Source organism: Pseudoalteromonas sp. CF6-2 (genome assembly GCF_021729425.1).
GTDB lineage: Bacteria > Pseudomonadota > Gammaproteobacteria > Enterobacterales > Alteromonadaceae > Pseudoalteromonas > Pseudoalteromonas arabiensis.
Genome location: NZ_CP091442.1, coordinates 3,171,107 through 3,260,000, shown reverse-complemented (window position 1 = coordinate 3,260,000; position 88,894 = coordinate 3,171,107). Strand labels below are relative to the sequence as shown.

Sequence of the window (88,894 nt, the reverse complement as noted above, 5' to 3'; positions counted from 1 at the left end):
TGCACGCAGGAGGTCAGCAGTTCGATCCTGCTTAGCTCCACCACTTTTACTCCTTAAAAATAAACATTCTTAATCAGGTAATAAACTGCTTGAGAATAGAGTGTGTTTAATTTTGAGAAGTTAATTCTCTTGCTCTTTAAAAATTTGGAAAGCTGATATTAAAATTCTTATAGATATTCGTATCTATAAAGAGTTTTCAAAAGTAAAAAAATGCCATTAATCATTTATGATTAATTGGTATCTACTTTAGTATTCTCATCATTATTTGATGAATTAACTTCTGGCGAAGTTAACAGCTGTCACTAACAAAGACCCGTTTGGGTTGTATGGTTAAGTGACTAAGCGTACACGGTGGATGCCTTGGCAGTTGGAGGCGATGAAGGACGTATTAACTTGCGATAAGCCTAGTCAAGCTAGTAAAAAGCGCTTGAGACTAGGATTTCCGAATGGGGAAACCCACCTGCTTGCAGGTATCTTGCACTGAATACATAGGTGTAAGAGGCGAACGCGGAGAACTGAAACATCTAAGTACCCGTAGGAACAGAAATCAACCGAGATTCCGGAAGTAGCGGCGAGCGAAACCGGACCAGCCCTTAAGCTTATTTTGTGTTAGTGAAACATTCTGGAAAGTTTGACGATACAGGGTGATAGTCCCGTACACGAAAATGCAATCTAAGTGAAATCGAGTAGGTCGGAGCACGTGAAACTTTGACTGAATATAGGTGGACCATCATCTAAGGCTAAATACTCCCAACTGACCGATAGTGAACCAGTACCGTGAGGGAAAGGCGAAAAGAACCCCTGTGAGGGGAGTGAAATAGAACCTGAAACCGTGTACGTACAAGCAGTAGGAGCATACTTGTTATGTGACTGCGTACCTTTTGTATAATGGGTCAGCGACTTATATTTTGTAGCGAGGTTAACCGATTAGGGTAGCCGTAGTGAAAGCGAGCGTTAACTGCGCGTTGAGTTGCAAGGTATAGACCCGAAACCCGGTGATCTAGCCATGGGCAGGTTGAAGGTTGAGTAACATCAACTGGAGGACCGAACCCACTAACGTTGAAAAGTTAGGGGATGACCTGTGGCTAGGAGTGAAAGGCTAATCAAACCGGGAGATAGCTGGTTCTCCCCGAAATCTATTTAGGTAGAGCCTCGGACGAATACTTACGGGGGTAGAGCACTGTTAAGGCTAGGGGGTCATCCCGACTTACCAACCCTTTGCAAACTCCGAATACCGTAAAGTACTATCCGGGAGACACACGGCGGGTGCTAACGTCCGTCGTGAAGAGGGAAACAACCCAGACCGCCAGCTAAGGTCCCAAAGTCATAGTTAAGTGGGAAACGATGTGGAAAGGCCCAGACAGCCAGGAGGTTGGCTTAGAAGCAGCCATCCTTTAAAGAAAGCGTAATAGCTCACTGGTCGAGTCGGTCTGCGCGGAAGATGTAACGGGGCTAAACTATGCACCGAAGCTGCGGATTCAAACTTTGTTTGAGTGGTAGGGGAGCGTTCTGTAAGCCGTTGAAGGTGTACCGGGAGGTATGCTGGAGGTATCAGAAGTGCGAATGCTGACATGAGTAACGATAATGCGGGTGAAAAACCCGCACGCCGGAAGACCAAGGGTTCCTATCCCATGTTAATCAGGGTAGGGTAAGTCGACCCCTAAGGCGAGGCCGAAAGGCGTAGTCGATGGGAAACGGGTTAATATTCCCGTACTTGGTATAATTGCGATGGGGGGACGGAGCAGGCTAAACAAGCATGGCGTTGGTTGTCCATGTGAAAGTGAGTAGGTTGAGAGTTTAGGAAAATCCGGACTCTTAAGACTGAGACACGAGACGAGCACCCAAGGGTGTGAAGTTGTTGATGCCATACTTCCAGGAAAAGCCTCTAAGCTTCAGATTATACCGAATCGTACCCCAAACCGACACAGGTGGTCAGGTAGAGAATACTAAGGCGCTTGAGAGAACTCGGGTGAAGGAACTAGGCAAAATCGTACCGTAACTTCGGGAGAAGGTACGCTCCTATCTGTGATGAGACTTGCTCTCTAAGCGGACGGGAGCCGCAGTGACCAGGTGGCTGGGACTGTTTATTAAAAACACAGCACTGTGCAAAATCGCAAGATGACGTATACGGTGTGACACCTGCCCGGTGCCGGAAGGTTAATTGATGGGGTTAGTTTTCGGACGAAGCTCTTGATCGAAGCCCCGGTAAACGGCGGCCGTAACTATAACGGTCCTAAGGTAGCGAAATTCCTTGTCGGGTAAGTTCCGACCTGCACGAATGGTGTAACCATGGCCACGCTGTCTCCACCCGAGACTCAGTGAAATTGAAATCGCAGTGAAGATGCTGTGTACCCGCGGCTAGACGGAAAGACCCCGTGAACCTTTACTACAGCTTGGCACTGAACATTGAACCTACATGTGTAGGATAGGTGGGAGGCTTTGAAGCAGAGACGCTAGTCTTTGTGGAGCCGTCCTTGAAATACCACCCTTGTAGTTTTGATGTTCTAACGTTGGTCCCTGATCGGGATTACGGACAGTGCCTGGTGGGTAGTTTGACTGGGGCGGTCTCCTCCCAAAGAGTAACGGAGGAGCACGAAGGTTGGCTAAGTACGGTCGGACATCGTACGGTTAGTGTAATGGTAGAAGCCAGCTTAACTGCGAGACAGACACGTCGAGCAGGTACGAAAGTAGGTCATAGTGATCCGGTGGTTCTGAATGGAAGGGCCATCGCTCAACGGATAAAAGGTACTCCGGGGATAACAGGCTGATACCGCCCAAGAGTTCATATCGACGGCGGTGTTTGGCACCTCGATGTCGGCTCATCACATCCTGGGGCTGAAGTCGGTCCCAAGGGTATGGCTGTTCGCCATTTAAAGTGGTACGCGAGCTGGGTTTAGAACGTCGTGAGACAGTTCGGTCCCTATCTGCCGTGGGCGTTTGAGAATTGAGAGGGGTTGCTCCTAGTACGAGAGGACCGGAGTGAACGAACCGCTGGTGTTCGGGTTGTCATGCCAATGGCACTGCCCGGTAGCTACGTTCGGAACTGATAAGCGCTGAAAGCATCTAAGCGCGAAGCAGGCCTCGAGATGAGTTCTCACTAGACTTTTAAAGTCTCTGAAGGGCCGTTGAAGACTACAACGTTGATAGGCAGGGTGTGGAAGTGGTGTGAGCCATTAAGCTAACCTGTACTAATTACCCGTGAGGCTTAACCATACAACGCCAAACGCGTTTTGTGACAGCGTAACAACGCAAAGCAGAAGTTAGTATACTAAAGTAGATTTACGATTATCAGATTTCCGAATTTTAGTTAATTGCTAAGGCGATTAACAAACAGAATACGCTTGGTGACAATAGCGTTTTGGACCCACCTGACCCCATGCCGAACTCAGTAGTGAAACGAAACAGCGCCGATGATAGTGTGGCATTTGCCATGTGAAAGTAGGACATCGCCAGGCTCCTAATTAGAGAAACCCGATTCGAAAGAGTCGGGTTTTTTGTTGCCTGTAGAAAAATAAAACACCCAACCAAGACCCTACTACTTCTATCCTTGTAGGCATAGTGTGGCATTTGCCATGTGAAAGTAGGACATCCTACTGCGTAGCGCACCATGGCTCCTAATTAGAGAAACCCGTTGCAGCAATGCAACGGGTTTTTTCGTATGTGGTCGCGCTTTTACATCGCGCGCTACCCGCGAATAGACACCCCATGACGTGGAATAAACCCGCCCCAACACGTGTGTAGTCGCGATTTTATATTGCGTGATAGAGACTCGCAGGTATAGATCTTATTGGGGACGGGATGAGCCTACTGGCTGTTCGGTAGTAGAATACAGAGGTTATCTGTAAAGTGGTTGGCTAATACTAAGGCCAAATCTTAGCTTTGCACCTGACACATAACAAAAAAAGCCCAGCAGAGATTCACTGCTGGGCTTTTTTTGTAGTAAGCAGTATGTTACTTAATCATGCTATAAATAAGCGCAAATACTGCTAGAGAGCCAACTGTTAGAACAAACAGGGTACTTAAGCGGTTTCTGTATTTGTGTAAAACTGGTACTTTATAAACAGCAATCATGGGCATGATGAATAGGATCATAGCAATGATTGGGCCTGATAGCTGATCCATCATGTTTAAAATACTTGGATTAATTACTGAACAGTACCAAATAGCAAAGAACATGATCACAGTGCCGGTTTTATCAACTAACTTTGGATTCAAATCTGTTTGCTTACTCACTAGGCCATTAAAGCTTTCACGAGCACCTAAGAAGTGTCCCAAGAATGATGATGTAATTGCGATAAAAGCAACCAGAGGCCCAAGTGTGGCAATAAAAGAGTTATCTGTGATATTGGCTAGAAATGACAAAATAGACACATTATCAGCCTTAGCTTGGATCATTTGCTCAGATGATAGAGACAACACACACGAAAATACAAACAGCAATACAAATACAATCAGTAACAAGCTGGTACGTTTAAGAATTGCTTCAGATTTCATTTTGGCATTATTGCCATAATGGGCTCGCTGTACATGGACAAAACTTGAGATTGCAGCTGCGTGGCTAAACGAAAAAACAATAATAGGAATAGATAACCAAAGCGTCTTCATAAAACCTGAGAACTCAGGAATAGTGATGTCAGGCATTTGCCAGCTGGGGATTAAATATAACGATAAGAAGAATAAGATACCAACCAGAGGATAAACTAAAATAGAAAAAGCGCGAAGCATAAGTGCTTCACCACCAAGCATTAAGCTAATCATACCACCAACTAAAACCCCTGATAATAAAACGCGTGGTGGCGACTCCATGCCTAATTGATTGACAATAAAGCTGTCGACGGTATTTGTTAAGCCAACACCATAGATAAGTAAAATAGGAAAGATCGAAAGAAAGTATAAAAGAGAAATTAAGCGACCGGCGTTAATACCAAAATGCTCTTCAACTACGTCTGTAAAGTCAGCATCGGACTGTTTAGATGATAATACAAAGCGGGCCAAGCCTCTGTGAGCTAAATAAGTCATTGGAAAGGCAAGGGATGCCATGATGATTAACGGCCAGAATCCGCCGATACCGATATTAATTGGTAAGAATAAAATACCAGCCCCGACCGCGGTACCAAATAAACTTAATACCCATTGGGTGTCATGAAGATTCCATTTCGAGTTACTACTTGTTGTCGATGCATCATACGGCATAGCATCTTGATGTGTGTTCATTAGCACTCCACTATTAGAATAATAATTGTCGCGCAGCATATAGAAAAGCGCCTAAGAATGCATGTTTTAGCGTTGTATTTAAATAACTATGCTGTAAGGGGAGACTTACACAAGGGAATATTGCTTATTTGGATAGCTGAGTTTAGCAGTGCTCCACCCAGCTTAGAGTGTTATTGTGCAGCCGTTAGTGCACGTGCTTTTATATCAGCAGCAAATGCTAACCCTTTCTTAAAACGAGCCTCAGCTGCACTGATTTCTGCTTCATCGCCATTTGCGGCAAGAATGCTTTGTGAGAGAGCCTTATAAAGCGAGGTAATTTGTGATTCGTACGCTGCTTCAATTGCCTTTTCAATCGTTGTCACTGCTATTCCTAAATAAATAATAATAGAGGTCAAAGTTTTAACATATTAAAGCAAGCTAGAATATAGCTTGCTTTAATAATGTGGACTAACCAACTGAAGAAAGCGCTCTGTGGGCTATTTTATTGACCATTTTTAATGTTTGTTCAAATACCCACTTTATGAACTCTGCTGATAACTCTTTTATCTTTGCTTTAGCATATCCTGCAAATGCAAGCATACATGCGAGTAATCCATTTATGGGGCCTGTTAAGTCTACAGTATGAAAATTATTGTTAGCTAGAATCATCGCGATTTTGTCGTATAAACTCAAACCGTTTGCAGTACCGGACTGCAGCGCATTCAGCGCCCCTAGCTTTGCTTGACGCAATACTGTCATTAAAGCTTCACTTAAACGATTCATCCAATAAATGGAAGGTTGTACTTGGTTTGCATGACTAATGTCTAGAGTTACACGCTTAAACGGATTAAATGTCACTCTTTTGTTGATGCTATCCCAAGATTGCTTTTGTGAATTTCGGGTGTAGTATTTCATCAAGTGATGCCACGGGGCTATAATTTGGTTGTTGTCCATCCTATATTCAGGGGCATTGTACGGAGCCTGCATAAATGGCCAAAAAGGCACCATCGGCACTACATCGCCACCATTTACACAGCGGAATATATTTTTTGGTTTCAGGGCGTTTGTGGTACTTAATGCGAAATTAGTTAAGCCTACTTTTGGCGCACCGAAAGTATATAATTTAACGTTTGCATTAAAACGTCGTTTAGCCCAATCCGCGACTAGAGATGCAACCGCACCTCCTAGACTGTGACCAACACAATGCACAGTAGCACTCGGCTTAAGTTCACTCAAAAAAGGTGCTAATTCTGATTTTAAGGTTTCAAATAAAGTATTAAAGCCAGCATGAACACTATGACCTCCATCGCAAACACTTAGGTTAGCTCTACAGTCAGTTGATGCGTCATATAACGAGGCTGTACCTCGAATAGCCAATACCAAATCATTTTTAAATGGATTCATGCGCCCTGTAGAAGAAGTTCCTTTGCCAACGAGTACAAACCCTGTTTGATGACCTGTAGCATGAGCCATTGCTCCGCCAGATACTCCTTTTATTGGGCCGTTTGACAGGTCAAAAGAAAAATGTTTTTCTAAAGAATTTGACGCAATTATTGAGTATCGACCTCTTCGATCTGCTTTCTTTATGTCATAAGAAATTTTAGCTAATTCAGCGCATAAAATGGGTGATAAAGTTGCCATTATAAGTCCTTTTAATTTTGTTTTTCCCAGCGAGCAATACTTTTGATAAAGTGTTCGTCTAATGGATCTTCAGGGTTAATTAGGTGATGTTTTACTTCTTTATCCGTCAAGTCAGCTTTTAAGTTTTTCAAAAAATTTTTAAACTCTTTTGGGTTTTTTAGTCCATGCTGAAAACCTAACCAGAGATTGTAAACCTCACCACCTTTTTCTAAATCTATGATAATTCTGACCACGGGCTCATGAAAAATACTGCCAGGTTTGCGAGATTTTAGAGATTTGGCAGGAAATGAGAAACAACCGTTTTCATCAGTATAAACACTATCTAGTTCTTCATCGTCGTAGGTTAAGCTTCGCTCAACAAGTTGATTGGCTAATGGGGTTCCATTATCAAAAATCTGACCTTTTACTTCGGGGCATAGTTCTACTGTATAGCGAATTAATCCGAGCATTTATCGTTCCTTGTTAATAATCCATGTTTCCATAATTATCCATATAGGGGATAAAACATCAATGTTTTGCTATCAGTATTCTTAATAGCTATAACAATTAAAACAGTGTGAATTGTGGGCTGATTCTAATTTCTGTTCATTAGGTATACAATATCAAAGCTTTATACGGCTTACTTATAATAAGGATATTAAATTGTCGCAGCCTCTTCCTATTCCAGCCCAGCGCTGGTTATCACTTTTATTGTGCGCAATGACCGCGGCCGCGATTACAGTATTTTTAAGTAACGTCAGTTTTGTACAACAAGCCTATATGAAGTGGGGCAGTATTTTATATACGAGCCCTGTACTGCATTATAGCTTTGCTTTTCTTGCAGGTATTGGCATCAAGTTGCTACTAGATAAGTTTTATATCTCCCACGCCAAACGTAGTATTGGGTTTAATTGGCGATATCCACCGGTGACGATAAGTGTATTGTTTAGCTTACTTTTCATTGTCAGTTATGTGTATTCAACGTATTCAGATGAAGCAGTAGAGCAACTAATTGCCCAAACCTTTGGTGCTCTTAAATTTATAGTACTGAGTTTTTTAGCTATTGCAGCGACTACTATCTATCAAACAAAACTCTACACAGAAAAGCCTGTATTTTCAGGGGTGCTGTGCGCGGTATCAGCATTTTATTTATTTTCAGCAATAAACCTAGTTGAGGTAGAACAAGTATTCTGGGTGTTTTTCTGTATAGCAATTGCTTATTTGGGTATGTCGGTATATTTGCTCTGGGAACAGATAAAAGTATCCAACACAGAGTTAATAGTCGAATCAAAACAAGAAGTAGAATTAAAGCTTGAGAGCTTAGAAGATTTTCGAAAATGGTTTAAAGATGATTCAACTATTAAATATACTGAGAAATTAGAGCCTGACTTGCAGGTTTATGCTAATCGTATTACTGAGAGGCTACTTTTAGGCGGTGACAAGGTAGGCTATGAAGCAAGGGGAGCCCAACATATTGCACTATGTGGACCTTTTGGATGTGGAAAAAGTAGCATTATAGATTGTATATCAAATGATTTGGCAAAAAGTTCAGTCCAAGGCAAGGTCTGGATTCATAGTGATATATCTACATGGGGTGCAGCAAGTGGTAGTGTTGCTCATGTGGTACTTAGCCATATTATTGATGACATCAGCCAGCATTTAGATATGTGTGCTTTTCGTTCTTTACCAAAGCATTATACCGAGGCTTTAAAATCTGGAGGCAGCTTTTTTCAATTTGCATCTACACTATTAGCAGGCCCAGTTGATATAGATGCGAACTTTAAAAGGCTTAATGATGTTCTAGAAGCAACCAATCATAAATTACTGATCACCTTGCAGGATGTAGATCGCGGTATGGTTGATGAAAGTGACAAGCGTTTAAACGATATAGCAGTATTGCTCGATAGGTTAAAAAGTAGCGATTTAAGCAACATAAACTTCATTATCGCGATGGGTAATGACAAGCTTGAATATGCAGAGGCTTTAAGTAAAGTTGCTGATCATATAGAGACAATAGCAACCCAAGACTATAAAAAGATACTATGTAAGTGGGCAAAATTATACACAAAAGAAGTATTTGATAATGGTATGGTGTTAACACATTCGCGAATAAGCACTGCTGATCAATACTTTAAACAAAACCCATTTGCCTATCATGAGACCTTTTATCGGCCAGCAATTATATCTAATAGTCTTATAGTTTCAATTCGTATGCTGAAACGGATAATACGTCGTGTGGATCAGTGCTGGACAAAAGAGAAGTTAATGGGTGAGGTTGATTTAGGATCTCTGTTATTACTAGCTACTTTAAGGGAGGCTGAACCAGCATTATTTAATGCTTTTGTAAATTCATATGGAGGCTTAGTTAATGGTAAGACATTACCAGTAGCCAAAATTGAAGATGGTGAGCAACAAACAGTTAATGATACTCTTTTCGGAATGATTGCTGATTTTATAAGTGCAGGTAAGGTACATTTATATAGTGCACTTTTTAAAGAGTTGTTGCAGCTTAAAGAAGATATTACTGATAAAAATGGAAACGGCTTTAAAAGTAACAACAAAAGCAGTGAGCAACACTTAGGTGTAAAACCAGACACTGTTAATTATTTAAAACGTATTTTACTGGAAACAGTTCCTGAAAATGAGCTCAGGGATCAAATTGTTATTGATTCTATAAAATCTTTACCAACGCAGGAATTAGCAAAAAATATCTGCAGTGATTATCGTTGGCAAGAGGCATTTGATCGTTTTGGTAGGATACTTTTTTCAGATGATAAAAACCAAGATAGAGTAGAACAAATTGTTTTTGATGTTTTAGAGCATATTGGAAAAGATCCAAAAGGCTTTTTGACAGAAGGTCTTTTTGAAGAATATACAAAGCAAACCATCGATGATAAAAATTTTGAAAGAGTTTTATACAAGTTAGTAAATTTAGAAAGTGGAGAAAAGTTGCTTGAGCGACAATTGGAAAGATTGCAAAGAAATTTTGAAGGGATAAGCGAAATAAGGCTTGGTAATGGATATTACAAGGATATTAAAGATGAAGCTGATAGAAGGGATGCTGCAACCTATAGTAATGAGCTTTTTCAAGGTCTTAATATAGTTAATTTTTTAAATGAAAATGCGCATAAGTTATCTGAACAATCTTTTTACGTGTGTCTAAGGTTTATAGCTTTTGCGCAGTTAGCTGAAGGTGAATTTGACTTTTTAAATAGGTTAATGAAAAACTTATTGGGAGTTGTTATCAATAATAAAAATACACGGACTGTTGAATTTTTAGTTAGAGCAGCTTCGTCACAACATTTAACGATTAAACATTTGCAAGAGCACTTTTCAGAGCTTTCACCTGAGCAGAAAAGAGATATTTTACAAACACTCGCAAAGCTTAATGATAATCAAGAAAGTAATTCAGATATTGATTTAGCAATAAAAAATCTAAGTTTCATTGAGGGGGTATAATCTTCTGTGCAGCGCGCATTGCTTTGGTGCTCTCTATGGTGAAATTGTTTTCAAGCTAGAATACAGAGCAGCTTTCGTGGTTGAAGCCATCTCCTAAGGGGATTTATACTTACGCTTTAATGTCTTGTAGCTCAGGCTTTAGCCTGAAAAATGTATCGGGATAAATCCCGACCTACAAAAGAACGGAAATACTAGATCTCTGTACAGAGCCGAGCTTAAAACTTACCGCTTAAAGCTCTACTGCTTCTGACTAAATTAGGCTGGTTTTCGCTTCGCTCCAGCCAGCCTACGATGATAAATTTAACGCCGCACTGCTCTTAAACTTACTACTTAAAACGTACGGCTTCTTATAGCTTCGTTTATTCTTCTAACGCTGATACAACAAAATATGGATTCAGATACTCTTCTTTACTGTTATACAGTAGTGGGCTGCCATCGAGTTTACTAACCGTTGCACCAGCTATTTCGGCAATTGCATGGCCTGCACCTGTATCCCATTCACAAGTTGGGCCAAGGCGTGGGTAAATATCTGCACTGCCTTCGGCTACTAAGCATAGTTTTAGTGAGCTGCCCTTTGAGACCATTTCTACGTCATCGAACTGTTTTACAAACTCAGCAAGATCTGGAGAAGGGTGTGAGCGACTGCCAACAACACGAATAAGTCCTTTGTTTGGTTTGCGGGTAACTTTTAGTTCGATTCGTTCATCGCCTTTATCTTTAAAGGCACCGATTGCTTCACTTGCAATATATGAGACGCCCAAAGCGGGTGCATCAACCACAGCTAATACAGGCTTTCCATTTTCGATCAGTGCAATATTGACGGTAAACTCGCCATTTTTCTTGATGAATTCTTTGGTGCCATCTATAGGATCAACTAACCAGTAGCGTTGCCATGTTTGGCGGACCTCCCAGCTTATATCAGCGCTTTCTTCACTTAGAATTGGCACATCTGGGGTAAGGTGTTTTAAGCCATTCACAATCACTTTATGAGCTGCTAGGTCAGCGTCGGTAACAGGGCTTTCATCAGCCTTGTACTCAACATTAAAGTCCTTTTCGTAAATCCCCATAATTGCACTACCCGCTTGGCGCGCGAGGAGTAAGATTTCTTCTAGCAGTTCCGTTTGATTCATGGCTTAACCTATAATTTGCTGTTGTTTTAAATACGCTACCAGTTCTTGCACCGATTGGTCTAGGGTGTTTGCGCTCGTATCGATTTTAATTTCTGGTGAAATAGGGGGTTGATAATCAGAATCGATACCAGTGAAGTGTTTTATCTCACCTGCACGGGCTTTTTTATAGAGACCCTTAGGATCGCGGCTTTCGCAAACGTCTAATGGAGTATCTAAAAATACTTCGATAAATTCACCCTCTTCAACTAAGTTTCTTACCATATCGCGTTCACTTCTAAAGGGTGAAATAAATGCGGTGAGTACCACAAGTCCTGCATCAACCATGAGTTTTGCGGTTTCACCCACTCGGCGAATATTTTCAATACGGTCTTCATCACTAAAGCCAAGATCTTTACATAAACCATGACGTACATTATCACCATCTAATAGGTATGTGTGCACACCTAATTGATTCAGGGCACTTTCTAGTGCATTGGCAACGGTGCTTTTGCCAGAGCCTGAAAAACCAGTAAACCATAAAATAGTTGGCTTATGTTTTTTTTGCTCACTACGCTGTGCTTTAGTGGTAGCGTAGTTATGCCATACGATATTCTCATCCATTGTTTTTACTCTCATTATTGAAATGGAAAAACCAGTGGTATTAATGTCAGCACCGTTATTGAATAAATAATTGATAACGGTAAGCCCATTGCAATGTAATCTTTTAAACGGTAGTTACCTGCACTGTATACCATTAGGTTAGTTTGGTAACCAAATGGCGAAATAAAACTAGCCGATGCACCAAAAGCGACAGCCATAATAAAAGGAAGTGGCGATACATCAAAACCTATGGCTAATGAGTAGGCAACTGGAAACGAAAGTGCCGCGGCTGCATTATTGGTAATGAGCTCGGTAAACATCACGGTCATTAAGAAAATGGCAATGAAAGCACCATAAGGTCCAAAATCGCCAAGCACGTATAACATACCTGATGATATTTCACCGGCAAGGCCTGTGCCTATCATTAATTTAGCTAGGCCGATAGCACTGCCTACCACAGCGAGTAGCTCAATCGGAAAGCGGCGCTTTACTTCACTAAGTTTAATTGTGCCAGTTAGCATTAGGCCGATCAGTAAAACAAGTAGACCTTTAATCAAGGGGACGATTCCAAGAATGCTCAGGCCTAAAACCCCCGCAAAACTGGCCAATACGATATTAGATTTCTTTGGCTTTAAGTGAGTTTGTAAATCAAGGCCTGAAATATAAACAAATTCTCTTTTAAGGTCAGGAAGTGAGTAAAACTCTTTACCTGGTGCAAGAATGAGTGAGTCACCAGCTTGTAGTTGTACTTTACCTAAACCACCTTGCAAACGGTCGTGGCCGCGGCGAATGGCAATAACCGCCGCATGGAATTGCTCACGAAAACGCACTTCCTTAACTGTTTTACCTATGTATTTAGAGGAGTGGCTGACAACGACTTCAACTAAGTGCTCAACATCTTTTTCGTGTTTGTCGTGAACGACTTTTAGGCCATCAAACTGAGTAAGCAGAGGTACCGATTTTATGTCACCGACAAACAAGAGCACGTCACCTTCTTTAATCACTTGCTTTGGTGTGACTGCACAGATACGTTTATCTTCACGGATGATCTCGGCTAAGAATAGGTCTTTAAGTTCACGAAGGCCGTTTTCTTCAACGCTTTTACCCGCGAGTTGTGAGCCAGTTTCAACTTTACCTTCTAGATAGAAAGGGACGACTTCTTGATCGTTTTTGCCATTATCAGGAAGGTATTTCAACATCACAATGATAGTGATTAAGCCAACACTTAAAGCACCCAAGCCCACTAATGTAAAATCAAAAAAGCCTAGGGGCGCCATGCCAGCTTCTACTGCAAAACCATTAACAATTAAGTTAGTTGATGTGCCAATTAGGGTAATCGTGCCCCCTAAAATTGCAGTGTACGACAAGGGCAACAACAATTTAGACGGGGAATGAGTTGGACTGTCTTTTATTGCACTAATCAGTGAGGCCACAACCGCCGTATTATTAGTAAATGATGATAAAAAAGCGGTAGATAAACCAAGTTTAGTCACTGAGCTGGTTAGACTTCCTTTAGAAAGTGACTGAGCAAGTTTTTGTACTAACGTGGTTTTTTCTACAGCAATAGACACTAATACAAGCAGTATTAAAGTAATTAAAGAGGGGTTTGCATAGTTCACCAGCATATCTTCAAGGCTTATAAGCCCTGCTAGATAGCTAATACCAATGGCGCCAACAAATAACCATGCTGGTTTTAGTCGTGTGCCAAATAGGCACCCGACTAATACCAGCATAATGCCTGTTAATACCAGCTGTTGATACATGCTATTACTTCCTATAACAGGCGAAAAGTGATCATTTAAGCTTAGTTATATCAAGCGCTTGCCAGTGAGGGAAGTGCTTGCGTACTAAAGCGTTAAATTCAACTTCAAAGTCGCTAAAGTTACTTTGCTGTTCTTCGATGTTAAGTAATTGCTCAATCATACCTGCTGCCACAGTTAGGTTTGATAGGCGATCGATTAGGATAAACGCACCTGTTTCATGATTGCTGTGGTACTCATCAGCCAAAATTGTTTCTGTCAGCTCTAAGGTTACAATAGCAATTTCGTTCAGCTGTAATGAGTCAGCTTGACCATGCTCTAAGGTATTTACATCAATGGTGTGATCGATTTTTCTTACCACTGCTGAGGTATTCTTGCTACCTAACTTAAAGTTGTAGCTTTTACCTAATACAAGCGGCGCTTCGTGCATCCATACTAATTTAGCTTGAATACGATTTGTAACAGCGGCTTTTGAAGCGGCTGGTACAATCACATCACCACGGCTGATATCTATTTCGTCGTTTAATGTTAAAGTGATTGCTTGACCTGCTTCAGCGGTATCTAAGTTGCCATCAAAAGTCACAATCTCTTTGATACTTGAGCTTTTACCCGATGGTAGCACTTTCACTGCATCACCAACACTGAACTTGCCAGAGGTTAAAGTACCTTGGAAGCCACGGAAGTCTAAGTTAGGGCGCACGACATATTGCACCGGAAGGCGTGCTTCAAAACCGTTATCAATTTCAGCAGCTGGTGAGTCTTCAAGTAACTCAAGCAGTGGTTTATCAGTGTAGTAAGGAGTGTGCTCTGAGCGTGTTACTACGTTGTCACCTTTAAGTGCAGACATAGGCACAAACTTGATATTCGTAACGTTTAGCTGCTCCGCAAATTTAAGATAATCCGCTTTGATTTTCTCATACACAGTTTCATCAAAGTCGACGATGTCCATCTTGTTGATAGCAACTACAAACTGCTTAATACCAAGCGAATCACAGATAAAACTATGGCGTTTTGTTTGTACTTGTACACCGTAACGCGCATCCACCAAGATAATAGCTACATCACTGGTTGATGCACCGGTTACCATGTTGCGTGTGTACTGCTCATGCCCTGGTGTGTCAGCAATGATGAATTTACGTTTTGCTGTTGAGAAGTAACGATAAGCAACGTCAATCGTAATACCTTGTTCGCGCTCAGCTTGTAAGCCATCAACAAGGAGTGCTAAATCAAGCTCTTCACCGGCATTACCGACTTTTTCATTGTCTTTATGCAGGGCTGCAAGTTGGTCTTCATAAATTTGGTGACTGTCATGTAAAAGGCGGCCAATCAGCGTTGATTTACCGTCATCAACGCTACCACATGTCAGCATGCGTAAAAGGCTTTTATCTTGTTGACGTGCAAGGTAAGCGTCGATGCCTAACTCTCTTACTTCGTTAATCGTGTCGTTTGTTTTAGACATTAGAAATAGCCCTCACGTTTTTTCTTTTCCATTGAACCAGCTGAGTCATGATCAATCACGCGGCCCTCACGCTCAGAAGAGGTTGAAAGTAGCATCTCTTCAATAATTTCCGTTAAGGTTCCTGCCGTTGATTCCACAGCCCCCGTTAACGGGTAACAACCAAGGGTACGGAAACGCACAGATTTCATTTCTGGTACTTCGCCTTCCTCAAGAGGCATGCGCTCATCATCAACCATGATTAGCGTGCCGTTACGCTCAACAACTGGGCGTTCTTTGGCAAGGTAAAGTGGAACCATTTCAATGTTTTCTTGATAGATATACTGCCAAATATCAAGCTCAGTCCAGTTCGATAACGGGAAAACACGAATACTTTCACCCGGGTTAACTTGGCTGTTATATGTATTCCAAAGCTCTGGACGTTGGTTTTTTGGATCCCATCTGTGGTATTTGTCACGGAATGAGTAAACACGCTCTTTAGCACGAGATTTCTCTTCGTCACGACGTGCCCCACCAAACGCAGCATCAAAGCCGTATTTGTCCAGTGCTTGCTTTAAACCTTGGGTTTTCATGATGTCAGTGTGCTTTGCTGAGCCGTGTACGAATGGGTTGATATCAATCTCTAACCCTTCAGGGTTTTTGTGGACGATTAAATCAAAGCCGTATTCTTTGGCTAGGCGGTCACGAAACTCGATCATTTCCTTAAACTTCCAGTTGGTATCAACATGTAATAATGGAAATGGGATCTTTGCTGGGTAAAACGCTTTGCGTGCTAAGTGTAATAACACCGATGAATCTTTACCTATCGAGTAAAGCATCACCGGATTTTCAAACTCAGCAGCCACTTCGCGCATGATCTTGATACTTTCAGCTTCTAATTGCTGAAGGTGTGTTAAAGCCATTGTTAGTCGTCCTACTAAAATGATTAAAAGTTAAATTACGCTACGCCTGTAATAGGCTGGGCAAAGCTGCTGGTTTGTTCGGTTTGTCCGAACCATGCAAGCTGGTGATGCAATGATGCAACTTCGCCTATAATTAGTAAAGCGGGTGAGATAATACTATGACGGGCGATTAAGTCCGCCAATTCACCCAGTTGCCCAGTAACGACACGCTGTTCTTTTCGCGTACCATTTTCGATAATGGCAACTGGTGTTTCTGCACCACGGCCATGTTTTAATAATTGTGCTTGAATATGGGGAGATTTAATGACACCCATATAAATAGCCAAAGTTTGATTTGGTTTTGCGAGTGATTGCCAATCAAGTTCTTGACCATCTTTTTTACAGTGTCCTGTCACAAATTGAATAGCTTGTGCATGGTCTCTGTGTGTTAGAGGGATCCCAGCATAAGCACTGCAACCGGCAGCAGCAGTGATACCCGGTACGATTTGGTAACGTACTTGATTTGCGGCCAGCACTTGTACTTCTTCACCACCACGACCATAAATAAACGGGTCGCCTCCTTTAATACGGCATACTTTTTTACCTTGTTTGGCAAAATCTACCAGCATTTGATTGGTATCTTCTTGTGCAACACTGTGATCGCCCAAGCGTTTGCCAACACAGACTAAATCAGCATCACGGCGCACTAGTTCCATAATTTCATCAGAGACTAAATAGTCATACACAACGACGTCGGCTTGTTGCATTAATTGCAGTGCTTTTAGTGTTAATAACTCAGGGTCGCCAGGGCCTGCACCGACAACATACACTTCGCCTTCAGGCTCTGGCTTTGCATCTAACAGTTGCTCTAACTGCACAGTTGCTGCCTCGGTATTACCCGCTTGCACTTTACTCACGACCGATGAGTCAAACACCCCTTCCCAAAATTGGCGACGGTCAGCAAAGTGCTTGAAACGCTGTTTTACTTTATCGCGAAAGCTACCAACTAACGTAGCAAGTGGGCCAATATGTTGTGGAATAAGGGTCTCGAGTTTTTCACGTAACCGACGTGCAAGTACGGGGGCAGTGCCAGCACTTGAAATAGCAATTGTGATTGGATCACGGTCAACAATCGAAGGAAAAATAAAGCTGCATTTAGGCTGGTCATCAACCACATTAACGAAAATATTACGCGCATTGGCACGTTCAAAAACGTCATTATTGACGCTGTCGATATCCGTCGCCGCAATAACTAGCATTTGTTGATCTAAATACTGTTCTTTAAATGTATCAACGATAAGCGTTACTTCACCTTGCGTTGCAAGCGCAGTAAGTTCATCACAAAACTCAGGGGCGACTAGCGTTACATTGGCACGTGCTTTTAAAAATGCACGGCACTTGCGTAACGCAACATCTCCACCGCCGACTACCAATACAGGTTTGTCGTCTAACTTGGTAAAGATAGGTAAATATTGCACGTTGTTCTCACCCCTAAAACACATCAAAGAAACTGCTTATTGCAGGCAAGCAGAATATAGTGCTCTAAATAAAGTAAAAAATAATTAAAACCAAGTTTATATAACTAAAAGTTATATTTGGTGGCTTTGTTTGGCTTAAGGCTTAGTTAACAAGGGATTGCGGCGAGTTACAAGGAAATTAAATGCCTTATGGTGATTAGTTATGATTTATAGCCAGATCATAAAAATTTGCTACTATAGGGTACTAATATGGCAACACAAAATAAGATCAATGACTAATATGCAAACAATCGCTGCCCAAGCGGTGGCACTAATGGATTTAACAACACTGAATGACACCGACACTACAGAGTCTATTAATAACTTAGTTGCGAGTATTGAGCCAAAGTTAGGCATTCCTGCTGCGGTTTGTGTGTATAGTCAGTTTGTTAGTGACGCTAAGCTTGCACTCGCTGAGCGTGAGTTACAACAAGTTAAAGTGGCTACTGTGACTAACTTCCCTGGTGGGGAGCAGCCATTAGAACAAGTCATTAGTGAAACCTTGTTTGCTATTGAACGCGGAGCCGATGAAGTAGACTTAGTGATTCCATACAAAGCACTGATTGCCGGTGATGAACGCAAAGTTTTAGAGTATGTTCAAGCGTCAAAAGATGCCTGCGGTACTCAAGTGCAACTCAAAGTGATCATTGAAAGCGGTGAATTGACCAATGAGTTGATTGCTACAGCAACTAAGCTGGCGATAGAAGGCGGTGCCGACTTTGTTAAAACCAGTACCGGTAAAGTCGCTGTGAATGCCACCCTTGCGGCGACTAAGGTTATTTTAGAGACCATTAAAGCAAGCGATAAAAAGGTGGGTTTTAAAGCGGCGGGTGGAGTCAGAACTGTTACTGACGCTGCTGAGTATTTGGCTTTAGCTGAGTCAATTATGGGTGAAGCGTATTTACAACCCGATCTTTTTCGATTTGGCGCTTCAGGCTTATTAAGTGATGTGTATATGATATTAAATGAATCGTGAAAGTGAGCAAGAAAAAATAGCGCTAGAGCACGGTGCGGCAAAGCTATTTTTACGCTGTTACGAAAAGCAATTTGGTGTAACTATGCGTAATATCTGGCATAACACACCGAGTAAGCCCGATGTAAGTTGCTATAAAGGTGATGAGCGACTCGATATCGAAATAGCGCATTTATATGCCAGTGAAACAGAAGCGATGGCGGTACTTGGCCGACCTTTATCGATTGGCATGCAACGAGACCTTGCGGAAATGGCGTTAGCACCAAGTAGTGAACGTTTGCACTGTGCGTTACATCGTTTGCTCGCGCAAAAAGCGAAAAAGCATTATGAGTCTACTCACCCTTGGTTATTGATACGAAATGCCAGTACGATTTGGCATCTAGAAGATTTTAAGTCAGTACTTACTAACTTAAAAGTGCCAGCAGAGCACCCATTTCAACAAATTTGGCTACTGTGTGATTTTTACCGTGGCGAATTGATACAAATTTTGTAGTGATAAACGAAAGCATGTACAGCCAGTGCTAGCACTGGCTGTTATTTTGCTTAGTTGAATTTAAAAATACTGCCAAGGCTTTCTAAACTTGATTTGTTTGTTTTGGCAATACACCCTGAATCATCAAGAGACTTTTTGGTCGTCTCATCCGCAAGACCAGTCACTTTGAGCTTATTTTCTTGCTGATACTCAGTGAGTGCAATCACGGTTGCTTCATCGTACTCTACGTCTTCTACTTCATATTCTTCGTAGTGAGGCTGTCTTTTCAAATAACCCAAACAAACCAAGTTCAGTCGTGACATCGCCAAGTCTGTTTTTTCGTAGTAAGGCATTCTATGATTAGGAACAGTAACTGATGCCACTGCTGCTTTAGTGGGGGCTGCAGCTGCAGTTACTTTTAGTGGTGCAGGCGCTGTGTGACCAGCCGCTATCGTGTTATCACTATTGTAACGATAATAGGTCGCTGGCACTTTTGATTCTAAGAACTCAACCGCTTTTATAATCACTTCACGTAATGCTTTTTCTTTTGGCGTGTTTGACCAACTACTCAGGTTGCCGCCGACTAGGGCGCCACCAAAGTTAGTTGCAGCAGAGGTAAAATTAAAATCTTTACTACCACCTTCTACGCTAGTGGCTGCTAGAATACGAGAGGTACGGGTGTCTATTAAGCGTAAATCAATAGCCATGTGTGAACTTGAAAAGCCCGCTGATACTGAGCTAAATACATCACCAATAAACCCACCACTGCCTACACGAGTACCAGAGTTGTCGTCATCGAACTCTGTGACCGCTGCTACAACCACAATTTCGGCACCCTCTATTTCGCCGTAGGCTGCACCTGATGCTGCACTTACTCGACCTGATACCGCTAAGTCTTGCTCTGATAAAACAGCATCAAGCGCTTGTCGCTCTAAAACGATAAATCGATTGGTACTAACTAGTGCAGTTGTTAGCTGATCTGCCATACCTTCACCAATTTCTTTACGCCACCAACGCGAGTCGTTGGACTTATCGGTAAAGCGTGCCACAGCGACTCTGGCTTTAGGGCCATTGTATTGTTGTTGTGCGACTTCGTTTATATTCGGGCTGTTGTTATTGCTTGTGGTTGTCGTCGTACTTTGGCATGCAGTTAGTGCAGCAGCAATTAAAGTGAGCGTAATCGCTTTGTGTGTTTTGGTGAGCATATGACTTTCCTTAACTTATATCTCATGCAGTAAATAACGCCACAATACGGGCTTTGTTTTTATGAATGTTTATTAGGATAAGTTATAAAAATCAGTACATTAAAAATAGCACTCAAGCGAAAAGTTTATTCACTCACACGAAATTAGCGCGTTTTTGATGGTTATCTCGATACTGTTTTGGTGAGAGGCCAAAATAACTTTTAAAGCTTCGAGCAAAATAACTTTGCGAGCTAAAGCCATTTTGTTCAGCTATCAGACCAATTGCTGATGTGCTATTGATTAGGTGTTCTTTTGCAAACTCTAAACGTGTATTGCGCAAATAGTCTGATGGAGTTTGTGAATATAATGCTTTCATTTTTAATTGAAGTGCACGGGGGCTTAAACATAATGCAGAGGCAAGTTGTTCGACGGAGAAACTTTCATCTTGATAATGAGTTTGCACTACCTGCTTAAGCTTTTCTGTAAAGGAGTAGTCTTTATTGTGAACCGTAATCTGTGCGGATGAGTCTGTGTGTAGCGGGGCAGCAAGCTGCGCCGTTAAATGCTGGTTTAAGATGTGTCTTAAATTAAGCAACCCCTTAACACGACTGATCAGTATTGCTGGTTCAAACGGTTTACTTAAAAAATCATCGGCTAATAAATCGAGGCCTTTTAAACGACTATTTTTGTCTGCCTTTGCAGAAAGCAATAGGACAGGAATGTGGCTGGTGGCGGGGTTGGCACGTAGTTTAGTCAATAGTTGATAGCCATCCATATTAGGCATCATGACATCACTAATGATTAGGTCTGGCAGGCTCGTTTGACATAGTTCAATAGCTTGTTGACCATCAATTGCGCAGATACAACGAAACTCCTCATTAAATAACGAAAGTAATAGCTCAGCCATGTCTTGGTTATCCTCAACAATGAGAATAGTTGGCTGTGAGGAGTGCAGTTCAATTGAGTTATTTATATGTTTACCAGAGGCGATTGCAAGAGGAAGTGACACATTAAAACAGCTTCCTTTGTTAACTTGACTTTGTAGGGTGATTATACCGCCATATTCTTCAACTAGCTGCTTTACCAAGGTTAGGCCGATTCCACTTCCTGACTCTTCTGATGTTGCCACGCGGGTAAAGCGTTTAAAAACTTGTTGCTGATGCTTGTCGGCAATTCCGATACCCGTATCAATAATGCTAAATATTGCCCGTTGCTGTTCCATCGAGAGGCTAATACTAACTTTACCACCTTGTGGGGTGTACTTTAGGGCATTACTAATTAGGTTACTAAAGATAGAGTGAGCATGCTCGGGAGCAAGGGCAATCATGCATTCTTCTGCCGTATTAGTGTGAAAATTAAATTGCAGTTGCTTTTGCTTAAAGAGCGGCGTGAAATCGTTTACCAGGTTGGTCAGAAAATCATTTAATGAATACGGTGATACCGTGTAAATAGCTGTACTTGGACGTTTACTTAGTTGTAAAAGTTGATTAATGAGCTCAAGCAAACGCTGGCAATTGCGCTTTATACTAGCAAGTTGCGTTTGTGTATGTTGGTCAGTATTACTCTGCTGTAACTGACTTATCGGAGCAAGTATTAAGCTCAGTGGTGTTTTTAGCTCATGGCTAATGTTATCTAGAAATTGATCTTTTAATTTGTTTAATTCAATTTCAGTTTGCTTTTCTTGCTCAGCGAGTTTGCGTTGGTACAGTGCATTTAAAAGTAGCCAAGTTAGCGTTAATGCCATGATTAGGTAGATGCCATAGGCTAATTTACTTTGCCACCAAGGAGGCACAACAGTTAACTTTAGCAAGGCGGCACTGTCACTCCACTGGCCGTATTGATCTTTTGCCTTGATTAATAATTGGTAGTTACCAGCTGGAAGTTGTGGGTAGTTGACTTGCCTAAGAGAGGCATCTGTATACAAAAACTGTTTATCAAAGCCTGCTAACTTGTAGCCATATTGATAATGTTTTGGCGTGGCTGCATTATTTAATGCACTAAATTTAAAGCCAATAACGCCAGCTGATTGCTCAAAAGAGAGTGAATGGGTGGAACTGGCAAGCGTATTTGTTTGCTTACCGAAGTGATTGCTCTCAATTGCGTGGTTGTTCAGTAATAGCTCAGTTAATACCGGAGTAGGGGGAGCGTGCGATAAGGTTAACTGCTCAGGATAAAAGTGGTTATAACCATTAATACCGCCAAAGAATAATTCGCCATCGTCTGCTTGAAAGCTTGCGCCCAGTATAAATGATTGGTGCTGAATACCGTCTTCTGGCAAAAATTGCTGCATTTGTTCTGTGACAGGATTATAGCGTGTTAGTCCGCCGTTGGTTGCTAGCCAAAGCATGTCTTGCTGATCAGTTAAAATATCAAAAATATTATCATTCGCTAAGCCGTGCTGCTCGGTAATTTGTTTAACGTTAAAATTATCTTTATTGACTTGGTTCAGTCCCTGCATTGTACCAACCCAAATGATGTTCTTTTTTAGCAGTAAAGAAGTCACCATGTTATGACTAAGCCCTGTATCGGCTGAGCTTTGTTGATCCAATAAACTAAATTGCTCACTTGCAATATCTAACTTATTGAGCCCTGCTCGGGTGCCAATCCAAAGAGCATGGTCATCACTATCATAGGCAAGTGTAAATACAGTGTTGTTCGCAAGGCTGTTGCTTGTGTCGTTATGCTTGAAGTGAGTTACTTTAGCTGATTCAGGCTCAAACCGAGTAAGTCCTTGGTTACTGCCAAGCCAAAGTGCACCCGTTTTGTCACTGGTTATCGCGTAAACACGATCACTCGCTAGCTGGTGGCTTTGCATGGTGAAAATTTCAAAGCTATCACTACCATCCTGATACTTAACTAAGCCGCCACCGTAAGTGCCTACCCATAACTGATGATTGTTATCTTCATGGAGGGCAAATATATTACTGTTTGGTAGTGCGTCTTTATAGTGATGATAGCCTTGGGTTGTTTTACGATTGAGTCCATCACGAGTGCCAATCCATACCTCTCCATTGGCTCTTTTTATGATTGAGCGAACAAAATTATGGCTCAAAGAATGTAGCTGAGAGGTTGTTGATTGATGAGAAAACTGCTGCTGTTTGGGGTCATACCGATGTACACCATAGCCATCAGTCCCTAGCCAAATAATACCTTGTGGGTCTTGATAAAGTGAAAGGAGATAATCACTGCTTAAACTATTTTGCTCTTGTTTATCATGGCGATATTGAATGTATTCTTTTTGCAAGTCTGCCTCAGCAGGCAAAAAGTATAAACCTTGCCCATAGCTTGTTAGCCAAAGATTGTTTTGAGCATCAATAAGGCTGTCAGTGATCCAGATACCTTTAAAGTGCTTAATTGGTTCACTCACTAACGTTGTTAGATTAAGCGTATAGAGTCCTTGCTTGCCGCCAACGAGTAACTTCTCGTGATTAAGTAAATTGAGATGCCATAACGGTGAGCTGATATTAGCGTATTGAGTAAATTGCTGCGTATTTGGATTAAATGAAAGTAACCCTTGGCTGGTAGCAAGCCAAAGCCGTTTATCAGTAACGATGATATCGCGAATGAGGGTGTTTTGTTGAGCATGTGCTTTAAATTGAAAATGTTTGAACTCGTTAGTGCTTAAATCAAAATAGCTTAATTTACCTTGCTCATGACCAAGCCAAAGATTACCCCTTGGTGTGAATGCCATCGACCAAATTTTATCGTCACTCAGCCCTGAATTCTTGCCTGAGGAGAATACTTCGAACTCGCCAGTATGCGTGTTAAGGCGATTGAGTCCCTTACTTGCAGTTGCAAACCAGAGTTGTTGATGCTGATCTTTTTGGCAGGAAGTGATCCAATTTCCCGAGATGCTTTTGCTATGCTTGTTGGCTTTAAAACGTTTAAATTCATAACCATCAAAACGATTTAACCCGCCTTGTGTGGCCAGCCATAAAAAGCCTTGTTGATCAGTTATACTGCAATTGATGGAGTTTTGACTTAAACCTTGCTGACTATTAAAAGTTGTCAGGTGTAATGGGCGAGCATTAGCAAGCTGACTAACAAGCAAAGTGATAGTAAACAATACAACGTAGCGGGCAAATTTTAACGGCAACACATGTATCCATGTCGTTTTCAGTTCCTTTATTGGGTTATAATAAACTGCTTTTTAATCAATGTTAATATTGATTTTTAAATAGACTGACGAGAATTTAACTTCTGGGTATCTTTTACACTTGTGTTAATGAATTGCGTAAGTATAATAGGCATCCACTTTGCAGGGGCGTAGTTCCAATTGGTAGAACAGCGGTCTCCAAAACCGACGGTTGGGAGTTCGAATCTCTCCGCCCCTGCCACTTTTACACTGTGTGTGAAGTCTAAAATTAAAAATCGGTTTAAATAGTCAGTTTTTAAGTTTAGATTTTAATGGATTAACCCTGCCAAAGAGCAGGGTTGTTGTGTCTGTAGTTAAGGTAATAATATTATGAGCACGAATGTAGAAACACCATCAAGTGCGATGGATTCAGTGAAGTGGATTGTAGCGATAGCGCTACTAGCAGGCGCAGTCGTTGGTAACCACATGTACGCAGACCAATCTGTATTATTACGTGCAATTGGCGTAGTAGTTGCTGTTGCAGCAGGTTTAGGTATTGCCTCACTTACTGAAAAAGGCCGTACTTTTATTGCGTTTGCAAAAGAGGCACGTATTGAAGTGCGTAAAGTTGTTTGGCCAACGCGCCAAGAAACAACCCATACGACCTTAATTGTTATGGTTGCAACTGTGATTATGGCACTTATCCTGTGGGGATTAGATGGCATTTTATTCCGCGCTGTAGGCTTTTTAACTGGATTGGAGATCTGATCCCATGTCGGATGAGAAGAACGAAAAGAAACTACGTTGGTACGTAGTACAAGCTTTCTCGGGTTATGAGAAGCGTGTTGCACAAACTATTCTTGAGCACATCAAGATCGAAGGTTTGGAAGATAGTTTTGGTGAGGTTTTAGTACCCACTGAAGAAGTTGTTGAGATGCGCGCTGGTCAAAAGCGTAAATCTGAGCGTAAATTCTTCCCAGGTTACGTATTAGTAGAAATGGACATGAACGATGCAAGCTGGCACTTAGTGAACAGCACTGCGCGTGTAATGGGCTTTATTGGTGGTACATCAGACCGTCCTGCACCAATCAGCAAAAAAGAAGCTGATCGCATCTTAAATCGTCTGCAAGAAAACGCTGAAGCACCAAAACCTGCAACATTATTTGAACCAGGCGAAGTTGTTCGCGTTATTGATGGTCCATTTGCTGATTTCAGCGGTGTCGTTGAAGAAGTGGATTACGAAAAGAGCCGCGTGAAAGTATCTGTACTTATCTTTGGTCGTTCGACACCGGTTGAGCTTGAATTTGGTCAAGTTGAACAAGACAAATAAGTAAAAAATTAAAGCTGTCAAAATCGCTTAATATTTTGGCAATAAGCTTGAAAAAGGCCGTTGATTAACTTATAATCAGCGGCCTTTTTGTGTTAGGGCAAGTTATCACTTGTTTTATCACGAAAAGTGAGAACCAATTTTTAAACTGGGAAGCCGTTAGAGTACGCGTCCTCGCGCGCACAAGGCTATGACCCACCAAATGAGGTATTTATTATGGCTAAAAAAGTTGAAGCTATTATCAAGCTACAAGTTGCCGCTGGTATGGCTAACCCTAGTCCTCCAGTAGGTCCAGCACTAGGTCAACACGGTGTAAACATCATGGAATTCTGTAAAGCGTTCAACGCACGTACAGAGTCTATCGAAAAAGGCGCTCCAGTTCCTGTAGTGATCTCTGTTTACGGTGACCGTTCTTTCACGTTCGACATGAAAACTCCACCGGCTGCTTACTTACTTAAGAAAGCTGCAGGTATCAAATCAGGTTCTGGCCGTCCTAACACTGAAAAAGTGGGTACAGTTACTCGTGCTCAACTTGAAGAAATCGTTGAGACAAAACGACCTGACCTTACAGCGGCTGATATGGACGCTGCAGTTCGCACTATCGCAGGTTCTGCGCGTGCGATGGGCTTGAACGTAGAGGACTAAGATAATGGCAAAATTAACTAAACGTATGCGTACAATCCGCGAAAAAGTGGATGCGACTAAAGATTACGAAATCAACGAAGCCGTTGCTCTTTTAAAAGAGTTAGCGACAGCTAAATTCGTAGAAAGTGTTGACGTTGCTGTTAACCTTGGTATCGATGCTCGTAAATCTGACCAAAACGTTCGTGGTGCAACTGTACTACCTAACGGTACTGGTCGTGAAGTTCGTGTTGCTGTATTCACACAAGGCGCTAATGCAGATGCTGCGAAAGAAGCTGGTGCTGAATTAGTGGGCATGGAAGATCTTGCTGAACAAGTTAAGAAAGGCGAGATGAACTTTGACGTTGTTGTTGCATCTCCAGACGCTATGCGTGTTGTTGGTCAACTAGGTCAAATCTTAGGCCCACGTGGTCTAATGCCAAACCCTAAAACTGGTACTGTAACACCTAACGTTGCAGAAGCAGTTAAAAACGCGAAAGCAGGTCAAGTTCGTTACCGTAACGACAAGAACGGTATCATCCATACTACTATCGGTAAGGTTGATTTCACTGCTGAGCAACTTCAACAAAACCTTGAAGCTCTTATTGTTGCGCTTAAGAAGGCTAAACCTTCTCAAGCAAAGGGTACTTACGTGAAAAAAGTAACTATCTCTACAACAATGGGCGCAGGTGTTGCTGTTGACCAAAACTCTTTAAGCACAGTTGTTGCTTAATTAAGAGTTTACATGGCGCGAAATTTAAACTATAATTTTGCGCCATTTTGTTGAGAAAGTTAATTTCGAAACAAGTAAAGAATTCGGGTTGAAGTCCATAATTTCGTACTGCCTTCGGGTAAAAACGATAAATTGGGCTTCCGTCCAAGACCGTAGGCGGCTTCGGCCTTAATGAATTTTACCTACGTAGACGGTGTGAATCCCCAGATAGATTTTTCCTAATCTTCTGGCTCTCGCCGTAAAAAGCATCTCCATCATTGATGGGGAAGAGTAGAACAGGGAAGCCTATGTAGGCGACCCATTAAACCAGGAGTAACACCCATGGCTTTAAATCTTCAAGGCAAAAAAGCAATTGTTGCTGAAGTCAACGAAGCAGCCACTGGTGCTCTTTCTGCAGTTGTTGCAGATTCTCGTGGTGTAACAGTTGGTGCTATCACTGCCCTTCGTAAAGAAGCTCGTGAAGCTGGTGTATGGATGAAAGTTGTTCGTAACACATTAGCTAAACGTGCTGTTGAAGGTACAGATTTTGAGTGCCTTTCTGACTCACTTGTTGGTCCAAGCTTAATCGCTTTCTCATCAGAGCACCCAGGTGCTGCTGCGCGTATCTTCTCAGATTTCGCGAAAAAGAATGAGAAATTCGAAGTTAAGACGGCTGCATTTGAAGGTAATGTAGTAGACGCAGCTATGCTAGCAACTCTACCTACTTACGACGAAGCTGTTGCACGCTTAATGAGCGCTATGAAAGAAGCGTCTGCTGGCAAATTGTGTAAAACAATTGAAGCAGTACGTGTACAGAAAGCTGAGCAAGCTGCTTAATTTTAAGCTGTTTTTTTGTTCACTTTCGGTGTAATATTTTTTTTGGGCTAGTATTAGTCCGTAATAATTAGGAAATTTGTAATGTCTGTAACTAAAGACCAAATCCTTGATGCTATTGCTGAAATGTCAGTAATGGACGTTGTTGCTCTAGTTGAAGCAATGGAAGAGAAATTCGGCGTAACTGCAGCTGCTGCTGTTGTTGCTGGTCCTGCTGCTGAAGCAGCTGAAGAAAAGACTGAGTTTGACGTAATCCTTACTGGCGCTGGCGCTAACAAGGTTGCTGCAATCAAAGCTGTACGTGGTGCAACTGGTCTTGGCCTTAAAGAAGCGAAAGCTCTTGTTGAATCAGCTCCTGCACCTCTTAAAGAAGGTGTATCTAAAGAAGAAGCTGAAGCGCTTGCAAAAGACCTTACTGAAGCTGGTGCTGAAGTTGAGGTTAAGTAATCTAGCTTACGCTAGGTTCGCTGCCTGAGTAATCAGGCAAGGGCTGGTGATTATTTAATCACCGGCCTTTTTGCGCTATGGAGCGATGCAATCCTGTAGCGCAAATAAAATCTAGTTTTCTCTTTATTTTCAAGTTGTTACCTTTTTTGGTATTGAAAGTGACAGAGCAAAATAGAACAACAATTTAATGTTGTATATCTTGGCATAGATGCCAGTTAAGTCTGTTCTTACAAGAACAGGTCGGGTCAAAGATCAGCAAGCTGAGGAACCCCATGGCTTACTCTTATTCTGAAAAGAAACGTATCCGTAAGGATTTTGGTAAACGTCCACAAGTTTTGGATATACCTTTCTTACTGTCGACGCAGTTAGAATCGTTTAAAAAATTCTTAGTCCCTGACGCTGATGGCGATCACGGTTTGGAAGCTGCTTTCCGTTCTGTGTTTCCGATCAAAAGCTACTCGGGAAATTCTGAGCTACAATACGTCAGTTATCGTATTGGTGAGCCAGTATTCGATGTAAAAGAATGTCAAATTCGCGGTGTGACTTATTCTGCTCCACTTCGCGTAAAATTGCGTCTTGTGGTGATGGACAAAGAAGCACCAGGCACAGTTAAAGACATAAAAGAGCAAGAAGTTTACATGGGCGAAATTCCGCTCATGACTGATACCGGTACCTTTGTAATCAATGGTACAGAGCGTGTTATCGTTTCTCAGCTACACCGTAGCCCTGGTGTATTCTTTGATAACGACCGCGGTAAAACTCACTCGTCAGGTAAAGTACTTTATAACGCGCGTGTAATTCCTTACCGTGGTTCATGGTTAGACTTCGAGTTTGATGCAAAAGATAACCTATATGTACGTATTGACCGTCGTCGTAAATTACCGGCGTCAATTATCTTACGTGCTCTAGAGTTCTCTACGGAAGAAATCCTAGATATCTTCTTCGATACCACTGCGTTTGAAGTAACTGACGGTAAAGTTCTTATGGAACTTGTACCTTCACGTTTACGCGGTGAAACTGCCGCTTTTGATATCAAAGGCGAAGACGGTGAAGTCCTTGTTGAAGCGGGTCGTCGTATTACTGCGCGTCACATCAAGAACATCGAGAAAAAAGGTATTAACCAATTAGAAGTACCGCATGAGTACATCATTGGTCGTGTTGTAGCTAAAAACTATGTTGACGAATCAACGGGTGAGATCATCGCTAACGCGAATGATGAGCTATCACTTGAGCTAATGGCTGAATTGGTTAAAGCAGGTCACACTAAGATTGATACATTATATATCAACGAAGTGGACAGCGGCGCCTACATGTCAGATACATTACGTATCGACACAACAAGCAACCGTTTAGAAGCATTAGTAGAAATTTATCGCATGATGCGCCCAGGTGAGCCACCGACGAAAGACGCGGCTGAAGCCTTGTTTGATAACTTGTTCTTCTCTGAAGAGCGTTATGATCTATCAACAGTAGGTCGTATGAAGTTCAATAGCCGTGTAGGTTATGACTCAGATACAGGCCCTGGCACATTATCGAAAGAAGACATCGTAGCTGTTATGAAAGTGCTTATCGCTATTCGTAACGGTGTTGGCGATGTTGATGATATCGACCACTTAGGCAACCGCCGTATCCGTAGTGTTGGCGAAATGGCTGAGAACCAATTCCGCGTTGGTCTAGTACGTGTTGAGCGTGCTGTACGTGAGCGTTTAAGCTTAGGTGACCTTGATGCGGTAATGCCACAAGATCTTATTAACGCTAAGCCTATTTCGGCAGCCGTTAAAGAGTTCTTTGGTTCATCTCAGTTGTCACAGTTCATGGACCAAAATAACCCGCTTTCAGAAGTAACGCACAAGCGTCGTATTTCTGCATTAGGTCCGGGTGGTTTAACACGTGAACGCGCCGGCTTCGAAGTACGAGACGTTCACGTAACTCACTATGGTCGTGTATGTCCAATCGAAACGCCTGAGGGTCCAAACATCGGTCTAATTAACTCATTGTCTACGTACGCACGTACTAACGACTATGGTTTCTTAGAAACACCTTACCGTAAAGTGGTAAACGGTGTCGTAACTGATGAAGTAGATTATTTATCAGCCATTGAAGAAGGTCAGTTTGTTATCGCTCAGGCGAACTCAAACTTGAACGACAACAATGAGTTTGTTGATGAACTCATTCCATGTCGCCACAAAGGTGAATCAACCTTTATGGGCAAAATGGACCAGCAATATATGGACGTATCACCACAGCAGGTGATCTCTGTAGCGGCCGCACTTATCCCGTTCTTAGAACACGATGATGCTAACCGTGCATTGATGGGTTCAAACATGCAACGTCAAGCTGTACCAACGCTTATTGCGGACAAACCGCTAGTAGGTACAGGTATTGAGCTTACACTAGCGAAAGATTCTGGTGTAACGATCGTTGCTAAGCGTGGTGGTGAAGTAATGTATGCGGATGCGAGCCGCATCGTTGTAAATGTACATGAAGATGAGCGTATCCCTGGTGAAGCGGGCATCGATATTTACAACCTTACTAAATACACACGCTCAAACCAAAATACATGTATTAACCAAAAACCAACGTGTATGGTTGGTGAGCCGGTAACACGTGGTGACGTATTAGCAGATGGTCCTTCGACTGACTTAGGTGATTTAGCACTAGGTCAAAACCTTCGCGTGGCATTCATGCCATGGAATGGTTATAACTTCGAGGATTCAATCCTATTATCAGAGCGTGTAGTTCAAGAAGATCGTCTAACGACTATCCACATTCAAGAACTACAATGTATCGCACGTGATACTAAATTAGGTCCTGAAGAGATCACAGCAGATATCCCTAACGTGGGTGAGTCTGCACTAGGCAAGCTTGATGAATCAGGCGTTGTTTATATCGGCGCTGAAGTGAAAGGCGGCGATATCCTAGTAGGTAAAGTGACTCCGAAAGGCGAAACGCAATTAACGCCAGAAGAAAAGCTACTACGTGCTATCTTCGGTGAGAAAGCGTCAGACGTTAAAGACAGCTCTTTACGTGTACCAAACTCTGTAACGGGTACTGTAATCGACGTACAAGTTTTCACCCGTGACGGTGTTGAAAAAGATAAGCGTGCGTTAGAAGTTGAAGACATGCAGCTTCGCGAAGCGAAGAAAGACTTCAATGAAGAGTTCCGTATCTTAGAAGCCGGTGTATTAGACCGTGCTCGTAAGTTACTTGTTGACGCTGGTCTGAACGCAGATTCAATTGCATCACTAAATGCTGAAAAGCTGCTTACTCAAAGCCTTGCTGAAGAAGACAAGCAAGCTGAGCTTGAGCAACTAGCCGCTCAGTACGATGAGCTTAAAGCTGAATACGATAAGAAGTTTGAAAACAAACGTCGTAAGATCACTCAAGGTGATGACTTAGCACCAGGCGTACTTAAGATTGTTAAAGTATACCTAGCTGTTAAACGTCGTATCCAACCGGGTGATAAGATGGCGGGTCGTCACGGTAACAAAGGTGTTATCTCGACTATCGTACCAGTAGAAGATATGCCATACGATGACAAAGGTCGTACGGTAGACATCGTTCTGAACCCGCTAGGTGTACCATCACGTATGAACATCGGTCAGATCCTAGAAACACACATGGGTCTTGCTGCACGTGGTGTGGGTGAGCGCTTAGAAGAAATGATGAAAGAGCAGCGTGAACTGCACGAAATCCGTAGCTTCGTTAAGAAAGTTTACGAATTAGGTGATTGTCGTCAGAAAGTCGATATCGACTCGTTCTCTGATGATGAAGTTCGTCGCTTAGCTGAAAACTTGAAAGGTGGTTTACCGATCGCAACTCCAGCCTTTGATGGTGCTCGTGAAAGCGAAATCAAAGACTTACTTGAGCTTGGTGGTTATCCAAGAAGCGGTCAAGTTACACTTTATGATGGCCGTACTGGCGATCAGTTCGAACGTCAAGTAACTGTTGGTTACATGTACATGTTGAAACTTAACCACTTGGTTGATGACAAGATGCACGCACGTTCAACTGGTTCTTACAGCCTTGTTACTCAGCAGCCGCTGGGTGGTAAAGCGCAGTTCGGTGGCCAGCGTTTCGGTGAGATGGAGGTGTGGGCACTAGAAGCTTACGGTGCTGCATATACTCTACAAGAAATGCTAACAGTGAAATCGGATGACGTGAACGGTCGTACTAAGATGTATAAGAACATCGTAGATGGTAACCATAAGATGGAACCAGGTATGCCAGAATCGTTCAACGTATTGTTGAAAGAAATCCGCTCACTGGGTATCAACATCGAGTTGGAAGAAAATTAAGCCATTTAGGTGCGGCGTAAGCCGCACCTGTTAGGCCGAATAGAATGTAGGGGCGATTGGTTCGCCCTCAAGATTAACCTCCGACAGGAGAGCTAAGGTGAAAGACTTACTTAAGTTTCTGAAGCAACAAAATAAGACCGAAGAATTCGATGCAATTCGCATTGGTCTTGCTTCGCCAGATATGGTTCGTTCATGGTCATACGGTGAAGTAAAGAAACCTGAGACAATCAACTACCGTACTTTCAAGCCTGAGCGCGACGGCTTATTCTGTGCCCGTATTTTCGGCCCAGTGAAAGATTATGAGTGTTTATGTGGTAAATATAAGCGCCTTAAGCACCGTGGTGTTATTTGTGAAAAGTGTGGCGTTGAAGTAACGCTAACTAAAGTGCGTCGTGACCGTATGGGTCACATTGAGCTTGCGAGCCCAGTTGCGCACATTTGGTTCTTAAAATCATTACCGTCACGTATCGGCTTAATGCTAGACATGACACTTCGTGACATCGAACGCGTACTTTACTTCGAATCATTCGTTGTAACTGAGCCTGGTATGACAACGCTTGAGCGTGGTCAGCTTTTAGGTGAAGAAGAGTACCTAGATGCACTAGAAGAGCACGGTGATGAGTTTGAAGCGAAGATGGGTGCTGAAGCAGTTTTAGACTTGCTTCGTGAACTTGATCTTGGCCAATTAATTGCTGAAATGCGTGAAGAGTTACCAACAATTAACTCTGAAACGAAGCGTAAGAAGATCACTAAACGTCTTAAATTAATGGAATCGTTCCACCAGTCAGGCAACAACCCTGAGTGGATGATCATGACTGTACTTCCAGTGCTGCCACCTGATCTACGTCCATTAGTACCACTAGACGGTGGTCGTTTTGCGACTTCTGATCTGAATGACCTATACCGTCGTGTTATTAACCGTAATAACCGTCTTAAGCGTCTATTAGATTTAGCAGCACCAGACATTATCGTACGCAACGAAAAACGTATGTTACAAGAAGCGGTAGATGCGCTACTTGATAACGGTCGTCGCGGCCGTGCGATCACAGGTTCTAACAAACGTCCTCTTAAATCGCTTGCTGATATGATCAAAGGTAAGCAAGGTCGTTTCCGTCAGAACTTACTTGGTAAACGTGTAGATTACTCAGGCCGTTCTGTAATCACAGTGGGTCCTACGCTTAAACTACACCAGTGTGGTCTTCCTAAGAAGATGGCACTTGAGCTATTCAAACCATTTATCTACGGCAAACTAGAGCGTCGCGGCATGGCTACGACTATCAAAGCTGCGAAGAAGATGGTTGAGCGTGAAGTGGCAGAGGTATGGGATGTATTAGACGAAGTAATTCGTGAACATCCAGTATTACTTAACCGTGCACCAACACTTCACCGTTTGGGTATCCAAGCGTTCGAACCTGTGCTTATCGAAGGTAAAGCGATCCATTTACATCCATTAGTTTGTGCGGCGTACAACGCTGACTTCGATGGTGACCAAATGGCGGTACACGTACCGTTAACGCTTGAAGCACAGTTAGAAGCACGTGCTCTAATGATGTCTACTAACAACATCCTATCTCCAGCGAATGGTGAGCCAATCATCGTTCCTTCACAGGACGTTGTATTAGGTCTTTATTACATGACTCGTGATCGCATTAATGCGAAAGGCGAAGGTACTGTATTTAAAGATCCTAAAGAAGCTGAAAAAGCATACCGCAGCGGTAACGCTGAGTTACATGCACGCGTAAAAGTACGTATCAGCGAGACAGTTAGTACTGAAGAGGGTGATGCAGTTGAGCAAGTATCTATTGTTGAAACAACAGTAGGTCGTGCGATTCTTTCACTCATCCTACCAAAAGGCATGCCGTTTGAGCTAATCAACCAAGCCCTAGGTAAGAAACAAATTTCTGGCTTATTAAACGAGTGTTACCGTCGTCTAGGTCTTAAAGATACAGTTATCTTTGCTGACCAAGTAATGTATACCGGTTTCCACTACGCGATGAAGTCAGGTGTTTCAATCGGTATCGATGACTTAGTTATCCCACCGGTTAAAGCAGAAATCATTGAATCAGCAGAAGCTGAAGTTACTGAAATCAACCAACAATTCCAATCAGGTCTTGTAACGGCTGGTGAAAAGTACAACAAAGTTATCGATATCTGGTCACGTGTAAATGAAAACTTATCACGTGAGATGATGGCGAACTTATCAAAAGATACTGTAATCAACGCGAAAGGCGAAGAAGAAGAGCAATCTTCATTTAACTCAGTGTTTATGATGGCCGATTCAGGTGCCCGTGGTAGCGCCGCTCAGATCCGTCAGCTAGCGGGTATGCGTGGTCTAATGGCACGTCCAGATGGTTCAATCATCGAGACACCAATCACGGCGAACTTCCGTGAAGGTCTAAACGTACTACAGTACTTCATCTCGACGCACGGTGCGCGTAAAGGTCTTGCCGATACAGCACTTAAAACAGCAAACTCGGGTTACTTAACGCGTCGTCTAGTAGACGTTGCACAAGACTTAGTAATCAATGAAGACGATTGTGGCACAGAAGATGGCTTAACAATGAAACCGCTTATCGAAGGTGGTGACGTTGTAGAAGCACTTCGCGAGCGTGTACTTGGTCGTGTTGTTGCTGAAGATGTTGTTATCCCTGGTACGAACGAAGTACTTGTTGAGCGTAACATTATGCTTGACGAAAAACTGTGTGATCTTTTAGAAGAGCACTCAGTGGATGAAGTACGCGTTCGTTCAGTTATCACCTGTGATAATGACTTTGGTGTATGTGCTAAGTGTTACGGTCGTGACCTTGCACGTGGCCATATCATCAACCCAGGTGAGTCAGTAGGTGTTATCGCGGCACAATCAATCGGTGAGCCGGGTACACAGCTTACGATGCGTACCTTCCACATCGGTGGTGCGGCGTCTCGAGCATCTGCTGAAAACAGTGTACAAGTTAAAACTAACGGTACATTGAAGTTACACAATGCGAAGTACGTATTAAACACAGACGGTAAGATTGTTATCACGTCTCGTTCAACAGAGATCACTATCATTGATAGCTTCGGTCGTGAGAAAGAGCGTTATAAAGTACCTTACGGTGCGGTGTTAACAGTACAAGATAATGCAGAAGTTCAAGGTAACGACATTGTTGCTACTTGGGACCCGCATAGTCACCCAATTGTTCTTGAGCACAAGTCAAAAATCTCATTCAGCGATATTGATGACTCAAATACCGAAGCACAAACAGACGAGTTAACTGGTTTAACACGTGTGGTTGTTAAAGACCTAGGTAAAGCGAATGCGAAAGAGCCGAAACTAATCATCGAAAGCGATGAGCGTGGTCTGCAAGAAACACGTCTACCTTCATTCACCACGATTGAAGTAACAGACGGCGCAACTGCAAACCCAGGTGACGTACTTGCACGTATTCCGCAAGAAGGTTCGAAGACTCGTGATATCACGGGTGGTCTACCTCGCGTAGCTGACTTATTCGAAGCACGTAAGCCGAAAGATCCTGCAATCCTTGCAGAAATCACAGGTACAATCAGCTTCGGTAAAGAAACGAAAGGTAAGAAGCGTCTTGTAATCACGCCAGCTGAGGGTGACGCATACGAAGAGATGATCCCTAAATGGCGTCAACTTAACGTGTTCGAAGGTGAGCAAGTGTCTAAAGGTGAGGTTATCGCCGATGGTCCTGAGTCACCACATGACATCTTACGCCTACGTGGTGTAACTCATGTAGCTAACTACATCGTTAACGAAGTGCAAGAGGTTTACCGCTTGCAAGGCGTTAAGATCAATGACAAGCACATTGAGACAATTATTCGTCAGATGCTACGTAAATGTATCATCCTTGACGGCGGTGACACTGAGTTCTTAGCCGGTGAACAAGTTGAAGTGGCACGCGTTAACATCGCGAACCGTGAACTTGAGAAACAAGGTAAGATCCCAGCGAAGTTTGAAATCCAGTTAATGGGTATCACTAAAGCGTCACTTGCAACAGAATCTTTCATTTCTGCAGCATCATTCCAGGAGACAACTCGTGTCCTAACTGAAGCAGCTGTAAATGGTAAGAGCGATGAACTTCGTGGTCTGAAAGAGAACGTAATCGTGGGTCGTCTGATCCCAGCTGGTACTGGCTTTGCGTATCACCAAGACCGTTTGAATCGTCGCAAGCAAGGTGAAATCATCGAAGAGCAAACAGTAAGCGCTGAAGAGGCAACTCAAGCACTTACTGACGCACTTAATGCTGATATCTCTGGAAACCAATAATCTCAGCTTAATCAATAGATTAAGTAATCGTAAGGCAGTTATCTGCTGCCTTACGATGAGTTAAGGTTGACAGGTTAAACTTTGCTCATTAAAATTCCGCCACCCATTTGCCTGCACGTTTTGTAACGAGCATGTAAACAGGGCGGATTTTTTTATTTTTTCAGTAGTAATTTTAATTTCAGGAGCTATTTAAATGGCAACTATTAACCAGCTAGTGCGTAAGCCACGTCGTAGCAAGGTTACTAAAAGTAACTCAGCTGCGCTTAAAGCGTGTCCGCAAAAGCGTGGTGTATGTACTCGTGTATATACAACTACACCTAAGAAACCAAACTCTGCATTACGTAAAGTAGCGCGTGTTCGTTTAACTAACGGTTTCGAAGTAACATCATACATTGGTGGTGAAGGCCACAACCTACAAGAGCACAGTGTAATCCTAATCCGTGGTGGTCGTGTTAAAGACTTACCAGGTGTGCGTTTCCACACTGTACGTGGTGCACTTGACTGTGCAGGCGTTAGCGACCGTCGTCAAGCTCGTTCTAAATACGGTGCTAAACGCCCTAAGGGCTAATGGTTCTCCGTTAGTAAGGCCAAGCACTAAATTTTTAATTAATTGTTTTGGGTATTGACTCTAAAAGAGCAAACCTGAAGATACCGGAGATACAAAATGCCTAGAAGACGCGTAATAGGTCAACGTAAAATTCTTCCAGATCCTAAGTTCGGATCGGAACTTCTTGCTAAATTCGTTAACGTAGTAATGTTAGACGGCAAGAAATCTACTGCTGAAAAAATCGTTTATGGTGCGTTAGACGTGGCTGCTGAGAAATCAGGCAAGTCGCACCTAGAAATCTTTGAAGCTGCACTTGAAAACGTTCGCCCACAGGTAGAGGTTAAATCTCGCCGTGTTGGTGGTTCAACGTACCAAGTACCAGTTGAAGTACGTCCAGTACGTCGCAACGCATTAGGTATGCGTTGGTTAGTAGACGCTGCACGTAAGCGTGGCGAAAAATCTATGGGCTTACGTTTAGCTCAAGAAATCGTTGACGCTGCTGACAACAAAGGCACTGCGGTTAAGAAACGTGAAGACGTTCACCGTATGGCTGAAGCGAATAAAGCATTCGCTCATTACCGTTGGTAATCTGCCCTTAACCTTTAAGAGGATCATATGGCACGTACAACTCCACTTGAGCGTTACCGTAATATTGGTATTTGTGCTCACGTAGATGCAGGCAAAACCACCACAACAGAACGAGTTCTGTTCTACACGGGTCTTTCTCATAAGATCGGTGAAGTACATGATGGCGCTGCAACTATGGATTGGATGGAGCAGGAACAAGAGCGTGGTATCACAATCACTTCTGCTGCAACAACGTGTTTCTGGAAAGGGATGGACGCTCAATTTGACGACCATCGTATCAATATTATTGATACGCCAGGACACGTAGATTTCACTATCGAAGTAGAGCGCTCTTTACGCGTACTAGATGGTGCGGTAGTTGTTCTTTGTGCTTCATCTGGTGTACAGCCGCAAACTGAGACAGTCTGGCGTCAAGCGAACAAATACGAAGTTCCGAGAATGATCTTCGTAAATAAAATGGATCGCACAGGCGCTGACTTCTTAACGGTTGTAGAGCAGGTGGAATCTCGTCTTGGAGCAACGCCTGTTCCAATTCAGCTTCCAATTGGGGCTGAAGACGACTTTAAAGGTGTTATAGACCTTATTAAGATGAAAGCCATTAACTGGAATGAAGAAGACCAGGGAATGACTTTCACTTATGAGGCTATTCCGGCAGACCTTCAGGAATTAGCTGAAGAATGGCGTTCTCACTTAGTTGAGAGTGCAGCTGAAGCATCTGAAGAACTGATGGAAAAATACTTAGAAGGTGAAGACCTGACTGAAGCTGAAATTAAAGCCGCTTTACGTCAGCGCACATTAGCAAACGAAATTGTTCCCATGACGTGTGGTAGTGCATTTAAAAATAAGGGTGTTCAAGCTGTGCTTGATGCTGTTATTGAATATATGCCTGCACCAACACAAGTGAAACAAATCCAAGGTATCGTTGAAGATGGTACTGAGGAAGAACGTCCTGCTGATGACAACGCACCGTTTGCCGCACTTGCTTTTAAGATTGCGACAGACCCGTTCGTTGGCACCTTGACCTTCTTCCGTGTTTACTCTGGTACAGTTAAACAGGGTGACGCGGTATATAACCCAGTTAAAAGTAAGCGTGAGCGACTTGGTCGTATCGTTCAGATGCATTCAAACTCACGTGAAGAGATCAAAGTAGTCTACGCAGGCGACATCGCGGCGGCTATTGGTCTTAAAGACGTAACAACAGGTGAAACACTGTGTGATCCGAACTCAATCATTACGCTTGAGCGTATGGAGTTCCCAGAGCCAGTTATCTCTGTTGCGGTTGAGCCTCGCACAATCGCTGACCAAGATAAGATGGGGATTGCGCTGGGTAAACTAGCTGCAGAAGATCCGTCTTTTCGCGTACAAACTGACGAAGAATCAGGCCAGACTATTATTTCTGGTATGGGTGAACTTCACCTTGATATCATTGTCGACCGTATGAAACGTGAATTCAGTGTTGAATGTAACGTTGGTAAGCCGCAGGTAGCATACCGTGAAGCTATCCGCTCAGCTGTTGAAGTTGAAGGAAAGTTCGTACGTCAATCAGGTGGTCGTGGTCAATATGGTCACGTCTGGCTTAAACTTGAACCGATGGATATTTCGGAAGATGAAGCGCCAACTTACGAGTTCGTTAACGAAATCGTTGGTGGTGCGGTTCCTAAGGAATACATCCCTGCGGTAGATAAAGGCATCCAAGAGCAAATGACTCAAGGTGTGCTGGCAGGCTACCCATTACTTGGCGTCAAGGCGACTCTATTTGATGGTTCATTCCATGATGTAGACTCGAATGAGATGGCATTTAAGATTGCAGGTTCAATGGCGATGAAGAAAGGTGCGCTTGAAGCAAATCCTGCTCTTCTGGAACCAGTAATGAAGGTTGAAGTTATCACTCCTGAAGAAAACATGGGTGATGTAGTTGGTGACTTAAATCGTCGCCGCGGCATGATCGAAGGCATGGAAGAAGCATTTGGTGGTCTTAAGCAAATTAATGCGCAAGTACCACTTTCTGAAATGTTTGGTTATGCAACTGATCTGCGATCTGCAACACAAGGCCGTGCATCGTACTCTATGGAGTTCTTAAAGTATGCAGAAGCCGCCAAGAATGTTGCAGATGCAATAATTGCAGCTCGCGCTGTTACATGATTTAGCTTGTCTGGCCCAATAGTGGGTCAGGCGTTAATTTCTTTATAGGAATTTTTTAAGATGGCAAAAGAAAAGTTTGAACGCGTAAAACCGCACGTAAACGTAGGTACAATCGGCCACGTTGACCACGGTAAAACTACCCTAACTGCAGCAATCACTAACGTACTTGCAAAAGTATACGGTGGTGTAGCGAAAGACTTCGCATCAATCGATAACGCTCCAGAAGAGCGTGAGCGTGGTATCACAATCTCAACTTCACACGTTGAGTACGATACACCAACTCGTCACTACGCACACGTAGACTGTCCAGGACACGCCGATTATGTTAAAAACATGATCACTGGTGCTGCTCAAATGGACGGCGCAATCCTAGTAGTTGCTGCGACTGACGGTCCTATGCCACAAACTCGTGAGCACATCCTACTTTCTCGTCAGGTTGGTGTACCTTACATCATCGTATTCATGAACAAATGTGACATGGTTGACGACGAAGAGCTACTTGAGCTAGTTGAGATGGAAGTTCGTGAACTTCTTTCTGAGTACGACTTCCCAGGTGATGACTTACCACTAATCCAAGGTTCTGCGCTTAAAGCGTTAGAAGGCGAAAAAGAGTGGGAAGACAAAATCGTTGAGCTTGCAGAAGCACTAGATTCTTACATCCCAGAGCCAGAGCGTGACATCGATAAGCCATTCATCATGCCTATCGAAGACGTATTCTCAATCCAAGGTCGTGGTACAGTTGTAACTGGCCGTGTTGAAGCTGGTATCATCAACGTGAATGACGAAGTTGAAATCGTAGGTATCAAAGAAACTACGAAGACAACGTGTACAGGTGTTGAGATGTTCCGTAAGCTTCTAGACGAAGGTCGTGCGGGTGAGAACATCGGTGCACTTCTACGTGGTACTAAGCGTGAAGACGTTGAACGTGGTCAAGTACTAGCTAAGCCTGGTTCAATCACTCCACACACGAAGTTCACTTCAGAAGTATACGTACTTTCTAAAGATGAAGGTGGTCGTCACACGCCATTCTTCAAAGGTTACCGTCCACAGTTCTACTTCCGTACAACTGACGTAACAGGTGACGTACAGTTACCAGACGGCGTTGAAATGGTAATGCCTGGTGACAACATCAAGATGACTGTAGAACTAATCGCTCCAATCGCGATGGACGAAGGTTTACGCTTCGCTATCCGTGAAGGTGGCCGTACAGTTGGTGCTGGTGTTGTAGCTACTATCGTTGAGTAATCAACTATAGTGATGCATTAAGCATTAAGAAAAACCCGAGCTTAGTCTCGGGTTTTTTTATGGCTGTGGAAAAGGTATTCGCTGATGAAAGGCTAATCTTCCGCCTTCACATTCTCAATGGACGAAGATTTACGCTTCGCTATCCGTGAAGTCAAAGAGCTCAGCGATGAGCCGTAGGCCGTACAATTTATGCTGTTGCAACTATCGTTTACTATCACATCTTTAATTTTTGTAGTGCTTAAGCCTATTTTAATGTTGAGCCTCTCATCGCATCTTCACTAGGGATCTCTTTGACTGCTTTAAGACTAGTGCTTAACTAAGCTTATATATGGTTTTACAACTTAAATAACTATGATGCTCAGGTAGCAAAATTGTGAATAGCTACGAGGGCAGCGAATAAAGTGATACCAATCTACTTAAATATATGAGCTTAGTCGATGAATTCTCAAACATGAGAATGACTTTCTTTCCGTGCTAAACGGGTGAAAAATATGTTACCTAGTGTGAATTAAGTTGACTTAATCTTTATACAGGTTGGTGTGTTTGGGCAAGGTATGCTTGTTCCTAAAAGAGGAGGTAAACAATCTTGATATCAATATGTTATTAATTTATCCAAACAAAAATGTCTTAACTTAAACAAATAACTTCAAAACTTTCTAAAATTAATGAAAACTGTATGCTCACTACTTTAAGTGAGTTTTTGATAGATACATTTTCATTACTATTTCTATTTACCTATAAATTAACTTTTATAACTATAAGTTGATTCAACTTACACGCCCCCTTGCTATGTATGAAAAGCTGTATCTTCAGTTGTACGTATATTTATATGATTTTTCTTCTCACATACTTATTTTGTCGATTTAAGTTGTTTTTGTGTCGGTTAATGTGAAGTTTGAGTTTTTCATAATAATTTTTCTTTAGTTTAGTATCGTCGGCAAATAACTGACTGACAAAATTTACGTTAATAACAGGAAATAAAAATGAAAAATGTAAAAACTTCTAAAAAGCTCTCATTCTATGTTTCTAATGATCGGTCTCGTGGAGTGAGTTCCTTTGGCTTAGCGATTAAAGCTGGACGCTGTTCATCAACATCAAGCACATGCTGTTGCTGTTGCGCATCAGCTAACCCCCAGTAGTACTCAAGGCGAAGTCTTCGCAATGAAGACTTCCTTTTCCAATAATAAAAAAGGCAAGGGTATGAGACAGGTAGAAAGCTTACTATACGTTCACTCAGCTGTTTCTTGGTTACAGTGCGATGATAAACGCCTCCAAATTCGTGTACCAGATGGGCAGAACCTAACCATTGATGAGTCATCTTACGAGGTCGAAAAAATTTTACAGCGTTTGAGTAAGCCTCATACGTACAATAACACTGTGCAATGGGCACTGAAAAATAATATTGACCCTGAAGTATTGGATATAGCGTTAAGCACGTTGAATGAATACTCGATTATTTTGGAGACTTCAAACAATAACGATACTTCATTACCAAGTATCTTCAAAAGCGTTCTGGATTTTAATATTAACTCAAGCAAAGCACTTCGTTCAGGTTTACCGTTTCCCTATTTCAATCATATTGAGGTTTCTGGAAAGGGGGATTTGAAACATCTAACTGAGGACGTTGCTCAGGACGTTAGGAAATTTTTAAATGCATACAACCAGCCTTCTGAATTACGCTCATTGCGAGTGGTGTGTTCAACACCTGGTGATCAACAATACCTTCGAGAACAAAACAGAAAGGCTGTAAAAGATGGGGTTCCCATGCTAACGGTGCAATGGAGCGATGAGATGCTATCAATTGGGCCACTATATATTCCTAATGAGTCTGCATGTTATGAATGTTTAACGGTTCGCCGTCGTGCCGCCACAAATTTCCTCATAGAGGTGGATGCATCATTAAACAGCCAGATACAACGAGCACATGAATTAAAACTGGATAAGGTAATATCCCAGCTTGCAGGTTTCGTAATTGGTAGATACCTCTATATTGTTACCACGGGTATGTTCCATCTAATTAAGCCCAATGAAGTTGAAACTTGGGATGTTGTTAAAGGCGAGAAGCATATCGGTGAGGTTTTGAAAGTACCTCGCTGTGATGTGTGCGGTCGGAAAAAAGCTTCTGATCCTATTCGCGCCATCCGTGACTTAAACAGCTAAGTGGATTGTCATCATGGAACAATTAACTGATATATTAGCGCGTCTAGTTGCGCCACATTTCGGGCTTCTGACATATGTGAGTGAAGTGCAAATTCAAGCAACCGAACCCAATATTTTTGTAGCGGTAGCCGAATATCAAGATTCTATAAAGGTGTCGGAATATACACGTCATTTAAACTTGAAAAGTATGGATGAACGGCAAGCCTCGGGAGCCGGTTTAGATCGCGAGTCTGCATTATGGTCGACGATTGGTGAAGCTATAGAGCGTTATGCAAGCAGTGTTGTCGATACGAGCAATCTGGTATATGCATCACTGCATGAACTAAGCGGTAATGTTCTTGATCCCCAAGACATGATTCTATTCGCGGATTGGCAATATGAGCAAGCCGACTTTCCTTTCGCACGGTTTGACGAAACGAAGCCGTTTGGTTGGGTGAAAGGATTCAATCTTACAAAGAATGTCGAATCTTATTTACCGGCACGTTTTGTCTACCTTAACTATGTCTCACGTTTTCAACACGAGAATATAGATAATGGATATAGCACAGGCTTGGCTGCTGGCCCATCAATAGAGTCTGCAATTTGTTCAGGTATTCGTGAGGTGCTGGAGCGTGACGCTTTCTCTTGTTATTTTCTAAATGGTATTTCGGCACCGAGGATTGCTAAGGAGCTGATTTGGGACAACTTACCTGAAAAGCTTCAAAAAGCGATGTCGGTATCGAATATTGACTACAGCATTAGCAATATTACTACTGAGTTCAACGTGCCAACTGTGATGTCTGTATTGAAGTCAGGAAAAAAATTGGGATTTTCTACAGGCACGTGCTGTCATACAAAAGCGGGTATCGCGCTTGAGAAAGCTGTTGTTGAGTCATTTCATACTTTTAACTGGGTGCTTGATATCAACCGTTGGCAAGAACCTATCACTAAACCAGAGGATATACGTTCTTTTGCTGATCACGTTGCATATTATTTAGATTCATCTCGTCATGAAGAGCTAGACTTTATGATGAATTTGAAACCACCTACGATATTTAGCGTTGCGCCAGAAGATTTTACCGCTTCAGCCTTTGGCGATAAAACAGAGTTAAATACGCTAGTTAATATGCTTGCCACACATGGCTATCAAGTATTCGTGACCGATTTGACCACTGATGATATTGATTCGTTGGGTTTCAAAGTTGTGAAGGTTGTGGTCCCAGGTCTTCAGCCACTTTATTGCGGCTATGGAAATCAACATCTAGATCCACGCAGATTGAACAAGTTCACAGAAAACATGGGTTACGAGGCGCCTATGAAGTTTAATCAAACCTTACATGCCTTCCCATAGGAGAACAACGATGAACACGGACTATCAACAATATATGACCAATATAGGCTTGAGTGCAGCGGATACTGATTTGCTTGAGCTGTTTCATGAATCATCAAAGGTAATGTACACCACTGCGCTTAAACGAGATATAAGAATAGGTGCTTACCTTTACGATCCACGCTGTGTGCTTGAAGCGAGCCGTAATAAAAAATTGTATCAGACATGTCCAGTCGTCACGCTACCTATACCTAAACGCCTAAATATGGCACTTGATGACGTGTTTGATAACAGAGCATCGTGCCGTGCTTTTTCCGGCAAAGATATAGGTGCTCAGTCACTTATAAATATTTTGAACTCACTACGTGTAACACGTCGTGGTTACTCGACAGAGTTTGAAGAAGTGCCAATGGCTATGCGTTCATATCCTTCTCCAGGTGGTTTGTATCCTGTAGAAGTTTATATTCTATCGATTAACAGTGAAGACGTACCGCAGGGTGTATATCACTTTGATTTTGATACGCAAGAATTAGCTTTGATTAATCCTTTACCAAAAAAGGAAAAACTACGTTATATGGTGGGTGATCACGACAGTATGTGTATTGATACGGCAAGTTTCGCTGTGGTTATTACAGCTGTACTGCCAAGAATTACGGTTAAGTACGAGTCACTTGGTTATCGTTTTTCAATGATTGAATCAGGTATCGTTGGGCAGCACTTATCACTGGCTGCTACTGCTGAAAATGTTGGCAACTTATACTGGGGTAGTTATTACGACAACGAAATTCATGACATTCTTGGCGTAGACGGTGTTGAAGAGATAGTGACTAATTTCATGTGGTTGGGAGATAAACAATGATCAATCCGACAACCACAGTAAACAACATACACAAAAATACCATCAATGACATCTTCACAACGTTTTGTAAAGCAGCTGCAGACCGACATTTAGTTATTTGTGATGAACTTGCACGTTTGCTCACGGCAGTAGCGGGGCCTGGCGAAATGGCTGCATTGTTAGTAAGCATCGCAAATGGTGAACGGTCTTTCGTAGAAAGAGGCGGATTGTTTTTCACAGGTCAAGTTGAGGATGTCAGTATTTCTATTGTAGAAATGATAGTCAGAATGAGGGAAAAAGTTGTGTCGCAATTTGGTTGTGCGTCACCCCTTATATTGATCAATATGCTAGATGATGCATCGCTTCCTCCTTATTTTCAGCAGCTTTCTTCAGGTGTCGGTGTACTTGCAGCGCATAAATATTGCTACTCTGAAAAAGTCGTTATTCATGAGCTCACACATGCTGCAGTATTAACAGGTCACCATGGTATTGATGAGGCTCTAGCATACTACATGGAGAGCACACAGGATAATACGGTATCGCTACCTACACCAAAGCTAGTGGATGTGGAATCATTGCTAGCATTACAGCACATCGAGTCTGTAGTGCAAGACAGAGCAGTTGCTGAGGCGATGTATAAAGATGGGGCTGCATTTATTCATTGGCTCGTGGCACATAGTAGTGTGGCAAGTGTCTATGAGTACTGTCGTCAATTTTCTTACTTAACTGCAGGGCAAAGTGTGAGAAATACAATTGAACAGTACTTTAATGTCAATTTAGATGCGTTGCGTAGCAAAGAAAAGGGATTACAAAACAATGGTTTTGAGCGTTCTATTAATGAGCTAAATGAAGCTTATTTTAGCGGCAATTTAGATAATATCTCGTCACCATTAGCTACGTTACAAACCCATGTAGACGTTTTGGAGCTTCGAGCGTTTGCCGCATTACTGCGTGGCTTATTTGCCAGCATTAATTATTTCAATGATCACACCGCTCAGCGCGAAGCTCAGTTTATTGCGTTGGCACAACGCTACTGTGAGCAGCATTCAGCGCCAAGTGCTACCGTGTACTCAGTGAATATTATGGTCGCATGTATCCAAATGCGCTCTGTGTCGTCTTACATCGAAATTCAGGAACTGGTTACGCATATTAATTACTGCTTTGATGAGGGGTTAACACAGTTTCCCCACAATGGTGAGCTTGCGCTGATGAAAGCGAAAAGTCTACATGATACACCTACTTCACAAGGCGGTGATCGTGAACTAGCTAAAACGTTTTTTATAAAAGCACAAGAAGACGCTGAATTTGGCCAGTATATACAGCGTTTCGTGAGAAAGTATATTTAGGAGTGTTTCTATGAAAGCTGTTGTTTCTATTGTTGAGTTGCAGGTTTTATATAGTCAAGGTACGTTGCTCGATATTCCTAAATTAGATATGTATAAGGGAAGTCAAATTGTCATAGTCGGGGGTAATGGTGCGGGTAAAACAACGTTTTTAGAGACGGTATTGGGGTTGCGTAAAACGCATCATGGAGAAGTGCTTATACAAATTGACAAGCAAGATCTCGGCGTACAGCTACAAAATGTAACATATAACCCAGAGATATTGGTGAGTGATGTAGTTGCGATGCATAAATGTGTATATCGCGTTGCAAATAGCGCGTTAAAAACAGCGTTTAATTTGAGTGAACTTGTAGATAAGCGCTATGGGAAGTTATCTCGTGGTCAGAAGCAACGTGTCGATTTATATGTTGCAATGGCACATCAGCCTTCTACGTTAGTTCTAGATGAGCCAGGCACTGGTTTAGACCGAAAGTACAGTGATTTGTTTATCAACCTTATTAACGAATATCGTCAAAGAGAAGGCAATACACTGTTGATGGCATCACACACTTCAACAGAACTAGAGCAGGCGTCACATATTCTGTGGATAGCAGATGGGAAGGTTGTCGACTTTACACCTGCTGCTCTAATGCTGAATAAGCACTTAGGAGAATTCAAGGCCAGCTTTACATTTCCTTGTTCAAAGGTGCAAAGCCTTATTATTGATGAACTGCAAAATTATAAAGGTATACAGCGCATAGATGCTTCATCGCAGGGAGAGTTGCTGATTTATGGCAAGGAAACTATTCGTGAATCACTACTTGCGCTCATTCAGCGTTACCATCTTGAGAATTTCTCATTTAGTAAGACCTGTTATGACGACTTTCTAAATCTTGTATCACAAAAACAACACACTCGAAAAGGAGAGTAGCCATGCCAATAATAACAACGTTAGCAATGATTGAGATCAAAGCTTTTCTCAGAAATTGGACTGCTATTTTTTGGACTTTTGCATATCCTGTTGCGTTACTTGTGATTTTGAGTTTGGTTTTTGGTGGCTCTAATACCGTTAAAGCAAAGATCGAAGTCATTGATGAGGCGAAAAATATATATTCAGAGCGCTATCTAAACACTATACATGACAAAATTGATATGGTGCCAAGAATGTCATTAGCCACGGTCTATGTCAAATTAGACAAACCCATAACACCTAGTGTAATCCGCCTACATTTGCCTAAAGGTTTCGGTGAGCAGTCAATGCCATCAGCAGTGAAAGTAATAGTCAAAGGTGCGCTTGATCCAGATATAGGTGGGTTGCTAGCAATAATCTCTGAAGCTACTGAAGTATATAACCGCGCAACAACAGGTTCACCGCAACAGTTTTATTTAGATTATTCGCAAAGTAACTTCGAGCAATCGAGTGGACAAGGATACAATGCATTCTTAGTAAGTGGACTTACGGCACTGACAGTGGTATCGACGGCTATGTTTGGCTTCACCTCTGTTTTGGTGGAGATGAGACAAAATGGTGCACTAAAGATGTTTCAGGTCTTTCCCATGAAAAAGCATCATTTTATAGCGGGGTTTGTGCTTTCTAGAACGTTAGTACTTTCCTTTTTTTGTGTCTTATTCTTTTATATCTCCAATTGGGTACTTGGCACAAATGTGAGTGTATCAGCTTTACATGTTGCTAGTTTCGCGTGGCTTTTATTCTTGGGTATAGTAGCGTTTCTTGGAGTGGGCTTGTTGTTAGTCAGTATGGTTAAGAAAGGGGCTACCGCCATCGCCATCATAAACATCATCAACTTACCAATCATTTTTCTCTCAGATCTTTTTATTCCTGTAGCGTCAATGCCAGAGGTTATTCGAAGTATCGCTGAATGGTCACCAGTATACCTGTTCGTTAACGCAATGCGAGGGGTGACACAAGCCGAATTTGTGCTTTCTGAACTTATGATTCCGTCAGTTACGCTTCTTTTGGTGGCTGCGCTGACACTTGGTGTTTCATCAAAATTATTCCAGTGGAGGACGTCATAATGGGGAAATTGAATACAGAACTTTCCTTGATAGGCTTAGTGTTAGTGGCGTTTAGTGGTTCTGCAGAGGCTGGTAATATTGAAGTGACTGTTAATAACCTTCAAGCTAATAAGGGAAAGCTATATGCAAGCTTATGCACTCGTGACAGGTTTTTTAAGGGCCGATGCCATTTTGAAATAGTTCGCCGTGTAACGGCTAATGTGCATGTGCTGACATTTAGCCAAGTGGACGAAGGTGAATATGCAGTGAGCTTGTTTTACGATGTTAATAATAACGAAAAGCTTGATACCAACATGTTCGGTATTCCTAAAGAGCCTACCGGTGTAAGTAACAATGTACCTGCAACTAATGGGCCTCCAAGTTTTGAGGCTACGAAGTTTTCTGTTACCGCTAACAGCGAAGTAAGACTCTATATCAGTGTGTTTTAAGGGAAGTCATGACTAATCAGCGCGAAGAAATAGCAACCTGTTCGCAGGTAACAAAATACTATAAAAAGGGCGAATTCACAGTAACTGCGCTGAAAAGAGCCTGTTTATCTCTTTTCAGCGGAGAGTTAGTTGCCGTTACAGGCCCATCTGGCAGTGGTAAAAGTACGTTACTCAATGTATTAGGATTGCTTGACGCACCGTCCGATGGAGAGCTTCACCTATTTGGTGAAGCGTGTCACAGTATGTCTCGCAACGAAAAGCAATCTATGCGTCGTCGTTATATGGGGTTTATTTTTCAAAACTTTAATCTTTTGCCGGTATTAAGTGCGGTAGAGAATGTTGAGTTGTCGCTCTATGGGCTATCGCTTAGCAAGACAAAAATGCGAGAGGCTGCAATAGCTATGCTGGCAAAAGTCGGGTTGGAACAACGTGCTTATCACTACCCAAGCGAGTTATCTGGTGGGCAACAACAGCGTGTAGGTATTGCCAGGGCCTTGGTGCATAACCCTAAATTGGTGATGGCTGATGAACCAACCGCAAATCTTGATTCGGAAACAGCCAGTCAAATTGTGCAACTTATGCGTAAATTGGCGCATGAGCAGGGCACAACGTTCTTGGTTTCGTCACATGATGCACGATTAATGAGCAAGGTTGATCGAACCCTCTCTCTTACCGATGGAGTGCTTATGTAATGATTTGGTTAACATTGGCATGGCGCAACTTTATCCGAAATACACGTAAATCTTATTTCACACTATTGATTATCATTATAGGTACAGTGGCTTGTTCTGTTGGTATTGCGTATATCAATGCCACTTATTTGCTTGTGAAAGAAGGAACTATTAGAGGTGGTGTAGGGCATCTTCAGATAGCGACGGCAGACTACTTTGATAGCTTTGAGGAGTCGACATTAGAAAATGGCATGAATGATGACCAAGTGAATCGAGTAATGGCTCAGCTTGATGGTAATAGTGCGGTAGATATTGTTACACCTCGTATCGCTTTTCATGGACTTATTAGCCACGGCGATAAAAGTTTAGTGTTTGTTGGGGATGCAGTGAATTCGAAAAAAGAGCGTCGCTTATCCCAATCTTTTATAAGTACTGTAGACGGACGAGGCCTCGAATATTTAGCTAATGATGATATTTATCATATTGTGATTGGTAGTGACTTGGCACGTTTGCTTGGCGTTGTGCCTGGTGATTCTGTTACTTTGATGGCCGTTACAGCCCTTGGCGGACTTAATGCTATAGACGTTACAATTCAGGGTATCAGTAAAACAGGAAGTCCTGAAGTTGATAAGATGCAGCTAAAAGCACCATTGCAAATGGCTCAAGAGCTACTGCTTACCGATAAAGTATCTCGCTTAGTTATACTACTGAATGACGAATCTCAACTTAAAAATCTTCAAGGTAGTCTATCTCAAACATCGCCTGAACTATCAACACGAGCATGGCAGCAACTAGCTCCTTTCTATGGTCAGATGGTGGCACTGTACACTCGTCAATTTCTTGTGTTTGGTGTAATTATGGGGTTAGTCGTTACGCTTACCATGGGCAACGCTATGTTGATGAACTTATTCGAGCGTAAGCGCGAACTTGCCACTATGGCCAGTATGGGACTTCCTCAATATGGCATTCGTGCAAGCTATTTACTGGAGGCCGGAATATTAGGCGTGTGTGCGGGTGTTCTTGGACTTTTAGTTAGTTACTTTTCGTCATTAGGTATAAATTCATTGTCTATTGACATGCCGCCCCCCCCAGGAAGAACCGAGGGATATCAATTGTTCGTACTGTTCGACCTGAATTCTAGTGTCTTATTACTTCTAGCTGTGGCAATACTTTGTGTCATTGCTGCTTGGTTTGCGACAAGCCATATTTCAAAAATTAGTCTTTTGGAGGCAATCAATGATTAAGTACATTTTTATTTCACTTAGTATCAGTTTAGTTTTTTCACCTTTAGCATTAGCCGAGCACAGCACTGATAGCCTTGAAAAGGCAAAAGCTATTTTAACCTTTATAGATAAAGGCAGAACGGCAGACTCTGCATTTGAAACCGTTATGGAAGTGTCAAATGAAAAGGAAAATAGTACCCTTAAATATCGCTTAGTGGACAATGGAGAGAATAAGTCGATTTTATACTTTCTTGATGAGCGTCAAAAAGGACAACGCATACTCACAACACAAGATGAAACATGGCTTTTTACAAATAAAACAAAGCGAGCAATAAAAATTCCATCTATTCAAAAGCTGTTTGGAGACGCAAGTATTGGTGATGTTGCCCGTCTGCGTTTCTCGAAAGATTACGAGACCAAAGAAATAATGTGTACGAATCGCATATGTCAGCTGGTGCTAAAAAGCTTAAATGCGCAATCTACTTATGCTGCTATTACACTTGATGTGGATGCCAAAAACTGGCTTCCTATTAGCGCCGAATTGTATGCAGCGTCAGGCAAGCAATTGAAAAGTATGCGCTTTACTTCGGTGCGAATTGAAGACAATACGCCAGTAATTGAAGAATGGCTACTATATAGTCCAAGTCAACCCGAGAATGTCACTAAAATAAATGCTTCATCATTTTCTTTAGTTTCAATTCCTTCAGTGACATTTACTAAGGCTTACTTGCTCATGTCTAACAGATAGGACGCGAAGTTATGATATTTAGGCGACTATTTTTGTTATATGTGGTTATGCCTCTTTCTGTACAAGTATCTGGCCAGACAAATGAGCTTCTTCATACAGTAACTTGGACTGAGCAGCAAGATACATTACTTGATCCTTCAGGTGCAATTTCGATTCGCTCTCCTGTTAATAAGACTGCGTTAGTGTCTTCGGACAGTATGGCGATAGCCGAAGAATATATATTTAATTACCGAGTGCGCTTTGAGTACGACCAAGCGCAAGAGGCAAACCGGTTTGATGCGCAAGTGCAAGAATTCTCTATAAGCACTTTTGCTTTTGAACAGTGGCTTTTTAATGCGGGCAAAACCCAAATTAGCTGGGATATGGGAAGCTCCTTTCAACCGCTAGGTTTTTTTCAACCTACGCAAAACTTATTTGACTTGAATGATCAGCAAAGCTTATTCGGCGGTTTACCACTTGTTGCAGCTACTTATTTGAACGACGGTTGGAGCACTAGTTTTGTATATAGCAATGACTACTGGTCAAGTGATGATGGCTTTAATAGCGGCGTTGAGCAATGGGCTTCGCGTATACAATGGATGAGTGATAGCTTCGACTGGTCATTAGTTATACAAAAACCATCAGGTCAAAATAGTGGTATAGGTACGAGTGTTATTACATCGTTTAACGAGCATACGGTATCATATTTTTCTGCATTTTATCGTCAGGGGACACGTCAGCCTCAGAATATGTTGTTACAAGCTAACATGCCGGTGTTTGCTGATTTCTACCCTTTTCAAACGAACCTAAAGCAAGCAAATGTTCCATTTTGGCGAGGCGTAGTCGGTACTTCTTTGAGCACATCTATAGGGGATTTTACTTTTGAATTTACTTTTGATGAACGTAACCTTGATGAGCAAAAATGGTCTCAATTAACTTCACTTATTGATTTGCATGGTAATACGGTGGTAAATGATACAGACCCTAGCTTACAACAGCTTGCAGCAATGAATTTGTTCTATGATAGTCAATCTTTGCGTTCTACAGGGGCTCAACAGCGCTATGCTTTTGTCAATTTTCAGCGACCCTTTTTAGATGGTAGTGTTTCATTATTCACTCGAATTTCTATGCAAGATAAAAGTGGATTTTATGGGTTTTCCTACACTAAAGAATTAAACCGAAAACTGAATCTATTCTCATCGATACAAATCTATATGGGTGAAGATAAGGATGAGTTTGGCCTGATACCTATTAACAGTTCTATACAACTTACGTTACGGTATTTTATGTGATAAGAGGATCTATCATGCAGACACATCGCGTCTTACAACATACGCTAGCCCCTGTTTATTATTTCGATGACAGTATATTTTCATCTGAGCGCACACGAATACTTGCAAATCAATGGTTTTTTGTTGGGCATAGAAGTGAATTTTCATCTGTGGGTGACTTTAAACGCGTAACCTTGTTAAAAACGGATGTGCTAATTGTTCTGCAAGAAACGGGGCGAATTGAAGCCGTATCGAATCGTTGCATACATCGAGGTGCAACGATTGTAAGTGAATCATCAGGTCGGGCAGAGTGCTTTACATGCCCTTATCACGGATGGTGTTTCACGCAAAATGGGACACTGAAGTCTACTCGCGGACAAGCCAAAAACTTGGAAGACAACTCTGCTTTACCTCGGTTTGAAGCAACAGAAACGGCGGGAGTGATTCTGCTTCGGTTGAAGAAAAAACAGAAATCAAATAATAAAGCGATTGATACACTCACTCCCTACTGGCAATTCTATGGTATGGAATCAGCCGAAAAGCTTCATTATAAGATCATCACTTGTAAAGCAAATTGGAAAATAGCGGTGGAGAATTTCTTAGAGTGCTTTCATTGTTCGTCTAACCATCCCCAATTGTCGGAAGCAGAAAAACACGTAGAGTTGCTAGAGTCGAACAATATTCAAAAGTTTATCTCTTTGCAACAGGCGTATTTTAAACGTGCTGAGTCGCTTGGACATCCCATTCCTCCTTCACAGTTCATTGATAGTAGCACTGAAGAATATGCTGTCATCAATGCAGTACCATTGTGCGGCGATGTTGAAACGGGTACGCAAGATGGCAAGCTTCAGGCTCCATTGATGGGAGAGCAGAAAACCTCAGACGGCGGTTTTCTATATGGCTCCTTAGGACCATTAGTTCATTTTAGTTTGTACTCTGACTACTGTGTTTTTTTCAGTTTTATACCCACTTCTGCGACAACTACTGATATAGAAGTAACATGGTGGGTGAAAGCGCTGAATAATAATCGAGAGTTAATCAACAAAAATGCGATTTGTTGGCTCTGGGAGCCAACGATTAAACAAGATGCCGCTTTGTGTGAGTTGGTACAACAACAGGTAGAGAGCTTTGAAGCGCGGCCCGGAGTTTATACACAGATGGAAGAAGATTCAGCAAGTTTCTGTCGCTGGTATCAACAGCAGATGCCTATTCTTAAAAATGAAACTGTCGTTTGAGGATACGAGCGCCATCGCGACTACTCGTAATTTCTGTTTTGTCGTTATCCGACATGATAACGAGTAGTTTTGCCCCAAACCAGCGTTGTACTTCTTTGATGTAGTTTACATTAATAATAAAACTACGGTGGAAGCGAACGAAATCTTTGGTAGGAAGTGATAATGCTAGCTTTTCCATGCTCATGGCAATAGGAAAAGCTTTACTTTGAGTGTGTGCCATAACCGAACCTTGTGATGAGTTTATGTAATAGATGTCATCGATGTTGACGAAAAACATGCGTTCGCCTTGTTTTGAGATAAGTTTCCTATGTTGCATTAAGTTATTACTGGTATCTGGGTGGTTAGCGTGTCTAGTAGTCAATGCTAACAATGCTTTGTCTAGACACTTTAATAGACGCTTAATACTTACTGGTTTCAATAAATAGTCGATAGCAGGAGTATCAAATGCGTCTGCTGCATACTCTTGGCTGGCGCTTACAAAAGTAAATAAACAGGTTTCAGGTATAAATGAAATGATGTCGAAACCATCAAGTTCGGGCATATTGATGTCGAGAAAAATAAGATCAGGCTTGAGTTGTTTGATCTCTCCTACACCTTTACTTGGTGACTGTGATGAGCCAATTAGCTCAACGGAATCAATATTTGAAAGTTGCATCGAAAGTTTATTAATGGCAGGGAGTTCATCATCAATGATGTACACGCGCAGCTTTTGATCATGCTCCATAACTACCTCTCTATTTGATAAGTTCTGATATACTTACGCAATAGCAAACGATATTGTGATGTTGGCACCACTACCTAAAACTTCAGAGTGATTAGCAAAATTTACTCGCCCTTCACGCAACAGTGCTATTTGTGCTTGGATGTTTGATAACCCTATACCGCCAACTCTCTCTTTTCGCTCGTTTTGAAACCCTTTGCCGTTGTCTGATACCATCAGATTTACTCGTCCATTGTCTATAAAACAAGTAATGTTAATATATAACTGTAACTTAGTAGCGTTATGCTTGATGGCATTTTCAACCAAGGGTTGTAGAATGAGAGGTGGAACACGAATATTTAAACATTCTTCGTCGACTAAAATAGTGTATTGAAGGCTATCGCCGAAACGCACACACTCAAGTTCAATAAACTTCTCTAGAATCCCAAGCTCTTCATAAAGCGGAACACGTGTTTTGCGGGACATGCTCAAGGTATAGCGGAGCAAGTCAGCCACATCGTGGAGCATTTGATCTGCTTTCTCTGGTTGAGTGTAAATGAGGCTGGAGATAGAGTTAATGCTGTTAAACAACATATGTGGATTGATTTGATAACGTTGAGCTTCAATTTTGGCGATAGTTTCTTGAAGCTTAAGTGCAACCAGATTTTTACTAAGTATGATAAATCTGTCGGTACCGTAAAAGAATGCGGTCCACCAAATACTCATGGCAAGTAGGCTATGAATGTCAGTATCTCGGGCGCCGAAATAATAGCGATCAAAGGCCGATTTCATGATTGAACCAAGAAAAAGTAAAACTAACAAAATAATGATTTCTATGGCAACGTAACTTTTGGTCTGTTTTCTTAGGTGCGTGATGCAATAAACGCTTGTCCAAAGAGGTATAAGGAAAACTAAGAATAACCAAGTAAGAGTGTTTATGATGAAATCATGAATAGTTATGCCTGATTTTATAAAAAATAGCGAAGAAAATAGCACAATGACAAATGACAGTGCAAAGGTATTGAGATAGTAGTTTTTAAAAATAGAAGTAAGTTGCAAACTCATATGAAACCCAGCTTCTTTGCGAAGTTTTTAATACATCAGTGATACTGATAAATAATGTACTTGAACGTTTTAGTACTTAAATGCATGCCAATTACTTATTCAGTATAAAACGATTTGTACCTGTATACTACCCATTATTATTGTTTATAAATCAAAACCGCGATTAGTTAACAAAAATAAGAGTTATCGTTATGGATAGAATGATGTGTGTCCTTTATGCTTGTGGGTATAGAGCAAGAAAACATAAGGATTACTGATATTGCTCACCAGAAGAGCACTATATTAACAAGACATTCTGTGCGGCAATGATTATTGGACCCAGTAACAGGTTCTGTGCAACCGCTTATTAGTTAATATGGCGTTCGAGGCATTCCTCTAATAAGCCGATAATAAAACGACTTATTGCCTGACGTATGTGCAAAGACAGTTTGATACCTTATCGTTGTTACCACTTTTTATTTTTTAAAACTGATCACTTTACCCCTAGGCTTCCTCTTTTGTTTCATCATTTCGTCATGAAAAGTCACTTTTTAAGTAACAAAACCTTTTTACCATAACCGCGCTGATTACTCTTGTGCAGTTTAGTTAGCACTCTAACTCTTTAAAAATAACGTACTAACGGAACGTAACGATGAAAATTAATAAAATTGCCACTGCAATTGGCTTAACGTTGGCATTCTCAGCCACCGCCAATGCGGGCGTGTTACCAGATAGTCAAAAACAAAATGATTGGTATAGTGCCGCAGAAGCTAAAGTAATAAAAAAAGAAGCGGCAGCTCAGGCTGAGCAAACGTTTAAAGCGAAGAATGTCATTCTATTTGTTGGCGACGGTATGGGTATCTCAACGCTTACTGCATCCCGCATCATGGCAGGGCAAATGGAAGGTAAGATGGGTGAAGAAGGCCTACTTAGCTTTGAGGAGTTTCCTTATTCTGCGCAAATTAAAACGTATAACGTTGATGCGCAAACCCCTGATTCAGCGGGGACGATGACGGCCATTATCTCAGGGGTTAAAACGGATGTTGGCGTAATTGGGGTTAATGAAAATATTGAACGTGGCAAGTGTGCGACAGTTGCTGGCAATGAGTTAATCACGGCGACTGAACTGGCTGAAATTAAGGGCCTAGCAACTGGGGTAATATCAACAGCACGTATCACACACGCAACACCAGCAGCGACCTATGCAAAATCGGCTGATCGTAATTGGGAAGATGTATCAGATATGCCAGCGGATGCAATAGAAGCTGGTTGTGAAGATATTGCCTCACAACTGGTTAATTTTGAGAAAAATCTAGAAGCGCGTTTCGTTGGTACGGATGTAGATGGTCTTGATGTGGTAATGGGCGGCGGTCGTCGCCACTTCTTACCAAAAGATGTGTTATTTAATTCGGCAGATGCTGTCAGCAGTGTTGAAGGTGACCGTACCGATGAGCGTGACTTAACTGCTGAATGGCAAGCAATGTACCCTGATGGCAAGTATGTGATGGACCAAGCTGGCTTCGATGCACTGGTTGGCGATGAGAAAAAAGTTTTTGCATTGTTTAACGAATCACATATGCAGTATGAAGCAGATCGTGATAATGACGTTGCAGGTGAGCCTTCACTTTCACAAATGACAACTAAAGCAATCGATATATTGAAGAATAATGAAAAAGGCTTCTTTTTAACTGTTGAATCAGGTCGTATTGATCATGCCCATCACGCAGGCAACGCTTATAACGCGTTAAACGATACTATTGAATTTGCTAAAGCGGTGCAATCAGCAGTCGATAACACGAACCCTGAAGAAACATTAATCCTTGTTACTGCTGATCACAGTCATGTATTTACGATTGCTGGCTATCCCAAGCGTGGTAATCCAATCCTAGGTCAAGTAGTTGCAGTGGGTAGCGAAGAGCCAAGTCTTGCTGCAGATGGTATGCCTTATACCACTGTTGGTTATGCAAATGGTTTAGGGTTTCGTGATTTAGGCGATGAAACTGATGCAGATGCATCATATAACGACGCTGCTTTTGCAGGCCGCGCTGATTTAGTGGGGGTTGATACGACTGCACCAGGTTATCACCAAGAAGCCATCGTGCCGTTAAGTTCAGAGACTCATGCTGGTGAAGATATTTCACTGCATGCGAAAGGTCCAGGTGCGCAACTTGCGCAAGGGGTTGTGGAGCAGAATGTAATTTTCCACATCATTAATCAAGCTCTCGAACTAATTGAAGAATAATGGCGACGACGATGAAAAAACTAAATTTAATTTCTCTTGCTGTAGTAGTGGCATTAACGGGTTGTTCTGATGATGATGACAACTCACCAAAAACGTTAACGGTTGAAAACACACTCGCTGTGGGGTCAGAGCAGTGTGTAAACGGTGGTACAGAAACGCTAACTGGCACCGATAGCAATGATAACGGTACATTAGACTCAGCAGAAGTTACCGATACAACTTTGTCATGTAATGCACCGGCAACCACCTTAACAGCAGCACAGCTAGCGCCGCTTACGGATAATGACTGGTTTAAAGAAGCGCAAGTCAAAGTGGCTACTAGCGAAGAAAACATTGCTGCAGTTGCGAAAGACTCAGGTAAAGCGAAAAACGTGATCCTGTTTGTAGGTGATGGCATGGGTATTTCGACCGTGACTGCTGCACGTATTATGGCAGGTCAGCTAGAAGGTAAGCTAGGTGAAGAGCACCAACTTAGCTTTGAAGCTTTACCGTTTTCTGGTTTTGCTAAAACCTATAACGTGGATGCGCAAACACCTGATTCAGCGGGCACGATGACGGCAATGGCATCAGGTGTAAAAACCGATGCAGGTGTTATCGGCGTTGATGAAGATATCGAACGTGGCAACTGTGCAACGGTTGCGGGCAATGAGCTGGTAACGGCAACGGAGCTGGCTGAGATTGCTGGTAAGTCGACAGGGATTGTATCGACTGCGCGTATTACACACGCAACGCCTGCTGCAACGTATGCAAAATCGGCAGATCGTAACTGGGAAGACGTATCAGATATGCCTGAAGCTGCAGTTACTGCTGGCTGTGAAGATATTGCATCGCAGTTAGTTAATTTTGAGGCAAACTTAGAAGCACGCTATGCCGGCTTAAATGTTGATGGTTTAGAAGTTGTGATGGGCGGCGGTCGTCGTCATTTCTTACCTAAAGACGCTGCATTTAACTCAGCAGATGCTGTGAGCTCTGTGGAAGGCGACCGTACCGATGGTCGCGACCTAACTGCAGAATGGAAAGCGAAATACCCAGCGGGTCAGTACGTGATGGACCAAGCAGGTTTTGATGCAATCAATGCAGATACAACAGAGCGCGTATTTGGTCTGTTTAATGAATCACATATGCAATACGAAGCAGACCGCGCGAACGATGTTGCTGGTGAGCCGTCACTTTCTGAAATGACCGCAAAAGCAATTGATGTACTCGATAACAACGACAATGGTTTCTTCTTAACTGTTGAAGCTGGTCGTATTGATCATGCTCACCATGCGGGCAATGCATACAATGCATTAAGCGACACAGTTGAGCTTTCAAAAGCTGTGCAAGTTGCCCTTGATAAAACCAGTATTGAAGACACGTTAATAATCGTAACAGCTGACCACAGCCACGTATTTACCATTGCAGGCTACCCAAAACGTGGTAACCCAATACTAGGTAAAGTGGTACCAGTGGGGAGTGATGAACCATCACTTGCCGCCGATAATATGCCGTACACAACGGTTGGTTATACCAATGGCGGTGGTTTCCGTGACCTAGGTGATGAAACCGATGCTGATGCAGGTTATAACTTTGCACCGGTGACAGGTCGCGTTGACCTTACCGATGTTGACACAACAACACCAGGCTTCCACCAAGAGGCTGTTGTACCATTGGGTTCTGAAACACATGCTGCAGAAGATGTGGGTGTGTATGCAGTAGGCCCTGGCGCGCATTTAGTAACGGGTACTAATGAGCAAAGCCTTATTTTCCATGTAATGGATTATGCCGCTGACCTTGTTAAACAAGCCGATGCTAAATTAGCACAGTAATGAGTTTTTGGGAGGCACTTAGAGCCTCCCTTACTCTGTAAGTTATTGATAGAAAACCGCAGATAAAAAGAGAATACCGTGAAAGCAGCTATCTTAATTGCCACATTAATGAGTCCACTCGCCGTTGCTGGCCAATGCAACATGAACACAGGTTTTACGCAAGCCAACTACAAAGTGACGACAGGTACTATTACTAATAAACAGCACACAGAAAGCATTTTTACTCTTTGGCGTACGCCGCATCAAGTGGCTAAACAAAACCCACAGTTTATTGAATTATGGCAAGAGTTACGGAATCAACAAATAAGACCAATTCGTTACTTTCAAGAGGCGCAGCGCGGTATTGAGTATCAACCCTCAGAAGTGCAAGGCAAGCAAGATTGGAGTAGTAAGTATCAGTTAGTCAGCGATAAGCTTTTAGCCTCAATGACGCACCAGAAAAGTACAGGTGAAGGCTGTGAGCTGGTGGAGTATTATACAAAGCAGCAAGGTGAGAGCAAGATAGAGCTAAGCTGGCTTGCGAATCAAAAATTACTAAAATCAATTCGCATTTCATCACCAAGCTATAGTCGTGAAATTGTTTTAACAGCCAGCAATCATAATCAACAAAAGGTGAAGGCACAGTTTGCAGAGTGGGATAACTATCAAACCACAGATTACGCAGACATTGGCGACAATGAAAACGACCCATTCCTCGCAAAAATGATTAACCAAGGCTTTGTTGAACATGGCGCCAGTGGTTTTTATGATGCTCAAGGTAACCAGTTACAAGGCTCACACAAACATCATCATTAATAAGAGTTATTGGCCATAATTGCTTATGAGCTTTAGCTCTTGGTTTTTTCTTATTAACCCCAAGGTTATAGGATACAAGATAATTTTAGGAGTGTGTGATGACAAAGCATGTTGTGGTAACAGGTGCAAATAAAGGTATTGGCCTTAATTTTTGCAAGCAATACGTGACGAAAGGGTATCGAGTAACCGCCGTTGTTCGTTCCCCTAGTGAAGAGCTTAAAGCATTAGATATCAAAATCATTAGTGATATTGATGTGGCCAACGCCGATGATGTTACCACGTTAGCAAATCACCTCCATGGTGACAAAATTGATATTTTGATTAATAACGCTGGTGTTTTTCATAACGAAACTTTAGACGATATGGACTTTAGTGCAATTGAAAAACAACTTCACGTGAATGCTATCGCCCCTGTTCGAGTCACTCACGCACTACTACAAAGTTTGGGCCTTAATGCGAAGGTTGCGATGATCACATCACGAATGGGGTCAATTGCCGACAATAGTTCTGGTGGTTATATTGGTTATCGCATGTCTAAGGCTGCACTGAATGCCGCAGGGGTAAGTTTGGCGCACGAGCTTAAAGATAAAAAAATTGCGGTTGGATTATTTCATCCTGGGTTTGTGCAAACGCAAATGGTTAATTTTGCAGGTGATATTAGCCCCGACACAGCAGTAGAGCGTTTAATAAAACGTATTGATGAACTAAACCTGAGTAATACCGGAGGCTTTTGGCATTCCAATGGTGAAACCTTACCTTGGTAAGGCAAGCTCACCTTGTTTAAAAAATAGGGTAGTTAGTGGTTAAATTGCTGCTAACTACTGATAACTTTCGCTAATTTTTGAACTTATTGTTTGCTATACTCGTATAATTGAAAGCCATATCGATGTAGAGAGCAGCACATGGAATTAGAGCAGAATAGCGATTTAACTCTTCCCCTTTTTTATTTTGACGAGAACCTTCACCGTCGTGACATTGAGTCCCCAGATTTACTTTTGCATGTCACGCTCAGTGAAGAGTTGCTGACTCAGCTTTGTCAAAACCCTGCGCAAGATAGCAGCGTAGCTATAACGCTGACAGATTACCGTGTTGATGTTCTTAGCGTTGATTACCAATCGCTTATTGATACAGAACACGATGCCCAATTAACCCTTGTTCGAGGCCCCTTACTAAGTGCAATGTTAAGCACCGAAGGGGAGCATAGCTTTGTATCGCCACAAGTCGATATGATGCCAACATTTGATTTGGGTGATGACATCGAAGATAGTGAGGAAGAAGGATGAAAAAGGCCTTAACCACGCTGTTTGGTTTAATATTATTAAGCGGTTGTGCTTATTTAGGTGCAGCGCATTACGATGAACTTTTTGGCAAAGAGCAGCCTCAAGAACGAGTAGTCGCTGCAGCCTCAGCTGAAGGTGTAGAGTTTTTAACGGATGTAAAACCTGTGCTTGATAGCCGATGTGTTGTGTGCCATGGCTGTTATGATGCACCGTGTCAGTTAAAACTGTCATCAGTAGAAGGAATTGATCGTGGCCTTAGTAAAGAGCGCGTTTATGATGGGACACGTTTACTTGCACAGGAGCCTAGCCGACTACTGTTTGACGCACTTGATACTGCTCAGTGGCGTGAAAAAGGTTTTACTCCGGTGCTCAATGAGCGCATTCAAACTGAAGAAGCCAACCTTGCAGGCAGTGTGCTTTATAATGCCCTAGTGCTTAAACAAAGCAGCCCATTACCTGCGCAAGCAATTTTAGGCGATGAATTTGATTTCAGCCTTGATCGCGAGCAAACCTGTACCACAATGGGTGAATTCGATTCATTTGCTAAAAATAACCCTCACAGTGGTATGCCTTATGGTTTACCGGGGATTTCAACTGAAGAGTTTCAGCATCTTGCTAAATGGTTAAGAAAGGGGGGCTATTTAGCTCACATCGAGCCACCAGAGCCCGATGTTCTTGAACAGGTTAAGCGTTGGGAAGCATTTTTTAATCAAGATGATCTAAAAGCTCAGCTAGCTGCGCGCTATATTTATGAACATTGGTATTTGGCTCATATTTACTTCCCTGAGCATGCTGATAAGCATAGTTATTTTAAACTCGTGCGTTCATCAACTCCGCCAGGGCAAGATATCAAAGTAATAAGTACTCGTCGCCCGTATGAAGATCCTAAAGTTGAACGAGTTTACTATCGCTTAATGCATGATCGCTCAACTATTTTAGCGAAAACGCACCTGCCTTTAGCACTTAATGATGAGAAGCTTGAACGCTTACATTCGCAATTCATTGAGGCTGACTATCAGGTAAATAAGCTACCGAGTTATAAACCTGAGGTTGCATCAAACCCATTTAAAGCATTTGCTGCAATCCCTGTTAACTCACGCTATCAATTTATGCTTGATGAAGCTGAGCTGATAATTATGGGCTTCATAAAAGGGCCTGTATGCCGTGGTCAAATAGCCTTAAATGTTATTAATGATCAATTTTGGGTGGCCTTTGCAAAGCCTGAAATGGCAGCTACACCTAAAGTGGGTGAGTTATTATTACAGCACGAAGATGCACTTGCGTTGCCAGCTGAAGAAGAGAGTAATGCTTTACCAATTTCCAGTTGGGTAAAATACTCTAAACGTCAAAACCAGTATTTGTCGGCAAAAGTCGCGTTGGCCAATAAAATGTTTGAAAATGGCCAACATTTAACAACAGACTTACTTTGGCAAGGTGACGGGCATAACCAAAATGCGGCGCTAACAGTTTTCCGTCATTTTGATAGCGCAACGGTTGTCAAAGGTTGGATAGGCCAGCAGCCAAAAACAGCGTGGGTGCTTGATTATGCGTTGTTTGAACGTATTCACTACTTGCTGGTGGCAGGCTTCGACGTGTATGGCAATATAGGCCATCAGTTACTTACCCGTTTATATATGGACTTTTTACGTTTAGAAGGTGAAGCTAATTATTTGGCACTGCTACCAGAGGCAAAACGTAAGGAAATTAAAGCGCAGTGGTATCGTAAATCGCCACCTAGCTTAACTAACTTCTTCGAAGATGAGTTATCGTTTAGTCAACCAACAGGCATTGATTATAAAACATCAGATCCGCAAGCTGAGTTGTTCACTATGTTAAAAGCAAAGTTGCAGTCTGTTTTGAGCCCTCGATTTGACTATACAAAGGTACCAGAGCCGTTAGCCAGTATTAATCATTTACCTGTTAAGGCAGTGAATCTATTGCCACAAATATCGTTTGTGTTAGTAAAAAATGGCAGCGATAAACACAAGGCATACACACTTATTCATCATAATGCTCACTATAATATTTCGAGCTTGTTGAATGAAGAAGGGCAACGTGCTTATGCAGAAGACACTGTCACTATTGTGCCTGGTTTTATTGGTGATTACCCTGAAGCTATTTGGTATCTACACAATGAACAGCAAGTCGCTGCGTTTGCATCTGGACTTGCAAAAGTAACGGATGAAGCTGCATATCGAGATTTAAAAAGTGAGTTTGCAATTCGCCGAACCCATCCGCAGTTTTGGCAGTACAGTGATATTTTGCACCAAACAGCGAAAGAATACCGTGGTGTTGAGTTTGGCCTATTCGATTACAACCGCTTAGAGAATAGGTAATAACGAGTAAGTAGTCTGATTTATAAAGCCTACAGCTATAGGCTTTATAAATCTTTTTATACTACACTGAATATAAAAAATACTTGAGTCGGATATGTTAGATCTGGTTGTAGATATCAGGAAACGATATCGCTGGGGATTGTTGGCAATCGCCATTTTAATTTCGGTATCTGTGTCTTTGATGCAGTATTTACTTTATATTCAAAAAGGTGATGCGCAAGTTATTAACATCGCTGGTAAACAGCGCATGTTGTCACAAAAAATAGCGCTTTATGGAAATGCGCTTATCTTCGAACCATCAGGGCAAACACAGCAGCATCGCATGCTATTGCAGCACGCTGTAGAGCAATTCGTGGCGGGTCATCAGTTTTTACTTCAAAAAGATAGCAGTGGACAGTTTCTTTATTTAAATGATGCGCTAAAGGCTCACTATTTCTCTTCTCCAACACAGCTAGACTTGCACGTTAAGCAATACATTAGTAAAGCGCAGCAGCTATTAAATAGTCGCTCTAATTATGGTACTCAAGGTCGCTCCCCATTTAGCAGTGAACATTTAGAAAAGCTTTTAATGGACTTAGATAAAGCTGTTTATCTCTTAGAGCAAAGCGCTGTTACCAAGGTAAAAGTCATTTCTATATTAGAGATTGTTTTTTGGGTTATTGCGATTGTATTGCTGATTGTGGAGCTTATATTTATCTTCAAACCAATGGAAAAGCTCATTGCAAAAACAATAAAACAATATCAGCAACAAAAAGAAGTGGTAGAGCGTGTTAGCCATAATAAAGAGCGTTTTATAGCTCGCGCCAGTCATGAATTTAGAACACCATTGCAAGGATTGACAGCGTCAATAGGGGCGCTGGATATTAATGATAATCAGCAATTCACAAAAAAGCAGGCTTTATACTGCGTAAATAGGTTAGTCTCAATGCTGGATGAGCTACTTGATTTGCAGAAGCTTACTACAGGGGAGTGGCAGCTGAATTTAGCACAAGGCAATTTATTAACTAGCCTTCAGCAGGCCGTTACTCCGTTTGAATATGCGTGTAATGATAAAAAAATTACTTTTACGATTAACTTTGCAGAATCAGTAAACAAAGAGGTTATTAGTGATCATGGGCGACTCCAACAAGTATTTGCAGAGCTTGTAAACAATGCTGTCAAGTTCACTCCAACACAAGGGCGTATAGCGGTTACAGCCAGTTGCCAAGGTGAGAAAGGTTTTGTATTTGAGGTGCAAGATAATGGTAAAGGGTTTGACCACTCATCCAGTGATTTTTTAAATGACGAGCAAGATGCAGAGCAGAATTTTCAAGGTTTAAAAACGGGACTGCTTAGGGTAAAACAAATTATTAAAGCGCTTGAAGGGGATATTCAGTTTTTTAATGTCCAGCCCCATGGCGTGAAAGTGGTAGTAAAGCTAGCCTTTAAGCAAGCACCCAAAGAGGCAACTAAGGCATTATTACCTAGTAGCTTGCATTGTTTAATTGTTGAAGATAACACTTTAAATGCGACAATATTAGGCCGCATTCTGAGCCAATTTAATTATACTTATGATATAGCGCCAAACGGTTTAATCGCGACAGATATGACCGAAACTAAGCCATATGATGTGATATTCATGGATCTCAACATGCCTGTGATGGATGGCTTTCAAGCAATCGACATAATTAGAAATGAGCAATGTCAACTGACGCCTATTTTGGCTGTAACAGCCAATACCTCCAGTGAAGATTTGCAACGCATCTATGCGTTAGGTGCAAACCTTCACTTATATAAACCAATAACAGCCGATACAGTAGAAAAAGCCTTGACGATTATGTTTGCTGAAAATAGACCAGAATAAGCGCCATTAAAGGTTTTAATTACTGACTTTTATATCGCCGACGCCCACCTCAACATCAATCTCAAATTGCCCATTACCACTATACTTTGAGTGTGAACTGACAATTTTTCTGCTTTGTTTTGCTTCATTTAGCATGCCACGAATTTTTGTATCACCCACACCTGTTTCCAGCTCAATACGTTTGTAGTCATCAAGTGCACTATCGATACGCACCGCTCCCACTCCAAGCTCAATATCCACAGAGTTACTTGTATCATTTATTTCAATGTCACCTACACCTAGCTCTACATCAATCGCCATAGTGCTGGGCATTTTTACTAACCAATTTTGTTGAATATCATCGTTATCAAGCTTTAAGCTCAGTGAGCCTGCGCTTTGTGAATGACTTAGTTTAATATCTGATAAGTCCATTTCAGAGCCAAACCAACCTGTATCGTTTTTTGGCTCAATACGCACTGTGACCACCACTTCGCTGCCTGCGTAGTTTTGTACTTCTAAGCTGCCAACTGGAAAATCGATTTCAAGCTGGCTTGCGCCATTAATTGCAAAGGTGTGATTGAGCTCTCGTGAATCTTTTGCTGTAGAGTCTGAGGTTGCCAATATCAGGCCTATTGCAGCCACACAAAGTAATTTTTTCATTGTTTTTTTTCCTGTAAATGACCTTTTATACCTTAGTCGCAGCTGTATTCAAAAAAGGTTTAAACGATTTTTAATTTTTTATCGAATGGGGTAACGTCAAGCTAACGGTAACTTAGAATGAGGATTCAACGTGCAACAAGTGCAGTTGGTTAATGTTAAAGCCAGCCTAAAGGGGCAGGGTAATGATATTTATTTTTTAGATGATCTCAATATTAATGTATCGGCATTGCAGCAATGGGTTTTACTTGGCGCCAATGGCGCGGGTAAATCAGCAGTGGCTGCAGCCATTGCCGGTTTTGCTAAAATAGAGCAAGGCCACTATGAGAATAGCTTTGAGCGCGTTGCATTGGTCTCACCAGACAGCCAAAAGCAGCTACTCGCGGCGGAGCTAACAAAAGATCAAGATGACATTGTTGAGGGTGTTACTGTCTCTAGCACCGTTTACGAGATTATGATTGCTGGCCGTGATGAGCAGCAGCTTGATAATGAGTTGCTACAACAATTAATTGCCATGTTTGATTTTAAAGATAAGCTTAGCAAGGCATTTCGCGATTTATCAACCGGAGAAACCCGTAAATTATTGTTAATTCAGGCTTTGGTAGGGCGACCAGATTTACTTGTGCTTGATGAGCCGTTTGATGGTTTAGATGTCACAGCGATGGCTGAGCTAAATCAATTATTAACAAGGTTAAGCGAAACAATAACTCTCATTTTTGTACTCAATAGATTAACTGAAATCCCTGATTTTGTTGATCACTACGGCTATGTTAAAGCGGGTGATATGGCTCAGCAATTAGCAAACCCCACAATTGAGCAGCGCGATGATTTATTAAAGCTATTGCATCTAACTCATACAGAGCTACGAATACCTGACGCAGATAGTGATCATCAAGCACCCACACTGACTGATTCGATGTTAGTAAAACTAAAAAATGCTTCAGTGAGCTATGCGGGTGAGACAGTTTTTGAAAACCTAAACTGGCAAATAAATCAAGGCGAACATTGGCAGTTAACCGGCAAAAATGGCTCAGGTAAAACCTGCTTGCTGAACCTTATCACTGGCGATAACCCGCAGTGTTATAACAACGATATTAAGGTGTTTGGTTTTCAGCGTGGCAGTGGTGAGAGTATTTGGCAAATTAAACAGCACATTGGTTATATCTCTAATGCGCTGCATATGGATTATCGAGTCAGTATCACTGCACTCAATACCCTTGTATCGGGTTTTTATGACAGTATTGGCCTTTATCAAAAAGCCACTGATAAACAACTAGAAATTGCCACCAAGTGGTTAGCTTTACTGGGTTTAAGTGACAAAAAAAATAGCTCTTTTAGTCAGCTATCCTTTGGTGATCAGCGATTATTATTGATTGCGAGGGCAATGATAAAACACCCTAATTTATTAATTTTAGATGAGCCTTGCCTTGGTCTTGATGAAGCAAATAGGCAGCGAGTGCTATTACTGATAGAAAAAATCTGCGCCGCAGGGACAAGTACTGTTGTGTACGTTAATCATCATGCAAGTGACAAAATCACAGGTATTGAACACTATTTAGAGATGGCTGATTTCACAAAAAAAGCGCCATAAAAGGCGCTTATAAAATTTGAATTTGATTATAGAACATTTAGATACGTGTAACCGTGAAGCCTTTATCAGTTAGCTGCTTTAGCAAACCATGTTGTTCAGGCAAGTGCAAAGCACCAACGGCAATAAATAATTTTTCTTTGCCGATACGTGATGAAAGTTGCTTTACCCAATTATTATTGCGATCGATTAGCATTACTTGCTCACTTAGTTCACCATATTGAGAATCATCAAAGCTTTCGTTATAAAACTTTGCTAGCGTTTTCATATCGCCAGATTTCCACGCATTGATAAGGCCAAAAAAGTAAGTGTCGACATCAGCTAGCTGCTCAAATGTTTCTTCAATCATCTTATCGTTCATAACTGCTAAATGAGTAAACATTTCCATTTGTAGCTCAAGAGTTTCTAATTCACCGATAGGTTTATTGTGTGCTTGCGCATAAGCAAGTACTTGTTTGTCTATACCATACTGGTCAGAGAATCCCACATTTTGAAACTCCATTTGCATCATGGTGACCATCACAGCCCACGGTGCTAAGTTTTTAAACATTGCGATATCGATAGACTTATCGGCAAAGTATTTTTGTAGCTTATTGAAGTTATCTACAGAAAGCTCTGATTGCAGTGTTTTTCCATCTTTAAGCATCATAAAAGGCAATGAGCGGCGCTGCATTTCGGTTGCTGAAATGGTGCTGATATCTACCTCAACAATCACTTCATCACTGCTCTCAATTGCAGATGTAACCTTATTTGGTAGACCTTGCATGCTTTTATCACCCACATGCACGGTGCCAAATAAATAGGACGAAATACCGTTTTTTTCTATTTTCCATAGTCCTGGTTCTGCCAATGCACATTGGCTAAAACCAAGTAATAGCACCATAAAAAACAGAGCATTAAAGCGCTGAATGAATCTCATAATTTTCCCTTTCAAATTGTGACTGTTTTCAATACTAAACTAATTTTCCACAAGCAGTTAAATTAAATCGAATGAAAGCAGAAAAAATACCAGACAAGAGCTAAAAATTAATCAGCTATAGAATAGCTAATAAACAGGTATGAAGTTTCCATATTTGTATAAAAGTGAAATATAAACCCTTTTTAAATCATATTTTGAATATTAATTCCTTTTTAAGTGTTTTTTATATGTTTTTTTGAATTAATTTTATTGTTGACTTGAAGGGCTTAGCGCGGTACTAATAGAAAAAGGCAGCGGGATGGCTAGATTTCCGCTACAAATGAACAAAATTTGGTTACAGATAAATGCTTACAAACAAACTTTCTCTAATTCTGATTAACGTCGTGGTGATTATTATTACCGCGGGGGCGAGTTAGTGCTTAGAGAAAAGTGAAGCATTTAAAAAGCCCCCCGCACTTAACAGTTCGGGGGGCTTTTTCGTTTTAAGGTTTGAGTTGCAGCAAATACACAATGTCACTGAGGAATGAGGATTTACGATGACAGGCGCAGAGTTAACAATCGATTTATTGGCCAAACATGGCGTTAAGGATGTTTTTGGTTACCCAGGTGGTGCCATCATGCCTATTTACGACGCTTTGTATGGTGCGCCAGTCAAACATTATTTGACGCGCCATGAGCAAGGGGCTGGCTTTGCAGCGGTGGGCTTTGCGCGAAGCACAGGTAAGTTAGGCGTGTGTTTTGCAACTTCCGGTCCAGGGGCGACCAACTTAATAACCGCGCTTGCCGATGCGATGATGGATTCGGTGCCATTACTTGCTATCACAGGTCAAGTACCAACCGCAGCGATAGGTTCCGACGCCTTTCAGGAAGTGGATGTGTTAGGCATGTCGTTATCATGCACTAAACATAGTTACATGGTTGAAAGAGCTGAAGACTTAGCCGAAATCCTACAAGAAGCCATCCATATAGCACAAAGCGGCCGCCCAGGCCCTGTGTTAGTTGATATCCCTAAAGACATCCAAATGGCGCAAGTACCATTCCACCCTTGGTTAGCCGCCGAAGATCACTTACCAACATTAGATTCAAACCAAGTTGCTATTGCCAATCAAATCTTAAGTGAAGCGCAGCGCCCTGTAGCGTATATCGGTGGTGGTGTACAAGCTGCCAATGCGCAAGATGAATTAATGCAGTTTTTAGAAAAAACACATATGCCTGCAGTATCAACGTTAAAAGCGTTGGGTAGTGTATTACCTGATTATGAATATGACTTAGGCATGCTAGGTATGCATGGCGGTAAAGCGGCTAACTTAGCGGTGCAAGAGTGTGATGTTTTGGTCTGTATTGGTGCCCGCTTTGACGACCGTGTCACTGGCAACTTAAGCAAGTTTGCGGCAAAAGCAAAGGTTATTCACCTTGATATTGATGCGGCAGAGGTTGGTAAGCGTAAGCCTGCAAAAGCGTCATTAGTGGCAGATTTAAAAACGTCTTTACCGCAACTTGATTGTTTTGTTACACCAGATGAGTGGCTAACGCATATCGAAAGCATGATGAAAGAGCATGCGTGGCGTTATGACTATCCAGGCGAAAAAGTGTTTGCCCCTTACTTATTAAACCAGCTAAGCCAAAAAATGCCATCAACGGGTGTTGTGTGTTGTGATGTGGGTCAGCACCAAATGTGGGTGGCACAGCACATGAAGTTTAGCCACCCAAGTAATCATTTAAGTAGTGGTGGAGCTGGTACCATGGGTTTTGGTTTACCAGCCGCTATTGGCGCGCAAGTTGCTCGCCCAAATGACTTTGTGATCACGGTCTCGGGTGATGGCTCAATCATGATGAACATTCAAGAACTGGCAACAATTCGCCGTAACAATCTGCCAGTTAAAATTCTAATCTTAGATAACCAGCGCTTAGGCATGGTACGTCAATGGCAGCAGCTATTTTTTGAAGGTCGTTATTCTGAAACAAACCTTTCAGATAATCCTGATTTTGTGCAGTTAGCAGCGGTGTTTGGCATTCCAGGTCAAACTATCACTAAAGCAGATGAAGTTGATGCTGCGGTTGATGCGTTAGTAAATAGTGAAGGCCCATACATTCTGCATGCCTGTATAGATGATAAAGAAAATGTATGGCCGCTTGTACCGCCCGGTGCTGCCAATGATGAAATGATGACGGAGACAGTAAAATGAAACACACCCTAACGATTGCACTAAAGAATCAAAGTGTTGCGGTAGAGCGCTTTTTACGCGTAGCGCGTCATCGCGGCTTTGACCTAACAACCATGAATTTAGAAATGGCTGACGAAGCGTTTCACGTCACTATGACGGTAGACAGCGATAAGCCAATTTATCTACTAACATCACAATTAAATAAATTGGTCGATGTTATACACGTTAATGTTGAAAACCAATTTCAACAACAAGCAATCTAGTAAAAAAATCAACAGGTAACTAGAGCAATCAGATTGATGTTTTAGTGAGAAATAAATTAGGAATGAGGAAGTCAGTGGCATGCCACTGCAACAACTGAGGTAATTATGGCTAAATTAAGAAGTGCAACAACAACAGAAGGTCGCAAACGTGCTGGGGCGCGTGCTTTATGGCGTGCAACAGGGATGACAGATAAAGACTTTGGTAAGCCAATTATCGCTGTTGTTAACTCGTACACTCAGTTTGTACCAGGGCACGTTCATCTTAACCAACTCAGTGAGCTAATGGCCGAAACCATCACCGAAGCGGGTGGTGTACCAAAAGAATTTAATACCATTGCAATCGATGATGGTATCGCAATGGGTCACGGCGGCATGCTGTATTCACTCCCATCGCGTGATTTAATTGCTGACTCAGTGGAATACATGGTTAATGCACACTGTGCCGATGCCATGATCTGTATTTCTAACTGCGACAAAATCACCCCAGGGATGATGCTGGCAGCACTGCGTTTAAATATCCCCGTTATTTTTGTATCAGGTGGTCCAATGGAGGCGGGTAAAACACGCCTTGCTGATATCGACATTAAACTTGATTTAGTGGATGCCATGGTAAAAGGCGCTGATACCTCAGTAAGCGATGAAGACTCAGACAAAGTTGAGCGCTCTGCCTGTCCTACTTGTGGTTCATGTTCGGGCATGTTCACTGCCAACTCAATGAACTGCTTATTAGAAGCGATTGGCTTGGCACTGCCGGGTAACGGTACCACACTTGCAACGCATAAAGACCGTAAACAACTTTACGTTGAAGCGGGTGCGCGCATTGTTGATTTATGCCGTGAGTATTATCAAAAAGATAATGCAGCAGTATTACCGCGTGCTATTGCTAATCGCACTGCCTTTATGAATGCCATGGTGGTTGATATTGCCATGGGTGGTTCATCAAATACGGTTTTACACTTATTAGCTGCAGCGCAAGAGGCAGGTGTTGATTTTGATATGTCGCACATCGATGCGCTTTCTCGCAAAACTCCTTTCCTTTGTAAAGTGGCACCCGCAACCAATAAATATCACATTGAAGATGTACACCGCGCTGGTGGCATGATGGCAATTATTCGTGAATTAGGTAAGGCAGGCCTTGTCGATTTATCTGTTGATCACGTGGCGGGTCATACTATGGCTGAAATGGTGACTAAATGGGATGCGACTGACCCTAATAATGAAGTGGCGCAAAAATTCTATAAAGCAGGCCCAGCGGGTATCCGTACAACAAAAGCAATGAGTCAAGAATGCCGCTGGCCAGAACTTGATAATGACCGTGAAAACGGCTGTATCCGCAGTGTTGAAAATGCCTTTCGTCAAGATGGCGGCTTAGCAGTACTATCAGGTAACTTAGCCCTTGATGGCTGTATTGTTAAAAGTGCCGGTGTCGTTGAAGAAATGCTGCACTTTGAAGGCCCCGCAGTTGTATACGAATCACAAGATGATTCAGTTGAAGGGATTCTTAACGGTGAAGTGAAAGCGGGTGATGTGGTTGTTATTCGCTACGAAGGACCCAAAGGCGGCCCAGGCATGCAAGAAATGCTGTATCCAACGAGTTACTTAAAATCAATGGGCTTAGGTGAAAAATGTGCGCTTATCACAGATGGTCGTTTCTCGGGTGGTACATCAGGTTTATCCATTGGTCACGTTTCACCAGAAGCAGCAAGCGGTGGGGCAATCGCCTATGTTGAAAATGGCGATAAAATAGTAATTGATATCGCAACCCGTGAAATCACCCTAGCCCTGTCTGATGAAGAGCTTGAAGCACGTAAACAAAAGCAATTAGCACGCGGTAAAGATGCTTATAAACCACTGGACCGTGATCGCTATGTTTCATCTGCACTTAAAGCTTATGCGTTACTTGCAACCAGTGCAGACAAAGGGGCTGTGCGCGATTTAGCAAAACTTGAGGAGCTTAGTTAATTATGGTTTCTCAAGAGCTCGATTATTTTCGCGCTATCATCCAAGCGAACATGGAGCCGCTTGCAAAAGTCACCGAGGTCAGCGAAATGGCTGATCTTAGTGCACGGCTAGGCAACCATGTGTGGTTAAAGCGTGAAGACCAACAACCGGTTTATTCATTTAAACTTCGTGGTGCCTTTCATAAACTGAGCAAGTTGCCAAAAGGCTCTGATGTGATCACCGCTTCAGCGGGTAACCATGCGCAAGGTGTCGCACTCAGTGCCTCATTTTTAGGGCATAAAGCAACGATTGTAATGCCAGTCACAACACCAGAAATTAAAGTGAATGCAGTGCGTGCGTTAGGTGGTGAAGTGGTATTACACGGCCATCATTTTGATGCAGCAAAAGCCCATGCTTTAGAGCTTACTGAGCAGCGTAATGGGGTGTTTGTGCCACCGTTTGATGATCCCGATGTGATTGTTGGCCAAGGTACGGTTGCCCGTGAATTAATGCAGCAACTGAATGACCTTGATGCCGTCTTTATTCCTGTTGGCGGTGGTGGCTTACTTGCAGGCATGGCTGTGTATATAAAGTCGTTACGTCCTGATATCAAAGTCATTGGTGTTGAAGCTGATGAGAGTGCTTGCCTAAAAGCCGCGCTTGAAGCAGGCAAGCCCGTTGAGCTTGATCGTGTTGGTAGCTTTGCAGATGGCGTAGCCGTAAAAGTTATCGGCACAGAAACGTTTCGTTTAGCACAAAAATTTTGCGATGAGGTTGTCACTGTAACGGGCGATGAAATCTGCGCCGCAATGCAAGATATCTTTGTTTCAACCCGCGCTATAGCGGAGCCTTCAGGGGCGCTATCAACAGCGGGTCTGAAAAAGTGGTGCCAACAAAATGGGGTGAAAGGCTTAAACGTGGCTGCGATTTTATCGGGTGCGAATTTAAACTTTGACCGCTTACGTTATGTTGCTGAGCGAACGGCGCTAGGTGAAAAGAACGAAGCACTCCTTGCTGTGACGATTAAAGAAGAGAAGGGCAGCTTTAAGCAGTTTTGTAACTCGTTAGGCGGCAGGGCCATCACCGAGTTTAATTATCGCTATGCAGGCCCTGGCGAAGCGCAAATTTTTGTCGGTATAGCACTAAGGCAAGGCCAACAAGAGCTTGATGAGCTAAAAGCGGCACTGACAGAAAATGATTATACATTTTGCGATCTATCAGATAACGAGCTGGCTAAATTGCATATTCGTTATATGGTGGGAGGTAAAGCGCCAGCCCAACTTCATGAGCGATTACTGCGCTTTGAGTTTCCTGAATACCCAGGTGCATTAGCACGATTTTTAGATACCCTTGGTAGCAATTGGAATATCACTTTATTCCATTACCGCAATCATGGTGGATCGATTGGTAATGTGCTGGCTGCCTTTGCGATTGAACCGAGTGATTATGAGGTATTCAATGAGCATTTGAACCGTTTGGGATACAACGTTCAAGATGAAACGAACAATCCATGTTTCACCCAGTTCTTAACTAGCCAAGGTCAAGAATTGAGTGAAGTCAAAGCAGCTAATCAGTAACTAAATATAATCAAGACTGCTAATGAGGAGTCTTGATTTTCCCTCTATTTTTCCTATAGTTAATGCACGGTTTCAAGCAAGGATGTTGCGTGCAAGGTATAAAAGGCCTACTAGGGTTAACCTGTTTAATGCTCTCTATGAGCGCACAATGCGCTGATAAAGTTAGCCTACAACTAAAATGGACTCACCAGTTTCAATTTGCAGGCTACTATATGGCTGCAAAAAAAGGCTTTTATAAGGAAGCGGGCCTTGATGTTTCCATAATACCTGCCGATCCGAATGCGCCAGATACCTTCCCAAAACTGTTAAGTGGCGAAGCCGATTTTGCCATCACTCACTCAGGCATATTACAAAAGCGCCAGCAAGGCGCGCCAGTTGTTGCCCTTGGAGCCATACTGCAGTTTTCGCCATATTGTTGGATGGTAAAAAATAACTCAGATATTTTTCAGCCCAGAGACTTTGCTGATAAGAAGCTTAGTAAAATCGGTTCAGTTGAAAATGCAGAGTTATTGGTAATGTTGCAACGCGCGGGGCTTGATCAACAAAGTTTAATAGCTGCAAGTCATGAAGGGGGCATTGAACAGTGGCTTGCCGGTGACTTAGATGCGGTGCAAGTTTATGTCACCAATGAGCCCTACACGATGACATTACAAGGAGTGGGTCATCGACTCATTTGTCCGCAAAAGTTTGGTTTGAATGTGTATGGTGATATTTTATATACCAGCGAAGCAATGGTTGAAAAAAATCCAGATATCGTTGAGCGCTTTTATCATGCAAGTATTAAAGGTTGGCGTTACGCGTTATTACATTTAGAAGAGAGTATTGCCGTTACTCAACATGATTATGCTACTCATAAAAGCTTACAAGAGCTTGCTTATGAAGCAAATGTATTAACGAGTTATATTAAGCCGCCAGGCGTAAATCTTGGCAGTATGTCGATGGCAAAGTGGCGTTTAATTGCTGAATTATATGGCCTAGATCAAACCGAGTTTGACCGCGCGTTTAAAAACTTTATGTATCAACATCAAGATGATGGCGGCTTTGAATTATCTTGGATGCTTATTCTAGCTATTGTACTGAGTATTTTATGCATCCCTCTTTATATCCGTTTAATCAGCAGTGGTAGGCGTTAAAGGGTGAAAAACTGTTATAATCACTTTTATTTTTTGTCGTTTAGAAGTTATGACGCTTGCTCAGCAATTTATTGCCTTAGATACGCTGCTTTTTAAAACTCGCCAATACTGGCAATGCACCGCCTTCGATTTTGATGATCTTCCTTGGCCTGAATTAGCCAACTTACTATGGACGCTGGATGACCAACAAGTTAGCGAGCTTGATGCCGATCAGCCAGCTTTATATCGTTATTTTGCTGAGGCAATTGAGGGCATCGACCAGTTGGCTCTGTTGTGTGAACTGCCAGCTATCAGTACTGCCCGTAATGAGTTTCCGTTTTGGATAAGTAATGGCATTAAAGGTCGTAAATTTGAGCAACTACAAGACTTTGTTGCAGCGATTAGTCAGCAGTCATTAAACCGGCCTGTTTTAGAGTGGTGTGCAGGTAAAGGGCATTTAGGTCGTATGCTGGCATTCAATGGTGCGCCAAGTGTACATAGCATTGAGCTGCAACAGCACTTATGTGAACAAGGCCAGCACAGTGCTACACAACAGCACTTGGCAATGCAGTTTTCACAAGCTGATGTATTAACCGACAACACCGATGATTTTTTTGAAAGCCAGCAGCATGCTGTGGCTCTCCATGCCTGTGGTCGTTTGCATCAAACATTTATGCAGCAAGCAAGCAAAGCGAAAACCCAGCAAATCAGCTTTTCACCATGCTGTTATCATTTATTCACAGATAACGCTTATCAAGCAATGAGCGAGCCAGCAAAACAAAGTCAGCTTGCGCTTACGCATCGTGATTTAAAACTGGCACTACAAGAAACGGTAACGGCACCGAGTCGCGTCGATAAGGTAAGAAAAACAGAGGTTGAATGGCGTCTTGGGTTTGATGCGTTACGTAAATCAATCACTGGTGAATTACACTATGTGAGTGTGCCGTCAGTGAACAAGGCAATCTTCTCTGATTCTTTTGAATCATTTTGTTTATGGGCGGCTGAGAAAAAATCATTACCCCTACCTAAAGGTATTGATTACAATGAATTTTTAGAGGTAGGCAAAAAGCGCAAAAGGGTCACCGAGCGAGTTGAACTCGTCCGACATGTGTTCAGAAGGGCAATTGAAGTTTGGCTCGTGCTCGATCGTGCTTTATATTTGCAACAACAAGGATATCAAGTAACGGTGAGCACGTTTTGCGAGAAACAGCTGACACCAAGAAATATCTTGATCCAAGCTAATTATTAAAAACCGTAAAGAGGCGCAATGAGAAAGTTAAAAAATTTATTCGAAAATAATAGACGTTGGGCAGCACGTACGAGTGAAAATGACCCTGAGTTTTTTAAAATTCTATCAATGCAGCAAAATCCAGAGTACTTATGGATCGGTTGTTCTGACTCGCGTGTACCTGCAAATGAAATCGTAGACTTGTTACCGGGTGAGTTATTTGTCCACCGTAACGTAGCAAATGTGGTTGTACATACCGATCATAACTGCCTTTCAGTGATGCAATACGCTGTTGAAGTGCTAAAAGTAAAGCACATCATGGTAGTAGGTCACTATGGCTGTGGTGGTGTACAAGCGGTATTAAACGAAGCACGTTTTGGCTTAATCGATAACTGGCTACGCCATGTGGGTGATGTAAAAGAAAAACATATCGAACAACTCAATGCATTACCTGAGCAAGAGCGTTTAAATAGCTTGATCGAACTAAACGTTATCGAACAAGTGCGTAACGTATGCCGTACTAATATTGTGCAAGATGCTTGGGCGAAAGGCCAAGAGTTAACAATTCATGGTTGGGTGTATGGTTTAGCAAATGGCCATTTGAACGACCTAGAGTCGGTCGTAACCTGTGCTGAAGAAGCCAGTGATACCTATGGCATTGCAGTAAAGCGCGTTTTTGAACGTGTTGCTGAAAAAAGCTAATAAGCAAAACTAGCTAGATAGAAAAAAGGAGAGCGAATTCGCTCTCCTTTTTTATTGTTCGTCTTGTTTACTAGCAAGTTGTTGCTCTAATAAAGCCACTTTTTCTTCAAGCTCAGTGAGTTTTTCACGAGTACGAATAAGTACTTGGCTTTGAATATCAAATTCATCACGGCTTACAAAGTCCATCTCAGCAAGTTTGTTTTGAATAGCTTGCTTGGTTTTACCTTCGACTGTTTCGGCAAGGTTTTTCACGCCTTGCGGCATGTTATCGGTGATTTGCTTAGCGATTTCTTCAAGTTTTGCTGGGTTGATCATCTTCGTCCTTTGAGTCACGTAAAAAAACAATCTTACCTTATTGGCTAGGCGTAGTGTAGTGATTACGGTAAAATTGCCCGTCCTGTCTTTGGATAATTTCTTTAGGGGCTTATGAAACTCAACCCAAAACAAGATGAAGCGGTAAAGTATATTAGTGGGCCGTGCTTAGTATTAGCCGGTGCGGGCTCAGGTAAAACGCGTGTTATTACTAATAAAATCGCTTACTTGGTGCAAAAGTGTGAGTATCAAGCACGCAATATTGCTGCGGTAACCTTTACCAATAAAGCGGCAAAAGAAATGCGTGAGCGTGTAACGCAAACACTTGGCAAGCAGGAGTCGAAAGGCTTATGGGTTTCAACGTTTCATACCCTTGGGCTTGAGATCATCAAAAAAGAGTTAACGACGTTAGGTTTTAAACCTGGGTTCTCATTATTTGATGATCAAGATACCAACCAGCTATTAGCTGAACTGACCGAAGAAGAGCTTAAAAAAGACAAAGATCTACTCAACCTTCTGAAGATGCAAATAGGTAGCTGGAAGAACGAATTGATTCTACCAGAGCGTGCTATTCGCGAAGCCCGTGAGCCACAAAAAGCGTTGTTTGCTCAGCTGTATGCGCGTTATCAAAATCAATTGCGTGCTTACAACGCCCTTGATTTTGATGATCTGATCATGATCCCCACCTTATTGTTAGGCCAAAATGCTACGGCACGTGAACGTTGGCAACAGCGTTTTCGTTACTTGCTGGTGGATGAGTATCAAGATACTAATACCAGTCAGTATCAACTGGTTAAGCTATTGGTGGGTGAACGCGCTCGTTTTACCGTGGTAGGCGATGACGACCAGTCTATTTACTCTTGGCGTGGTGCTAAGCCACAAAACCTTGTGCTATTGAGTAAAGACTTTCCGGGCTTGCGTTTAATTAAGCTTGAACAAAATTACCGAAGTGCTGGGCGAATTCTTAAAGCGGCGAATATTTTGATTGCCAATAATCCTCATGAGTTTGATAAAAAGCTATTCAGTGAGCTAGGTTATGGTGAGCCTATTAAAGTGATTGGCTGTCGTGATGAAGAGCATGAATCTGAACGAGTGGTCGCTGAGATCATTTCACATAAATTTATGAAGCGCACTAGCTATAAAGATTACGCGATTTTATACCGTGGTAACCATCAAGCGCGTGTGTTTGAAAAAGCACTCATGAGCAACCGCATTCCTTATAAGATCAGCGGCGGCATGTCGTTTTTCTCTCGTTCAGAAATCAAAGACATCATGGCGTATTTACGTTTGTTAGTGAACCAAGATGACGACAATGCCTTTTTACGTATTGTAAATACGCCTCGCCGTGAGATTGGTACGGTGACACTGGAAAAGTTAGGCACCCTAGCTAATGAAAAACACATTAGTTTATTTGCTGCCTGTTTTGAACCTGAGCTTGCGCACCGATTAAAAGGGCGTGGCTTTAATGCCTTAGCTGGCTTTGCTCGCTGGGTGGTTGAGCTTTCTGATAATGCGGTACGGGGCGATACCCTTGAAGCTGTAAAAGAGTTAGTTAGGCAAATTAATTACGAAGCATACCTATATGAGTCGTCACCGAGTGCAAAAGCCGCTGAAATGCGCATGAAAAACGTCTCTGAGCTTTATCGTTGGATCACCGATATGTTAACAGGGGACGCAGACAATCCACCACTGAACCTTGCCGAGGTGGTTAGTAAACTGACCTTACGCGATATGCTTGAGCGTAACGAAGAAGAAGATGAATCTGATGCGGTACAATTACTAACATTACATGCTTCAAAAGGTTTGGAGTATCCGTATGTGTTTATGGTAGGCATGGAAGAGGGCTTATTACCGCACCAAGTGAGTATTGATGAAGATAACGTTGAAGAAGAGCGTCGTCTTGCTTATGTAGGGATCACGCGTGCTCAGCAAGAGCTGGTCATGACCTATGCTAAGTTACGCCGTCAATTTGGTGAAACCTCAGACACAGAGCTGAGTCGCTTTGTGCAAGAATTACCACAAGATGATCTAGCCTTTGAAGCGAAGAAACCACCGTCTTCACAGGCTGAGCGTATGGAGAAAGGCCAAGCACGAGTCGCTAATCTAAGAGCCATGCTTAAGAAGTAATACTTTGTACTGTTTGTGAAAAAGGACTAAAAGGGGCTAGGGCGTGTTGTTTGCCTATAAACAAGGATAAACCGTGCTTATCTAACAAGGTGCGGTAGTTAAAAATCGATGGCCCCTTGGCGATTACCTGAATATTTTGGATATTCGTAATGGCCAACACGCCTTGCAATTGTAGGTGATAATTATCTTGTTGGAGCACACGTTTACTGAAAGTAGAACTAAGTAGTAAGTAATCAAAGTTAAACTCAGTCAGTAAATTAAGCTCACATCTGTCTTTTGCGAACTCGTTTAGTCCTACCGAAAACCCTTGTTCAATTAAGCTTTTTAAGTTTTCAATTTGTACCGCAGATGCATAACGGATTTCTTGCTCATTAAATAACAAACACATTCTCTGTGCATTGTGTGCATTTAATAATTGGCGTAACGATTGAAAATTAATACGTTCTAACACTAAGCCTGAACAGGGGAAGAGTACTTTTTGTAAGTTAGCATTATGGGCTAATTCGAAAGCTTGTTTTAATAAGCTAAGCTCCACTTCGAAATGTTGAACTTTATCGGTTGCAAACTTTTTCAATACCTCAAAACTGGTACTGCCAAGCACGGGGTGTTCACCAAATGCTTCCAATAATGACTCAGCTCTAGATTCCTCATTGAGTGTGATGATTTCTGCGCTTCTAAAATGCATTGGCAGATCATCAAGATGATGCATACTCTCGGTTTCATGTTGAGAAGTGGTTGTATTCAATAAAGGGTGGAAGCACTCAAAACGGTTACGCCCTGCATTTTTTGCATAATACATCGCAGCATCTGCATCACGAATAATTTCATCGGTATGTTTATAACTTGCTTTTGAGTAAGTAATGCCAATACTTGCGCCACTTTGAACGCACTGACCTTTCATGCAGAAAGGTTTTTTCATTATCTCAATAATACGTTTTGCAACATCTTCTGCTTGCTGTCTTTCGGTTAAATGATTTAACAGTACCACAAACTCATCACCGCCTAGGCGAGCTAATAAGTCGTGCTCTCTTATACAATGTGAGAAAGACTCGGCAACACCAATTAAAAATTGATCCCCTGCTTGGTGACCAAGTTGATCATTTATATCTTTAAATTTATCTAAATCAATAAATAAAACCGCAAATTGTTGCTCAGGATAACGTTGATAATGTTGTAATGTTTTTTCAAGTTGAGTTAAGAATAAGCTACGATTGGGCAAGCTGGTTAGTGAGTCATGATGTGCATCATGATATAGCTGTTGTTCTATTTTTTTACGCTCTTCAATTTGCATTTGTAAATGCATATTTGCTTGGCGGAGTTCTTTCGTTTTTTCTGTAACCCGTTGCTCAAGTTTTTGGTGGCTCAGCTTTAACTCTTGGCTTGCTAAATGAGCCTGAATTACGCTTGCTATTTGATGTGATACAAAAGTAATTAATTCGCAATCATCTTGGCTAAATTCATGTTTATTACAATAAGCTTGGCAAACAATAAGACCAATGACCCCTTGTGACGTTTTTAGTGGAGCGCCTAACCAACTGGTTGCTCTTCTTTGTGGTGGGACATCGATAGGGCGTTCAATGACGCCTAGTTTTATTAAATCTTTTGCTCTTTGCTCATCTATCACTTGGCACTTTTCTGTACTAAGTACTAATTCACTGTAGCCTTTGGCGAAAGGCCTAGGTTTTGCGTTGTCATTAAATTCATCGACGCAATAGGGGAAGCTTAACCAATTAGTTGTTTGATCATACAAGGCAATGTATAGGTTATCGGCATAGGTGATGGTTTTAATAATTTCATGCACATGGGCATAGACGTCTTCAACGTTTTTACTCAAAGTTGCCAGCTCTGAGATTTTGAATAAAATTTGTTGGCGATCGAGTGCTTTTTTACGTTGTAAAATTTCATCATTTAAAGCTTGGTTACTTTGCGTCAGTGCACGGGTGCGAATTTTTACTTCAGACTCAAGTAACTCGCGTTTTTTCACCCGTTCGATTGCTGTTGCAAGGTAAAGCGACATGACTTCTAGTAGTTCTATTTGCTGCTCTGTATAGTTTTGTGCCTTGTCATAACTTTGCGCGACCATGACACCAATGATGGCTTTCTCACGGTAAACGGGTACGCCTACCCAATGCTCTGCTGGCGTGCCGTATGCTTTAAACAACCCCTTCTCAACGGCTTCTTGTGTTTGCTGTTTAGAAAAATAGCTTGTTTTGCCGTGCTTAAATACGTACCCAGTTAAACCATCTTTGAAGAAATGTTCATATTTTAGAGGGACAGACAGGCCATCTTTTTCATCGGCAAAATAAGAAAGTTCAAGGTTATCTGTAACAGGGTTATTTAGTACGACATAAAAGCTTTTACTGGGTATAAAGTCTTGAAGAATATTATGAATAGCAGGGTAGAGCAGGGTTAATTCGGCAACAGTACTTGCTTGCTCTGAAAGTTGTAGTAGAGCATGCTGCAAGTGATGTGATTGCTTATATTTCTTTATAAGCGATTTTAAGCGAGCATTTTTATGGGCTAGCTTTTCAATGTGTGTTGCTGAATCTTCCAATGATTTAGAACCAGTTATTATTTTTGTTTATTTATTGTTCTCTATAGTTCCACTTTTTTCGTAGATCGTCAAGTAGATGATGGTCTCTATTAGTAGTGAAGATATGCGATTATAGGTACGAATTGCTTGGGTTTGAGAGGAGTTAAAGAGCAAAAAAAAGGGCTTAACAGAGTTAAGCCCTTCATCGTTATTTATTTAGCAATTATTTGCTAGTCATAAAGTCGATTGCTGCACTGATTTCTTCATCAGAACAGTCCATACACGTCCCTTTCGGCGGCATGGCATTGAAACCATTGATTGCGTGATCTAATAAGGTATCTTTACCTTTCGCAATTCGAGGAGCCCAGTCATCTGCTGATTTAGGTGCGCCAAGAGCACCTGTGCCGTGACATGCAAAACATGCGGCTTGATAAACTTGTTCACCAGAACGTGGACCTGTTGGCTCAGCAGCTGCAGCCGCTTTATCACCTTCTAGATATACAGAACCAATTGGCGCTAGACGCTTTTTAATGGCATCTTCAGTCAAAGAGTTGTCATATGCTTGCGCATATGCCGTTGTTGCTAGCAGTAATAATGCAGCTGATAGTTTTTTCATTTTGCCTTGCTCACTTCGATTTGAACGTGATCAATCACGATATATATGACGGAAATTAGAACGATTATAACGCTAAGCCACAATTTATAAAATGATCTGAAAGGCTTTTTCTTTATAAAAAGCGTCATTTTTTGCGTTAGCGCAATAAAAATTAGCTGCTTAAATAGCGCACTATGCCAATTCGAGTACTTTTTTAACGAGTTTTTGAATCCCTGCATCAGCATCTAATAAACTCTGCGCTAACATATAGGCGGGTGTGGTGACGACTTTATGTTGCTCATCAATAACAATATCGTCAACAGCACACGCTTGGTGATCGCCGCCTAGCTTTTCGATGGCAGAGGCTGTGTCTGTATCATTACCAATGGTTGTTTTAACACCTTGACCGTAAATAAGAGGTAGCATAGCGGGCGCAATACACATATAACCTGCGGCTTTATTAGCTTTAACAAAATCTGTACAGGCTTTTAGTACGTCATTTTGCACCTGAGCTGCAGGGCCTTTTACTGCAAAGTCAGATAGATTTTTAGCGGCACCAAAGCCACCTGGGACAATTAACGCATCAAATTCATTTACCTTTAACTCTGTAATTGCTTTTATATCACCACGAGCTATGCGAGCAGCTTCTACTAACACATTACGATTAGGCGCCATTTCTTCACCGGTTAAATGGTTGATTGTGTGTAGTTGGTCAATATCGGGTGCAAAGCATTGATAAGACGCACCTGCTTTTGCAATGTGCAACAGGGTAAGTACTGCTTCGTTAATCTCTGCGCCATCGTAAACACCGCAACCTGCTAAAATAACAGCCACTTTTTTCATTTGATATCTCTCCTTAATGCAACTGGGTTTAGTGTAGCAAGTATCTAAGTAAGACCACAAAATAAAATAATTTTGTCGTTAAAATGCTCGCAACACACGATGAATCGCTGTTTATGCCTTTTCATAAAATACTAACGTTAAAAAAAGTATAAAGGATCGCTATGATCTTTGATCCATTGTGCTAGAATACTCCTCCGGTTATGGAAAGGGACGTTATATTCGTTGTCGAATAGACACAGGACGTGAATAGATAAAACCGTTTTCCACATTGGGTAAAATAATAAAAAAAGAACCTCGTATTATCTTTTTTAAATAAAAACATAAACTTACATGAAATTCCTAAGTGTAAATCTTCTTCGGGAGGATTGCTTGTGGGTTTTATCTACAAAGTTATCCACAGCTTGCTATTATAGAAACCGTTATTGGTTAATAATTCACAGTCGTTTTCTTCATAGCCTTATGGCATGCTTACAGACAATTTAATGTTATTCAATTAGGATCCAATTTCACCATGGCTCAGATCCCTGAAAATCCACTTGTTCTTGTTGATGGTTCTTCTTATTTATTCCGTGCATATCATTCGCCACCACACCTTACTAACTCAAAAGGTGAAGCGACAGGCGCAATCTATGGCGTAGTTAATATGCTGAAAAGTTTGATCAAACAATATGATCCATCACACATGGTGGTAGTGTTCGATGCCAAAGGTAAAACCTTTAGAAATGACATGTACAGCGAATATAAAGCCAACCGCCCACCAATGCCGGATGACTTACGCACACAGATCGCACCACTGCATAACATTATTAAAGCAATGGGTTTTCCACTTATTAGTATTGAAGGTGTTGAAGCGGATGATGTGATTGGTACCTTTGCACGTATTGCCTCTGAACAACAACGTCATGTGTTGATCTCCACGGGCGATAAAGACATGGCGCAGCTTGTTAATGAACACGTAACGCTTATTAACACGATGACCGATAGCATTTCAGATCCAGAAACCGTGGTTGAGAAGTTTGGCGTGGGGCCTGAGCTGATCATTGATTACCTTGCCTTAATGGGCGACAAAGTCGATAACATTCCTGGTGTTGATGGTTGTGGTCCAAAAACGGCGGTGAAATGGCTACAAAAATATGGATCATTACAAGGGGTGATTGATCATGCTAGTGAAATCAAAGGCAAGATTGGTGAAAAGCTTGCTGCAGCACTTGATCATCTACCACTTAGCTATGAATTAGCGACGATTAAATGTGATGTTGAAGTTGAATCGGAGCTTGAAAATTTCAAACTACAAGAGCCTAATCGTGATGAACTGATTGCACTCTACGGCGAATGTGAATTCCGCCGTTGGTTGGCAGAATTACTGGATAACCCTAAAGACGCTGATACACACTTGGATGTGCCAACAGAAGCTAACGAACTACCAAAAGTCGCTGATGCACACTACGAAACTATTTTAACTGAAGAGCAACTTGATACTTTAGTAAAGCAATTAAATGACGCTGAACTTTTTGCTTTTGATACTGAAACAACCAGCCTTGATTATATGCAAGCGCAATTGGTTGGCATGAGCTTTGCGGTTAAAGCGGGTGAAGCAGCGTACATTCCAGTTGCTCACGATTACCCTGATGCGCCTGAGCAATTAAGCTTAGAAACCGTTATGGCAAAAATTGGCCCAATCCTCGCGGATGAAAACAAAGCCAAAGTCGGACAAAATCTTAAGTACGATAAAAGCGTATTAGCTAACGTCGGCTTTGAATTAAACGGTATTAAGTTCGACACTATGTTGGAGTCGTATGTTTTTAATAGTGTGGGTAGCCGTCATGATATGGACTCGTTGGCACTTAAATACCTAGGCCATAAAAATATCAGCTTTGAAGATATCGCAGGCAAAGGTAAAAAGCAGTTAACGTTTAATCAAATTGAGCTAGAAAAAGCGGCGCCGTATGCCGCAGAAGATGCTGATATAACACTTCGTCTTCACCAAGTGCTATGGCCAAAAATTGATGCTGACAGCCAATTAAAATCAGTCTTCGAAGACATTGAGTTACCACTCGTTTCTGTGCTGTCTGATATTGAACGTACCGGTGTAGCGATTGATAGTAATATGCTTGCTGCTCATAGCCAACGCTTAGGCGAACGCCTGTTAGAGCTTGAGCAAGAAGCTTATGATATGGCTGGTGAAAAGTTTAACTTAGGCTCGCCTAAGCAGCTGCAAGCAATTTTGTTTGAAAAGCTAGCACTTCCCGTTATTAAGAAAACACCAAAAGGCGCACCTTCAACAGCTGAAGAAGTATTGCAAGAGCTGGCTCATGACTATCCGTTACCTAAGGTGATTATCGAACACCGTGGTTTATCTAAACTAAAATCAACGTACACAGATAAACTACCGCTAATGGTTAATGAACGCACAAAGCGAGTACATACCTCTTACCATCAAGCAGTAACAGCAACAGGGCGCTTAAGCTCAACGGATCCTAACTTGCAGAATATTCCAATTCGTTCGGAAGAGGGACGTCGTATTCGTGAAGCCTTTGTTGCTGCAAAGGGGCATAAGATAGTGGCTGCGGATTACAGCCAAATTGAATTACGTATCATGGCGCATTTATCACAAGATAAAGGTCTACTTACCGCGTTTGCTAATGGTTTAGACGTACACAGTGCAACGGCCGCAGAAGTCTTTGGGGTAAATCTTGAAGACGTAACCAGCGATATGCGCCGTAAAGCAAAGGCTGTTAACTTTGGTTTAATTTACGGTATGTCGGCGTTTGGCTTATCACGTCAATTAGATGTACCACGTCATGAAGCACAGCATTATATTGATAAATACTTTGAGCGTTTCCCAGGTGTGCTTGAGTACATGGAAACAACCCGTGAAAAAGCAGCTGATAAAGGCTATGTAGAGACTATTTTTGGTCGCCGATTACATTTACCAGAAATCAACGCAAGAAACGGGGCTCGTCGTAAAGCGGCAGAACGCGCTGCTATCAATGCACCAATGCAAGGCACCGCTGCTGATATCATCAAAAAAGCGATGCTGAAAGTTCACCAGTGGGTAAACGCACAAGCTGAAGGTTCTGTTAAATTACTTATGCAAGTACACGATGAATTAGTGTTCGAAATTAAAGAAGAATCTGTGGACGATTATAAAGCAGAAATTTGTAAGCTAATGTCTGAAGCCGCCACGCTTGATGTACCACTGATTGTTGAAGCCGACAGTGGTGACAACTGGCAACAAGCTCACTAATCGCTGAATTAGGAGTCGCGAGTATAAAATACAAGTGGCTCTGCAGGATTAAAATGTAGTCGCGGGTTTATCCCGCGCTTTCACTTTTATAGATTTCGCGACATACAATCACTCCTCCCAGTTTGGCCGACTTACAGCCACAAGATCACTCACGTAAATGATTAAGTACTTCACGGCAAAACGACTCCTTATAAAGGAAAAGTTACTTACGCCACACGTTGAATAACCGATAATGTAAAACGGCTTTTATTGTAAAATTAAAGTTAACAAGAAAAGACCGTTTTATCGTTTCGTTATATGTTTATCAATTCGTGTTTTTTAGTAGCAGATTTAATTTATTTTTAACTGAGTATTTGCTAAAGTCCGCGCCGTCCTCATCCTGTAGGACATCCTGTTGATGATGCATCTGAAAAGATGCAACGTATTGATAGCTTCTCCCCAGTTTGCTATACCGACTCACTCCTTGTTGAGTGAGTCGCTTTTTCTTTATCTTATCATACAATTCAT

General features: G+C 42.0%; 65 protein-coding genes, 2 tRNA genes and 2 rRNA genes (1 of these 69 only partly in view). 48 read left to right on the top strand and 21 right to left on the bottom strand.

All coding sequences use genetic code 11. The annotated features are described in order from the left end of the window. The 3 genes from L3Q70_RS15080 to rrf all read left to right on the top strand — a co-directional run. Positions 1 to 43, top strand: a tRNA-Ala gene (locus L3Q70_RS15080); it begins 33 nt to the left of the window's first position. 285 nt (positions 44 to 328) lie between these two features. Further along, positions 329 to 3,213, top strand: a 23S ribosomal RNA gene (locus L3Q70_RS15075). A 127-nt stretch (positions 3,214 to 3,340) separates the two neighbouring features. After that, positions 3,341 to 3,455: ribosomal RNA gene (rrf, locus tag L3Q70_RS15070) — 5S ribosomal RNA — on the top strand. Positions 3,456 to 3,951: 496 nt separating this feature from the next. Here the strand turns inward: rrf and L3Q70_RS15065 are convergent. The 4 genes from L3Q70_RS15065 to L3Q70_RS15050 form a co-directional block, all read right to left on the bottom strand. Further along, positions 3,952 to 5,214, bottom strand: a complete 1,263-nt coding sequence (locus L3Q70_RS15065; RefSeq protein ID WP_237114539.1) for an aromatic amino acid transport family protein — start codon at positions 5,212 to 5,214, stop codon at positions 3,952 to 3,954. Positions 5,215 to 5,384: 170 nt separating this feature from the next. After that, entirely contained in the window at positions 5,385 to 5,576 is a 192-nt protein-coding gene (locus tag L3Q70_RS15060; protein WP_062568410.1) for a hypothetical protein, read from the bottom strand. A gap of 85 nt (positions 5,577 to 5,661) precedes the next feature. Continuing rightward, entirely contained in the window at positions 5,662 to 6,834 is a 1,173-nt protein-coding gene (locus tag L3Q70_RS15055) for a lipase family protein (RefSeq protein WP_237114538.1), read from the bottom strand. Positions 6,835 to 6,845: 11 nt separating this feature from the next. After that, positions 6,846 to 7,283: a DUF6795 domain-containing protein gene (locus L3Q70_RS15050; protein ID WP_193987912.1), complete on the bottom strand. Its 438-nt coding sequence runs from the start codon at positions 7,281 to 7,283 to the stop codon at positions 6,846 to 6,848. A gap of 193 nt (positions 7,284 to 7,476) precedes the next feature. On the opposite strand from L3Q70_RS15050, the gene L3Q70_RS15045 reads away from it, so the two are divergent. After that, the gene (locus L3Q70_RS15045; RefSeq protein WP_237114537.1) at positions 7,477 to 10,272 is read left to right on the top strand and encodes a KAP family NTPase; all 2,796 of its coding nucleotides are present in this window, start codon (positions 7,477 to 7,479) and stop codon (positions 10,270 to 10,272) included. A gap of 359 nt (positions 10,273 to 10,631) precedes the next feature. Here the strand turns inward: L3Q70_RS15045 and cysQ are convergent, their stop codons facing one another. Genes cysQ through cysG form a run of 6 tightly spaced genes read right to left on the bottom strand, consistent with a single transcriptional unit; the run spans position 10,632 to position 17,556 of the window. Beyond that, positions 10,632 to 11,402: a 3'(2'),5'-bisphosphate nucleotidase CysQ gene (gene cysQ / locus L3Q70_RS15040; RefSeq protein WP_237114536.1), complete on the bottom strand. Its 771-nt coding sequence runs from the start codon at positions 11,400 to 11,402 to the stop codon at positions 10,632 to 10,634. 3 nt (positions 11,403 to 11,405) lie between these two features. Continuing rightward, positions 11,406 to 12,002: an adenylyl-sulfate kinase gene (gene cysC / locus L3Q70_RS15035; RefSeq protein WP_130149221.1), complete on the bottom strand. Its 597-nt coding sequence runs from the start codon at positions 12,000 to 12,002 to the stop codon at positions 11,406 to 11,408. 14 nt (positions 12,003 to 12,016) lie between these two features. Further along, positions 12,017 to 13,744: an SLC13 family permease gene (locus L3Q70_RS15030; protein ID WP_237114535.1), complete on the bottom strand. Its 1,728-nt coding sequence runs from the start codon at positions 13,742 to 13,744 to the stop codon at positions 12,017 to 12,019. 31 nt (positions 13,745 to 13,775) lie between these two features. Beyond that, a complete protein-coding gene (gene cysN, locus L3Q70_RS15025) occupies positions 13,776 to 15,200 on the bottom strand; it encodes a sulfate adenylyltransferase subunit CysN (RefSeq protein ID WP_237114534.1) in 1,425 nt (474 codons plus the stop codon). Next, complete coding sequence (gene cysD / locus L3Q70_RS15020; protein WP_237114533.1) at positions 15,200 to 16,099, bottom strand: sulfate adenylyltransferase subunit CysD; 900 nt, start codon at positions 16,097 to 16,099, stop codon at positions 15,200 to 15,202. Before cysD ends, cysN begins: the two co-directional genes overlap by 1 nt. 35 nt (positions 16,100 to 16,134) lie before the next feature. Next, positions 16,135 to 17,556, bottom strand: a complete 1,422-nt coding sequence (gene cysG / locus L3Q70_RS15015; protein ID WP_062568400.1) for a siroheme synthase CysG — start codon at positions 17,554 to 17,556, stop codon at positions 16,135 to 16,137. Between the two features lie 271 nt (positions 17,557 to 17,827). Between cysG and deoC the strand changes: the two genes are divergently transcribed. After that, positions 17,828 to 18,571, top strand: coding sequence for a deoxyribose-phosphate aldolase (deoC, locus tag L3Q70_RS15010; protein ID WP_193987907.1), 744 nt, complete (start codon positions 17,828 to 17,830; stop codon positions 18,569 to 18,571). Further along, the gene (locus L3Q70_RS15005) at positions 18,561 to 19,061 is read left to right on the top strand and encodes a hypothetical protein (RefSeq protein ID WP_062568398.1); all 501 of its coding nucleotides are present in this window, start codon (positions 18,561 to 18,563) and stop codon (positions 19,059 to 19,061) included. The genes deoC and L3Q70_RS15005 overlap by 11 nt, the downstream gene beginning before the upstream one ends. A 50-nt stretch (positions 19,062 to 19,111) precedes the next feature. Here the strand turns inward: L3Q70_RS15005 and L3Q70_RS15000 are convergent, their stop codons facing one another. Together L3Q70_RS15000 and L3Q70_RS14995 are read right to left on the bottom strand one after the other, a co-directional pair. Next, on the bottom strand, positions 19,112 to 20,245 hold the full coding sequence (locus tag L3Q70_RS15000) for a CsgG/HfaB family protein (protein WP_237114532.1): 1,134 nt from the start codon (positions 20,243 to 20,245) through the stop codon (positions 19,112 to 19,114). A 133-nt stretch (positions 20,246 to 20,378) separates the two neighbouring features. Beyond that, positions 20,379 to 24,323, bottom strand: coding sequence for a two-component regulator propeller domain-containing protein (locus L3Q70_RS14995; RefSeq protein WP_237114531.1), 3,945 nt, complete (start codon positions 24,321 to 24,323; stop codon positions 20,379 to 20,381). 161 nt (positions 24,324 to 24,484) lie between these two features. Here L3Q70_RS14995 and L3Q70_RS14990 point away from each other — a divergent pair. The 13 genes from L3Q70_RS14990 to tuf all read left to right on the top strand — a co-directional run bounded on the left by L3Q70_RS14990 (position 24,485) and on the right by tuf (position 41,330). Continuing rightward, positions 24,485 to 24,561: transfer RNA gene (locus tag L3Q70_RS14990), tRNA-Trp, on the top strand. Positions 24,562 to 24,689: 128 nt separating this feature from the next. Then, positions 24,690 to 25,067 carry a preprotein translocase subunit SecE gene (secE, locus tag L3Q70_RS14985; RefSeq protein WP_062568395.1) on the top strand — a complete coding sequence of 126 codons (378 nt, stop codon included), beginning with the start codon at positions 24,690 to 24,692 and terminating at the stop codon, positions 25,065 to 25,067. A gap of 4 nt (positions 25,068 to 25,071) precedes the next feature. Continuing rightward, entirely contained in the window at positions 25,072 to 25,629 is a 558-nt protein-coding gene (gene nusG, locus L3Q70_RS14980) for a transcription termination/antitermination protein NusG (RefSeq protein ID WP_062568394.1), read from the top strand. 213 nt (positions 25,630 to 25,842) lie between these two features. Continuing rightward, entirely contained in the window at positions 25,843 to 26,271 is a 429-nt protein-coding gene (gene rplK, locus L3Q70_RS14975) for a 50S ribosomal protein L11 (RefSeq protein ID WP_054554827.1), read from the top strand. 4 nt (positions 26,272 to 26,275) lie between these two features. Further along, a complete protein-coding gene (gene rplA / locus L3Q70_RS14970; RefSeq protein ID WP_062568393.1) occupies positions 26,276 to 26,980 on the top strand; it encodes a 50S ribosomal protein L1 in 705 nt (234 codons plus the stop codon). Positions 26,981 to 27,301: 321 nt separating this feature from the next. Further along, positions 27,302 to 27,796 (top strand): 50S ribosomal protein L10, encoded by a 495-nt coding sequence (gene rplJ, locus L3Q70_RS14965; protein WP_062568392.1) that lies wholly within the window; start codon positions 27,302 to 27,304, stop codon positions 27,794 to 27,796. A gap of 81 nt (positions 27,797 to 27,877) precedes the next feature. Further along, positions 27,878 to 28,240: a 50S ribosomal protein L7/L12 gene (rplL, locus tag L3Q70_RS14960; RefSeq protein WP_062568391.1), complete on the top strand. Its 363-nt coding sequence runs from the start codon at positions 27,878 to 27,880 to the stop codon at positions 28,238 to 28,240. A gap of 272 nt (positions 28,241 to 28,512) precedes the next feature. Then, positions 28,513 to 32,538 (top strand): DNA-directed RNA polymerase subunit beta, encoded by a 4,026-nt coding sequence (gene rpoB, locus L3Q70_RS14955; RefSeq protein WP_062568390.1) that lies wholly within the window; start codon positions 28,513 to 28,515, stop codon positions 32,536 to 32,538. Positions 32,539 to 32,635: 97 nt separating this feature from the next. Continuing rightward, complete coding sequence (rpoC, locus tag L3Q70_RS14950; protein ID WP_062568389.1) at positions 32,636 to 36,808, top strand: DNA-directed RNA polymerase subunit beta'; 4,173 nt, start codon at positions 32,636 to 32,638, stop codon at positions 36,806 to 36,808. Between the two features lie 193 nt (positions 36,809 to 37,001). Continuing rightward, the gene (gene rpsL / locus L3Q70_RS14945) at positions 37,002 to 37,376 is read left to right on the top strand and encodes a 30S ribosomal protein S12 (protein WP_002958885.1); all 375 of its coding nucleotides are present in this window, start codon (positions 37,002 to 37,004) and stop codon (positions 37,374 to 37,376) included. 96 nt (positions 37,377 to 37,472) lie between these two features. Beyond that, the gene (gene rpsG / locus L3Q70_RS14940) at positions 37,473 to 37,943 is read left to right on the top strand and encodes a 30S ribosomal protein S7 (RefSeq protein WP_054554834.1); all 471 of its coding nucleotides are present in this window, start codon (positions 37,473 to 37,475) and stop codon (positions 37,941 to 37,943) included. A gap of 27 nt (positions 37,944 to 37,970) precedes the next feature. Then, complete coding sequence (gene fusA / locus L3Q70_RS14935) at positions 37,971 to 40,085, top strand: elongation factor G (protein WP_062568388.1); 2,115 nt, start codon at positions 37,971 to 37,973, stop codon at positions 40,083 to 40,085. A 60-nt stretch (positions 40,086 to 40,145) separates the two neighbouring features. Then, positions 40,146 to 41,330: an elongation factor Tu gene (gene tuf, locus L3Q70_RS14930; protein ID WP_062567544.1), complete on the top strand. Its 1,185-nt coding sequence runs from the start codon at positions 40,146 to 40,148 to the stop codon at positions 41,328 to 41,330. 1,018 nt (positions 41,331 to 42,348) lie between these two features. Here tuf and L3Q70_RS14925 read toward each other — a convergent pair. Next, positions 42,349 to 42,492: a hypothetical protein gene (locus tag L3Q70_RS14925; RefSeq protein WP_193987902.1), complete on the bottom strand. Its 144-nt coding sequence runs from the start codon at positions 42,490 to 42,492 to the stop codon at positions 42,349 to 42,351. Between the two features lie 38 nt (positions 42,493 to 42,530). Between L3Q70_RS14925 and L3Q70_RS14920 the strand changes: the two genes are divergently transcribed. Genes L3Q70_RS14920 through L3Q70_RS14865 form a run of 12 tightly spaced genes read left to right on the top strand, consistent with a single transcriptional unit; the run spans position 42,531 to position 54,551 of the window. Beyond that, entirely contained in the window at positions 42,531 to 43,490 is a 960-nt protein-coding gene (locus L3Q70_RS14920) for a TOMM precursor leader peptide-binding protein (protein WP_237114530.1), read from the top strand. Positions 43,491 to 43,503: 13 nt separating this feature from the next. Further along, entirely contained in the window at positions 43,504 to 44,820 is a 1,317-nt protein-coding gene (locus L3Q70_RS14915) for a YcaO-like family protein (protein ID WP_237114529.1), read from the top strand. Between the two features lie 10 nt (positions 44,821 to 44,830). Next, positions 44,831 to 45,658: a SagB/ThcOx family dehydrogenase gene (locus tag L3Q70_RS14910; protein WP_237114528.1), complete on the top strand. Its 828-nt coding sequence runs from the start codon at positions 44,831 to 44,833 to the stop codon at positions 45,656 to 45,658. Then, complete coding sequence (locus L3Q70_RS14905) at positions 45,655 to 46,983, top strand: hypothetical protein (protein ID WP_237114527.1); 1,329 nt, start codon at positions 45,655 to 45,657, stop codon at positions 46,981 to 46,983. The genes L3Q70_RS14910 and L3Q70_RS14905 overlap by 4 nt, the downstream gene beginning before the upstream one ends. A gap of 10 nt (positions 46,984 to 46,993) precedes the next feature. Next, positions 46,994 to 47,890 carry an ATP-binding cassette domain-containing protein gene (locus tag L3Q70_RS14900; RefSeq protein ID WP_237114526.1) on the top strand — a complete coding sequence of 299 codons (897 nt, stop codon included), beginning with the start codon at positions 46,994 to 46,996 and terminating at the stop codon, positions 47,888 to 47,890. 2 nt (positions 47,891 to 47,892) lie between these two features. Then, on the top strand, positions 47,893 to 48,996 hold the full coding sequence (locus L3Q70_RS14895; protein WP_237114525.1) for an ABC transporter permease: 1,104 nt from the start codon (positions 47,893 to 47,895) through the stop codon (positions 48,994 to 48,996). After that, entirely contained in the window at positions 48,996 to 49,424 is a 429-nt protein-coding gene (locus L3Q70_RS14890; protein ID WP_193987895.1) for a DUF2141 domain-containing protein, read from the top strand. Before L3Q70_RS14895 ends, L3Q70_RS14890 begins: the two co-directional genes overlap by 1 nt. An 8-nt stretch (positions 49,425 to 49,432) precedes the next feature. Further along, positions 49,433 to 50,116: an ABC transporter ATP-binding protein gene (locus tag L3Q70_RS14885; protein WP_228074345.1), complete on the top strand. Its 684-nt coding sequence runs from the start codon at positions 49,433 to 49,435 to the stop codon at positions 50,114 to 50,116. Further along, positions 50,116 to 51,339, top strand: coding sequence for an FtsX-like permease family protein (locus L3Q70_RS14880; protein ID WP_193987894.1), 1,224 nt, complete (start codon positions 50,116 to 50,118; stop codon positions 51,337 to 51,339). Before L3Q70_RS14885 ends, L3Q70_RS14880 begins: the two co-directional genes overlap by 1 nt. Continuing rightward, a complete protein-coding gene (locus L3Q70_RS14875) occupies positions 51,332 to 52,066 on the top strand; it encodes an outer membrane lipoprotein-sorting protein (protein WP_193987893.1) in 735 nt (244 codons plus the stop codon). Before L3Q70_RS14880 ends, L3Q70_RS14875 begins: the two co-directional genes overlap by 8 nt. A gap of 11 nt (positions 52,067 to 52,077) precedes the next feature. Then, positions 52,078 to 53,337, top strand: coding sequence for a hypothetical protein (locus L3Q70_RS14870; protein ID WP_237114524.1), 1,260 nt, complete (start codon positions 52,078 to 52,080; stop codon positions 53,335 to 53,337). 14 nt (positions 53,338 to 53,351) lie between these two features. Next, positions 53,352 to 54,551 (top strand): aromatic ring-hydroxylating dioxygenase subunit alpha, encoded by a 1,200-nt coding sequence (locus L3Q70_RS14865; RefSeq protein WP_193987891.1) that lies wholly within the window; start codon positions 53,352 to 53,354, stop codon positions 54,549 to 54,551. On the opposite strand, the gene L3Q70_RS14860 is transcribed toward L3Q70_RS14865, so the two are convergent. Together L3Q70_RS14860 and L3Q70_RS14855 are read right to left on the bottom strand one after the other, a co-directional pair. Continuing rightward, positions 54,529 to 55,275 (bottom strand): LytTR family DNA-binding domain-containing protein, encoded by a 747-nt coding sequence (locus tag L3Q70_RS14860; RefSeq protein ID WP_193987890.1) that lies wholly within the window; start codon positions 55,273 to 55,275, stop codon positions 54,529 to 54,531. The genes L3Q70_RS14865 and L3Q70_RS14860 overlap by 23 nt on opposite strands. 33 nt (positions 55,276 to 55,308) lie before the next feature. After that, on the bottom strand, positions 55,309 to 56,316 hold the full coding sequence (locus tag L3Q70_RS14855) for a histidine kinase (protein WP_193987889.1): 1,008 nt from the start codon (positions 56,314 to 56,316) through the stop codon (positions 55,309 to 55,311). A 631-nt stretch (positions 56,317 to 56,947) separates the two neighbouring features. Here L3Q70_RS14855 and L3Q70_RS14850 point away from each other — a divergent pair. The 7 genes from L3Q70_RS14850 to L3Q70_RS14820 all read left to right on the top strand — a co-directional run bounded on the left by L3Q70_RS14850 (position 56,948) and on the right by L3Q70_RS14820 (position 66,599). Next, on the top strand, positions 56,948 to 58,537 hold the full coding sequence (locus tag L3Q70_RS14850) for an alkaline phosphatase (RefSeq protein ID WP_237114523.1): 1,590 nt from the start codon (positions 56,948 to 56,950) through the stop codon (positions 58,535 to 58,537). 11 nt (positions 58,538 to 58,548) lie between these two features. Further along, positions 58,549 to 60,345, top strand: a complete 1,797-nt coding sequence (locus L3Q70_RS14845; protein WP_193987888.1) for an alkaline phosphatase — start codon at positions 58,549 to 58,551, stop codon at positions 60,343 to 60,345. 78 nt (positions 60,346 to 60,423) lie between these two features. Further along, positions 60,424 to 61,140: a hypothetical protein gene (locus tag L3Q70_RS14840; RefSeq protein ID WP_228074344.1), complete on the top strand. Its 717-nt coding sequence runs from the start codon at positions 60,424 to 60,426 to the stop codon at positions 61,138 to 61,140. 98 nt (positions 61,141 to 61,238) lie between these two features. Beyond that, complete coding sequence (locus L3Q70_RS14835; protein WP_062568490.1) at positions 61,239 to 61,904, top strand: SDR family oxidoreductase; 666 nt, start codon at positions 61,239 to 61,241, stop codon at positions 61,902 to 61,904. Positions 61,905 to 62,042: 138 nt separating this feature from the next. After that, positions 62,043 to 62,423, top strand: coding sequence for a hypothetical protein (locus L3Q70_RS14830; RefSeq protein ID WP_062568491.1), 381 nt, complete (start codon positions 62,043 to 62,045; stop codon positions 62,421 to 62,423). Further along, positions 62,420 to 64,756 (top strand): fatty acid cis/trans isomerase, encoded by a 2,337-nt coding sequence (locus L3Q70_RS14825; RefSeq protein WP_193987887.1) that lies wholly within the window; start codon positions 62,420 to 62,422, stop codon positions 64,754 to 64,756. The genes L3Q70_RS14830 and L3Q70_RS14825 overlap by 4 nt, the downstream gene beginning before the upstream one ends. A 94-nt stretch (positions 64,757 to 64,850) precedes the next feature. Continuing rightward, positions 64,851 to 66,599 (top strand): response regulator, encoded by a 1,749-nt coding sequence (locus tag L3Q70_RS14820; protein WP_237114522.1) that lies wholly within the window; start codon positions 64,851 to 64,853, stop codon positions 66,597 to 66,599. A 15-nt stretch (positions 66,600 to 66,614) separates the two neighbouring features. Here L3Q70_RS14820 and L3Q70_RS14815 read toward each other — a convergent pair whose 3' ends face one another. Then, positions 66,615 to 67,238: a hypothetical protein gene (locus L3Q70_RS14815; RefSeq protein ID WP_237114521.1), complete on the bottom strand. Its 624-nt coding sequence runs from the start codon at positions 67,236 to 67,238 to the stop codon at positions 66,615 to 66,617. A gap of 130 nt (positions 67,239 to 67,368) precedes the next feature. On the opposite strand from L3Q70_RS14815, the gene modF reads away from it, so the two are divergent. After that, complete coding sequence (gene modF / locus L3Q70_RS14810) at positions 67,369 to 68,826, top strand: molybdate ABC transporter ATP-binding protein ModF (protein ID WP_237114520.1); 1,458 nt, start codon at positions 67,369 to 67,371, stop codon at positions 68,824 to 68,826. A gap of 37 nt (positions 68,827 to 68,863) precedes the next feature. Here the strand turns inward: modF and L3Q70_RS14805 are convergent, their stop codons facing one another. Further along, on the bottom strand, positions 68,864 to 69,742 hold the full coding sequence (locus L3Q70_RS14805) for a TraB/GumN family protein (protein WP_062568496.1): 879 nt from the start codon (positions 69,740 to 69,742) through the stop codon (positions 68,864 to 68,866). Positions 69,743 to 70,278: 536 nt separating this feature from the next. On the opposite strand from L3Q70_RS14805, the gene ilvG reads away from it, so the two are divergent. The 7 genes from ilvG (at position 70,279) to can (ending at position 78,730) form a co-directional block, all read left to right on the top strand. Beyond that, entirely contained in the window at positions 70,279 to 71,928 is a 1,650-nt protein-coding gene (gene ilvG, locus L3Q70_RS14800) for an acetolactate synthase 2 catalytic subunit (RefSeq protein ID WP_237114519.1), read from the top strand. Beyond that, positions 71,925 to 72,170, top strand: coding sequence for an acetolactate synthase 2 small subunit (ilvM, locus tag L3Q70_RS14795; protein WP_237114518.1), 246 nt, complete (start codon positions 71,925 to 71,927; stop codon positions 72,168 to 72,170). The genes ilvG and ilvM overlap by 4 nt, the downstream gene beginning before the upstream one ends. Positions 72,171 to 72,275: 105 nt before the next feature. Beyond that, the gene (ilvD, locus tag L3Q70_RS14790) at positions 72,276 to 74,132 is read left to right on the top strand and encodes a dihydroxy-acid dehydratase (protein WP_062568498.1); all 1,857 of its coding nucleotides are present in this window, start codon (positions 72,276 to 72,278) and stop codon (positions 74,130 to 74,132) included. Positions 74,133 to 74,134: 2 nt separating this feature from the next. Then, positions 74,135 to 75,688 carry a threonine ammonia-lyase, biosynthetic gene (ilvA, locus tag L3Q70_RS14785; RefSeq protein ID WP_062568499.1) on the top strand — a complete coding sequence of 518 codons (1,554 nt, stop codon included), beginning with the start codon at positions 74,135 to 74,137 and terminating at the stop codon, positions 75,686 to 75,688. Between the two features lie 128 nt (positions 75,689 to 75,816). Next, on the top strand, positions 75,817 to 76,821 hold the full coding sequence (locus L3Q70_RS14780; RefSeq protein WP_157066186.1) for an ABC transporter substrate-binding protein: 1,005 nt from the start codon (positions 75,817 to 75,819) through the stop codon (positions 76,819 to 76,821). A 49-nt stretch (positions 76,822 to 76,870) separates the two neighbouring features. Then, entirely contained in the window at positions 76,871 to 78,049 is a 1,179-nt protein-coding gene (locus L3Q70_RS14775) for a methyltransferase (RefSeq protein ID WP_062568500.1), read from the top strand. Positions 78,050 to 78,067: 18 nt separating this feature from the next. Then, positions 78,068 to 78,730, top strand: a complete 663-nt coding sequence (can, locus tag L3Q70_RS14770) for a carbonate dehydratase (RefSeq protein WP_062568501.1) — start codon at positions 78,068 to 78,070, stop codon at positions 78,728 to 78,730. Between the two features lie 51 nt (positions 78,731 to 78,781). On the opposite strand, the gene L3Q70_RS14765 is transcribed toward can, so the two are convergent. Next, positions 78,782 to 79,045: an accessory factor UbiK family protein gene (locus L3Q70_RS14765; protein WP_054561163.1), complete on the bottom strand. Its 264-nt coding sequence runs from the start codon at positions 79,043 to 79,045 to the stop codon at positions 78,782 to 78,784. Between the two features lie 111 nt (positions 79,046 to 79,156). Here L3Q70_RS14765 and rep point away from each other — a divergent pair, with 111 nt between their 5' ends. Beyond that, on the top strand, positions 79,157 to 81,169 hold the full coding sequence (rep, locus tag L3Q70_RS14760; protein ID WP_062568502.1) for a DNA helicase Rep: 2,013 nt from the start codon (positions 79,157 to 79,159) through the stop codon (positions 81,167 to 81,169). Here the strand turns inward: rep and L3Q70_RS14755 are convergent. The 3 genes from L3Q70_RS14755 to elbB all read right to left on the bottom strand — a co-directional run bounded on the left by L3Q70_RS14755 (position 81,159) and on the right by elbB (position 85,140). After that, positions 81,159 to 83,723 carry a diguanylate cyclase gene (locus L3Q70_RS14755; protein ID WP_062568503.1) on the bottom strand — a complete coding sequence of 855 codons (2,565 nt, stop codon included), beginning with the start codon at positions 83,721 to 83,723 and terminating at the stop codon, positions 81,159 to 81,161. The genes rep and L3Q70_RS14755 overlap by 11 nt on opposite strands. 202 nt (positions 83,724 to 83,925) lie before the next feature. Beyond that, positions 83,926 to 84,318, bottom strand: a complete 393-nt coding sequence (locus L3Q70_RS14750; RefSeq protein ID WP_062568504.1) for a cytochrome c5 family protein — start codon at positions 84,316 to 84,318, stop codon at positions 83,926 to 83,928. Positions 84,319 to 84,489: 171 nt separating this feature from the next. After that, a complete protein-coding gene (gene elbB, locus L3Q70_RS14745; RefSeq protein WP_062568505.1) occupies positions 84,490 to 85,140 on the bottom strand; it encodes an isoprenoid biosynthesis glyoxalase ElbB in 651 nt (216 codons plus the stop codon). A 511-nt stretch (positions 85,141 to 85,651) separates the two neighbouring features. Between elbB and polA the strand changes: the two genes are divergently transcribed. Beyond that, positions 85,652 to 88,387 (top strand): DNA polymerase I, encoded by a 2,736-nt coding sequence (polA, locus tag L3Q70_RS14740; RefSeq protein WP_237114517.1) that lies wholly within the window; start codon positions 85,652 to 85,654, stop codon positions 88,385 to 88,387. The last annotated feature ends 507 nt before the right edge of the window (positions 88,388 to 88,894 follow it).

What these genes read in the sequence shown, in the direction of transcription:
- elbB (WP_062568505.1), bottom strand. Translation starts at nt 85,140, where the DNA reads ATGAAAAAAGTGGCTGTTATTTTAGCAGGTTGCGGTGTTTACGATGGC.
- L3Q70_RS14775 (WP_062568500.1), top strand. Translation starts at nt 76,871, where the DNA reads ATGACGCTTGCTCAGCAATTTATTGCCTTAGATACGCTGCTTTTTAAA.
- L3Q70_RS14910 (WP_237114528.1), top strand. Translation starts at nt 44,831, where the DNA reads ATGAACACGGACTATCAACAATATATGACCAATATAGGCTTGAGTGCA.
- L3Q70_RS14780 (WP_157066186.1), top strand. Translation starts at nt 75,817, where the DNA reads ATGCTCTCTATGAGCGCACAATGCGCTGATAAAGTTAGCCTACAACTA.
- L3Q70_RS14915 (WP_237114529.1), top strand. Translation starts at nt 43,504, where the DNA reads ATGGAACAATTAACTGATATATTAGCGCGTCTAGTTGCGCCACATTTC.
- rplK (WP_054554827.1), top strand. Translation starts at nt 25,843, where the DNA reads ATGGCTAAAAAAGTTGAAGCTATTATCAAGCTACAAGTTGCCGCTGGT.
- cysN (WP_237114534.1), bottom strand. Translation starts at nt 15,200, where the DNA reads ATGTCTAAAACAAACGACACGATTAACGAAGTAAGAGAGTTAGGCATC.
- secE (WP_062568395.1), top strand. Translation starts at nt 24,690, where the DNA reads ATGAGCACGAATGTAGAAACACCATCAAGTGCGATGGATTCAGTGAAG.
- L3Q70_RS15050 (WP_193987912.1), bottom strand. Translation starts at nt 7,283, where the DNA reads ATGCTCGGATTAATTCGCTATACAGTAGAACTATGCCCCGAAGTAAAA.
- rplJ (WP_062568392.1), top strand. Translation starts at nt 27,302, where the DNA reads ATGGCTTTAAATCTTCAAGGCAAAAAAGCAATTGTTGCTGAAGTCAAC.
- tuf (WP_062567544.1), top strand. Translation starts at nt 40,146, where the DNA reads ATGGCAAAAGAAAAGTTTGAACGCGTAAAACCGCACGTAAACGTAGGT.
- rpsL (WP_002958885.1), top strand. Translation starts at nt 37,002, where the DNA reads ATGGCAACTATTAACCAGCTAGTGCGTAAGCCACGTCGTAGCAAGGTT.
- ilvM (WP_237114518.1), top strand. Translation starts at nt 71,925, where the DNA reads ATGAAACACACCCTAACGATTGCACTAAAGAATCAAAGTGTTGCGGTA.
- ilvA (WP_062568499.1), top strand. Translation starts at nt 74,135, where the DNA reads ATGGTTTCTCAAGAGCTCGATTATTTTCGCGCTATCATCCAAGCGAAC.
- rpoB (WP_062568390.1), top strand. Translation starts at nt 28,513, where the DNA reads ATGGCTTACTCTTATTCTGAAAAGAAACGTATCCGTAAGGATTTTGGT.
- L3Q70_RS14890 (WP_193987895.1), top strand. Translation starts at nt 48,996, where the DNA reads ATGGGGAAATTGAATACAGAACTTTCCTTGATAGGCTTAGTGTTAGTG.
- rpsG (WP_054554834.1), top strand. Translation starts at nt 37,473, where the DNA reads ATGCCTAGAAGACGCGTAATAGGTCAACGTAAAATTCTTCCAGATCCT.
- L3Q70_RS14895 (WP_237114525.1), top strand. Translation starts at nt 47,893, where the DNA reads ATGCCAATAATAACAACGTTAGCAATGATTGAGATCAAAGCTTTTCTC.
- L3Q70_RS14825 (WP_193987887.1), top strand. Translation starts at nt 62,420, where the DNA reads ATGAAAAAGGCCTTAACCACGCTGTTTGGTTTAATATTATTAAGCGGT.
- deoC (WP_193987907.1), top strand. Translation starts at nt 17,828, where the DNA reads ATGACTAATATGCAAACAATCGCTGCCCAAGCGGTGGCACTAATGGAT.
- L3Q70_RS14880 (WP_193987894.1), top strand. Translation starts at nt 50,116, where the DNA reads ATGATTTGGTTAACATTGGCATGGCGCAACTTTATCCGAAATACACGT.
- rep (WP_062568502.1), top strand. Translation starts at nt 79,157, where the DNA reads ATGAAACTCAACCCAAAACAAGATGAAGCGGTAAAGTATATTAGTGGG.
- rplA (WP_062568393.1), top strand. Translation starts at nt 26,276, where the DNA reads ATGGCAAAATTAACTAAACGTATGCGTACAATCCGCGAAAAAGTGGAT.
- L3Q70_RS15000 (WP_237114532.1), bottom strand. Translation starts at nt 20,245, where the DNA reads ATGCTCACCAAAACACACAAAGCGATTACGCTCACTTTAATTGCTGCT.
- L3Q70_RS14875 (WP_193987893.1), top strand. Translation starts at nt 51,332, where the DNA reads ATGATTAAGTACATTTTTATTTCACTTAGTATCAGTTTAGTTTTTTCA.
- cysC (WP_130149221.1), bottom strand. Translation starts at nt 12,002, where the DNA reads ATGGATGAGAATATCGTATGGCATAACTACGCTACCACTAAAGCACAG.
- nusG (WP_062568394.1), top strand. Translation starts at nt 25,072, where the DNA reads ATGTCGGATGAGAAGAACGAAAAGAAACTACGTTGGTACGTAGTACAA.
- L3Q70_RS14835 (WP_062568490.1), top strand. Translation starts at nt 61,239, where the DNA reads ATGACAAAGCATGTTGTGGTAACAGGTGCAAATAAAGGTATTGGCCTT.
- L3Q70_RS14900 (WP_237114526.1), top strand. Translation starts at nt 46,994, where the DNA reads ATGAAAGCTGTTGTTTCTATTGTTGAGTTGCAGGTTTTATATAGTCAA.
- can (WP_062568501.1), top strand. Translation starts at nt 78,068, where the DNA reads ATGAGAAAGTTAAAAAATTTATTCGAAAATAATAGACGTTGGGCAGCA.
- L3Q70_RS14870 (WP_237114524.1), top strand. Translation starts at nt 52,078, where the DNA reads ATGATATTTAGGCGACTATTTTTGTTATATGTGGTTATGCCTCTTTCT.
- L3Q70_RS15065 (WP_237114539.1), bottom strand. Translation starts at nt 5,214, where the DNA reads ATGAACACACATCAAGATGCTATGCCGTATGATGCATCGACAACAAGT.
- L3Q70_RS15030 (WP_237114535.1), bottom strand. Translation starts at nt 13,744, where the DNA reads ATGTATCAACAGCTGGTATTAACAGGCATTATGCTGGTATTAGTCGGG.
- polA (WP_237114517.1), top strand. Translation starts at nt 85,652, where the DNA reads ATGGCTCAGATCCCTGAAAATCCACTTGTTCTTGTTGATGGTTCTTCT.
- L3Q70_RS15055 (WP_237114538.1), bottom strand. Translation starts at nt 6,834, where the DNA reads ATGGCAACTTTATCACCCATTTTATGCGCTGAATTAGCTAAAATTTCT.
- L3Q70_RS14820 (WP_237114522.1), top strand. Translation starts at nt 64,851, where the DNA reads ATGTTAGATCTGGTTGTAGATATCAGGAAACGATATCGCTGGGGATTG.
- L3Q70_RS15005 (WP_062568398.1), top strand. Translation starts at nt 18,561, where the DNA reads ATGAATCGTGAAAGTGAGCAAGAAAAAATAGCGCTAGAGCACGGTGCG.
- cysQ (WP_237114536.1), bottom strand. Translation starts at nt 11,402, where the DNA reads ATGAATCAAACGGAACTGCTAGAAGAAATCTTACTCCTCGCGCGCCAA.
- cysD (WP_237114533.1), bottom strand. Translation starts at nt 16,099, where the DNA reads ATGGCTTTAACACACCTTCAGCAATTAGAAGCTGAAAGTATCAAGATC.
- L3Q70_RS14805 (WP_062568496.1), bottom strand. Translation starts at nt 69,742, where the DNA reads ATGAGATTCATTCAGCGCTTTAATGCTCTGTTTTTTATGGTGCTATTA.
- L3Q70_RS14750 (WP_062568504.1), bottom strand. Translation starts at nt 84,318, where the DNA reads ATGAAAAAACTATCAGCTGCATTATTACTGCTAGCAACAACGGCATAT.
- ilvD (WP_062568498.1), top strand. Translation starts at nt 72,276, where the DNA reads ATGGCTAAATTAAGAAGTGCAACAACAACAGAAGGTCGCAAACGTGCT.
- L3Q70_RS14850 (WP_237114523.1), top strand. Translation starts at nt 56,948, where the DNA reads ATGAAAATTAATAAAATTGCCACTGCAATTGGCTTAACGTTGGCATTC.
- L3Q70_RS14865 (WP_193987891.1), top strand. Translation starts at nt 53,352, where the DNA reads ATGCAGACACATCGCGTCTTACAACATACGCTAGCCCCTGTTTATTAT.
- L3Q70_RS14815 (WP_237114521.1), bottom strand. Translation starts at nt 67,238, where the DNA reads ATGAAAAAATTACTTTGTGTGGCTGCAATAGGCCTGATATTGGCAACC.
- L3Q70_RS14920 (WP_237114530.1), top strand. Translation starts at nt 42,531, where the DNA reads ATGAGACAGGTAGAAAGCTTACTATACGTTCACTCAGCTGTTTCTTGG.
- fusA (WP_062568388.1), top strand. Translation starts at nt 37,971, where the DNA reads ATGGCACGTACAACTCCACTTGAGCGTTACCGTAATATTGGTATTTGT.
- L3Q70_RS14885 (WP_228074345.1), top strand. Translation starts at nt 49,433, where the DNA reads ATGACTAATCAGCGCGAAGAAATAGCAACCTGTTCGCAGGTAACAAAA.
- L3Q70_RS14845 (WP_193987888.1), top strand. Translation starts at nt 58,549, where the DNA reads ATGAAAAAACTAAATTTAATTTCTCTTGCTGTAGTAGTGGCATTAACG.
- L3Q70_RS14765 (WP_054561163.1), bottom strand. Translation starts at nt 79,045, where the DNA reads ATGATCAACCCAGCAAAACTTGAAGAAATCGCTAAGCAAATCACCGAT.
- L3Q70_RS14855 (WP_193987889.1), bottom strand. Translation starts at nt 56,316, where the DNA reads ATGAGTTTGCAACTTACTTCTATTTTTAAAAACTACTATCTCAATACC.
- ilvG (WP_237114519.1), top strand. Translation starts at nt 70,279, where the DNA reads ATGACAGGCGCAGAGTTAACAATCGATTTATTGGCCAAACATGGCGTT.
- L3Q70_RS14830 (WP_062568491.1), top strand. Translation starts at nt 62,043, where the DNA reads ATGGAATTAGAGCAGAATAGCGATTTAACTCTTCCCCTTTTTTATTTT.
- L3Q70_RS14860 (WP_193987890.1), bottom strand. Translation starts at nt 55,275, where the DNA reads ATGGAGCATGATCAAAAGCTGCGCGTGTACATCATTGATGATGAACTC.
- L3Q70_RS14905 (WP_237114527.1), top strand. Translation starts at nt 45,655, where the DNA reads ATGATCAATCCGACAACCACAGTAAACAACATACACAAAAATACCATC.
- rplL (WP_062568391.1), top strand. Translation starts at nt 27,878, where the DNA reads ATGTCTGTAACTAAAGACCAAATCCTTGATGCTATTGCTGAAATGTCA.